Source organism: Agromyces sp. CCNWLW203, assembly GCF_036576125.1.
Lineage (GTDB): Bacteria > Actinomycetota > Actinomycetes > Actinomycetales > Microbacteriaceae > Agromyces.
The window spans coordinates 110,105-190,936 of sequence record NZ_JAZHYX010000009.1; the positions used below are offsets into that span (position 1 = coordinate 110,105).

Below are 80,832 nucleotides of genomic sequence, written 5' to 3' on the forward strand. Positions count from 1 at the left end.
GCAGCCGGCCGTGCTCATCCTCGACGAGGCGACGAGCTCGGTCGACACGCGCACCGAGCTGCTGCTGCAGCACGCCATGAACGCCCTGCGGAAAGACCGCACGAGCTTCGTGATCGCGCACCGGCTCTCGACGATCCGCGACGCCGACCTCATCCTCGTGATGGAGGACGGGCACATCGTGGAGCAGGGCACCCACTCCGAACTGCTCGCGGTCGGCGGCGCCTACACGCGACTGTACGAGGCGCAGTTCGCCGCACCGGTCGACGCAGCGGTGCTCGTCGACGACGCCGATGCCGGTGGCGCGGCCCCGACCACGGCCACTGGCGGCATGGAGACGGTGCCGGAGGGCGCCGCGAGCTGACCGGATGGGCCGAGCGCCCGAAACGACGAAGTCCGCCCTCCGATGCGCTCGGAGGGCGGACTTCTCGATTCGATGCGGCGTCGCCGCCGAGCTACGCGGCGGTGGGTGCCAGCGACCGCAGGAACTCGGGATCGCTCGCGAAGACGAGCGTGCCGACGATGACCACGACGATGAACGCCGCGACGCCCGCGACCAGCGGGATCCACCAGGCCAGGCGGCCGGCCCGCATGCGAGCCCGCGACCACAAGAGCGCCCCGATCCACAGCGCGAGCTGCAGGGCGATGCCGACGAAGACGAACGTGGGCACCGCGGGCCCGGGAACGAAGTCCGCCGGGGCGTCGATGCCGAGCATCGATGCCGACAGCTTCGCCGACTCGAGCGCGGTCGCCGGCAACTGGAAGATCGACAGGCTGTTGTAGAGCGCGCCGAACACGCCGAAGACGAGCAGCGTGATCGTCCACATGCGATCGATCGGGTGGGCGCTGGCATTGCCGTCAGCGCCGGATCGCGAGGCGGCCGCGGGTGCCGCGGGCGACATGGCTGCTGCTGCGGCGTTCTGCTCGGCGTTCGCGGCGGCGGTGCGCTCATCGACCGGCGGCGTCCACGTCCACCCCTCGGGGGCGTACTCGCCGTATTGCGGACGAGGCCGCTCATCGCGCGGCGCCGCCGCGGCGGGCGGGGTCGCCGCCGCACCGTGCGTCGTGCCGGCGCTACCCGACTCGTCGGGCGTTCGAGCGGCCTCGTGCTGCGACATCCGTGCCCTACGCGCTGATCGACTGCGCGGCGGAACCGAGCTGACGCGTCGACTCGCCGACGCGAACGGCCATGGCCGTCTCGGCGACCTTGCCCCAGGCGCGCGGGTCGTACTGCTTCTTGTTGCCGACGCTGCCGTCGACCTTCAGCACGCCGTCGTAGTTCTTCAGCATGTAGTCGGCGACGGCGCGCGTGTACGCGTACTGCGTGTCGGTGTCGATGTTCATCTTCACGACGCCGTTCGCGACGGCTTCGGCGATCTCGGCGTCGGTCGAGCCCGAGCCGCCGTGGAAGACGAGGTCGAGGGGCTTCGCGGACGTACCGTTCGCGCCCTTAATTCCATACCGTGCCGCAAGGCCGTCCTGGATCTCCTTCAGGAGGGACGGGCGCAGCTTCACGTTGCCGGGCGCGTAGACGCCGTGCACGTTGCCGAAGGTGAGGGCGGCCATGTAGCGGCCCTGCTCGCCGAGGCCGAGGGCCTCGACGGTCGCGATCGCGTCGTCGAGCGTCGTGTAGAGGGCGTCGTTCGAGCCCTCGTGCGCCACGCCGTCCTCCTCGCCGCCGACGACGCCGATCTCGACCTCGAGGATGGCGTTGATCGCCTTCATGCGGGGGAGGATCTCCTTCGCGATCTCGAGGTTCTCGTCGAGCGGCACGGCCGAGCCGTCCCACATGTGGGACTGGAAGATCGGGTTGCGACCGGCCTTGACCTCGGCCTCGGAGGCCTCGATGAGCGGGAACACGAAGTCGGCGAGAGCAGGCTTCGGGCAGTGGTCGGTGTGCAGCGCGACCGTGATCGGGTAGTTCTTGGCGACCTCGTGGGCGAAGCGCGCGAACGCGAGCGCACCGGTGGCGCGGGCCTTGACGGTATGGCCGGCGAAGTAGTCGGCGCCGCCGGTGGTGACCTGGATGATGCCGTCGGAGCCCGCCTCGGTCAGGCCCTGCAGCACCGCGTTGAGCGTCTGCGAGGAGGAGACGTTGAAAGCCGGGAACGCGAAGCCCTTGGCCTTCGCGGTGTCCAGCATCTCGGCGTACTGCTCGGGGGTGGCGATGGGCATGGTGCTCCTTCGAACGACAACGGGGTTGGGCTCGAGTCTACCGACTTGCCGAGGGGTGCTCAGGTGTCGGATGCCGCGCCGCCCGCGGCACGGCAGGATGGACGCGTGCCGACCGACCAGACCGACCAGACCGATCAGCTTCGCCTCGCCGAACTCGGGCTCGTCGACGGCTTCCGCCGTGCCACGGCCCTCGCCGCCCTCGCCGCATCGCCGCTCGTCGGCTCGGGCGACGGCCACGCGATCGACGCGCTCGCCGTGCAGGCGCTGCGGGCGGCGCTCGGCGATCTCGACGTCGACGGGGTCGTCGTCGTGGGCGAGGGGGAGAAGGACGAGGCGCCGATGCTCTTCGTCGGCGAGCGGTTCGGCCGCGGGAGCGGTGACGGCGGTGACGGCGGTGACGGCCGCGCGCCCGTCATCGACCTCGCCGTCGACCCCGTCGACGGCACCCGCCTCGCGGCGGCCGGTGCGCCCGGTGCGATGGCCGTGCTCGCCGTCGCGCCGCGAGGCGCACTTGCAGCCCTCGGTGCAGCCCACTATCTCGAGAAGCACGTCACGTGGATTCCGAATGCCCCGGCCGGCGCATCTGTCGGGGAACTCGTCGCCCGCATCGCCGCAGCACGGGGCGTGCCCGCTTCCGAAGTACGGGTCGCCGTGCAGGAGCGGCCGAGGAACGAGGGCTTCGCCGCCGAAGCCCGGGCCGCAGGGGCATCCGTCGAGCTCTTCGTGCACGGCGACGTGGAGCGGAGCCTCCGCGCGGCCGGCGGCGACGCGGGGCTCGACCTCGTCTCGGGCATCGGCGGCGCGCCTGAGGGCGTGCTGACCGCAGCGGCCGTGCGGGCGCTCGGCGGCTCGATGTGGGCGCGGCTCGCGCCGCAGTCGGCGGCCGAGCGTGAACGGGTGGCCGCCGACGGTCTCGACCTCGCTCGGGTGTGGACGCTCACCGGTCTCTGCGGAGCGCCGGCCTGGGTGTTCCTCAGCGCCGTGACCGAGTGTGCACCCGGCGGCGTGGTGTTGCCCGGCGTGCGGACCGTGCCCGGCGGTGCGCTCGTGAGCACCTGGCATGCGGGGCCGGGCATCGAGGCCGAGGCCGCCGAGATGCGACTGGGGTGAACCGAGCGCCGGCTTAAGAATGCACATTCTTTCATCGCCGTCGACCTGAATTCGGGCGAGATCGGCGGTCGTGCTGCATAGGCTGGATGCAAGTTCCATGGCCGCCCGACTGGCCGGCCGCCCAAGCGTCCGGGAGGACCCTCGATGGTGAGCACCGATACGGCAAGCCTGTTCTTGCACCCCGACCGAAACATCGCGATCGAACTCGTGCGTGCCACCGAGGCCGCGGCGATCCGTTCCTACCCGTGGATCGGCAAGGGCGACAAGCTCGGCGCCGACGGCGCTGCGGTCGACGCGATGCGCGCGTTCCTCGGCACGGTCGACTTCGAGGGCGTGGTCGTCATCGGCGAGGGCGAGAAGGACGCCGCACCCATGCTCTTCAACGGCGAGCGCGTCGGCACCGGTCGCGGCCCCGCGTGCGACATCGCGGTCGACCCGATCGACGGCACCTCGCTCACGGCCGCCGGTCGTCACAACGCCCTTTCGGTCATCGCCGTCTCCGATCGCGGCACGATGCTCGACGCCTCCTCGGTCTTCTACATGGACAAGATCGTCACGGATGCCTCGGGCATCGGGGTCGTCGACATCCGGAAGCCCATCGGCGAGAACCTGCGCGCGCTCGCCGCGGCGAAGGGCAAGGACATCAGCGAGCTGCGCGTCGCCGTGCTGAACCGCGAACGCCACGAGCAGCTCATCGCCGACATCCGCGAGGCGGGCGCCGGCACCCGCCTCATGAGCGACGGTGACGTCGCCGGCGGCATCAACGCGGCTCGCTACGAGTCGCGCATCGACATGTGCGTCGGCATCGGCGGCAGCCCCGAGGGCATCACGACCGCCTGTGCGATCAAGGCGCTCGGCGGGTTCATGCAGGGCGTGCTCGCGCCGAAGGACGACGCGGAGCGCGCTCGCGGCGAGGCCGCCGGCCTCGACTGCGACCGGGTCTACGAACTCGACGACCTCGTGCGCGGCGACAACACGTTCTTCGTCGCCACCGGCGTGACCGACGGCGAACTGCTCGACGGCGTGCGCCGCAAGGGCCCCGTCGTGCGCACCGAGTCGATCGTGCTGCGCGGCAAGTCGGGCACGATCCGTCGCATCGTGGCCGACCACCTCGTCGAGAAGTGGCTCGTCGGCGACGTGCTCTGATGCTCGAGCGCTGGTGCTCGCGCACGTGCTCGTGTCGGCGGCTGTTGCCATGATGGACGAGTGACTGCCGCCGCTCGACTTCCGCGCGCCCTCCGACCCTTCGGATCGCGCCAGTACCGGCTGCTGACAGCAGCACTCGCGGCGTCGCTCCTGAGCGCCGGCGCGTGGATCGTCTCGGCCGTCTGGCAGGTCGTCGAACTCGGCGGCACGCCCGTCGACCTCTCGTTCGTCGCCGTCGGCTCGAGCCTCGGCCTCGTGCTCGCGGTGCTCTTCGGGGGCGTCGCCGCCGACCGCATCCCGCAGCGGCGCATCCTCCTCACCGTCGAGGTCGTGCGGGGCGTCGCGTTCTCGGTCGCGGCCGTGCTCGCCGCCACCGGGCTGATCGAGGTGTGGCACCTGGCCGTGCTCTCGTTCGTGCTCGGCCTCGCCGACGGCTTCTTCTACCCGGCCTACTCGGCGTGGCTTCCCGCCATCCTGCCCGAGGGGCAACTGCTCGCCGCCAACGGCATCGAGGGGGTGCTGCGTCCCTCCGTGATGAACGCCGCCGGCCCTGCGGTCGCGAGCGCCCTCATCGCCGTGCAGGGGCCGTGGCTCGCCTTCGCCGTGATCGCGGGGCTGCAGGTCGTCGCGGCGGCGGTGCTGGGCGTGATGCGCACGACCCCCGTGCGCCGGGTGATCGACGGGCCGCCGGTGCATCCGGTTCGCCAGACCTTCGTCGACCTGCGCGACGGCTTCGCCTACCTGCTGCGCACGAAGTGGCTCCTCGCGACGCTGATCTTCTCGATCCTGCTCGTCTTCGTCATCATGGGCCCGATCGAGGTGCTGCTGCCCTTCGCCGTGAAAGACCAGACGGGCGGCGGCGCCGGTGCGTTCGCCCTCGCGCTCGCCGCGTTCGGCGTCGGCGGTGCCGTCGGATCACTCGCCGTCGCCTCCATGCGACTGCCACGGCGGTACCTGACGCTCATGATCCTGGCCTGGGGCTTCGGATGCCTCCCGCTCGCGATCATCGGGTTCACTTCGTGGCTCTGGGTGATGGTCGTCGCGCTGTTCATCTGCGGTCTGCTCTTCTCGGGGGCGAGCGTCGTGTGGGGCACGTTGCTGCAGCGGCGCGTGCCGCCGGCGATGCTCGGCCGGGTGTCGAGCCTCGACTTCTTCGTCTCGCTCGCCCTCATGCCGATCTCGATGGCCGTCGCCGGCCCGGTGGGGGAGTGGATCGGCATCGCGCCGGCCTTCCTCATCGCCGGGCTCGTGTCGCCGGTGCTCGCGATCGGCACGCTGGCCCTCGCCCGTCTCGGCAAAGACGAGCTGGCGCATCCGCTCGACGCGATGGTCGATGCCGAACCCGTGACCGGTGCCGGGGCAGCGGCCGGATTCGAATCACCGGTCGACGAGCCGCACGACCGCGGCGACTCGCCCGGCGAGACGGGCGCGCGGGTCTGACCCGTTGCAGCCGTGAGGCCGGCGCCCGCTGTCGCAGGGCCGGCCTCACGGTGGCGAGGTCAGCGGCCTGCGCGTCGCAGGCCGCCGACCTCGGTGTCACTGGCAGCTGGCGGCGTCGTAGGCGGCGCTCACCGCCGCGGTGACGGGTCCACCGTCCTTCGTGGCCTGCACGGCGAGCTCGACCGTGCCGGCGGGCACGGCGACCGTGCGCGTGGAGAACGCGTGCACGGCGTTCTTGCCCGGTGCGACCTCGGCGAACGACTTGCTGCCGTACGGCGACTCCATGTCGATCGACACCGGAACCTGCTCCCCGTTGGCGGCGCGCACCGTGACCACGACCTTGCCGGCGATGCAGCGCGTCGCCGCGACCGCCGTCACCTCGAGGCCGGTGGGCTCGGGGAGGTCGATGACCCAGCCCTGGTCGACCAGCCCGCCGAAGACATCGGTGACCGTGCGGTCGCCGAAAGTCGGGGCGACGTCGCCGCCCGTGAGCGAGACCGTGATCGGCGCCTCGGGGGTGCCGTAGCCCCAGAACGGCGTCGTCGAGTCGGCGCAGCTCGTGCCCGATGCCAGGTGCACGCTCGCGCCGGCGGCGAGCTCCGCGGTGCGGAACTGCTCGAGCGACGAGAACGGGCGCTCCGCGGTGCCGTCGCCCGCGGTCTCGGCCGAGCAGTCGAGATGCACCTCGTCGAGCTTGCCGGGGTCGCTGGCGAGCTGTTCGTAGAGCGCGAGCGTGGCGAGCGAGTACGGCGCACGCGCCTGGTCGATCGACACACGGAACTTCTGGGCCGTCACGGTGCTCGGCAGCGTCACGATGCGACTGACACCGATCGTGCCGGCCTTCGCCACCTCGACCCAGGCTCCGTCGACCTCGGCGTCGATCGAGAACGCCTCCACGACTTGGCCGTGTTCGAGCACTCCCTCGCCGAGTTGGATACGGCGCACGGCCTTCGGCGCGCCGAGATCGATCGTCACCTCGCCGGGCTCCGCCGTCGCACTCAGCCACGACGAGCGGGTGTCGCCGTCGGTGATCGCCGCAGAGGTCGCGTCGCCGACCGAGACCGGCAGACCCAGCGCGTGGTCGCGCGTGAACGCCTTGCGGCGTTCAGTTGCGAAGCCGTCGAGTGCAGTGACGGATGCCGGTGCGAAGGACCCGGTCGTCGTCGGCGGGGTGTTCAACAGCATCACCGAGTTGCGCCCGGTGGTGTTCAGGTAGTGGCCGAGCAGAGACGACGGTGACTTGGGCGTGTCGGTCGGGTGCGCGAACCAGCCCTGAGTCAGCTTCATGTCGGACTCGGTGGGCCACCAGTGCAGGGCGTTCGCCCCACTCGCGACGGCCGCCTCGAGGGCTGCCGCAGAACCGACCTGCTCGAACGACCCTCCATCGACGGCGCCGATCTTGCCACCGTCGCCGGCGTCGGTGATCGCGACGGGCGCCCACTCATCGAGCCGTGCGGTGCCGTGTTCGTTGCCGACCCAGCGAACATCGCGGCCGCCGACGGCGACGACCGCACTGGGCTGGAGGTTCGAGATCAGGTCGTAGAAGGCCGGATAGTCGTAGAACTCCTGCTTGCCGGTGTTGCCCGATGAGCCGTCGAACCAGACCTCGTCGACCTGGCCGTACTCGGTGAGCACCTCGTAGAGCGTGTTGAGGAAGTAGCTGCCGTAGTCGGTGGCCGAGTACTCGAACGTCGGCATCTCCGTGCCAGCGCGATCGTCGCCCTCGACGAGGGTCGGGATCGTGCGCGGGGTCTTCGCGCTGCCATTGCCGAACACGCCGAACTGCTCCTCGTGCGAGTCGGCCGGCGACATGTAGAGCCCCACCTTCATGCCGTACTTGCGCGCGGCATCCGTGAACTCGCGCACGATGTCTCCGTCGCCGTTCTTCCACGGCGTCGCGCCCACGTCGTAGTCGGTGTAGCGCGAGGGGTAGAGCAGGAAGCCGTCGTGGTGCTTGAGCGTCAGGATCGCCATGCGGTGGCCGCTGTCGCGCAGGGACTTCACCCAGGCGTCGACGTCGATCTCACCGGTGGGCTGGAACCGCGAGAGATCCTCCGTGCCGTGTCCCCACTCCTGGTTGTAGAAGGTGTTGATGCCGAAGTGGATGAAGGCCGTGAGCCCGAGCTCCTGCCACGCGAGCTGCTGCTCAGTGGGGCGCACGAGTGCCGCCTTCGCGAGCAGGTTCGCCGGGCAGTCGGCCGAGGTGACCTGGATGTAGTTGGCCGGCGACAGATCGCCGAGCGGCTCGCACGGCATCGGCTCGTCGAGCTCCTGGTAGTCGAATGCCGTGCCGTCGAAAGCGGCGTCGAGGAGCGCGAATCGGGCGCGATCGATGCTCCCCTTGAATCCGCGGTTGCCGATGGCGGGCACCTCGTTGCCGAGCGCGAGGGTCGACGTCGTCGCCTGATTGCGCGTGGCGGGCGCCGCGCCGACGACCTCAGGCAGTTCGCGGCCGTCGAGCCAGGCGATGACCCTCGTCTCGGATGCACCGGGCACGTAGGCGAGCGAGAGAATGTGCGGCTGGCCGCTCGCCGGAAGGGCGACCTTGCTGAGGTAGTCGTGCCAGGTGCCGTTGATCAGGGCACTGAACCCGTACTGGAGACCGTCGGAACGATAGCGAGCAGTGAGGTTGCCGCCGACGGCGGCCACCGTCGCGAGGTCCGCCTGTGCGCCCGAGGCGGTGAACTCCGTCTCCACCACGAAGGCGCGGTCGAGGGATGCCCCGGTGAACAGGTTCTCGGTCGACGTGAAGTCGGCGGCCTGATTGCCGCCGCCGACGTTCAGCAGGCCGCCGGCGATCGTCGCGGTGCTGCGAAGCGCGAGCGTGCCGTCGAGGTGCTCACCCGTCGCCGGCGTGTACGCCGAGGCCGCCGTCGTTCCGTCGAACCGCAGGTCGAGCAGGTTCGTCGTGATCGGCTCGGGCTGGTACTCGAAGAGCTCAGGGTCGTAGGCGGCGATGTCGCCGAGAACGCGCACCTTGGCGAGGTCGCCCTTCAGGCCGCGAGACGCGCCGGAGGCGTGAACTTCATGACCGAACCCGAACGCGTTCACCGCCGAGGCGCTGACGCCGACCGCAGCATCGGCCGTGACGGCCGCGAGCTCGTCGCCGTCGAGCCAGAGGTGCATCTGAGCACCCGAGTCGCCCTGCAGGTACTGGACCGACAACTGGTGGGCCACGCCGACCGCCGGGAGCGGCGCCTCGGTGCGGTGCGATGACCAGCTCGTTCCGTCGTACGACTCGAAGCCGTAGACCAGCTTGCCGCCCTGCACGCGGGCGAAGAGGTTGCCCGCCGCAGAGAAGATCGTCGCCATGTCGCTCTGCACGCCGGTCGGCGTGAACTCGACCTCGGCGAGGAACCCGGTCGTCGGCGTCGAGCCGCCGATCGCGAACTCGGATGCCTCGTAGCGGATGCCCTGGGTGCCGCCGGCGAGCCGCACGCCGCCGCCCGGCAGTTGCTCTTCGCCGCCCGCGGTGCGGCGCACCGTGCCGCGCATCGATTCGCCTTCGGTCGTCGTGTACGCCGTCGTGTCGACGAGCGAACCGCCGAAGCGGATGTCGAGGTCATCGCCCGGGGCCGCGGCGGCGATGCTCGCCGGTGCGAGCCCGGCGACGATCGTGCCGACGGCCGCGACGATCGCGAGGAATCGACGCGGCCGTTTCGCCGAGGTGCGGGGTCGTGGTGCCGGAAGGGTCGCTCGTCGCATGATCAACGTCACTCCATCGGTTCGTTGTGGCAGCGTGGCTGCGTTCATCCCGCAGAGTATTGGATATTCGATCTTCATACAACCACCTAAAGAAAGTGGAGGGTTGGGGCTGAGCTGCGGCTGCTGATCGCGAATGGTGCTCGTGTACGGGGGTCGACGCCGGCCCGTCGCCGTGCGAGTCTGGGCGGCGAGGTACGTACGCGCACGAGTGGCGCGTCCACCGGCGAGAGGGGAGAACGATGATCACAGTTCGAGATGCGTTCCCGGGATTCAGCGTCGACGACATCGAGGCGGCCCGCGAGTTCTACGGTACGAGGCTGGGGTTGCCGGTGGGCGATGAATCCGGTGCCGGGGCGCTGCGCGTCACGCTGCCCTCGGGACAGGGCGTCTTCATCTATCCGAAGCCGAACCACGAGCCGGCGAGTTTCACGATCTTGAACTTCGTCGTGGAGGACATCGACCGGGCCGTCGACGAGCTGAACGCGGCCGGTGTGGTGACGAAGATCTACACCGCGCCCGATGACTTCGGCACCGATGAGCGCGGCATCGCACGCGGCTCCGAGACCGGCGAGGGGCCCGACATCGCCTGGTTCACCGACCCTGCGGGCAACGTGCTGAGCGTGCTGACCGCCTGAACGGCTGCCCGTGGGTCGACGGGATCAGATGGAGCGGATCTCTGGGTCGATGTCGGCGACGAAGCTGAGGTCGTCGGCCTCGATCTCGAGTTCGGTGTCGCCGGCTGTCGCCTCGGTCGCTGGCGCGGCGTCGAGCGTCGTGAGTTCGGCCGTCTCGTTCGTGAGGGTCGAGGTGAACTCGTACGCGGTGAGTTCGCGAGGGCTCTCGTCGATGCCCTCGAGCTGCGCCAGCACCTTCGTCTCGTCGAGCGCCTTGAGCTTTCGGGCCGTGGGCATCACCCGGGTCTCGAGCGAGCCGACGAACGAGTTGTAGTCCTTTACGGTGCGTTCGATCGTGCGGCCGAGCTTCTCGATCTGGCCCGCGGTGACGGACAGCCGGGTGTACAGCTCACGGCTGAGGTCGAAGAGCGTCTTCGCCTCTTTGGTCAGCACGTCTTGCTGCCAGCTGAAGGCCACGGTCTTCAGCACCGACCAGAGCGTGACGGGCGAGGCGAGGGCGACGCGCTTCGAGAAGGCGTAGTCGAGCAGCGCAGGGTCGGTCTCGAGCGCGCTCGAGACGAGCGACTCGCTCGGGATGAACGCGATGACCATCTCGGGCGATGCGCCGAGGCCCGCCCAGTAGGTCTTGCCGCCGAGCGCCGTGATGTGGTCGCGAACCGCCTTGACGTGCTGCTTCATGAGCGTCTCGCGGCGCGCCGCCTCTGCGCCGGTCGCCGTGAGCGGGATCTGGCTGGCCTCGAGGTAGGCGTTGAACGGCACCTTGGCGTCGACGGCGATGTTCTTGCCGCCGGGCAGGTGGATGACCATGTCGGGGCGACCCGCGCCCGCGTCGGTCGTGATCGAGTGCTGCGTGTCGAAGTCGACGCGCTCGAGCAGGCCGGCCGCTTCGACGACGCTCTTCAGCTGCGTCTCGCCCCAGACCCCGCGCGTGCTGTTGGAGCGCAGCGCGGAGGCGAGCGTCTCGGCGGTCGAGCGCAGGCGCTCTTCGTTCTCGGCGGCGATCTTGAGCTGCTGGCTCAGCTCGCCGTGCTGCTGGTGCCGCTGCGCCTCGAGCTCGGTGACCTTCGCCTGCATCTCGGTGATGGTCTGCTTGACGGGCGCGAGCGCCGTCAGCACCTTACTGTCGGCGGCCTCGCGAGCCTCGCGCTGCTGCTGCTCGGAGCGCTGGCGCTCGACGATTTCGAGGTACTGCGCGCGTGCCGACTCGATCTGCTCGCGGAGGCCGACGGTCGTGGCCTGCGCAGCGGCGAGCTCAGCGCGGAGACGGGCCTGCACCTGTTGCTCCTCGGAGCGGATGCGTGCCTGCTCGGCGGAATTGCCCGCCTGCAGCGCGGCGATCGCGGCCTCATGCCGCGCTTCGACCAGCGCAGGGTCTTCGACGGGGTGCTCGCCCGACGAGGCCTCGGCCGCCCGCTTGGACGCGCGGAACCAGGTCGCGAGCGCACCCAGCGCGATGCCCACGACGAGGCCGATGATGAGCAGCAGGATCTCCATGTCCACAGTGTCGCAGGGGCCGCCGACATCGGGGGACACACGGGGCGGAGGGTCTCGATACGCCGCCTCCTCCGTCGGTCGCTGCTCGACCGGCGCGAAGCGGGCCGCTACTGCAGGGCCATCGGCCCGTGCGCCGCCCGGTCGTTGCGCGTGGCAACGGGCCCGATCGCGCCGACCTTGACCCGGGTGATGTGCGCGAGCCGGTCGAGGTCGTCGACCTCGTGCCGCGCCGCGGCGTGCACGATGATCGCCGCGCACGCCTCGGCGTCAGCGAGCGCGTCATGGTGCGAGAAGCCCTCGAAGCCCGCGGCCATCGCCGCGACCGGCAGTCGGTAGGAGTCGAGGTGGTACGTGCGGCGGGCGACCTGCAGGCTGCAGAGGTAGCGGAAGTCGGGCACCGCGAGCCCGAGCGCCGTCGAGGTCTTGGCGATGACGCCCATGTCGAAGCCTGCGTTGTGTGCGACGAGCATGTCGTCGCCGGCGAACTCGCGCAGCGCCGGCAGGTGAACCGACCAGTCGTCGGCGTTCGCCACCATCTCGGGGGTGATGCCGTGGATGCGCACGTTCCACTCCGAGAACTCGTTGTGCGGGAACGGCGGGCGGATGTATCGATGCTCGCGCTCGACGACACGGCCATCTCTCACCTTCACGAGCCCCACTGAGCAGGCGGAGGCGCCAGAGGAGTTGGCGGTTTCGAAGTCGATCGCGGTGAAGTCCACTGGCACACAGGCATCGTCGCATGCCGCGCCGACACCGCCCGCCGCCCGCGCCGCGAACCCCGAGGTTGACGGATGCCCCGGGCTGGGCGTGGAATGGCGGTGGCCGGTTGAGAAGAGGCAGCGATGAGCGAACGACCAGAGGCGGGCGATCCCCGCGAGCACGGACTCGTCGGCGACCCCGCCGACCCCGCGACGCAGCTCAGTGCGCGCTCGTTCGGCGCCGCGGCATCCGTCTACCATCACGCCCGGCCCGGCTACCCGATCGAGGCGATCGCCTGGCTGATCGGCGACGCGACGCGCGTGCTCGACCTCGGCGCGGGCACCGGCAAGCTCACCGAGGCGCTCGTCGCCCTCGACCGCGAGGTGATCGCGGTCGACCCCGTCGAGGAGATGCTCGAGGAGCTCGAGGTCGCAGTGCCGGGCGTGCCGCGTCTGCTCGGCACCGCCGAGGAGATCCCGATCGAGGAGGACGCGGTCGACGCCGTCGTGGCCGGGCAGGCGTGGCACTGGTTCCAGCCGGAGCGGGCGATTCCCGAGATCGCACGGGTGCTGAAGCCCGGCGGGGTGCTCGGACTCGTCTGGAACAGCCGCGACACCCGCGTCGACTGGCTCCGCGAGGCGGGCGAGATCATGCACGAACGACACGACGCGAGCGCGACGTTCGAGAGTTACGTGAACGTCGGGCCGCCGTTCGGCGAGATCGCGGAGCACACGGTCGAGTGGGGTGCGCGGATGTCGCGTGAGGCCTTCCTCGACCTCGTGCGCTCGCGCAGCTACTTCATCACGGCGTCGCCCGATGAGCAGCAGGCGACGATCGCCGCGCTCGAGACGCTGCTCGAGACCCATCCAGATCTCGCGGGAGCGGAGGAGCTCGTCGTGCCGTATGTGACGCGGTGCTTCCGCACGGTGCTCGCGGAATAGGCGGTGAGCGCGCGGCGGGACCCGCTGCGTCGAGCCCGTATCCTGATCTGATGCACCGCGGACGGGCGTACCTGGCACTCGCGCTCGCCAACCTCTTCTGGGCGGGCAACTACGTGTTCGGCGAGATGGTCACCGCCGAGATCACGCCGATCTCGCTCACGTTCTGGCGCTGGGTGTTCGCGGCGATCCCGCTGCTCGTGCTCGCCTGGGCGATCGAACGGCCCGACTGGCGTGCTGCGGTGCGAGAGTGGCCGCTGCACCTGCTGCAATCGGTGCTCGGCCTGACGGGTTACACGCTCTTCCTCTACAGCGCGCTCGGACTCACGGGCGCCGTGAACGCCTCCGTCATCTCGGCGATCAACCCGGCGACGATCGCGCTCGCCGCGGCGATCTTCCTGCACCAGCGGCTCCACGGCCTGCAGATCGTCGGTCTCGTCGTCGCGTTCGCGGGCGTCACACTCGTGCTCACGGGCGGCGATGTGGTGGCGGTGCTCGAGCAGGGGTTCCGCATCGGGGACCTGCTCGTCGTGGCATCCGTCATCGCCTGGACCGCCTATTCGATCGTCGCCCGGCGCCTGCGCACCCCGCCGATCACGGCCACCGCCGTGCAGGCCGTGTTCGCGGTCGTGACGATGCTTCCCCTCGTCGCCGTCGTCGGCGTGACCCTGCCCGCCACCGCGGGCAGCATCGCGGGCCTCGTCTACATCGTGGTCTTCCCGTCGATGCTCGGCTACGCCCTCTGGAACCTCGGCTCGGGCGCCGTGGGGCCGGCCCGTGCCGGCATCTTCCTGAACCTGCTGCCGGTCTTCACGGTGCTCATCGCCCTGGCGTTCGGGCAGTCGCTCGAGCCGATCGCGATGGTCGGAGGCGCACTCGTGCTGCTCGGCGTGTACCTCACGCTCAGAGTCGGGCGGGCGAAGCGAGCGGATGCCGCGACCGACCTGTCGGCGCCATAGACGCCTGCCGGTACGATAGACCCCCGCGGCTCTCACTTTCGGCGCTGTCTCTACCGACCTGCCGGTACGATAGACCCCCGTGGCTCTCACTATCGGCATCGTCGGCCTGCCCAACGTCGGCAAGTCCACCCTCTTCAACGCCCTCACCAAGAACCAGGTGCTCGCGGCGAACTACCCGTTCGCGACGATCGAGCCGAACGTCGGCGTGGTGAACCTGCCCGATCCGCGGCTCGAGACGCTCGCCGGCATCTTCGGCTCGGAGCGCATCCTGCCCGCCGCGGTGTCGTTCGTCGACATCGCCGGCATCGTGCGCGGGGCGTCGGAAGGTGAGGGACTCGGCAACAAGTTCCTCGCGAACATCCGCGAGGCCGACGCGATCGCGCAGGTCGTGCGCGGCTTCGAGGACTCCGACGTGGTGCACGTCGAAGGCGCCGTCGACCCCAAGGCCGACATGGAGACGATCAACACCGAGCTGATCCTCGCCGACCTCGAGACCCTCGAGCGCGCCATCCCGCGCTTCGAGAAGGAGATCAAGGGCAAGAAGCTCGACCCCTCGGTGCTCGAGGCCGCGAAGGCCGCGCTCGACGTGCTGCAACGGGGCACGCCGCTCTCCGCGGCATCCGTCGACCTCGCTCCCGTGAAGGAACTCGGCCTGCTGACCGCCAAGCCCTTCATCTACGTCTTCAACGTCGACGAGACCGTGCTGACCGACGACGCGAAGAAGGCCGAGCTCGCTGCGCTCGTCGCCCCCGCCGAGGCCGTGTTCCTCGACGCGAAGATCGAGTCCGAGCTCATCGACCTCGACCCCGCCGATGCCGCGGAGTTGCTGGCCTCGACCGGCCAGGAGGAGTCGGGCCTCGACCAGCTCGCCCGCATCGGCTTCGACACGCTCGGCCTGCAGACCTACCTCACGGCCGGCCCCAAGGAGTCGCGCGCGTGGACGATCCACAAGGGCGACAAGGCCCCGCAGGCGGCCGGCGTGATCCACACCGACTTCGAGCGCGGCTTCATCAAGGCCGAGGTCATCTCCTTCGCCGACCTCGTCGAGACCGGCTCGGTCGCCGAGGCACGCGCGAAGGGCAAGGCCCGCATGGAGGGCAAGGACTACGTCATGCAGGACGGCGACGTGGTGGAGTTCCGCTTCAACGTATGAGCGAGGCGCTTCCGATCTGTCCTGAATGCTCGAGCGAGCACACCTACGAGATGGGTGCCCTGCTCGTGTGCCCCATGTGCGCGCACGAATGGGCCGCCGATGAAGGTGCAGCGGATGTCGCGGAGTCCGGCGCTCGGGTCATCACCGATACCGTGGGCAACGTGCTCGCCGATGGCGACAACGTCACCGTGATCAAGGACCTGAAGGTCAAGGGTTCGTCGACCGTCATCAAGGTCGGCACGAAGGTGCGAGGCATCCGGCTCATTGACGGTGTCGGCGACCATGACATCGCCTGCAAGGTCGACGGCATCGGCCCGACGCAACTGAAGTCGAGCGTCGTCAAGAAGGCGTGACTTTCGTTCACGGCGTATCGGGGTTCCCTCAAACGCGGCGTGAGGTCGTCTACCTGAACGGTTCCCATGCCAACAGCCGGCACTGGAAGCACGTCATCACTGAGCTCGGGTAGGCAACGTGCTCGCTGATGGCGATACGGTCTCGATCGTCAAGAACCTCAAGGCGGCGGGGTCGGGTCGGCGCGACGGTGGGCGGTCAGCTCGTGAGGGCCAGCCCCGAGCGGTCTTCACGCCGCTCCGCCGCCTCCAGTGCCACGGTCGCCGCCCGACGTCCCTCCGCGATGAGCCGCGCCGCATCGGACATCATCCATTGCGCCATGCCCTCCATCTCGGGCTGGATGAGTACGACCGAAGGGTCGTTCGTGAGGTCGGCGGTGCGGTTGACGGTGCGCATCATGCGCACGTTCTCCCACTTCGCGTGCAGCCGAACGACAATCACGCGGGATGCGCCGAGCGTACGGGTGGCGTCGACCGGAACGTTGTCGACCATGCCGCCGTCAGCGAGCAGTGCGCCGTCGCGGCGCACGGGGGAGAGCAGCCCGGGCACGGCGATCGTCGACCTGAGCGCGACGCTCAACGGACCGCGGTCGATCGTCACGGCCTGACGTGTTCGGAGATCGGTGGCTACTGCGCCGAAACGACGCGGAAGAGCCTCGATGAGCGGATCCGTGCCGAACACCTGATGGACCGCGTCGTCCAACGCCCGCGCGTCGAGCAGGGCTAGCCGAGGGGTGAACGACCACTTGGCGATCGCACGCCAACGGAATGAGAGGGCGACCCGCTCGATCTCGGTCGGGTCGAATCCGGCCGCGTAGGCGGCGGCGATCATCGCGCCCGAACTGGTGCCGGCGGCGATGCCCGGGCGGATGCCGCGCTCGGCGAGCACCTGAAGGACACCCACGTGCGCGGCGCCGAACGCGGCGCCGCCGCTGAGTGTGAGACCCAGAGTCTGGTCGTCCGCCATGGCATGCCCTCCCGGTTGCCCTCCGCGAAAGCTACCGCGTCTGCCCGAGACGATTCTGGACACTCGCAGTGAGGATCCTGTATGCGGGCGACGCCGCGCCGCTCAGCCGAGCTTCTCGGCGAGACCGATGAGAATGCCCTCTGGCCCGCGTATGTAGCAGAGCCGGTATGCGTCTTCGTAGCGCACGACGTCGGTGCTGATGAGTTCTGCGCCGTGCTCGCGCAGGCGGGCGAGGGTCGCATCGAGATCGTCGACGGCGAACATCACGCGCAGGTAGCCCAAGGCGTTCACGGGCGCGTTCCGGTGGTCGGCGATGACGGATGGCTCGATGAAGCGTGAAAGTTCGATGCGACTGTGCCCGTCGGGCGTGCGCATCATCGCGATCTCGACCCGCTGGTTCCCGAGCCCGGTGACGCGTCCGGCCCACTCGCCCTCGACCAGGCCCTGCCCTTCGAGCTCGAGTCCGAGCTCACGGAAGAACTCGATCGCAGCGGCGAGATCTTCGACGACGATGCCGACGTTGTCCATCTTCACGGTCATGGCGCCACCCTACCGAGTCACCCGCTCGAGGCCGCCCTGCAATGATGAATTTCATGACCCTGCCGACCCCGACGCTGCACACCGAGCGCCTGCGGCTCCGTCCGTTCACGGACGCCGACGCCGACGCGCTCTTCGAGCTGCAGAGCGACGCCGAGGTGCTCCGCTACTGGGACTCGCCGCCCTGGGCCGACCGGTCGTCGGTCGAACGCTTCATGGACGGATGCCGACGGATGGAGGAGGAGGGCAGTGGTGCGCGCGTCGCGATCGAGCGCACCGCCGACCAGGTCTTCGTCGGTTGGTGCACCTTCAACAGCTGGAACCCCGGCTTTCGCAGCGCCTCCTTGGGATATTGCCTCAACCGGGCGGCGTGGGGCCACGGCTACGCGACGGAGGCAGCGCAGGCCGTGCTGGCGTGGGCCTTCGACACGATCGACGTGAACCGGGTCCAGTCCGAGACGGATACCCGCAACCTGGCGTCAGCTCGCGTGCTCGAAAAGCTCGGCTTCGTGCGCGAGGGGACCCTGCGCGAGGACTGCATCGTCAACGGCGACGTGTCGGACAGCTGGGTGTACGGCCTGCTACGGCGCGACTGGAGGGGCTGAGGGGCTCTTCAGCGACCCTGGCGCTTCTTGTAGGGCTTCGGTTTGCCCTTCACGATGGGGGCGCGGCCCTTGCCCTTCGAGGCCTTCGCCTTGCCGCCTGCCTTCACCGGGGGCTTCTCCGCGGGAGCGGGCGCCGCAGCGATCTCCGCCCTGGCCTCGTCGAGCAGGATGGCCCCGACCTTGGTGAGCTGGGTGTCGCCCTGCCGTGTGAAGAGCGGGTGGCCGACCTCTGCTTCGAGTTTCTCGATCGAGGTGTAGAGCGACGCGAGCGGAATACCGAGGGCATCTGCAGCACGCGGGAAGTGCAACTCCTCGGCGACTGCGACGAAGCGTCGAAGCAGGGTGATGTTCACGGGAGCCTCTCGTCGGCGCGCGCGAATCGCGGCCGCTCCTTCAGGGTACGTGAGTCGGCGCCCGCCGCGGTGCCGTCACGCAGCGCGACGCGGATTGGACTGGCCGCATCGGCACCGGGATACTCGTTGCGGGCTCTGCGCAGCGCAGGGGTCATTGCCGACAGAAACGAGTCGCCCCTGATGATCACCGTGCACCTGCGCTACGAGATCGACGCCGACAAGCTCGCGGAGTTCCGCGAGTACGGGGAACGCTGGATCCGCCTCGTCAACAGGCTCGGCGGCACGCATCACGGCTACTTCCTCCCGAGCGAGGGCGACAGCGACGAGGCGTTCGCGCTCTTCACCTTCCCGTCGCTCGCCGACTACGAGCAGTACCGGCTCACCGCCGCCACCGACCCCGAGTGCATCGAGGCGTACGAGTTTGCGGTCGAGACGAAGTGCATCAGGCGGTACGAGCGACGTTTCCTCTCGCCGGTCTTCGACTGAGACATCGATCCGCTCGGGCTGCTCAGGCTGGTCTGTGCGCTGCGGGCGCCACCGGCGCCACGATGTCAGAGCCGGATCAGGCGACGTGCTGCGCCCGGCCACCGCGCCCACGGGCCAGCACGCGACTCATCGCCTCGGGTGCGGCCGTGAAGCGCCCTGCTGCGCCGTCGTCGGCGAGGTAGTGCACGCGGATGCCGCGGCCCACGCGCACGAGCTTCGTGACCTCGTAACTGCTGCCGGAGACGCTCACGAGCGTGTCGCCCACGGCGAGGTGCCGGGTCTCTCGCAGTTCGATCGTCGTCATAGTGAGAGTGTCTCAGTACCCACCGACATCCGCTCGCGCGACCGTAGGGTGCACTCGGCCGCGTTGTCAACCCGTTGTCGCTCGCCTGGCGCCCTGCCTACCGTGGAGGAGCCGACGTACTGAACGGGTACGCCGGCCTGACCGATTCCCGAGGAGGAAGCCATGAACGCCAAGGACGATCTGGGCAACGCCGCCGAACGAATGACCGGCAAGGTCAAGGAGGGCGTCGGCAAGATGACGGACAACGAGCGGCTCGAGGCCGAGGGCAAGGCCGACCAGGTCAAGGCCGACGCCAAGAAGGCCGCCGACAAGGTCAAGGACGCCTTCGACGACGGCACGAAGTAGCACCGACGCGATCTGATCCCACGACTGAACCGGAGGGTACGAACATGAGCATCGGCCTCGGCATTCTGCTCGTGGCGATCGGCGCGGTCCTCACTTACGCGCTGAACGTCACCGTCGACTGGATCGACCTCGATCTCGTCGGCTACATCCTGATGATCGCGGGAGCGATCGTCATCATCTTGGGTCTCATCTTCATGATGCGACGTCGTCGGAGCATCTCCACGACGAGCTCGACCGCCGATCCGGCGGTGGGCCAGCGCGTCACACGGACCGAAGACCAGGCCGCACCTCCCGAGGTGTAGGCCTGCTGGGGAGCGGATGCCGCGCCGGGGGGCGCGGCATCCGCGTGCCGTCAGGTCGCAGGGGCCGCGGTCGGGGGTGCGAGGCAGGCGACGTGGTCGACCCAGCCGTACTCGTATTCGTCATTGCCGAACACGAGTTCGACCGGGACGCCCGCTTCGACGTTCGTGCGCTGCGTTGCGCGCGTCTCTCCATCGGTCGCGGTCGGGTCGTTGCTGAAGCGGTACCCGATGCTCAGCATGCCGCACGAGGTCTCCGGGATGAGTGCGGCCTCCCAACAGCCCCGCTCGAATTTCGCGGGGCAGCCTCCGAGCCGATCGTCGTGATACACCTCGAGCGCGGCCTCGAACCAGAACCCGGCCTCTTCGGACGTGTAGTACTCGACCGGCGGAAGATCGGTCGCTGCAGGCTCCTCGAGCGTGTCGTCCTCGACCGGCGGGGGGTCGCCTGCCGGAGCCGTCAGAGAGGAGGTCGACCCCGCCGCGACGAGACCGCGTGCGAGCGTCGCGGTGCCGAATGCTGCTCCGGCGATGACGAGGGCGACGAGCACGAGGATGCCCGTCACGATGCCGACGCCCGCCCACGGGCCCGTTCGGCGTCGGGGCGGTGTCGGGACGGGCAGGGCGGTGTTCGGATCCACAGCGCGATCGTAGGGGCTCGGGCCGCCAGGCGCGAGCGCGAACTTCGGCGACGCCGAAGGCTACCCTCGCTGCGGGCGGTGTGCGATGCTGGCGGCATGCCCGAGTCGCCCGAGGTGGAGGCGCTCGTCGAGGATCTGGGCACGCGCTTGGCGGGTCGCGAGATCACCGACGTCGACGTCGTGGAGTTCCGTGCGGCCAAGACGCGAAGCCGGCCGCCGTCGTCGCTGCGCGGCGAACGGGTGCGCGGTGCCGCCCGGCATGGCAAGCACGTCGACCTCCAGGTCGGCGACGCGCAGCATCTCGTGGTCTCGCTCGGCCGTCACGGCTGGGCCCGGTATGCGAGCGGCGAGGCGGACGCCTCCGTCGCCGACGCGTCGCCCACCCTCGCCGTGATCACCTTCGACGACGGCACCGTCGTCGAGTTGACGGATGCCGGTGACTGGGTGTCGCTCGGCTGCTGGGTGGTCGACGATCCCATCGAGGTGCCGGCCGTCGCCAAGCTCGGGCCCGACCCGGCCGACCCCGGGTTCACGCGGGCCGACTTCGACCGCGTCGTCACCGGGCGCCGCAAACAGGTGAAGGCCGTGCTGCAGGAGCAGGAGTCGCTCGCGGGCATCGGCAACGCCTACTCCGACGAGATCCTGCATCTCGCGAAGATCTCGCCCGTGACGCACGCCGCCGCGCTGTCCGAGGCCGAGCTCGACCGCCTCTTCGACGCCACGGTCGGCATCATCAGGGGCGCGATCGAGCAGCAGCGCGGAGTGCCGATCGACCAGCTCAAGGCCGCGAAGGTCGCCTCGATGCGCGTGCACGGCCGGGCCGGAGAGACGTGCCCGGTCTGCGGCGACACCGTGCTCGACTTCTCGTTCGCGAGCACGACGGCGCAGTACTGCCCGACCTGCCAGACCGGCGGGGAACGGCTGTCGCTGCGCGCCGCGGAGTAGTGCCACGGGCGCCGTGGAAGACTCGCGGCTGAGGCCGTGCAAGACTCGCGGCCGACGCGACATATACGTGGTGTGAGGATCGCCAGCACCGCAGCACGCGCCGATGCAGCCGAGGAGGTGGCGATGCCCGAGCCAGCAGACGCGTCGTCGACGACGAGCGCGGAGACGGCATGGTTCACCGACGTCGTCCGCGAGCATTCGACCGCCCTCGTTCGCTACTTCGCTCGTCGGGGCCCCCGGCAGGACGCCGAGGACCTCGCCGCGGAGGTCTTCGCGACCGCGTGGCGGCGCCGGGCCGACGTGCCGCGCGAGGCGGTGCTGCCCTGGCTGTACCGCACCGCCGGGTTCACGCTCGCGAACGGTCGCCGCAAGCACGTCGACCTCCCCGTCGACGAGGTGCCCGAGACCGGTTCGGTGCGCATCGAGCACGACCCCGAGCTCAGCGCACTCTTCGACGCCGAGCTGCGCGGTGCACTCGAGAGCGTCGGCGAACGCGACCGGCGCATCCTGCTGCTGCACGCGTGGGAGGGGCTCGACGGTCAGGAACTCGCGGAAGTGCTCGGCATCTCGCGGTCCGGGGCGGATGCCGCGCTCTCCCGCGCCCGGAAGCGCCTGCGTGAGGCCTGGGGCGAGCGGCTGTCGTTCTAGCCCGACAGCCGCCGCCGAACGGGCCGCGGTTGCAAGGTTCCGTCGCCTCGTGACATATCCCCAGTGAACCGCACGCACGAAGGGTGTTCGACATGAACGACGACAACGAGCTCGACCCGGTCGCACGACTGCGTGCCGCCGACCCCGCGGCAGGCGTCGAGCCCCGCCCCGGATTCACCGACGACGTCATCGCGCAGAGCACGTCCGCGCAGAGCACGGCCGAGATGACGGATGCCGCGGCCGAACGTTCTGCCGCTGCCGCCGTGACCGATCTCGGCGCCGAGCGCGCCCGCCGCCGCCCTCGCTGGCTCGCGATCGCAGCGGTCGCCGCCTCGGTCGCCGTCGTCGGCGGTGCCGGGTTCGGCATCGGTACGTTGACGGCCGGGTCGGCCGAGGTCGCCGCCCCTCCGATCTCGCTGCAGATGGGGGTCACGCAAGACGGTGCAGCGCAGGAATCCGCGGCATTCGACACCGCCGACCGCAAGATGGCGGGGGGCGGCGTCAGCGACATGATGATGCCCTACGGCTACGGTCGCAACGTGTTCAGCGCCTCCGGGCTCTCGGTCGAGGAGGGCACGGCGACCGCGTACGCGTACGACGCGCGAGCGGCGTCGAACACCGAGACCGTCGCCGCGCTCGCCGCATCACTCGGCGTGGAGGGCACCCCGGTGCTCGAGAACGGGAGCTGGACCGTCGGCCCGCAGGACGGCTCCGGGCCGTCGCTCTTCGTCGGGCTCGACGGCACGCTCGGCTTCTCCTATTCGAATCCGGGCGTCAACCCGTGGAACTGCGGTCCGGTGGCCATCGAACCCGCGACACCCGACGACGGGGCGATCCCCGAGATGCAGACGTGCGAGCCTCCGGTCGCCGACCTGCCGAGCGAGGGCGCCGCGATCGACGCGCTCCGATCGGTGATCACCGCGGCCGGACGGAATGCCGAGGCGTTCGAGTACACCTCCGAGACGTGGGAGGGTGCGGTGACGCGGATGGCGCAGGGCTGGCCGGTCGTCGACGGTCAGCGCATCGATCAGGCGTGGTCGGTCGAACTCTCGAAAGAGGGGATCGTCAGCGCCTCCGGCGCACTCGCCGATCTCGTGACGCTCGGCGACTACGACGTCGTGAGCGAGCAGGAGGGCTTCGAACGGCTCTCCGACCCGCGGTTCGGTGCGCAGATGACCGCCATGCCGCTCGCCGTGGCCGACTCGTCGACCGGCCTCATGACCGAGGAATGGACACCTCCGACGGAGCCACCGTCGACGCCCGCTGCGGGCAGCTCCGTCTCGTGGCCCGTCAACGACGTGCAGATCGTCGGCGCACGCCTCGGACTCTCGAGCCAGTGGCAGCCAGACGGCAGCGTGCTCGTGGTGCCGGCGTACGAGTTCACCGATGCCGACGGCGGCACGTGGTCGGTCATCGCGGTCGCCGACGTGCAACTCGACTTCGCGACCGAGTAGGCACGCGCTCGGGGGTGTTCGAGCGAGCGGATGCCGCTGCGTCGTTGTCTGCCGGAATGCGCCGAACGGGCGGGCACGACTGGTTCGTCGTGCCCGCCCGTCGGATGGTGTTGGGTGCCGCTTGTTCTCCGGGCTGCCTATTCGAAGAGGGAGAGGGTGAGGTTGGCGGTGTAGTCGCCGGCGGCGACGGTGGCGGGGGTGCGGAGGAAGAGGTTCGCGGTCGCGGTCCATTGTCCTTCGTCGATGATGGCGCCGGACTCCCAGGCGCTGGCGAGCAGTTCCTGGTCGACGAGGCCGACGTTGTTTCCGGGTACTTCCGGGTCGGTGGTCGGTTCGTCGATGACGGTGAGGACCTCGTCGCCTTCGGAGACCTGTCCGGACTCGCTGCCTTCGATGAGGGCGGGGCGCCAGCCCAGGTGTCCGGCGCTGATCGGGGCCTGTCCGTCGCTGCCGATGAAGTCGCTCGAGGTGCCGAGCACGTACCAGGCGGCTCCCTCGGGGATCGCGGCGGGGTCGCGGGTGTCGGTGACGGTGACGGTGGGCAGTGAGCCGGTGAACTGGCGCACGGTGTCGGTCGAGCCGTCCTCGGCGAGGTCGGCGGTGGTGCCGGCGACGGTCATGGCGAGGACGCCGGGCTGGTTGATCTCGGCGATCGCGACGTTCACGGCGACATCCTGTTCGCCGTAGCCTTCTTCGGCCATCGCGATGCCGGCGACGCCGACCAGCAGCACGCTGCCGACCGTGACCGCGGCGCAGCGTGCGACGATTCCTGACTTGCTCATCTCATTCTCTCCTTGCGGGTTCCCGGGCGTCGCTTCCGCCCGCGCTGAAGCGAGGCCGGCGTCGGTGCCGAGATGGGGATCAAGTGTGTCCCGTCACATTGCACGAAAGTGAAACCACTTGTCAATAGTTGATCGAAAGTAGTCGGTATCAATCAAGAAACGTCAGGGTTTTGACAACGGCCCCCGACGGAATCCGCCTGTTCCGGTATCGATGTCGATAGCCGGGTGCAGGATGGTCGTGTGCCGGAGCTTCCCGAAGTGCAGGCGCTCGCCGCATTCCTCGACGAGCGGGCGGCCGGACACGCCTTCGCATCGCTGCGGGTCGCGGCGATCTCGGCGCTCAAGACCTTCGACCCGCCCCTCTCGGCGCTTGAAGGGCAGCGCATCGAGCGGGCGAATCGTCACGGCAAGTTCGTCGACCTCGACACGGGCGATCTCCACCTCGTCTTCCATCTCGCGCGTGCCGGCTGGCTGCGCTGGTACGACGAGGTGCCGACGACACCGGTCAAGCCGGGCCGATCACCGCTCGCGCTGCGCGTGCGGCTCGACGACGGCTCGGGCTTCGACCTGACCGAGGCGGGCACGAAGAAGTCCCTCGCCGTCTACGTCGTTCGCGACCCCGCCGAGGTGCCCGGCATCGCGCGGCTCGGACCCGACCCGACGGCCCCCGACTTCTCGCTCGCCGACTTCGCCGCGGTGCTCGAGGGGCGACGCACGCAGATCAAGGGCGTGCTGCGCGACCAGTCGGTCTTCGCCGGCATCGGCAACGCCTACTCCGACGAGATCCTGCATGCCGCGAAGATGTCGCCCTATGCGCTCGCGGCGAAGCTCACCCCCGAGCAGGTCGACAAGCTCTACACGGCGATGCGCGACACCCTCGCCGAGGCGGTCGCCGTCGCATCCGGTCGCCCGCCCGCCGAGCTCAAAGACGCCAAGCGCCGTGGGATGCGCGTGCACGGACGCACCGGTCAGACCTGCGAGGTGTGCGGCGACACGATCCGTCAGGTCATCTTCGCCGACTCGACGTTCCAGTACTGCCCAGGGTGCCAGACCGGCGGCAAGCCGCTCGCCGACCGGGTGCTCTCCAGGCTCGTGAAGTGACCTTCGCCGAGCTGAACCGAGCCGCTCGCCTGCTATGCATGAGTCATGACCACGCCTGACGTGCACTGGCCGCGACGAGCCGGAACAATCACCCTGCGGCCGCCGACGAACGCCGATCTCGATCAGATCCTCCGGTGGCGCAACCGCCCGGAGGTCACTCGCTGGCTCCTGCGCACCGAGGTCGAGCCCGAGGCGTTCCGCAAGGTCTGGCTCGACGGCGCCGACGATCCGAACGACCACTCGGCGGTCGCCGTGATCGGCGATGAGGTGGTCGGCACCGGATCGCTCTGGATCACCGACGCCATGGGGCAGAGCCACGTCGATCCGGGCCCCTGGCGGCGCGCGGAAGCCGGGATCGGCTATGGGGTGGCGCCCGCTCATGCCGGCAGGGGATACGCCACCGAGATCGCCCGGGCGCTCCTCGACCTCGCCTTCGGCGAGCTCGGCGTGCACCGTGTCACGGCCGGATGCTTCGCCGACAACACGGCGTCGTGGCGCGTCATGGAGAAGCTCGGCATGCGGCGCGAGCAGCACGGCGTGCGCGACTCCTGGCATGCCGAGCTCGGGTGGATCGACGGGTACACCTATGCGATGCTCGCCGAGGAATGGCATGCAGCGCGGGCGCCGTGAAGTGCTGAACCCGCTGCTCCGCGCCGGTCGTCTGCGAGCAATCCTCGAAACGTTGCAGATTGAAACCAATTCCCCCCAGTATTGGGGCCATGACCCTCGCTGACGAGTTGCTGCGCGCCTACGACGACCAACTCCGCACCGACGCCGAGACTCCGAGTGCGATCCGGGTCGACCGACTCGGCCCCTTGCGCCTCGTGACCTTCGCCGGCGGCCGCGGATTCGTGACCTATCGCGACCTCGACGGCGCGACCGCGACCGAGATAGCCGGACTCGTCGTCGGTGCGCTCGCCCACTACACCGCCGATCCTGAGATCACGCGAGTCGAGTGGAAGACCCGTGGCCACGATGCCGCGCCCGGCCTGCACGGAACCCTTCTCGCCAACGGCTTCGAACCAGACGAAGTCGAATCGATCATGATCGGCCAAGCGCGTGCGCTCGTCGCGAACGTGCCGTTGCCCGAAGGAGTGACTGTGCGACGGGTGACGAAGGAATCCGACGTCCGTGCGATGTGCCGCATGCAGGGCGAAGTGTTCGGCGACGTGCTCTCCGATGAGACGGCCGATGCGGTGCTCGGCCGCCTCGCTCGGGCCGACGGCATGGAACTCTGGGTCGCCGAGGCCGACGGGGTCATCGTCAGCGCGGGGCGGCTCGAACCCGTGGCCGGCACCGAGTTCGCGGGCATCTGGGGCGGCGCCACACGCGAGGAGTGGCGCGGCCGCGGCATCTACCGGGCGCTGACCTCTGCACGCGCCGCGTCGGCGATCGCGATGGGCAAGCGGCTCATCAACTCCGACTCCACCGAGTTCTCGAGGCCGATCCTCGAGCGTTCCGGATTCATGAAGATCTCGACGACGACGCCCTATCGCTGGCGGCGCTGAACTCACAGCAGCTGCTGGCTAGGGTTGACCGGTGACTGCAACACTCGTGGCCCAGGGCCTCGCCGGTGGCTACGCCCATCGCACACTCTTCGACGGTCTCGACCTCACCGTCGCCCCGGGCGACGTCGTCGGCATCGTCGGCGTCAACGGCGCGGGCAAGTCGACGCTGCTCCGCATCCTGGCGGGGGAGCTCGAACCGCAGACCGGCACCGTGCACCTCTCACCGGCCGACGCGTTCGTCGGCTGGCTGCCGCAGGAGCACGAGCGGGTCGAGGGCGAGACCATCGCGGCGTACGTCGCCCGCCGCACCGGTGCGGCCGAGGCATCCGCTCGTCTCGATGCGGCCGCGCTGGCACTCGGGTCGACGGATGCCGCGGCGCCCGGCGCTCCCGACCCGGCCGACGAGTACTCCGTGGCCCTCGAGCGCTGGCTCGCCTCGGGCGCCGCCGACCTCGACGAGCGACTGCCGGCCGTGCTCGCCGACCTCGGACTCAGCCTCGGCGGTGGCGACGCCCACCTCTCCGCCGACTCCATGATGACGTCGCTCTCGGGCGGACAGGCCGCACGCGTCGGGCTCGCAGCGCTGCTCTGCTCACGCTTCGACCTCGTGCTGCTCGACGAGCCGACGAACGACCTCGACCTCGATGGGCTCGAGCGTCTCGAGGGCTTCGTCCGCGGCATCCGGGGCGGCGTGGTGCTCGTCAGTCACGACCGCGAATTCCTCGCCCGCTCGGTCACCCGGGTGCTCGAACTCGACCTCGCCCAGCACTCGAACCGCATCTACGGCGGCGGCTACGACGCGTACCTCGAGGAGCGGGCGACCGCCCGCCGCCAGCAGCGCGACGACTACGAGGAGTTCGCTGCCAAGAAGGCCGACCTCGTCTCCCGGGCGCGCACCCAGCGCGAGTGGTCGAGCCAGGGCGTGCGGAACGCGATGAAGAAGTCGCCCGACAACGACAAGATCCGGCGCAAGGCCGCGACCGAGTCGAGCGAGAAGCAGGCGCAGAAGGTGCGCCAGATGGAGAGCCGCATCGCGCGCCTCGACGAGGTCGAGGAGCCGCGCAAGGAGTGGCAGCTCGAGTTCACGATCGGGCAGGCGCCGCGGTCGAGCTCGGTCGTCTCGACGCTCAACGAGGCCGTCGTTCAGCAGGGCGACTTCACGCTCGGTCCGGTGTCGCTGCAGGTCGACGCGGGGGAGCGCATCGGCATCACGGGCCCGAACGGGGCCGGCAAGTCGACGCTGCTGTCGCTGCTGCTCGGCCGGCGTGCGGCGGATTCGGGCACCGCGAGCCTTGGGGCATCCGTCGCAATCGGGGAGATCGACCAGGCGCGCACTCAGCTCACCGGAGATGCGCCCCTCGCCGACGCGTTCGAGGCGCTGGTGCCCGAGTACTCGGCCGGCGAGGTGCGCACGCTGCTCGCGAAGTTCGGGCTGAAGGCCGATCACGTGCTGCGCCCGGTCGACGCGCTGTCGCCGGGTGAGCGCACCCGTGCCGGACTCGCCCTGCTGCAGGCGCGCGGCGTCAACGTGCTCGTGCTCGACGAGCCGACGAACCACCTCGACCTCGCTGCGATCGAGCAGCTCGAAGACGCGCTCGAGTCGTACGACGGCACGCTGCTGCTCGTCACCCACGACCGCCGCATGCTCGAGCACGTGCGCCTCGACCGCCGCTGGCACGTGGAAGCCGGCCGGGTCACCGACAGCTGAATGTCGGATGCCGCTGCGAGACTCGGCGACGATGATCGACGTGACACTGACCTTGCAGGCTGACCCGTCCCGGAACGCGCAGGCGCTCCAGACCGAGAGGCTGCTGCTGCGCCCGCTCTCCCTCGACGATGTCGATGCGTACTACGCCGTGTACGGCGATGCACGCACCTGGCAGCACCTGCCGGGCGGTCGGCACACGAACCGTGACGAGTCCGAGCGGGCGATCCGCTCCTCGATCGCCAGTCGACTCGAATACGGTTTCGCGCACTGCGCGGTGCTCCTCCAGGAGCCGCTCGGCGAGTTGCCGGCGGGCGCCTTCCTCGGCTCGGCCGGCGCCAAGATGCTCGACTTCGATGCCTGGAACCTCGGCTACCGCTTCGCGCCCGAAGCGTGGGGCCACGGATTCGCGACGGAGGCCGCGATCGTGGCGCTCGAGACGGCGCAGACGACCCGCCCGCGAACTCCGGTGACGGCCAGGGTGCTCGGCAACAATCCCGGCTCGATCCGCGTGCTCGAGCGCATCGGGCTCGAGCTGGCGTGGCGCGGCCGTTCCGCCCGCCTCGGCGGCACCGATGACGACCATCCGTCGACGCCCGGTGGCACGACGCACCTCGAGCGGGTGATCTACGCCGACCGTGCGCTCGACGACGAGACGCTCGACGCGGTCATCGCGCTCGGCTGATCGCGACGCAATTCGTGACGGAACCCGCGGGCTCCGGGAGTGTCAGGCCGACGGAGTCGTGCCGTGCCGGCCGTGTCCCGTGTCGGCGTCGGCATCGGCGTCGGCTGAGGTGGTGTCGACATCGGGATCCAGCCGGTCGGCCTTCCGCAGCCGGTCGTCGGCCTCCGAGTGCAGCCCCGCCGCGTCACTGTTCCGGTCCGCGCTCTCGCGGGCAAGGCGCTCCGAGTCGAGTCGAGCCTGCGCCGCTGCGGCCTCGGCCCGCTTGGCGTCGGCCGCTGCCGCCGCGGCATCCGCTTCACGCTGACGCGCGGCCGCGTCGGTCTCCGCCGCGCTCTGCCTGAGGTCGGCCGCGCGCCGCCGGTCGGCGGCGACTCGCGCCTCCCTGCGCTGCTTGCCCGTCGCCATCACGATGACGACGACGATGATCGCGATGACGACGACGATGCCGATGATGATCCAGACGATGGTGCTCGTGTCCACGGTGATCCGCCTCCTCGGGTCGGGTTGCCCCAGCCAACCGCGATGCGCCTCGGCCGGCAACGGCTTGCGGATGCCGGCGGAGTGCGGGATCATCCCGCCCGACACCCGTCGGCGCCGAGCACTCACGAGTACTCGCATGAGATCGTGGAGCATGGACCTCGGCGCCAAGTTCCTGACGACCCGGTGGATCGTTCGATCGCCCATCCCGATCTTCCGGGCGGGTTTCGGCTTCATCTTCGGCGGGCGGCTCCTGCTGCTCGAGCATCGTGGGCGCAAGAGCGGCGAGCCGAGATTCGTCGTCATCGAAGCCGTCGATCGCGAGGCGCCCGATCGGGTCGTCGTCGCGTCGGGATTCGGGCGCCACGCACAGTGGTACCGGAATCTCGCGGCCGAACCCCGCTGCGGGGTGAGCATCGGGTGGCGCCGGCGAGTGCCGGCTCGCGCCGAGTTCCTCGGCACCGACGAGAGCCACGAAGTGCTCGAGCGGTACGCCGAGCGCCGCCCGGCCGCATGGGCGATGCTGCAGCGCTCGATTCAGGACGCGACTGGCGAGGCCGATCCCGAGATCCCGATGGTCAGGCTGCACCTCCAGCGGTGACGGGGCCGATCGCCGCGCGGTCGGGTTGCAGGGATTCGGAAACGAGCAGCCCGTCGAGCAGTCCGTCGAGCAGCCCGGCGAGCACGGCGAGGCCGTCGGGCGAGAGCACCGACTCGAGGTGGCCCTGCACCGACGCCACGCGTGACCCGCGGAGTGCGTGCACCACTCCCGTCGCGGCATCCGCTGCCACCTCGAGGTCGAGGCGCGGGGTGGTCAAACCGGTCTCGGCCGTCGCCGCGAACGTGTTGTAGAAGCCGATCGACGCGGGTGCTCCGAAGAGGTCGACGTCGAGCTGCACACCCTGTCGGGGCGCGGGCAGCGGCGCGATCGGCAGCCCGGCGAGCGTCGCGAGCACCTGGTGGCTGAGGCACACGGCGAGCATCGGCGCGCCTGTCGCGAGTCGAGCGACCATGAGTTCGCGCAGGCGGGTCACGCGAGGGTCGACGCCGTTGCGCGGATCGCCCGGGCCGGGGCCGAAGACCACGAGGTCGTCGGATGCCGCAGGCTCGGCCTCGTTCCACGGCACGACCCGAGCCGCGACGCCGAGGTGGCGCAACTGGTGGGCGAGCATCGTCGTGAAGTCGTCACCCGCGTCGATGACGAGCGCGGTCGCCCCGCGCGAGGGGTGCTCGGCCTGCGGGGTGCTCCAGAACGGGGCGAGGTGGTCGTTGCGGGAATCGAGGAGCGTCGCGATGCGATCGTTCTCCCGGGCGGTGCCGGCGCTCGCGGTTGCGGATGTCGGCGTCGTCGTCGCATCCGTCGTTGCATTCGCCGTCGCGGCGGTCCCGGTCGCCGTGCGCGGAATCGCCCCCAGCGCGGTTAGCACGCCGGCGGCCTTCGCGTGAGTCTCCGCGACCTCGCCGTCGGGATCGGAGTGCCGCACGAGCGTCGCCCCCACCGGCACGCGTACTCCGCCGTCGCCGTCGACGTACGCCGTGCGGATGAGGATCGGCGCATCGAGGTCGTAGCCGGCGGCGGTCGGGGTGAACCGGGCGAGCACGCCCGCGTAGTAGCCGCGCGCCGTCGCCTCGTGACGCGCGATCACCGTGCAGGCGTTGCCCATCGGGGAGCCGGTCACGGTCGGCGCGAACATCGTGCGCCGGAGTACCTCGCGCGGGTCGAGGCCGCTGCGCCCCTCGAGCAGGTATTCGGTGTGCGTGAGCCGCGACATCCGCTTCAGGAACGGACCCCGGATGCGACCGCCGTCGGGGCACACCGCGCTCATCATCTTGAGCTCCTCGTCGACGACCATGACGAGCTCCTCGCGCTCCTTCACGTCGCCGAGGAACGCGACGAGCTCGTCGTCGGCCGGTGGCCCCGCGAGGTGGCGGAACGTGCCGCTGATGGGGTTCATCGACACGACGCCGTCGATCGACGACACATGTCGCTCGGGCGTCGCACCGACGGCCGAGAGACCTGGCGTGTGCACCGCGAACGTCCAGTAGGCGCCGGCCTCGTGCTCGAGCAGCGCGCGCATCCAGCCGAGCACCGCGTGGGCGGCGGATGCCTCGATGCGCCCCGTGAACTCGCGGCGGATCACGAAGTTCGCACCCTCGCCGCGACCGATCTCCTCGTCGATCACCCGGCGCACCCGCTCGGCGTACTCGGCATCGCTCACGTCGACGTCGAGGTCGTCGACGGCGATCGGATGCCGCGGCAGCAGCCCGATCGCCTCGTCGAGGCCGATCGTCTCCCGCTCCCGAACGACGAGGCAGCGCAGCGGCGCCCCATCGTCGTGCGCGACGAAGCCGCGCTCCCGCACTTGGCGGAACGGCACGAGCGCCAGCACCTCGGCGCCGTCGAGCGGGATATCGGCGAGGCGGTCGACATCGACGACGTCGCCGACGAGCACGTCGAGCGTCGGTTCGTGCTCCCGGCGCACGACGGCGAAGGGTGCGGGGTCGGTGGCGGCGAGCAGTGCAGCGAGCAGTCGCGTCATGGGTTTCTCCGGTCGGGCCCTCGGGCGCCGACCTCCGCAAACGCGAAAGCGACCGCCCTCGGGCGGTCGCAAGTACGTCGAAACGCGTGGCCGCCTAGGAGGCGGGCCACCAGTTCTGGTTCGACGAGGTCATGTCGAGGACTCTAGCATCGGCGCGTTGCAGACGCAGCGCCGTTACGCTTCGAGTGATGCCGACTGAGACCGAGATCGTGACCCGCCTGCGGGCTGCCGGATGCGTGTTTGCCGAAGACGAAGCGACCTTGCTGCTCGAGGCGGCCGAAGGCGGCGAACTCGAAGCGCTCATCGAACGGCGGGTCGCGGGCGAGCCCCTCGAACAGGTGCTCGGCTGGGCCGAGTTCGCGGGCCTGCGCATCCGCGTGCTGCCCGGTGTCTTCGTGCCGCGCCGCCGCACCGAGTTCCTCGCGGCCGAGGCTGCCGGCTTCGCGAGGCGCGCCGGCCGCGAGCATCCGCCTGTCGTCGTCGACCTCTGCTGCGGCGCCGGTGCCATCGGTGCGGCGATCGCGGATGCCGCTGGGCCGCTGCAGCTCGTCGCGGCCGACCTCGACCCCGTCGCCGTGCAGGCGGCGCGCTCGAATCTCGATCCGATCGGCGCTCTCGTGTTCGAGGGCGACCTCTACGACGCGCTGCCGGGCGAGCTCCGCGGCCGTGTCGACGTGCTCGCCGTCAACGCCCCCTATGTGCCGAGCGAGGCGATCGCCATGATGCCTCCCGAGGCGCGCGACCACGAGGCGCGCCTGGCACTCGACGGCGGGGGTGACGGGCTCGACGTGCATCGCCGGGTCGCGGCATCCGCTCACTCGTGGCTCGCCCCCGGGGGCGCACTGCTGATCGAGACGAGCGAGCGCCAGGCCGCCGTCGCCGTCGCCTTCTTCGAGGCCGGCGGGCTCGATGCCCGCATCCTGCACGACGACGAGGCCGAGGCGACCGTCGTCGTCGGGGTGCGCGGCCCGGATCGGGCGTAGGGCGAGCAGGCTGCAGCAGCTCACTCGCCCGCTCGCGCCGCGGCGAGGAGCTCCGAGACCTGGGCGTCGGTCGTCTGCGCGAAGTCGAGGTAGTGCGAGCCGACCGACATGAAGCCGGGCGGCACCGAGAGGCACACGATCTCGTTGACCGAGGGGTCCGCGGCGAGCGACCCGAGCGAGTCGGACGCGCCGACGGGGGTCGCGAGCACGACCCGCACGGCTCCGCGAGCCTTCGCGACGACCGCGGCGACGCGTGCCGTGGCGCCCGTCGCGACGCCGTCGTCGACGATCACCGCCGTGCGGCCCTCGAGGGACACCGGCGGCGCACCGCCGCGGAACCGCGCGACCCTCGCCTCGAGCTCGGCCCGCTCGGTGCGTTCGATGTCGCGCAGCTCACCGGGGGAGATGTACACCGAATCGATGATGTCGTCGTTCAGCACGCGGGCGCCCTGCTCGCCGATCGCACCCATCGCGACCTCGGGCTGTCCGGGCACGCCGAGCTTGCGCACGACGAGCACGTCGAGCGGGGCGCCGAGCGCCGTGGCGATCTGTGCCGCGACGGGCACGCCGCCGCGCGGGAGGCCGAGCACCACCGGGTCCCCGAGGTCGATCCCCTCGAGTGCCGCGGCGAGACGCCGACCGGCGTCGGCCCGATCCGTGAATCGCTCCATGTCATGCGCCCAACGAGCCGTTCAACGGCCCGTCGACCGTTCGGCTCCCTTCCATGCTCCCACTGCGAAGGCGCCGAGCCAAGGGGTCAGTCGGTGGAGTCGAACTGCAGGCGGCGGGCGAACTCGGGGGCCAGGAAGGGGGCGATTCCTCGGGAACCGCCGCACTCGCATGGGGCGCGGTGACGAGCAGGTCGGCACGGGCGACGGCCTCGTCTCGGCCCGTTTCTTCCTGGTCGGCGTAATGCGTTTGCCCTCCGAAGCGAACACGGTGCCGGCGGGAATCAGCAGCGGCGATGCGGCTTCCATGACTCCGACGAGAGCCCGACGGCAGGCGCCGAATTCGAGTGAAGTTCGCGTATGGGAGGTCGTCGCTTACACTGAACCAAATCCTTCCCCATCTGGGGAACCCGAACTGAGGATTCGACGAGGCCCCCACTCGTCGGCTTGGAGTGTCCGTGGGACGTCACAGTGAAGCGGCAACGGCGAAGCAGCCGGGCCGCAAACTCATCCTGTCCATCATCGGTGCGGTCGTCGTCGTCGGACTCGTGTCATCCGGTGTCTTCCTCTGGGTCGGCGGCTACCTGAACCCCCTCTTCGCGTCGGCCGACGCCGGCTGCGCGGAGACCGAGCAGCTCGCGATCGTCGCCGACACGTCGATCGCGCCCGCGCTGACCGAGATCGCCGCGAAGTTCGACGCGGATCCCGACCGCTGCGTGTCGACGGAGATCACCGCGCAGGACTCGGCCGACACCGCCGCCGTCGTCGCCTCCGGCGGCGAGGAGGCCGACGCCTGGATCCCCGAGTCGAGCGTGTGGCTCGACCGCATGAACGCGACGGCCTCGTCACTCGGCCAGTCGCCGCCCGAGATCGAAGTGCGCGAGTCCATCGCATCATCGCCGGTCGTCTTCGCCGGCGCCGCGACGAAGGCCACCGACCTCGCGGCCGAGCCCGTGAGCTGGTCGCGAGTGCTCGGCGGCACGCTGCCGACGATCCTGCCCGACCCCGAGGCATCCGCTGCGAGCCTCGCCGGGCTGCTCGCCCTGCGCGGCCACTCCTCGCCCGACGACCCGCGACAGTTCGCCGGCGCCATGATCGCGCTGAGCAAGTCCATCCCCGCCTCGACGGGCGCCGCCTTCGGCACCGTCAGTGCGGCCCAGGAGCCCGCCGTCGTCGTCACGAGCGAGGCGCAGGTCGCCGCCTACAACCTCGACGAACCCGCAGAAGCCCTCGTCGCCGCGTATCCCGTCGACGGCACCGTGTCGCTCGACTACCCGTTCGTGCGCATGTCGACGCCGGACGACGCCTCCGCCGATGCCGAGGCTGACGCCGCTTCTGAGGAGACGCCGATCGCGACGCGCGGCGAACTGCTCGATGCCTTCGAGGCCGCCATCCACAAGAGCACGAAGACGCTGGCGGCCGCGGGCTTCCGAGCGCCCGACGGCACGGGTGAGCTCGACATCGTCGGCCTCGGTGCAGAGGCCCCCTCGGCGACTGCGGCGCTCGACGGTGCGGCGCAGCTCGAGATCCTCCGCGCCTGGTCGGTGCTGACGCTGCGCTCGCGCATGCTCGCCGTGATCGACGTGTCGGGCTCGATGGAGGAGCCGGCCGAGAACGGCCTCCGCCGCATCGACATCTTCCAGCAGGCCGCCGTCGGCGCGATGCAGAAGTTCTCGGGCGAGGTCGAACTCGGCGTCTGGGTGTTCTCCACCGCCCGCAACGGCGACCTCGACTACGAAGACCTCTCGCCGATCGCACCCCTCGGCGATGCCGCGCACTCGCAGGAGATCGCCGGCATCATCCAGTCGCTGCCGGCAAGGCTCGGCGGCGCGACCGGGCTCTACGACACGACGCTCGCCGCGGTGCAACGGGTGCGCGAGACCTACGACCCCGAGAAGGTCAACTCGGTGCTGCTCTTCACCGACGGCAAGAACGAAGACGAGAACGGCATCGACCTCGAGACGCTGCTCGCCGAGCTCGCGAAGATCGACGACCCGACGAAGCCCGTGCCCGTCATCATGATCGGCTTCGGGCCCGACACCGACCTCGCCGCGATGCAGCGCATCGCGCAGGCGACGAAGGGTGCCGCGTACTCGGCCTCGAAGCCTGAAGACCTCGGCATCGTGTTGGTCGACGCGCTCTCGCAGCGAAGCTGCCGCCCGAACTGCGGCTGATCCTGTCAGGCTGATGGGCTGAGCGGCTGGCAGCGCGGCTACCACCTCGCACGGACGACGAAGGGGACCCGGCGCAAGCCGGGCCCCCTTCGTCGTCTGCGATCGCGACGCCGAAGCGTCAGTGCGCCATGGGCGCGCCCTCCATCATGTCGGCGGGCTTGCGCACGAAGAACGCGCCGACGATCGCGAGGAGCGACAGGATCGCGCCGACCATGAACGCCGAACGGATGCCCGAGGCGGCTGCCGCCTCGGCCGATGCGCCCGCCGTGGTCGCGGTCAGCGTCTGCGTGGCCATGATCGTCACGAAGAGCGCGGTTCCGGCCGCGCCGGCCACCTGCTGCACCGTGCCGACGATCGCCGATCCGTGCGAGTAGAACTTCGGCTCGACCGAGCCGAGCGCCGAGGTGAACAGCGGGGTGAACATGAACGCGAGACCCGCCGAGAGCACGACGTGGGCGAGGAGCAGCAGCCACGGCGAGGTCGTGTCGGTCACGAGGGTGAGCGACCACAGCACGCCGCTGACGACGATCGCGCCCGGCACGAGCAGCGGCGTCGGGCCGAGGCGGTCGAAGAGACGGCCGACGGTCGGACCGAGCAGACCCATCGTGAGGCCGCCTGGCAGCAGCAGCAGGCCGGTCATGATCGGCTCGAGGTGCAGCACGTTCTGCAGGTAGATCGGCAACAGGATGATGGTGCCGAACAGCGCCGCCATCATGATCGTCATGAGGCCGATCGAGATCGAGAAGTTGCCCGACCGGAAGGTGCGCAGGTCGAGCAGCGCCCGGTCGTGCCGCTGCAGCAGCAGTTGCCGCCAGATGAACGCCCCGATCGCGACGGCGCCGACCCCGAAGGCGATCCACATGGGTGCAGCGCCGAGGCTGCTGCCGCCGGTCTCACTGCCGATCTGGCTCAGCCCGTAGACGAGCCCGCCGAAGCCGAAGGCCGACAGCACCACCGAGAACATATCGATCGGGATCTTGCGGGGCTCGCTGACGTTCTCGACCCGGCGGATGCCGATGACGAGCATCGCGAGCGCGATGGGCAGCACGAGCCAGAACATGAACCGCCACGAGAGCGAGTTCAGGATGAGACCCGAGATGGTCGGGCCGATCGCGGGGGCCACCGACATCACGATCGCGACGCGGCCCATGAGTCGACCGCGGTCGCTCGGGGCGACGAGGGTCATGAGCGTCGTCATGAGCAGCGGCATCATGATCGCCGTGCCGCTGGCCTGCACGACCCGGCCGACGAGGAGGACCTCGAAGCCCGGGGCCATGGCGGCGATGAGCGTGCCGGTCGAGAAGAGGCTCATCGCGGCGATGAAGATCGGGCGGGTCGCGAAGCGCTGCAGCAGGTAGCCGGTGATCGGGATCACGACGGCCATCGTCAGCATGAACGCGGTGGTCAGCCATTGCGCCTCGGAGATGGAGATGCCGAGGTCGACGACGAGGTGCGGGATCGCCACGCCCATGATCGTCTCGTTGAGGATGACGACGAAGGAGGCGGCGAGGAGGAGCCAGATCACCCGATTGTTGCGGGCGCCGTGCAGCGCCTCGACATCGGAGTGCTCGTGCATGGTGGTGTCGCCGATGACGGCGACATCGGGGTCACGGAGTTCGGGAACGGCGCGTTCGGTCAAGGAATACAGGTCCAATCGATGACGGCGCAGAGCTGCGCCGGAGAATTGCGTCGAATACGTTGGTCAACCCGCGTCGGGTGACTCGCTATTCCCCGTTCGCGATATCGATCGGAACGCATGGAACCGAGCGCACCGGAAGTGCGTCGGTCAGCTGGGAAACTCGGTCGCGCGGGGCGGCTTACGGAGCCGGGGCCGGGCCGTCGGTGGGGGTCGGCCGGGGGAGCCAGCCCTCGAGGAGCTGCTCTTCGGGAGCGAGCTCGTTCTCGATGCGGCGCTCGTTCGCCTTGTCGGCTGCAGTTGATTCGCTCATGTCGCCACGATACCGCGCACCGCCGACACTGCACGAGTGACGGATGCCGCGGCATCCGCCAGCTCATCGGCCGTGGTCTCGGTGCCGAGGGTGAACCGCACGGCGGTCTGCGCCAGTTCGGCGGGAAGGCCGATGGCCGTGAGCACGTGCGACGGCTCGTCGCTGCCGGCTGCGCAGGCCGAGCCGCTCGAGCAGACGACCCCGTCGCGCTCGAGCTCGAGCAGCACGGCCTCGCCACTCGTGCCCGGGAAGACGAAGGAGACCGTGCCCGGCAGGCGGTGCTCGGGGTCGCCCGTCGGCTGCGCGCCGGGAACCGTCGCCGTGATCGTCGCCGTGAACGAGCCGCCGAGCGCGCCGACGCGCGCCGCGGCATCCGCTCGCTCGGCCTCGGCCAGTCGCAACGCGGTGGCGAAGGCGACCGCGCCCGCGACGTTCTCGGTGCCCGAGCGGCGGCCGCGCTCCTGCCCGCCGCCGTGCAGCACCGGCTCGAGCTGGAGCCGGCCGCGCACGACGAGGGCGCCCGTGCCCTTCGGTGCCCCGACCTTGTGGCCGGCGAGCGAGAGGGCGTCGACGCCGAGTGCGTCGAGCGAGAGCGGGAGCCAGCCGGCCGCCTGCACGGCGTCGGTGTGCATGAGCGCTCCGGCGGCATGCGCGACCGCGGCGAGCTCGGCGATCGGCTGCACCGTGCCGATCTCGTTGTTCGCCAGCTGCACCGACACGAGTGCGGTGTCGGGCCGGATGACGCGGGCGAGCGCCTCGGGCGTGACGCGACCGCCGCCGTCGACCGCGACCTCTGAGATCTCGAAGCCGTGCACTCGCGCCAGGTACGCCGCGGACTCCAATACCGCCTCGTGCTCGATCGGCGAGACCACGAGGTGACGGCCGCGCGGGTTCGCGAGGGCGAGGCCCTTCACCGCGAGGTTGTCGGCCTCGGTGCCCCCGCTCGTGAAGACGACGTCGCCCGGGCGGCATCCGATGACCGCGGCGACCGTCGCGCGCGCGGCGGCGAGTGCGCGGGACGCCTCCTCGCCGAGCCCGTGGTGACTCGACGGGTTGCCGAAGGAGCCCGAGAGGAATGGCCACATCGCCTCGAGCGCCTCCCGGCGCACGGGGGTCGTCGCCGCGTGGTCGAGGAAGATCACGTCGCCACCGTCACGTCGAGTCCGAGGTCGAGCGCGCGCACCGAGTGCGTGAGCGCCCCGACCGAGATGACGTCGACGCCCGTCGCCGCGATCTCGCGCACCGTCTCGAGCGAGACGCCGCCGGATGCCTCGACGATCGCCCGGCCCCCGATGAGTGCGACGCCGGCACGCAGGCCGTCGGGCGTGAAGTTGTCGAGCATGACGGTGTCGGCGCCGCCCGCGAGCACGGCCTCGACCTGGTCGAGGCGGTCGACCTCGACCTCGAGGTGGGCCGTGTGCGGCATCCGCTCGCGTGCCGCCCTGAGCGCGGTCGCGAGGTCGTGGCCGCCCGCCGTGAGCACGGCGAGGTGGTTGTCCTTCGCCATCACCGCGTCGGAGAGGGAACGGCGGTGATTGCGGCCGCCGCCGTCGCGCACCGCCTGACGCTCGAGGCTGCGGAGGCCCGGGGTGGTCTTCCGCGTATCGACGATACGCGCACGAGTTCCCGCTGTCTCGGCGACGTAGCGCGCCGTGAGCGTCGCGATGCCCGACATGCGTTGTACGAGATTCAGGCCGACGCGCTCGGCGCGGAGGATCCCGCGCGCCGGGCCGCTCACGCGGGCGAGTACCGCACCGGCCTCGAACGGCTCGCCGTCAGCTGCGAGCGGCTCGACGACGACGGCCGGGTCGACGAGTCGGAACGCCGCGGCGAACACCCCGATGCCGCTCAGCACCCCCGGCTCGCGTGCCTGGAGCACGGCCGTCGCGGTCGCGGCGATGGGGATCAGCACCTCGGAGGTCAGGTCGCCCCACGGGGCGTCCTCGTCGAGGGCGGCCCCCACGATGCGGTCGATCTCGCGTGCGTCGGTCATCAGGCGGCCTCTCGGTGGTGTGCGTCTCGGTGGGGTGCGTCGATGCAGCGCACGATGAGGGTGTCGGTCATCAGGCGGCCTCTCGGTCGAGTGCAGTGGGGAGCTGGGAGACCGCGATGCTCGGGTCGTCGGTGCGGAAGTGCGCGCCGCAACTCGTCTGTCGCGCCCGAGCGGCGGCGACGGTCAGGCGAGCGAGGTCGAGCAGGTTGCGATCCTCGGCGCTGCGGCGATCGTGCGGTTCGGGTGGGGTCCAGGCATCGAGTCGAGCGGATGCCGCGGCGAGCCCTTCCTCGTCGCGCTCGAGCCCGACGTGCCTCCACATCAGCTGCTGCAGCTCGCCGCGATCGACGGGTGTCGCGTGCACAACTCCGGACGCTTCGCCCGACATGCCGTGCGCGGACGCATCCCGCACGGCGCGCCGGCTCTCAGATCCGGAGTTGTGCGCAGCCGACGCCGTGATCGCCCGCACCGCGCGGTCGGCGAACACGGCCGCCTCGAGCAGCGAGTTCGACGCGAGCCGGTTCGCCCCGTGCACGCCCGTGCGGGCGACCTCGCCGACGGCGAAGAGACCCGGCAGACTCGCACGGCCGTCGAGATCCGTCGCGACGCCGCCCATGGCGTAGTGCGCGGCGGGGGTCACGGGGACCGGCTCGCGGGCCCAGTCGAACCCCGCCGCGCGCACGACGGCGTCGAGGCCGGGGAAGCGTCGGGCGAGCTCCGCCCCGCCGAGCGAGGTCGCGTCGAGCAGCACGGGTGCGCCGCCCTGCTCGAGCGATCGCCGCCAGACCCCGCGGGCCACGACGTCGCGAGGCGCGAGTTCGCCGCGGTGGTCGACATCGAGCATGAAGCGGCGTCCGCCCGCGTCGCGCAGCACAGCACCCTCGCCGCGCACGGCCTCGGAGATGAGGGGGGTGCCGGGTGCTGCGAGCGCGGTCGGATGGAACTGGGTGAACTCGAGGTCGGCGACCCGCGCCCCGGCCCGCCATGCGGCCGCCACGCCGTCGCCGGTCGCGACCGCCGGGTTGGTCGTATGCCTGAAGAGGCATCCGCTGCCGCCGGTGGCCAGCACGACCGCGTCGGCGCGGCGTTCGACGACGGCTCCGGATGCCGCGAGCACGAGCGCCCCGACCACTCGCCCGGCTTCGACGAGGAGGTCGACGAGCATCGCCTGCTCGTCGATCGCGACGGCCCGACGGCGCACCGTGGCGACGAGGGCGTGCTCGATCGCCGCGCCCGTGGCGTCGCCGCCGGCGTGCAGGATGCGTGCCCGCGAATGCGCGGCCTCGAGTCCGCGCTCGAGCCCCGACTCGCCGCGGTCGAAGGCGACGCCGAAGCGGATCAGGTCGCGCACCCGATCGGGGCCCTCGTCGACGAGCACGCGCACGGCCGCCGGATCGGCGAGTCCCGCGCCCGCCTCGATCGTGTCGGCGAAATGGCGCTCCGCGGAGTCGTCGGGGAAGAGCGCCGCGGCGATGCCGCCCTGCGCGTAGCGCGTGTTGCCCTCGGCGAGTTCGGCCTTCGTGACGAGCTCGACGCTGTGCCCGGCATCAGTGGCCTTCACGGCGGCCCAGAGGCCGGCGATGCCGCCGCCGATCACGAGCACGCGCGCCACGTCAGGCTCCTGCGACGGGCTGGGGTGCAGCCGGCGCTGCGACCGGCGGCTTGGCCGCGAGCATCCGCTCGAGGGCCACGCGTGCGGGCTCCGCGACCTCGCCGGCCACCGTGATGCGGTTGACGACGCGGCCCGCGACGAGCTCCTCGAGCACCCACGCGAGGTAGCCGGGGTGGATGCGGTACATCGTCGAGCACGGGCAGACCACGGGGTCGAGGCAGAAGATCGTGTGCTGCGGGTACTCCGCCGCGAGGCGCTGCACGAGGTTGATCTCGGTGCCGATCGCGAAGGTGGAGCCGGCCGGCGCCGCCTGGATCGCCTTCACGATGAAGTCGGTCGAGCCCGCGGCATCCGCTGCGTCGACGACGGGCATCGGGCACTCGGGGTGCACGATGACCTGCACGCCGGGGTGGTCGATGCGGGCCTGCGCGATCTGGTCGACCGTGAAGCGGCGGTGCACCGAGCAGAAGCCATGCCACAGGATGACCTTGGCTTCGCCCAGTTCATCGGCCGTGCTGCCGCCGAGCGCCTTGCGCGGGTTCCACATCGGCATCTGCGAGGCGGGCACGCCCATGGCCTTCGCGGTGTTTCGGCCGAGGTGCTGGTCGGGGAAAAAGAGCACCCGCTGCCCGCGCTCGAACGCCCACTCGAGCACCGTCTTCGCGTTCGAGGAGGTGCAGACGATGCCGCCGTGGCGCCCGACGAAGCCCTTGAGGGCCGCCGACGAGTTCATGTACGTCACCGGGATGACGGGCACGCGCCCCGAGGCATCCGTCGCCGTCAGGTCGCCGTAGACCTCTTCGAGCTGCTCCCAGCACTCCTCGACCGAGCTCTCGTCGGCCATGTCGGCCATCGAGCAGCCGGCCGCGAGGTTCGGCAGGATCACGGCCTGCTCTGGCGTGGAGAGCAGGTCGGCGGTCTCGGCCATGAAGTGCACGCCGCAGAAGACGATCGCCTCGGCGTCGGGCCGGGTGAGCGCGGCGTTCGCGAGCTGGAACGAGTCGCCCACGAAGTCGGCGTGCTCGATGACCTCGTCGCGCTGGTAGAAGTGGCCGAGCACCACGACGCGCTCGCCGAGGGTCGCCTTCGCGGCACGGATGCGCGCGTGCAGTTCGTCGGCTGCGGCCGTGCGGTACGACTCGGGCAGCGCGCCCTGCCGGGGCGAGCCCGTGGGGATGACGTCGCCCATCGACGAACCCGGTCCGTAGGCCACGGGGCCGGCGTCGAACTCCCACGGTCCCTTCGCGAGTTCGGGCGAGCACGCCTCGCCGGAGGCGGCGCCCGTCGTGATGAGCCGAATGGTGCGATCGACGGATGCCGCAGCGCGGGTGTCGTCGATCCGCGGGTCGTCGATGGAGATGGTCATGATGCGGGTCGCTCCCTCGTGAGTGATGCACTGGGCTCCGCCGTGAGGTCGGAGGTGTCGTAGCGGTAGAGCTTCGGGGGCCGGTGCCGGGCGCCGGCGAGCCGCTCGCCGGTCTCGATCAGGCGGCCGGACGCGAGCATCGCGCGCCGGAAGTTCGCCGGGTCGATCGGGCGTTGCAGCACCGCCTCGACGACCTCTCGGAGCTCGGCGAGCGTGAACGTCTCGCCGAGGAAGGCGTGGGCGATCTGGGCGTACTCGAGCTTCGTGCGCAGGCGCCAGAGTGCGTACTCGACGATGCGGTTGTGATCGAAGGCGAGACCGGGCAGCGTGTCGGCGGGCACCCAGCGCACGTTCGGACCGGCCGTCGTGCGGGCCGCCTCGTCACTCTGCACGAGGGCCCAGTAGACGACCGAGACGACGCGGGCGTCGGGGGAGCGGTCGACCTCGCCGAAGGTGTAGAGCTGCTCGAGGTACTTGGGAGCGAGGCCGGTCGTCAGGCGCAGGGTGCGTGCGGCTGCGGCCTCGAGTTCTTCGGCCGGGGGCAGCCAGCCGCCGGGCAGTGCCCAGAGGCCGCGCTGCGGCTCGCGGGTGCGGCGCACGAGCGGCGTCCAGAGGGCCGGGCGGCCCGTGTGGTCGGGGCGCAGCGCGAAGATCACCGTCGAGACGGCGAGACGCGTCACGGCGTCGCCCGGGGCTTCGGTCTGGTGCGGCATCCCTGCTCCCTCTTCTGGTCAGGATGACTCGAACTCGTGTCGACCACAGCTTACAGTCATGATGACCAGAACATGAACCGGGCCTCGGGTCAGGGCGCACGCTGAGGGTTCGCTTGCGGCGCCAGCGAGCTGCCCAATGGCCTACGCCGCATTCGGCCGTCGCCCCCCCAAGAAGACCGCCATCCCCAAGTCGAATGGGCAGCTCGACGCCCTTCGCGCACTCCATAGGCTGCGCGACTGCCCAGGAGATCAGCCTGCGCGCCAGCCTCGAGATTCGAGACGGGCGGCGATCCTGGTCGTCAGTGCGACCGGCGCGACATTTCCTCGCTCCGGCAGGTCGGCTGCAGTGACCCGCACGAAGGACCATCCGACATCCTGCAGCCGTTCGTATCGGCCGATGTCGGCTCGGAACTGGCGCGGATCGCGGTGATGATCGCCCTCGTACTCGATGCCGACCCGATATCGCGGGTACGCAAGATCGATCATCGGCTCCCAACCACCCAAGCGCGGGTCTCGCACGACATGGTTGATCTGCGGCTCGGGCAGCCCGGCCCGCACGATGACCAGACGCAGGCGCGTTTCCCGACGGGAGAGCGGGCCGTAGCGGATCAGCGGCAGCGCGATGCGCAGGAGCGCGACGCCGGAGCTGCCGCGATGCCGATCGACCGCCGACTCGAGATCGGCCACCCGCACCATGGGTGGGCGGCCGCCGACGGGATCTCGGCCGGTGACCATGAAGTCGCCGGCCGCCACGAGGTCGTCCACGCCGAGGCGGGTTCCGAGTTGGCACCACGTGGTCGCAGCATCCGTCATTCTCAGGGGACCTGCATCGAGCACGGTCGTGCGCGTCGCTTCGAGCACGTGACCGACGACACCGCGGACGCGAGGTCGCGGCCCGCCATCGAGCACCGAGACGTCGAGTCGTGAGTCGCGCTCGATGGCTGCCGGGAGCGGCACGCCGTTGAGCAGGGCGGCAGTGGCGTGGCTGAAGAACTGGCGCTCGGGCATGCGGGCGGCGTAGGCCAGAGCGAGATGCCGGATCGACCGGTCGGTGCCGACCACCATCCGGCTGCCGCGGAACGGCGTGGACAGGTCGCCGGCGGCGAGCCTGCCGCGGGTGAGCCCGAGGCGACGGGCGTCGTCGAGGCCGAACACACCGCCGTCGGCGAGTTCCGGCGGGAGTTGGGCTGGTCGACGCATGGTGCAAGCCTGCAGGCGGCGGGCCGTGCATGGTCGGATCCATCCACCGGCGCCGGAGCGGGGAAGTGCTGGTCAGACCAGCGCCGAATGAGTCGGCCTTGCGGTGCAGAACTGACCACCTGTTCGCACGCGCCGGCTCGAACGAACCCACGCGGCATTGGGCGGCCCCGCTGCTAGGATCGGACCACAACCTCATACCGGGCCATCGACGCGTCGCGGGAGAGCCGGTCAGCACCAACGAACAGCGCCTGGGCCGGCACCGAAGGAGCAAGCCTCCCCGCCAATCTCTCAGGTCACTACACCGCGATGACGAGGCCGCTCTGAAAAGTGGATTCCGCGACGGCTCGCGGCCTCCCGCCCACGGTGAAAGCGCACCCGCGTGAAACTCTCAGGCTCATGACAGAGGGGGAGTTCCCACACGGCACGCTTCAGCGACCGTGACAACGCCGGCGAACGCCGGCACGTCTGGAGAACTCTCGTGACCAACGAACCCGGTACCACCAGCCCCGAGTCGCCGAGCGCCGCGGCATCCGCCGACGTCGCCGAGCGCCGCAGCCCGCTCGATGCCGTGCACCGCGCCGCGGGAGCGAGCTTCACCGACTTCGCCGGCTGGCAGATGCCCGTGCGCTACTCGAGCGACCTCGCCGAGCACCACGCGGTGCGAAACTCGGCCGGGCTCTTCGACCTCTCGCACATGGGCGAGATCGTGCTGATCGGCCCGCAGTCCGCCGCCGCGCTCGACCACGCGCTCGCCGGAAAGCTCTCGGCGATCGAGATCGGGCAGGCCAAGTACTCGCTCCTGCTCGCCGACGACGGCGGCATCATCGACGACCTCGTCGTCTACCGCACGGGCGACGACCGCTACATGGTCGTCGCGAACGCCTCGAACGCGGCCGTCGTCGCCGACGAGCTGCGCACCCGCGCGGCGGGCTTCGACACGATCGTGCAGGACGAGAGCGACGACATCGCGCTCATCGCGCTGCAGGGCCCCGACGCGCGGGCGGTGCTGCTCGAGACGCCGGGCTTCGGCGTCGACGGGCCGGGCAACGACGAAGAGGACTTCGACGCGAAGCTCGAGGCCCTCAAGTACTACCGCGCCTTCCCGGCGACGTTCGAGGGTGAGCCCGTGCTCGTCGCGCGCACGGGCTACACGGGCGAAGACGGCTTCGAGCTCTACCTCGCGCCCGAACGCGCGACCCGACTGTGGGAGGCGCTCTCCGAGACCGGCGGCCCCCGGGTCACGCCGTGCGGTCTCGCGAGCCGCGACACGCTGCGCCTCGAAGCGGGCATGCCGCTCTACGGCCACGAGCTCTCCCGCGACATCCTGCCCGTGCAAGCGGGTCTCGGCCGCGTGGTCGCGCTCGCCAAGCCCGACGACTTCGTCGGTCGTACCGCCGTCGAGCAGGGCCCCGCAGCGGATGCCCCGGTGCTCGTCGGCCTCGCCGCCGAGGGGCGCCGTGCGGCTCGCGCCGACTACGAGGTCTTCGACGGCGCCGACGCCGATGCGACGCGTGTCGGCGTCATCACGAGCGGGGCGCTCTCGCCGACGCTCGGCCACCCGATCGCGATGGCCCTCGTGGCACCGGGCCTCGCCGAGCCCGGCCGCGAACTCTTCGTCGACGTGCGGGGCACGCGCATCGCGGCATCGGTCGTCCCCCTCCCCTTCTACAAGCGCACCGCCTGACCCGGCGCGCAGACCGGCTCGACCGGCGCCACGCACACCGCACCCACGTACGACTCACAAGGAGCACGCCATGACCGACCAGACCGCACTGCACTACACCGAAGAACACGAGTGGATCGCCCTCGACGGCGACGTCGCCACGATCGGCATCACCGACTACGCCGCCGAGAAGCTCGGCGATGTCGTCTTCGTCGAGCTGCCCGGGGCGGGCACGACCGTGACCGAGGGCACCGTCGTCGGCGAGATCGAGTCGACGAAGTCGGTCGGCGAGCTCTTCGCCCCCGTCAGCGGCGAGGTCGTGGAGGCGAACCAGGCCGTCGTCGACTCGCCCGAGCTCGTCAACAGCGACCCGTTCGGCGAGGGCTGGCTCATCAAGGTCAACGCCTCGAGCCTGCCGAAGTTCCTCACGCACGACGAGTACCGCGCACTGGTCGGAGAGTAAGCACCGAATGAGCACCCCCATCTCCTCCGCATTCGACCTCGACGCCTTCGGGCGCCGCCACATCGGCACCAGCCCGAGCGACCACGGGCTCATGCTCGCCGAACTCGGCTACGACTCCCTCGACGCCCTCATGGGTGCCGCGGTGCCCACGTCGATCCGCATGGGGGAGGTGCTGAACTCGGCGATCCCCGCCGCGGCCACCGAGCGCGAGGCGCTCGCCGAACTTGCGGCCCTCGCCGAGCAGAACACCGTTCGGACCTCGATGATCGGGCTCGGCTACTACGGCACCGTCACGCCCTCGGTCATCCAGCGCAACGTGCTCGAGAACCCGAGCTGGTACACGGCCTACACGCCCTACCAGCCCGAGATCTCGCAGGGCCGCCTCGAGGCGCTCATCAACTTCCAGACGATGGTCACCGACCTCACGGGCCTCGACACCGCGAACGCGTCGATGCTCGACGAGGGCACGGCGGTCGTCGAGGGCATGCTGCTCGCCCGCCGCGCCTCGAAGTCGACCTCGAACCGCTTCATCGTCGACGCCGACGCCCTGCCGCAGACCCTCGCGCTGCTCCAGTCGCGCTCCGAGGCGGTCGGCATCGAGCTGGTCGTCGTCCCTCTCGATGAGGGCACGGATGTCGCCGCCGCAGGCGACCACTTCGGCCTCTTCGTGCAGTACCCGGGCGCATCGGGCCGGGTGTGGAACCCGGCATCCGTCATCGCGGCCTCGAAGGCGCAGGGCGCCCTCGTCGTCGCCGCAGCAGACCTGCTCGCCCTCGCACTCATCACGAGCCCGGGCGAGCTCGGCGCCGACGTCGCCGTCGGCACCTCACAGCGCTTCGGCGTGCCCATGGGCTTCGGCGGACCGCACGCGGGCTACATGGCCGTGCGCAAGGGCCTCGAGCGGCAGCTGCCCGGGCGCCTCGTGGGCGTCTCGAAAGACGCGGTCGGCGCGCCCGCGTACCGTCTCACCCTGCAGGTGCGCGAGCAGCACATCCGCCGCGAGAAGGCGACGTCGAACATCTGCACCGCGCAGGTGCTGCTCGCCGTCATGGCGTCGATGTACGCGGTGTACCACGGGCCCCGGGGCATCCGTCACATCGCGGTCTCGACCGCCGCGAAGGCGACCGCGCTCGCCGAGGTGCTCACGGGCTACGGCCTGACTCTCGCGCACGACGACTACTTCGACACCATCCGGGTGCACGTGCCCGGTCTCGCCGGCAACATCGTCGAGCGCGCCCGCGCCCTCGGAGTCAACGTGTGGGAGGCCGATGAGGCCACCGTGCACGTCGCCGTCGACGAGACCACGACCGAGGCCGAGCTCTCGCTCGTCGCGCAGGCGTTCGGGCTGCCCGAGCGCACCGAGGTCGCGATCGACACCTCGAACCTGCCGGCCGTCGCGAGCGGCGAACTGCGTCGCACGAGCGGCTACCTCGAGCACCCCGTCTTCAACACGCACCACTCCGAGACGCAGATGATGCGGTACCTGAAGACCCTCGCCGACCGCGACTACGCGCTCGACCGCGGCATGATCCCGCTCGGCTCGTGCACGATGAAGCTCAACGCCGCCACCGAGATGCAGTCGGTCACGTGGCCCGAGTTCGCGAACCTGCACCCGTTCGCCCCCGAGGCCGACGTCGTCGGCACGCTCGGCCTCATCGAGCAGCTCGAGACCTGGCTCGCCGAGGTCACCGGGTACGACACGGTGTCCCTGCAGCCGAACGCGGGCAGCCAGGGCGAGCTCGCCGGACTCCTCGCGATCCGCGGCTACCACCACGCCAACGGCGAGGCGGAGCGCACCGTGTGCCTCATCCCGTCGAGCGCACACGGCACCAACGCGGCATCCGCCGTGCTCGCCGGAATGCGCGTCGTCGTCGTCGCCACCGACGAGCTCGGCAACGTCGACCTCGACGACCTGCGCGCGAAGATCGACGAGCACTCGGCGAACCTGGCCGCGCTCATGATTACCTACCCGTCGACGCACGGCGTCTACGAGCACGAGGTGAAGACGATCACGCAGGCCGTGCACGACGCCGGCGGACAGGTCTACGTCGACGGCGCGAACCTCAACGCCCTGCTCGGCTTCGCCCGCTTCGGCGACTTCGGCGGCGACGTCTCGCACCTGAACCTGCACAAGACGTTCTGCATCCCGCACGGCGGCGGTGGCCCCGGCGTCGGCCCGGTCGCGGCGAAGGCGCACCTCGCGCCCTACCTGCCCGGTCACCCGATGGCGCAGCGCGCCGACCACTCGGGCGGCGTCACGCACGACGGCGGGCCCGTGTCGGCCGCGCCGTACGGCAGCCCGTCGATCCTGCCGATCTCGTGGGCGTACGTGCGCATGATGGGCTCCGAGGGGCTCAAGCAGGCGACCGCGTCGGCGGTGCTCGCGGCGAACTTCGTGGCCTCGCGCCTGCGTGAGCACTACCCGGTGCTCTACACGGGCGACAACGGCCTCGTCGCGCACGAGTGCATCCTCGACCTGCGACCGCTCACGGCGGCCACGGGCGTGACCGTCGACGACGTGGCGAAGCGACTCGTCGACTACGGCTTCCACGCGCCGACGATGTCGTTCCCCGTCGCGGGCACGCTCATGATCGAGCCGACCGAGTCGGAAGACCTCGCCGAGCTCGAGCGATTCGTCGAGGCGATGGTCGCGATCAAGGCCGAGGCCGACGCCGTCGCGGCGGGCGAGTGGCCCGCCGACGACAACCCACTCGTGAACGCGCCGCACACCGCGGAGTCGGTCATCGCGGGGGAGTGGACCCACCCGTACACCCGCGAGCAGGCCGTGTACCCGGTGCACTCGCTCGTGCGCGGCAAGTACTGGGTGCCCGTGCGGCGCATCGACCAGGCATTCGGCGACCGCAACCTCGTGTGCGCCTGCCCGCCGGTCGAGGCGTTCGCCTGATCCTTCGTAGCAGCGGATGCCGCGGCTCGCGCTCAGGCGCGGACGGGTCGCGGCGCCGCGTGGCGACCGCGCTCGGTGTAGACGCGACGCGTCGGGGTCGGCGTCGGCGTCGGCGCGAGCGTCGGCGCGAGCAGGGGAGCGGCTGCCGTGCGCCGGGCGACGACGCGCTCGTGGGCCGCGGCGATCTCGACCTCGGTCGAGCGGAAGCGTCGTTCGGTGGCGCGGGCGGCGAGGTGACCGGCGGTGAAGGCTGCGGCGAGTGACATGATTCCGTCCCTGAGTTGGGGGATCCGGCGGTTCCCGGCCGGGGCCCTCCGATGAGGGCTGCTCCATCGTCGCGAAGGCCTCGCATCGAGGGATCAGGGCCACCCCGCCGAGCACCCCCGGGAGTACACTGAGGTTCTCTCGAGTATCCCGCGGGTGCTTCCGCAGGGCCGCGGGTTCTCTCGATGCGGAGGGGGCATCATGTCCGTCGATCTCATCACGCTGCTCACGACCGTCGGGTTCGTTGGGTTGCTCGTCGGCACCTCAGTGCTCTCGGGCCGCGGCCTCGGGCTCGAGAAGAGAGCTGGACTCCTCGAACGACGAGACCCGGCCACGGCAGAGGCCCTGCGCCGGGCGCAGTCGATCACCGACTTCGCGAGCGGCAGCGTCTTCGGCGACGAGGGCTTCTATTCGCCGGTCTGCACGCCGTCGCGGCGGAGCGGCCTCGACCTGGCGCGCGTGCGCGGCACCGACTCCGACCTGCGCGTGGAGGCCGCCGAGGAGGCGCTGCCGCCGATGCCCACGACGGTCGTGGCGCTCGGGCGCAGCGAGCACGTGCCGAGAACGGTGCGCACGCGGCATCCGATTCGCACCGGCGGGCCGGCGCGCACGGAGGAGCCCGCCCGAACCGCCCAGCCCGCCCGAACCGCTCAGCCGGCGGAGACGGCGAAGAACTCCGGCCACCAGCCGACCGCGAGCGGGTAGCCGACGAACGAGGCGATGTCGATGATCCAGTGCGCGATGACGAGCGGCATCGTGCGGCCCCAGCGCTGGTAGCACCAGCCGAAGACGATGCCCATCGCGACGTTGCCGATGAACGGCCCATAGCCCTGGTAGAGGTGGTACGTGCCGCGCAGCACGGCACTCGAGAGGATCGTCGCCCACGGGCCGACGCCGAGCTCCCTGAACCGTGTGAAGAGGTAGCCCACGACGATGACCTCTTCGGTCAGGGCGGCCTCGAGCGCCCGGAACACGAGCACCGGCACCGTCCACCACAGCCAGTCGGCCGGTGACGCCTCGACTGCGACCGTGATGCCCCCTGCGCGGCCGAGTGCGTAGAGCGCGAGCCCCGGCACGCCGATCACCAGTACCAGCAGCACACCGGATGCCGCGTCGCGCCCGGGTCTCGTCAGGTCGAGGCCGATGCGGCGGAACGGGTTCGTGCCGGGCGACCAGAGCAGGTAGAGCACGAGCGCGACGGCGAAGAGCCCGAAGAAGACGTCGAGGAATTGGTATGTGAAATCGAGCCATTCGCGGGGCGCGCGCGAGGGGTTCAGAGCGACCGACTGTTCGCCGAGCGGCGTCTCCGCAGTGGCCTTCGCGATGATCGAGACGATCGAGTAGACGGCGGATACCCCGAGTGAGAGCCCCAGCACGATGACGACCTCGAGCCGCAGCCGCCGTGCAGAAGACATGCGGCAATCATCGCATGAGCGCCTCAGACGCAACATTCGTGCGGATTCGCGACGGAATCCGCCGAGGTCCGTGTCGCTAGGTTGCGCGTCGGTAACGGTTTGCCCTTCTGGTTTGCTTACCGGGGGTCCGGTTCATAGTCTCGATCTACCAGCGCTCCAGTGCGGCCACGAGCCGTGCTGTCGTCGCACATCTCATCAGGAGGAACATTGAAGATCAAGAGAATCGGCGTTGCAGCCATTGCTCTTGCTGCCGCCGGCGCATTGACGCTGTCGGGCTGCACGAGCGGCGGCGCTGACCCGTCGGCCCCCGCTGGGGACTCCACCGCGGTCATCACCACCAACGGCTCCGAGCCGCAGAACCCGCTGATCCCGACCAACACCAACGAGGTCGGTGGCGGCAAGATCCTCGACGCGATGTTCGCGGGCCTCGTCTACTACGACGCCAAGGGCGCGGCGCACAACGATGTCGCCGAAGACATCTCGTCCGACGACGCGCAGAACTACACGATCAAGCTCAAGGCCGACCAGAAGTTCACCAACGGTGAGCCCGTCACGGCCGCTTCGTTCGTCGACGCGTGGAACTACGGCGCCGACACCGCCAACGAGCAGCTCTCGCAGTACTTCTTCGAGTCCATCAAGGGCTTCAGCTACGACGAGTCGGTTCCCGAGCTCCCGGGCCTCGTGGTCGTCGACGACACCACGTTCACCGTCGAGCTGAACCAGCCCGAGTCGGACTTCCCGCTGCGTCTCGGCTACTCGGCGTTCTACCCGCTGCCCGAGTCGGCATTCGAAGACCTCGAGGCCTTCGGTGAGAGCCCCGTCGGCAACGGCCCGTACATGCTCGACGGCGAAGACGCCTGGAAGCACAACGAGAAGATCGACCTCGTCGTGAACCCCGACTACGACGGCCCCCGCAAGGCGGTCAACGGTGGACTCGACATCATCTTCTACGCCTCGCAGGACGCCGCGTACGCCGACCTCCAGGGCGGCAACCTCGACGTGCTCGACGCGATCCCCGACTCGGCCCTCGCCACCTTCGAGGACGAGTTCGGCGACCGTGCGATCACGCAGGCCGCAGCGATCTTCCAGTCGTTCACGATCCCCGCGCGTCTGCCGCACTTCTCGGGCGAAGAGGGCAACCTCCGTCGCCAGGCGATCTCGCTCGCGATCAACCGCGAAGAGATCACCGACGTGATCTTCTCGGGTACCCGTACCCCGGCGCACGACTTCACGTCGCCCGTCATCGACGGCTACTCGGAGGACATCCCCGGCTCCGAGGTGCTCGAGTACAACCCCGAAGAGGCGAAGAAGCTGTGGGCCGAGGCCGACGCCATCGCTCCTTGGGACGGCACCTTCAAGATCGCCTACAACGCCGACGGAGGCCACCAGGCCTGGGTCGACGCTGTGGCGAACGGCCTGAAGAACGACCTGGGCATCGACGCCGCCGGCGACCCGTACCCGACGTTCGCTGAGGCGCGCACCAAGATCACCGACCGCACCATCCAGACGGCCTTCCGTTCGGGCTGGCAGGCGGACTACCCGGCGCTCTTCAACTTCCTCGGCCCGCTCTACGGAACCGGTGCCGGCTCGAACGATGGCGACTACTCGAACCCCGAGGTCGACACGCTCCTCAAGGAAGGCCTCGCCGAGACCGACATCGCTGCCGCGAACGAGAAGTTCCAGGCCGCGCAGGAGATCCTGTTCCAGGACCTTCCCGCCATTCCGCTGTGGTACTCCACGGTCAACGGCGCTTGGAGCGAGTCTGTCAACGACGTCGAGTTCGGCTGGAACTCGGTGCCGCTGTACAACCAGATCACCAAGAGCGAGTAATTCTCGATCAAGGACGGCTCGGGGTTAGACTCTGAGGCGCCCGTGGGGCGGCAGCCGAGCAGGCTGCCGCCCCACTCCCACGTATCCACGGTGTTCACCTGATCGGCGTAGCATCGTGGAGTCGAACTCGCACAACGGTGAGGTTTCTTTCAACATGTCCACATTCGCAGAACGCAGGGCCTGATCCATGGCCGGCTATATCCTGCGCCGACTGCTGCAGGCGATCCCTGTCCTGCTCGGCACCACGTTCCTGATCTACTTCATGGTCTTCGCCATGCCCGGCGACCCGATCGTCGCGCTGTTCGGCGACAAGACCCCGCCCCCGCAGGTCATCGAAGCCCTCCGCGAGCGGTATCACCTGGACCAGCCGTTCATCGTCCAGTACTTCATCTTCCTCGGCAACATCTTCAAGGGAGACCTCGGCGTCTCGTTCTCGGGCGAACCCGTCTCCGAGATCCTGATGCGGACCTTCCCGGTGACGCTTCGCCTCGCCGCGATGGCCGTCTTCTTCGAGATGGTCGCCGGTATCACGATCGGCCTCATCTCGGGCCTTCGCAAGGGCGGCATCTTCGACGCGAGCGCACTCGTCGTGAGCCTCATCCTCATCTCGCTGCCGATCTTCGTGCTGGCGTTCGTGATGCAGTGGTTCTTCGGCATCTACCTCGGGTGGTTCAGAACCACGGTGGGTCCAGGCGCTCCGACCGAAGACCTCATATTGCCGGCCATCGTGCTGGCCACCATCAGTTTCGCCCAGATCGTCCGACTGACACGGGCGTCGGTCATCGACACCGACGGGCAGGACTTCGTACGCACCGCCGCGAGCAAGGGCCTGTCACGTGGGCGAATCGTCCCCGTGCACATCCTGCGCAACTCGCTCATCCCCGTCGTCACCTACCTCGCCGTCGACTTCGGCACGCTGATGGTCGGCGCGACGGTGACCGAGGGCATCTTCAACGTGCCGGGTGTCGGCCGCACGCTCTACCAGGCGATCATCCGAGGTGAGGGACCGACCGTCGTCTCCTTCGTGACGATCATGGTGCTGATCTACCTCGTGGTGAACCTGCTGGTGGATCTCCTGTACGCCGTTCTCGACCCGAGGATCCGTTATGCCAAGTAGCAACACCAGACCAGACCAGCAGCACTACGTCGCTCCGCTCGAAGAGACGCCGCTCGTCGCCATCGACTCCGTCAAGGCCGAGGGCAAGCCCTCGAACCTGTGGACCGACGCATGGAACGACGTGCGCAAGCGCCCGATGTTCTGGATCTCCTCAGCGCTGATCCTCCTCGTCGTGGTCGTGGCCCTGTTCCCGGGCTTGTTCACGCAGACCCCGCCGAACAACGGCTGCCTCCTCGCGAACAGCAACGGCGGCCCGACCGACGGCCACCCGCTCGGCTTCACCAAGCAGGGCTGCGACATCTACTCGCGCATCATCCACGGCACGTCGACCTCGCTGGCCGTCGGTCTCATCGTCACGTCGCTCGTGGCGATCCTCGGCATCGTCTTCGGCGCGTTCGCGGGCTTCTACGGCGGATGGCTCGACTCGGTGCTCTCGCGCCTGGGCGACATCTTCTTCTCGATCCCCTACATCCTCGCCGCCGTCGTCATCATGTCGGTGCTCTCGGCCTACCGGAACGTGTGGGTGATCTCGCTCGCGATCGGATTGTTCGCGTGGCCCGCGACAGCGCGTGTGCTGCGAGCCGAGATCCTGCGGGTGAAGAACGCCGACTTCGTCATGGCCTCCACGGCACTCGGCGTCTCGCGCTTCCGCATCCTGCTGCGTCACGTGCTGCCGAACTCGATCGCACCGGTCATCGTCATCACGACCATCTCGCTCGCCTCGGCGATCGTCGCGGAGGCGACCCTGTCGTTCCTCGGCGTCGGCCTGCCGACCGACATCATGTCGTGGGGCAACGACATCAGCCAGGCCCAGACCTCGCTGCGCACCGCGCCCCAGACGCTGATCCTGCCCTCGATCGCACTGTCGGTCACCGTGCTGAGCTTCATCATGCTCGGCGAGGTCGTGCGCGACGCGCTCGACCCGAAGGCGAGGGCGCAGCGATGAGCCAGTCCTCGAACGCGACGAACCAGGCTTCGAACGGATCGAACGTGCAGACAGAACGCGCCGACGGCGCCGAGCGGCCGCTCCTCGAGATCAAGGATCTCCAGGTCGGCTTCAACACCCAGGACGGCCTGGTCAAGGCCGTCGACGGCGTCAACATCACCCTCTACCGCGGGCAGAGCCTCGCGATCGTGGGGGAGTCGGGCTCCGGCAAGTCGACGACCGCGCACGCGATCATCAACCTGCTCCCGGGCACCGGTCACATCTCGGGCGGTCAGATCCTGCTCGACGGCCAAGACCTCACCAAGGCCTCGGCCAAGGAGATGCAGACCGTCCGCGGCCGCAAGATCGGCTTCGTGCCCCAAGACCCGATGTCGAACCTCAACCCGGTGTGGTCGATCGGCTTCCAGGTCGAGGAGGCCATCAAGGCCAACGGCATCGCCACGGGCCGTAAAGAGGTCAAGAAGCGCGCCATCGAGGTGCTGAAGCAGGCGGGACTCGGCGATGCCGACCGTCGCATGCGTCAGTTCCCGCACCAGTTCTCGGGCGGCATGCGCCAGCGCGTGCTGATCGGCATGGGACTCGCGGCCAACCCGCAGCTGCTCATCGCCGACGAGCCGACCTCGGCGCTCGACGTCACGGTGCAGCGGGTCATCCTCGATCACCTCGAGTCGCTCACTCGCGAACTCGGCACGACCCTGCTGTTCATCACGCACGACCTCGGCCTCGCCGCCGAGCGTGCCGAGCAGCTCGTGGTCATGTACAAGGGCCGCGTCGTGGAGTCGGGCCCGTCGGTCGATATCCTGCAGAACCCGCAGCACCCGTACACGCAGCGGCTCGTCGCCGCGGCGCCGAGCCTCGCCTCGCGCCGCATCCAGGCGACGGGGTCGATCTCGGCAGCCGAGTCGTCGATGACCGAGGGCGCTGCGGCGGTCGCGGGCGACTCGATCGACCTGATCGCGACGGCAGAGGCGCGTGCCGAGGCACTCGCCGCCGCCCCCGAGGCCGCACCGGCGATCGTCGTCGAAGACCTCACCAAGGTCTTCAAGATCCGTGGCTCGGGCGACTTCACCGCGGTCGACAAGGTCTCGTTCCAGATCCCCAAGGGCACCACCATGGCGCTCGTGGGCGAGTCGGGCTCGGGCAAGTCGACCGTCGCGAAGATGCTGCTGAAGCTCGAAGACGCGACGAGCGGCAAGATCGTGGTCGGTGGCAAAGACCTCGCGAGCGTGACCGGCAAGGAGCTCTTCAACCTCCGCAGCCGCATGCAGCCGGTCTTCCAGGACCCGTACGGTTCGCTGAACCCGCTGCGCAACATCGGCAACACGATCGCGGAGCCGTTGTTCACGCACAAGGTCGGCACCAACGCGTCGCGCCGCGAGCGGGTCTACGAGCTGCTCGACCAGGTGTCGCTGCCGCGTACGCTCATCAGCCGCTACCCGAACGAGCTCTCCGGAGGCCAGCGCCAGCGCATCGCCATCGCGCGAGCGCTTGCGCTGAAGCCCGAGATCGTCGTGCTCGACGAGGCCGTGTCGGCGCTCGACGTGCTCGTGCAGGCCCAGATCCTGCGCCTGCTCGCCGACCTGCAAGCCGAGCTCGGGCTGACGTACCTCTTCATCACGCACGACCTCGCGGTCGTGCGCGTCATCGCCGACCACGTCTGCGTCATGCAGAAGGGGCGCATCGTCGAGGCGGCGACGACCGACGAGGTGTTCGACAACCCGCAGGAGCAGTACACGAAGGATCTCCTCGCGGCGATCCCGGGCGCGAACATCGAGCTCGGCGCCTAGGCACCGAGGGGCAGAAGCGCAACGCGAGCGCCCGGCATCCGATCACTCGGAGGCCGGGCGCTTTCGCGTTCTCAGCTTGCGGGGTTCGCGACAGGGTACGCTAGAGGGGCGCACGCCGTCATTGCGGCATCCTGCGCTCCCACAGACCTTCATCTCAGCGCTTCCACGCTGTCTCCGTGCGCTGATCTCTCGCTCGGGGGCGACGGGGGGCCGGCACCCTCGAGGACCAAACATGGCCAACGCCACCCGGAACGACCTGCGGAACGTCGCGATCGTCGCTCACGTCGACCACGGCAAGACCACGCTCGTCGACGCGATGCTCAACCAGACGCACTCCTTCGACGCGCACGCGCACGTCGAAGAGCGCGCCATGGACTCGAACGAGCTCGAGCGCGAGAAGGGCATCACGATCCTCGCCAAGAACACGGCGATCACGTACCAGGGCGCGCACGCCACCGAAGGACCGATCACGATCAACGTGATCGACACCCCCGGCCACGCCGACTTCGGCGGCGAGGTCGAGCGCGGTCTCTCGATGGTCGACGGCGTCGTGCTGCTCGTCGACTCGAGCGAGGGCCCGCTGCCGCAGACCCGCTTCGTGCTCCGCAAGGCGCTCGAGGCCCGCATGCCGGTGATCCTCCTCGTCAACAAGACCGACCGTCCCGACGCGCGCATCGACGAGGTCGTCGCCGAGAGCCAGGACCTTCTGCTCGGCCTCGCCTCCGACCTCGCCGACGACGTGCCCGACCTCGACCTCGACGCGATCCTCGACGTGCCGGTCGTCTACGCCTCGGGCCGCAACGGCGCCGCGAGCCACAACAAGCCCGGCAACGGCGAGCTGCCCGACAACGACGACCTCGAGCCGCTCTTCGAGGCGATCCTGCAGCACATCCCGGCGCCCGTCTACGACGACGAGCACCCCCTGCAGGCGCACGTCACGAACCTCGACGCCTCGCCGTTCCTCGGTCGTCTCGCCCTGCTCCGCGTCTTCCACGGCACGATCAAGAAGGGCCAGACGGTCGCCTGGGTCAAGCACGACGGCTCCGTGCAGAACGTGCGCGTGACCGAGCTCTTCCTCACGAAGGCGCTCGACCGCTACCCGGCCGAGAGCGCCGGCCCCGGCGACATCGCCGTGGTCGCAGGCTTCGAAGACATCATGATCGGCGACACGCTCGCCGACCCCGAAGACGTGCGTCCGCTCCCGATCATCGCGGTCGATGAGCCCGCGATCTCGATGACGATCGGCACGAACACCTCGCCGCTCGTCGGCAAGGTCAAGGGCCACAAGCTCACCGCCCGCATGGTGAAGGACCGCCTCGACCGCGAACTCGTCGGCAACGTGTCGCTGAAGGTCGTCGACATCGGCCGCCCCGACGCGTGGGAGGTGCAGGGCCGCGGCGAGCTCGCGCTCGCGATCCTCGTCGAGCAGATGCGCCGCGAAGGCTTCGAGCTCACCGTCGGCAAGCCGCAGGTGGTCACCAAGCAGGTCGACGGCAAGGTGCACGAGCCCTACGAGCACCTGACGATCGATGCCCCCGAGGAATACCTCGGTGCGATCACGCAGCTCCTCGCGTCGCGCAAGGGCCGCATGGACAACATGTCGAACCACGGCACGGGCTGGGTGCGCATGGAGTTCATCGTGCCGAGCCGCGGGCTCATCGGCTTCCGCACCGAGTTCATGACGACCACGCGCGGCACGGGCATCGCGAACGCGATTTCGCACGGCTACGACGCGTGGGCCGGCCAGATCGTGACCCGCAACAACGGGTCGATCGTCGCCGACCGCTCTGGCGTCGTGACGCCGTTCGCGATCATCGCCCTGCAGGAGCGCATGACGTTCTTCGTGAACCCGACCGAAGAGGTCTACGAGGGCATGGTCATCGGCGAGAACTCGCGCAACGACGACATGGACGTGAACATCACGAAGGAGAAGAAGCTGACCAACATGCGTCAGTCCACCTCCGACACGTTCGAGTCGATGACGCCCTCGCGCCAGCTCTCGCTCGAGGAGTGCCTCGAGTTCGCCCGCGAAGACGAGTGCGTCGAGGTCACGCCGGCCGCCGTGCGCATCCGCAAAGTCGAGCTCGACGCGACGGCTCGTGCTCGCACGACGTCGCGCCTGAAGAAGCAGAACTAGCAGCACCACCGCAGACGAGCGGATGCCGCGGGGTCGATCGACCCCGCGGCATCCGCTCGTTTTCTCGTTGTCGGCGTTCTCGCGCGTGATGACAGGGCGAGACCGCTCTCACGGTTCGGGGGGAACATGCATGCGCATCGGAGGTTCTTCCCAGAGTCGGTGCGTACCGTAGCTGAGGTTGTCTCGCACCTGACTCAGAAAATACGTAACGCACCCCCATATGACTCCCCCCAAGCATGGCCGCCGCGCGGCCGCATCCAGCCCTGCCCGCCCGACCCTTCGCACCCGCCTCACCACCGGAATACCGCGCCGCCCCGCCCGCCAGGGCACCGGCCGTTCCGGCGCCGCCCTGCTCCGGCCGGCCTTCTCCGTGATCGCGATGTCGTTCGCCGCGGCCATGATGGTCGCCACGAGCCTGCCGGCGCTGGCGATCACCGCGACCGACACGGTCGCCCATGCCTCGGTCTACGCCCCTCCTGCGGACGTGATCGACTACGTGCCGCAGACCATCGAGGTCGGCAGCGAGGGCGTCATGTCGCAGCTCGCCGCTGAGCAGTACGCCGTGGAGGCCGCGCCGCCGCCCATCACCTCGCAGGTGGCGAGCCTCGGCAGCGTGCAGCTCATCGACACCGACGCGATCGTCTGGCCGGTGCTCACGCCCGACAAGCGCAGCTCGGGCTTCGGGCCGCGCTCAGCACCCTGCGGAGGTTGTTCGACCAACCACGACGGCGTCGACTTCAACCCCGGCAACGGCACGCCCGTGATGTCGATCGCCGACGGCGTGGTCGTGCTCGCCACCGAGAACGGGGGCGGACTCGGCGTCAACGTCGAGGTGCAGCACAACATCGGCGGCGAGCTCATCACGAGCTCCTACGCGCACATGCAGTTCGGCTCGATCGCCGTCTCGGTCGGGCAGCAGGTCACCGCCGGCCAGCAGCTCGGTCTCGTCGGCACGACCGGGCAGTCGACCGGCCCGCACCTGCACCTCGAGATGTTCGGCGCCGACGGCGTCAGGTTCGACGGCTTCGCCTGGCTCGCGATGCGCATCGCCTGATCGGGTCTCGAGACGGCGCCGGCGCGCCTCCTCAACCCGCGTGGGTCGGACCCGCGCTCAGGCGCCCGTGAACTCGGGGTCGCGCTTGTCGATGAAGGCCGCGACGCCCTCGCGCATGTCGTGCGTGCGGAAGGCGTCGCCGAAGGCCGCGATCTCGAGATCGGTCGCCGACTCGGTGCGGCGGCCTGCGGCGTCGACGAGCACCCGCTTCGCGAGGCCGACCGCCGGCGCGGCGTTCGCCTCGACCTCGGCGAGCGTCGCCCGGGCGCCCGCGAAGAGCGCCTCCCGGTCGGGGAACGACCGCACGACGAGTCCGATCGCGACCGCCTCGGCCGCGTTGATGCGACGGCCCGTGTAGATGAGCTCCTTGGCCCGCGCGAGACCGATGGCACGGGGGAGGCGCACGGTGCCGCCGAAGCCCGGGATGAGACCCAGGTGAACCTCGGGCTGGCCGAAGCTCGAGGCATCCGTCGCGTAGATGAAGTCGCAGGCGAGCGCGAGCTCGAGGCCGCCGCCGAGCGCGAAGCCGTCGACGCACGCGATGACGGGGGCGGAAAGGCCCTCGATCGCCGCGGCCACGCGGTGTCCGAGGCGTGACGCCTCCTCGCCCTCTTCGGCGGTGAGCCGCGCCATCGAGCGGATGTCGGCGCCCGCCACGAAGGCGCGACCGCCGGCACCGGTGAGCAGCACGCCGCGAACGGCGCTGCCCTCGGCGGCGAGCGACTCGAACGCGGCGAGCAGCGCCGAGAGCACGTCGGGGGAGAGGGCGTTCAGCGCCTGCGGGCGATCGATCGTCACGATCGCGAGGCTGCCGTCACGCTCGACGCGAACGTCGGGCCCCGTCTCCTGGGTGCTGGGCTCGGCCATCATCGGTCCTCTCCGCACGGCCCGTTCCGTGTCCCGCTCCACGCTACGCCATCGCCGGCGAGGGCCTGGCGGTAGAATTCCGAGCGGGGCGATCGGATGCCGCGTGCACGCCGCGTGCGCAGGTCCGCCCCTCCCAGACGCAGCACACGAGGAGCCGGCCATGCGACAGTCCATCACCCGCCGCCGAGCGGGCACGGCCGCGGCGATCGCCGTGCTGACGGCGACGATGCTCTCGGGTTGCTTCCCGATTCCCGGCGACCTGGTCAACCGGGGTGTCGAAGACGCCATCGAAGACGCAACCGGCGGCGACGTCAGCCTCGGCGGTGAACTGCCCACCGACTTCCCCGAGTCCATCGAACTCATCGACGGCGAGATCACCTTCGCCGCCGGCGCGGGCGGCAGCGAGGGCTGGATCGTGATGGTCTCGTCGAGCGCGGCCGACCCGGTCGTCGACGCGGCCGCGAAGCTCGAGGCCGCGGGCTTCACCGAAGACACCACCCTGAGCGGTGACGCCGCGAGCGCCGTCGTGTACTCCAACGGCGAGTACATCGTGCTGCTCGCCGGCGACGGCGAGACGATCACCTACACCGTCACCCAGCAGCCCAAGTGATGAGCGGAAGCCGTCTCGGCACGATCCTCATCGCCTTCCTGGTCGGGCTCGTCTACGGCGCACTCGGCACGATCGGCCACCGCGCGGTACTGCGCATCGGCGACGTCGCGATCCCCTGGGGGCTCGCCGCAGCACTCATCGGCGTCGCCGCGCTCCTGCTCGGCATCCGCCTCGTCGCGGGCGGTCGCGGCGCCGCAGCGGCCGCCGGAGCCGGCATCATCGTCGCGGTCGCCGTGCTCACCCTCCCAGGGCCTGGCGGTTCGGTGCTCATCGTCGGCGACCTGACCGGCACCATCTGGTCGGTCGCTCCCGCCCTGATCGCGGTGCTCATCGTGGCGTGGCCGAAGCTGCCGTCACCGCGCCCGCGCGACGCCGAGCGTCAGCGCGATGCGGAGACCCTGGGCGACGCCGAGCGCCTGCGCGACGCCTAGACTGGAATTCCAGCCTTTCGAAGGGACAGCGAACACCGTGACCTATGTCATCGCCCTTCCATGCGTCGACGTCAAAGACCGCGCATGCATCGACGAATGCCCCGTCGACTGCATCTACGAGGGTGAACGCTCGCTCTACATCCACCCCGACGAGTGCGTCGACTGCGGTGCCTGCGAGCCGGTCTGCCCCGTCGAGGCCATCTACTACGAAGACGACCTGCCCGAGATGTGGGCCGACTACTACAAGGCGAACGTCGAGTTCTTCGACGACATCGGCTCGCCCGGCGGCGCGGCCAAGATCGGCGTCATCCCGAAGGACCACCCCGTGATCGCGGTGCTCCCTCCCCAGGCGCACTGAGCATGGCTCGCGGCGACCTGCCCGACTACCCGTGGGACCTCATGGCCCCGTTCCGCGAGCGCGCCGCCGCGCACCCCGACGGGGTCGTCGACCTGTCGATCGGCTCGCCGATCGATCCGACGCCGGCGCTCGTGCGCGAAGCGCTCGCGGGCGCGACCGATGCCCACGCCTACCCGCAGACGACCGGCACCGACGAACTGCGCGGCGCCATCGTCGACTGGTTCGCCCGTCGCCGCGGCGTCACGGGACTCACCGAGGCGAACGTGCTGCCGACGGTGGGCTCCAAGGAACTCGTCGCGCTGCTGCCGTTCCTCCTCGGTCTCGGCGAGGGCGATGTCGTCGTGCACCCTCGAGCGGCGTACCCGAGCTACGAGATGGGCGCCGTGCTCGTCGGCGCCACCTCGATGGCCTCCGATGACCCGGCCGAATGGCCCGCCGCGACGAAGCTCGTGTGGCTGAACAGCCCCGGCAACCCCGACGGGCGCGTGCTCACGATCGACGAACTGCGCGCCGCTCGCGAGCGGGCGCTCGAGCTCGACGCGATCATCGTCGGCGACGAGTGCTACGCCGAGCTCGGCTGGCAGGGCGAGTGGGCGGATGCCGCGACCCCGAGCCTGCTCGACCCGCGCGTCGTCGGCGACAGCCGTCGCAATACGCTCGTCGCCTACTCGCTGTCGAAGCAGTCGAACATGGCCGGCTACCGCACCGCCTTCATCGCGGGCTGCCGCACTGTCATCGGGCGCATCACGACCGTGCGCAAGCACGCGGGGCTCATGCTCCCGCAGCCGCTGCAGGCCGCCATGATCGCCGCGCTCCGCGACGACGAGCACGTCGCCGAGCAGAAGGCGCGCTATCGGGCACGCCGCGAGCAACTGCGACCGGCACTCGAGGCCGCCGGGTTCCGCATCGACCGCAGCGAGGCCGGGCTCTACCTCTGGGCGACCGAGGGGCGCGATGCGTGGGACTCGATCGGCCGGCTCGCCGACCTCGGCATCGTCGCCGGCCCCGGCCATTTCTACGGCGTGCACCACCCCGAACACGTGCGACTGTCGCTGACGGCGACCGACGAGCGCATCGCCGCCGCTGCCGGGCGCCTTCGGGCCGCCGCTGCGGCGTGACATCCGCTCGCCTTCGTCTGGGACGGTCTCGCCGACTGTGACTCTCGCCAACGGATAGGATGATCTGTTGGCGGGTGCGACAGTGTGTTCGGAGCCCGTCTAGGCTGTATTCGGTTCGAGTCGCAGAGCGGCCGAGACCGGAAGGCAGGTGACCGCGCAAGTGACGATCACAGGAGGCGCCGTGAGCGACGTCCGGAACAATGCGGCAGGGGAGACCCCCCAGACCGCGACCCTGAAGCTCGGCAGCACCACCGCCGAACTGCCCGTCCACCGTGCGGTGCAGGGCAACGGGAGCATCGACGTGTCGACGCTGACCCGGCAGACCGGGCTCACCGCACTCGACTACGGGTTCGTGAACACCGCATCGACGCGGTCGGCGATCACCTACATCGACGGCGAGCAGGGCATCCTCCGCTACCGCGGGTACCCGATCGAAGAGCTCGCGGCGAACTCGACGTACCTCGAGGTCGCGTGGCTGCTCATCTACGGCGAACTGCCGACGGCCGACCAGCTCGGCGAGTTCGACGAGAAGATCCGCCACCACACGCTGCTGCACGAAGATCTCAAGCGCTTCTTCTCGTCGCTGCCGCACACCGCGCACCCCATGTCGGTGCTCTCGAGCGCGGTCTCGGCCCTCTCGACCTACTACGAGGACTCGACGGACTCGAACGACCCCGAGCAGGTCGAACTCACGATGGTGCGCCTGCTCGCGAAGCTGCCGGTCATCGCGGCCTACGCGCACAAGAAGTCGATCGGCCAGGCGTTCCTGTACCCCGACAACTCGCTGTCGTTCGTCGACAACTTCCTGAAGCTGAACTTCGGCAACATGGCCGAGCCGTTCCAGGTCGACCCGGTGCTCTCCACCGCGCTCGACCGGCTCCTCATCCTTCACGAAGATCACGAGCAGAACGCCTCCACCTCGACCGTGCGTCTCGTCGGCTCGACCGGTGCGAACCTCTACGCCTCGATCTCCGCGGGCATCCAGGCGCTCTCGGGCCCGCTGCACGGCGGCGCCAACGAGGCCGTGCTGCAGATGCTCGCCCGCATCCGCGACTCCGGCGAAGGCGTCGAGAAGTTCGTCGAGCGCGTGAAGAACAAGGAAGACGGCGTGAAGCTCATGGGCTTCGGGCACCGGGTCTACAAGAACTACGACCCGCGTGCGACGATCGTCAAGCAGTCGGCCGACGAGGTGCTCGCCGGTCTCGGCGTCGCCGACCCGCTGCTCGACATCGCGAAGGAGCTCGAGCAGTTCGCTCTGCAAGACGACTACTTCAAGGAGCGTCGCCTCTACCCGAACGTCGACTTCTACACGGGCGTCATCTACAAGGCGATGGGCTTCCCGACGCGCATGTTCACGGTGCTCTTCGCGATCGGCCGCCTGCCCGGCTGGATGGCGCACTGGCGCGAGATGAACGTCGACCCGCAGACGAAGATCGGCCGCCCGCAGCAGCTCTACATCGGCGAGCCCGAGCGGCACTACCCCTCGGCCTGAGCTGCAACAGACCACGCGAACGCCGGTCGCACCTTCGGGTGCGGCCGGCGTTTCGTCGTCGGCGGTGGCCGCGGGCCCTCAGCCGGCGGGCGTCAGCCGCAGAGTGTCTCGCGCGGCGGCCTCGACGGCATCGCGCGTGAACGCCCAGTCGCGGAGCTCCCCGTGCTGCCAGAGCGGCGCCTGGTCGGCGTAGTTCGCGTGGAAGGCGTGGCCCGAGGCGCCGGTCAGGTTGATCCACCGGGAGGCGTCGCGGTCGGCCAGGTCGACGACCATGCGCATCGACGGCACCCAGTCGACGCCGTAGCCGACGGTCGCGTCCCAGCCGATCGCGTTGACGATCGACGAGCCGCCGCCGAGCTCGTACGGGCCCCGGTTGAAGAGCCATTCGATCGGCGCGATGCCGGACTCGCCGAAGCTCTGGTTCGTGAGCGTCAGCGTGTGCAGCCGGCCCCAGCGCCAGGAGTCGGGGTTGCCGCCCATGAGGTCGGCCGACTCGGCCCAGGCGGAAGCGAGCGCGTTCGCGATCATCGCATCCCGGCCGGCGACGCCGAGCTCGTCGTTCGTCCACCAGGCGGACTCGGGTTCGGCGAGCAGCGTGCCGACGACGTTGAACCAGCGATCGCCGCCCTGCGGCTGGGTCGACTCGGGCAGACCGCCGAACATGTCGCCGAGCAGGGTGCGCCAGAACACGGCGAAGTATGCGGCCTGGGCGCTCTCGACGTCGGCGGCGCCGTTCCAGTCGGCGAGCAGCTCGGCGCCGCGAGCGGCGTCGCCGTCGAGGTCGAGCTCCGCGATCACCGGCAGGAACGCATCGGCGTTGGAGTCGCCCGTGTCGAGCTGGATCTCGGCGAGCGAGTCGACCGTGAACTTCTCGCCCGCGTCGATGCGCTCGCGGATGAGTGCGTCGATGCCGGCGGCACGGTAGCCGTAGTCCCAGTCCTTCGTCAGCATCGGGCCGTCGGGCCCCGCGGCCGCGTTGTTGGCCGTGACGATGTAGCCGGCCGGCGGGTTCAGCACCGAGGGCAGCTGGTCGAAGGGGATCGTGCCCGACCAGCCGTTCTCGCTCGTCCACCCCGGCAGGGGCAGGGTGCCGTCGCCGGTCTTGCGCACGGGGATGCGGCCCGGCGCCTGGTAGCCGATGCTGCCCGAGGCATCCGCGTAGATGAGGTTCTGCGCCGGTACGTCGAAGAGCGCGGCGGCGGCGCGGAAGCCGTCCCAATCCTGCGCCCGGTCGAGGGCGAAGATCGCGCCCGCCGTGGTGCCCGGCGACAGTGCGGTCCACTGCAGCGACACGGCGTACTCGCCCTCGGGCTGACCCGAGGCGGCGGGGTACTGTGCGGCGACGCCGCCGAAGTCGTCGCCGATGTCGGTCACGATCGGGCCGCGCGCCGTCGAACGCACCGTGACCGTGACGGGATCGCCGCCCGCGACCTCGATGACCTCGTCGCGGATCGTGAGCGGCACCTGGACGCCGTCGAGCTCGTAGGTGTCGCCGCTCACGCGTTCGAGGTAGAGGTCGGCGACATCGGGACCGAGGTTCGTGAAGCCCCAGGCGATGGCGGGGTTCTGCCCGATGACGATGCCGGGCAGGCCCGAGAACGAGTAGCCGGCGACGTCGAAGCTGCAGGTCTCGGTGATCTCGACGCAGTGCAGCCCCATCTGGGTCCAGATGGACGGCATCGCGGGACCGAGGTGCGGGTCGTTCGCGAGCAGGGGCAGGCCCGACTCGGTCAGCGCTCCGCCGACCACCCACGAGTTCGAGCCGAGGTCGCCGCCCTCGGGCCCGAGCAGCTCTGGCACGCCGTCGATCGCCGCGCGCAGCGTCGCGAGGGCGGCGACGTAGTCGGAGACGGGCTCGGATGCTGCTGCGGCATCCGTCTCGATCGTGTCGGTCTGGTCGGTCTCGCCTGGGATCGGCGTCACCGACTGCGCCGCGGTGGCGGCGACCGGCGGCCCGGCGACGATGGTGGGCATGGTGTCCCACGAGAAGTCGGGGTGAAGGCGTGCGACCTCTTCGGGCGGCAGCGCGGTCGAGAGCATCGCGCGGTCGATCTCGTCGCCGAGGTTCGAGCGCAGGTCCCAGGCCATCGCCTTCAGCCACGCGATCGAGTCGACCCCCGACCACGGCTCGGGGGAGTAACCGGAGTTCTGCAGCCCGAGCACCGCGTACTCGAGCGAGAGGTCGGGGCCGCTGCGCTCGTCGAGGTAGGCGTTGACACCCTCGGCGTACGCGTCGTAGTAGCTGCGCGGCACCTCGCTGAGCGCGTCGTACTCCTGCTGGGCGATGCCCCGCCAGTCGAGCGTGCGGATGAACGTGTCGGTGCCGATCTGCGACTCGCCGAACATCTCGGCGAGTCGGCCGGCGGTGACGTGGCGGCGGAAGTCCATCTCCCAGAAGCGATCCTGCGCGTGCACGTAGCCCTGTGCGAAGAACAGGTCGTGGTCGCTCTCGGCGTAGAGCTGCGGAATACCGGCGTCGTCACGGACGACGGTCACCTCGGCGCCGAGCCCCGCAACGCCGAGCGCGCCGTTCGTGGTCGGGAACGAGCGCTGCACCGTCCACCAGCCGAGCCCGGCGGCCACGACCGCGAGCACGAGCACGGTGATGAGCAGGCCGATGAAGAATCTCATCACTCGATGCCGACTGGTTCGCGGTGCGTCGGTACCCACGCCACTCCTTCGTGTTGCGCAAGAGGGGCCGCCCCATGGCGGCCCGAGTCACCAACTGTAGTCGAGCGAGCGGCAGTTGCGACCGGTCGTTGCAGGGCTGTGATCTGGGCTGAACTGCGGGTTGGGGAGGCCGCCCGCGGCCGTCTCGAAACCCAGTGAGCGAGCAACCCGGTTTCGACAGGCTCAACCCGCAAAGAGCACGACCCGGAAGCCGGGCCCTACGCGTGCAGTGCGGCGTTCAGCTGCACGCCCTCGCCGGTGCGGGAGAGCGCCTCGACCTGGCCGTTCAGCGAGTTGCGTCGGAAGAGCAGGTTCGGCACACCCGAGAGCACGACGGCCTTGACGGTGTTCGGCCGTTCGCCGGGCCCGCCCTGCAGCACGATCTTCGTGCCCGCCGTGACGTAGAGGCCCGCCTCGACGACGCTGTCGTCGCCGATCGAGATGCCGATACCCGAGTTGGCGCCGAGGAGCGCGCGCTCGCCGATGACGACGCGCTGCGTGCCGCCGCCCGAGAGAGTGCCCATGATGGAGGCCCCGCCGCCGATGTCGGAGCCATCGCCGACGACGACGCCCTGCGAGATGCGGCCCTCGACCATCGAGGCGCCGAGCGTGCCGGCGTTGAAGTTCACGAAGCCCTCGTGCATGACTGTCGTGCCCGGTGCGAGGTGCGCTCCGAGGCGCACCCGAGCGGCGTCGGCGATGCGCACCCGATCGGGCGTGACGTAGTCGAGCAGGCGCGGGAACTTGTCGACGCTGACGGCGTGGATCCCGGCGCGCTGCAGTGCGGGGCGGAGCCGGTCGAAGTCGGTCGGATGCACCGGACCCGCGTTGGTCCAGACGACGGCGGGCAGGTGTGCGAAGACACCGTCGAGGTTCACCGTGTTGGGTGCCGCGAGCAGGTGGGAGAGCACGTGCAGGCGCAGGTACGCGTCGCTCGTGCCCGTCGGGGCGGCATCGAGGTCGATCGTGACGGTGACGGCCTCCACCGTGACACCGCGGCGCTCGTCGGCGCCGGCGAGGGCGAGGTGCTCGGCCGCGAGCGGCGCCGCGGAGTCTGCGTCGCCGAGCACGGGCGAGGGGAACCACGTGTCGAGCACCGTGCCGTCTGCGGCGACGGTCGCGAGTCCGGATGCGGAGGCGAGGCGGGCGGAGCTGGGCGCGACGTCGTTCGTGGGCATGCTCCAAGGGTAGCGAGCGGAGCCGGGGCTGTGACGTTCCGGGGCATTCGTAGACTGGGTGGCATGCCTCCCGCCGCATCACCCCTCACGCTCGACCTGACCGCCGATTCCGTCGCCATCACGCAGGCGATCTGCGATGTGCCGAGCGTCTCGGGCGACGAGTCGCTGCTCGCCGACCTCGTCGAGCAGGCGCTCGCCGGGGCGTCCCACCTCGAGGTGATCCGCGACGGCGACACGATCGTCGCGCGCACGAACCTCGGCCGCGAGCGACGGGTCGTGATCGCCGGCCACATCGACACCGTCCCGATCAACGAGAACCTGCCGACCCGCTTCGAGACCGAAGACGGCGTCGAGTACCTGTGGGGCCGTGGCACGGTCGACATGAAGGCGGGCGTCGCGGTGCAGCTGAAGCTCGCGCTCGAGCTCACCGATCCCATCGTCGACCTCACCTGGATGTGGTACGACAACGAAGAGGTCGCAGCCTCGTTGAACGGACTCGGCCGACTCTCCCGCACCCGCCCCGACCTGTTCGCCGGCGACTTCGCCATCCTCGGCGAACCGTCGAACGGGCAGGTCGAGGGCGGCTGCAACGGCACCCTCCGCGCCGAGGTGTGGACCACCGGGCTTCGAGCGCACTCGGCGCGCAGCTGGGTCGGCGACAATGCCATCCACAAGCTCGCCCCGGCGCTCGCCAAGCTCGCCGAGTACCAGGCCGAGACCGTGGAGGTCGACGGCCTCGACTACCGCGAGGGCCTGAACGCCGTGCTCGTCTCGGGCGGCATCGCGGGCAACGTCATTCCCGACGAGGCCGTGCTCACCGTCAACTACCGCTTCGCGCCGAGCCGCAGCGTCGCCGAGGCATCCGCGTTCGTCACTGAGTTCTTCGATGGCTTCGAGGTCGCGATCGTCGACAGTGCCGAGGGCGCCCGGCCCGGGCTCGACGACCCGCTCGCGCAGCAGTTCGTGCGCGCGGTCGGCGCGGAGGCGCGCCCCAAGTACGGGTGGACGGATGTCGCGCGCTTCAGTGCCCTCGGCATCCCGGCGGTGAACTTCGGCCCCGGCGACCCGCTCAAGGCGCACGCCGACGACGAGCGGGTCGACGTCGCGCAGATCGTGCACACCGAGGCCGCGCTGCGCGCCTGGCTGACCGGCGCCACCGCCTGATCGGCCCCGGCCCCGAAGAGGACTCGATGACCACATCGCCGGCCGCCCTCCGCGAACCCGACCCGTTCCGCGCGACGCGCTGGTCGCCGCGGGTGCGCTGGCGGGCGGCTCCGTGGTGGGCGAAGGTCGCGCTGATCTACCTCGGCGCCCGAGCGATCACCACGGCGATCGTGCTCGTGATGGCGAGCCTCCAGGGCTCGAATCCGTGGACCCAGGCGCGCCCCGGCTACTTCGAGTACGCGAACCTCTGGGACGCCAGGTGGTACCAGATCATCTGGCTGGGCGGGTATCCGGCCGACCTCCCGCTGACCGAGGCCGGGCAGGTCGCCGAGAACGCGTGGGCGTTCCTGCCCGTCTACCCGATGTTCGTCGGCCTCGTGACCGCGTTCGGGGTGCCGTGGAACGCGGCATCCGTCATCGTGTCGCTCGCCGCCGGTCTCGGGGCCGCCCTCGTGACGTACCGGCTCATGTCGAGGTTCCTCGAACCCGACCGCGCCCTCTTCGCCGTCGTGCTCTTCTGCGTCGCGCCGGTCTCGCCGATCATGCAGTTCGGCTACGCCGAATCGCTCGGCCTGCTGTGGCTCTCGCTCGCCCTGCTGCTGCTCGTCGATCGACGATACGGCTGGCTCGTGCCCGTGCTCGCCGTCTGGGCGTTCACACGGCCCGGGGCGCTCGCCTTCGCCCTCACGCTCGGCCTGCACTGGCTGTGGCGCTGGTACACGCGCCGGAGCGACCCGTTCCCCATGCGGGAACGGGTGCTCGCGGCATCCGTCGCCGTGTTCGCGGGGCTCGTCGGCCTCGCCTGGCCCGGCGTCGTCTGGTTGGCGACCGGGGAACTGCACGGCTACACGGCGACGGAACTCGCCTGGCGTTCGGCCTACATCGGCTATCACGAACTCGTGCCGTTCACGGCGTGGTTCCAGTCGGCCGACTGGTGGCTCGGCCAGCCGATCGGCCCGATCGTGGTGGTCGCACTCATCGCCGGGTTCGCGGTCACGCTGTTCCTGCCCGCGGTGCGCCGCCTCGGCGTCGACCTGCGGTTGTGGCTCGCGAGCTACGCGCTGTACCTGCTCGCGGTGTTCTTCCCGCAGTCGAGCACGTTCCGGCTGCTCGCGCCGATGTTCCCGCTCGTGGGGGCGATGGCGGTGCCACAGTCGCGCTGGTACCGATGGGGGATGGTCGCGCTCTCTCTCGTGCTGCAACTCGGATGGCTGCTGATCGCATGGGGGATCGACGGCCGGGACTGGACGCCTCCCTGATGGGAGCATGAATCCGGGCTATCGGAGGATGCCCTCCGCCTGTGGGAAGTCGTCAATCGGGTTGTCCACAGGCGTGCGGCGATTTCTCAGCACCGCCTGTGTTAGCAGATAATGGAATCTCAGCCACGAAAGGGGAGCTCAATGGCGGCCATGAAGCCACGCACCGGAGACGGGCCGATGGAGGCTGTGAAGGAAGGTCGACTCATCATCGTTCGAGTTCCACTCGAGGGTGGCGGGCGCCTCGTCGTCTCGGTGAACGATGCTGAGGCCAAGGAGCTGTACGACGTCCTCGGCGGCGTCGTGAATCCCGCCTGAGTCACACGTCACTCGAATCGAGCCCCGAGATCTCTCGGGGCTCGAGTCGTTTGTGCCGGCCGTCTTGTGCCGGCTCAGACGCCGAGCTTGACGACCTGCAGCAGGCCGTCGCCCGCGGGCGAGATCGCCGTCGCGACCGCGGTCGAGGTCGAGAGCTCCGAGATGAGGGTGCGGTAGGCGCTGGCCGACTCGTCACGTCGTGCGGGGTCTGCGACGCGGCCCTTCCAGAGGGCGCGCGCGACGAGCACGATGCCGCCGGGCTTGGCGAGCCGCAGCCCGTGCTCGGCGTATTCGATGACCGACGGTGCGTCGGCGTCGATGAAGACGATGTCGTACGAGCTCTCGTTCATGCGCGGCAGCACCTCGCTTGCACGCCCCGCGATGAGTCGCACGCGGGCTGCGGCGATGCCGGCGTCGGCGAAGTGCTGGCGGGCGTGCTGCTGGTACTCGTTCTCGGTGTCGATCGAGGTGAGCAGCGCGCGGCGGGCCGCCTGGAGCATCCAGAGGCCCGAGACGCCGACCCCGGTGCCGACCTCGATGATCGACTGGGCGCGGGATGCGGCGGCGAGCACGGCGAGTTGCGCGCCCACGGCAGGCGAGACCGGCTCGACGCCGAGCTCGAGCGATTGCTGGCGGGCCTTGGCGATCGACTCGGTCACGGCGACCGAGTCGTCGACGTACTTCCAGTTCAGGTCGTGATCGGACACGTGGCGGCTCCCGGGTGGATCTCTCGACCTTCAGCCTACGGTGAACGCGCCGTGGCGTTTGCACGCCTCGCCGCCCACTATCCTGTAGGGGTGTTCGGTCTGACGTTCGAGAAGCTCCTCATCATCGGGGTGATCGCCGTCTTCCTGCTTGGGCCCGAGCGGCTGCCGCATTACGCCGCACAGCTCGGCCGCCTCGTGCGGTCATTGCGCGACATGGCCACCGGTGCGAAAGACCGCATGCGCGACGAGATGGGCCCCGACTTCGACGACGTCGACTGGAAGAAGCTCGACCCGCGCCAGTACGACCCGCGCCGCATCATCCGCGAGGCCCTGACCGATGTCGACCCGTTCGCCGACGACGCGCCGGCACCCGTGGTCGCCCGTGCGTCGGTCAACGAGAACTCGGCCTACCTGCAGCGCAAGCGCCAGCGCGACGCACTCGGCGCCGACGAGCCGGCCCCGTTCGACTCCGAAGCGACCTGAGTCGCCTGAGTCGGCAGGTCGCGTTCGTGTCGTAAGACGACAGCGAGCATTGAGCGCATGCCTCCTGCCCGCGCAGGCTCAGCGCAGGCGCAGCGCCTTCAACGCCTGAGCGAGCAGCACCAGGAGCGGTGCCTGCTGCTCGTACTCCTTCGCGGTGCGCGGCAGCTGCAGCAGCCCGGTCACCGACGAGATGGTCACGGGCTCGACGAAGCGCAGCAGCCCCGCCTCGCCGTTGCGACGGCCGAGCCCCGACTGCTTGACGCCGCCCATCGGCGCCGCCACCGAGGCGAACGAGCCGCGGTACCCCTCGTTGACATTGACGCTGCCGGCCTCGAGGGCATCGGCCACGCGACGTGCGCGGCTCGCGGAGGCGGTGAACACGGCGGCGTTCAGGCCGTACTCGCTCGCGTTTGCCGCGAGCACCGCCTCGTCGTCGCCGTCGACGAGGTACAGCGAGGCGATCGCGCCGAACGTCTCCTCGGCGTACACGAGCATGTCGGGGGTGACGCCGGTCAGGATGGTCGGCTCGAAGAACCACGGCCCGATCTCTGGCCGGTGCTTGCCGCCGACGAGCACGACGGCGCCCTTGGCGACGGCGTCGTCGAGGTGCGCCTGCACGCGCTCGAGCTGCGCGGCGCTCGCGAGGGATCCGAAGTCGGCGCTGTAGTCGAGGCCCGAACCGAGTTTCGCGCTCCGCAGCCGCTCGACGAGGGCGCGCTGGAAGGGGCCGGCTACCTTCCGGTGCACGTAGACGCGCTCGACCGAGACGCAGAGCTGGCCCATCGCCGAGAACGCGGCGTGTGCGGCGTTCGCCGCGGCCGTCGCGGGGTCGACGTCGTCGAGGACGAGCAGGGCGTTCTTGCCGCCGAGCTCGAGCGATGCGCCGACGAGCCGCCGGCCCGCCTTCTCGCCGATCTTCCGGCCGGTCGCGGTCGAGCCGGTGAAGCAGATGTAGTCGGCGACATCCGTCAGCGCCTCGCCGACCTCTGCTGCCGGGCCGGCGACGACGGCCCAGAGCGCTGCGGGCACGCCGGCATCGATGAAGGCGCGACGAAGGGCGAGGATCGACAGGGCGCCCTGGTCGTCGGCCTTCTGCACGACGCCGCAGCCGGCGGCGAGGGCGGGCACGACGTCCATCGCGGCGAGGCTGAGCGCGAAGTTCCACGGCGTGATGACGCCGGCGACGCCCTTCGGCCGGAACCGAACGCGACTCGTGGCCACGGTCGGCAGCCCGGAGCGCACCGGTCGGCCGTGCAGCACCTTGCGTGCGGCGAGCGCGTTGTAGCGCGTGACGGAGGCGGCCTCGAAGATCTCCTCGAAGGCCTGCCCGCGCGTCTTGCCGCTCTCGAGCTGGATGAGGTCGAGCAGGAGCTCGCGTCGTTCGAGGATGAGATCGTGCGCGCGCAGCAGCACCCGTCGGCGCTCGGCGAAGCCCGCGCGGGCCCAGGCGAGCTGGGCGAGCCGGGCTCGGGCGAAGGCGTCGAGCACATCGTCGGCGCTCGAACGCGGCAGCTCGTGCAGCGTCTCGCCCGTCGAGGGGGTCTGGACTGGGATGGTCTCGGAACCCGAGGCGACGACGTCGTCGGTCAGGCTCGCGTACAAGTCGGGGGAGGCCGTGGGGGCGCGCATGCGCACAGTCTAGGACAGCAAGCCCGGTTCTAGGTCAGTTGACCCAGTTCGCTGCCCGGGCGCGAGCCGGCGGTGAGTACCTCGCTCTGACGGGTGAGTACACTGCCTCCATGACCGCATCGGAGCGAACCCTCACCCGCGGTGTCGTGACCCGCTATGCGATCGGATCCCTCGGCACGGGCGGCTTCGCCACGCTGCCCGGCCTCGTGCTCGTCTACTACCTGACCGACACCCTCGGGGTGACGGCGCTCGTCGCGGGCCTCGTCGTCACCGCCGCCAAGGTGTGGGACGTCGTGATCGACCCGTGGATCGGCGAACGCAGCGACCGCGCCCTGGCCCGAACCGGCACGCGCCGCACGTGGATGATCGTGGGGGCCGTCGCGCTGCCCGTCGGGTTCATCCTCACCTTCGCCGTGCCGGCGGGCCTCGACCCCGGGGCATCCGGAATCTGGGTGTTCCTGGCGTTCCTCGCCACGGCCACGGCGTTCAGCCTGTTCCAGGTGCCGTACATCGCACTGCCCGCCGAGCTCACGTCCGACTACGACGCACGCACCCGACTCCTCACCTGGCGCGTCGTGGTGCTCACGATCGCAATCCTGCTCTTCGGTGCGGGCGGCCCCGAGGTGCGCGCCGCATTCGCCGACGAGCACGTCGGCTACCTCGTCATGGCGATCGTCGCCGGCGTCGTGATCGGTGCGGGCATGCTCGTCGCCACCACGACGGCCGCGCGGGCCGGTGGGCCTGTTCCAGGTGCGTCGACGGATGCTGCGCCGCGCCGCGACATCCGTGCCGGCTACGCCGAGGGCTTCGCCGCGTTGAAGCGGAGCGCGGCGTTCCGCGCACTGCTCGCGTCCTTCGTGCTGCAGGGTCTCGCGACCGGGCTCATGCTCGCCGGTGCGCAGTTCGTCGCGACCTGGGTGCTGCGCGACGAGCGCGCGGTGACCTTCCTCTTCGTCGCGCTCATCGGCCCGGCCGTGCTCTTCGCGCCGGTCTGGCAGGCCGTCGCCCGCCGCGTCGGCAAGGAGCGCGGGTTCGCGCTCGCGAGCACCCTCTTCGGCATCGCCGCGCTCAGCCTCGTCGGCATGATCTGGGCGCCGGGCCCCTGGGTGTACGTGCCCGTCGCGCTCGCCGGCGCCGGCTACGCGGGCATGCAGTCGCTGCCGATGGCGATGCTGCCCGACGTCATCTCGCACGACGCCCGCACGCACGGCATCGGCCGGGCCGGCAGCTTCGGCGGAGTCTGGACCGCGGGGGAGACCGCGGGCATGGCGCTCGGCGCCACGGTGCTCACGATCGTGCTCGCCGTCACGGGCTACGTCGAATCGATCGGCTCCGAGACGGTGACCCAATCGCCGGCCGCGGTCGCCGGCATCACGATCAGCTTCAGCGTCATCCCGGCGCTGCTCGTCGCGGCGAGCCTCGTGGCGCTGCGCCGGTACCCCCTCCGTCGCGGCGACATCGATGCCGATGCCGATGCGACCACTGCAGAGACGATGGCATGATGAACGACTTCCGCCGCGAGGCATCCGAGATCCTCGCCGAACTCGAGGCGATGCGCGCCCTCGACGCCCCGACGCACGGCGGCCGGGTGCTCTCGTACGTCTACGACTCCGGGCTCGCCGAGCTCGACGAACTCGCCGCCGGGGCCGCCCGGCTCGTGCAGCCGGTCAACGGACTCGACCCGACGACGTTCACCTCGGTCGCCGCGATGGAGGCCGGCGTCGTCGGCTTCGCGCGTCGCGTGCTCGGCGGCGCGGGCGATGACGCCATCGTCGGTTCGGTGACCTCGGGCGGCACCGAGAGCTGCCTGCTCGCGGTGAAGTCCGCGCGCGACCTGTGGCGGTCGGTGCGAGCGGGCAGCCCCCGGGTGCCGCGCATCGTCGCCCCGGTCACCGTGCACGCCGCGTTCCACAAGGCGGCCGAGTACTTCGGGCTCGAGCTCGATCTCGTGCCGGTCGATCCGGTCACGGGCGTGGTCGCCGCCGCTGCGATCGAGGAGCGGCTCGGCGACGACGTCGCCCTCGTCGTCGTGAGCGCACCGTCGTACCCGTTCGCCTCGCTCGACCCGGTCGCCGATGTCGCGGCGATCACCGGGCCGCGCGGCATCGCGCTGCACGTCGACGCCTGCATCGGCGGTTTCGCGTTGGCCTTCTGGCCCGATGAGCTGCCTGCCTGGGACCTCTCGGTCCCCGGCGTCACGAGCCTCTCGGCCGACCTGCACAAGTACGGCTACGCGCCGAAGGGCGTCTCGGTGCTGCTCACACGCGGTCGCGACCGCCAGCGGTTCCAGTACTTCGCGACGACCGCCTGGCCGGGCTACCCCGTCGTGAACCCCACGCTCACCGGTTCGAAGCCCGCCGGCCCCCTGGCCGCGGCGTGGGCGATCATCGAAGCGCTCGGCGAAGCGGGGTTCACCCGGCTCACTGCACAGGCGACGCGCGCGACCGAAGCGCTGCGCGAGGTCGTCGACGGCATCGAGGGGCTGCGCATCGTCGGCTCGCCGACCGGCCCGCTCTTCGCGGTCGCCACCGACGAGTCGGTCGCGGTCGATCGGCGGGTCGACCCCCACCACTGGGCGGATGCCGCGCGCGCGTCGGGCTGGCACCTGCAGCTGCAGCCCGCGCTCACCCAGGCCGACGGCACGCGACTGCCGCATACCACTCACCTCACGGTGACGCCGGTGACGGAGGCCGTGGTCGGTGAGCTCTCGTCGGCTCTTGTCGCCGCGGCCGATGCCGTGCGCGGCGTGCCGCCCGTCGACGGGCAGGCGCTCGTCGCCGGGCTCGCCGAGACGTTGCCCGGTGGCCTCGACGCGCTCGCCGGGGCATCCGCTGGTCTCGACTCGGACAGTGCTGCTGGGCTGCTGCGCGCGTTCGGGCTGCTCGGCGGGGGCTCTGCTGCCGCTGGTGCCTCCTTCACCGACGGCGCCGGTGCTTCGGGCGGGGACGGTGCGCTGCCCGACCGGCTCGCCCCGGTGCTCGCGCTCGTCGGTGCGCTGCCGCCGCGACTCACCGAGCGCCTGCTCGTCGAACTGCTCGCGCGGGTCGTGGAGCCGGCTGCCGGCTCCTGAGGCTTCGTACGCCGATCAGGCGTCGAGGATGAACGCGCGATCGCCGGTCAGCGGCCGGAGCCGGTCGGTGATCGGGAACGGCACCACGTGTTCGACCGCGGGCGCGTCGATGGCGCCGAAGTCGTCCTTCTTCACTCGCACCGCGGTCGCCGAAACCTCGGTGATCCGCACGCGGAGCCAGCGGCCGTCATCGAGGCGCAGTTCGTAGAGGTCGGCGAGGTAGCCGATGCCCGTCGACTCGAGCAACTCCTCGGCGCTCAGCCAGTCGAGCGCTTCGGTCAGCGGGCGCCCGAGCAGGTCGATGACCACGAAACCCTCGCCGTCCGGGCGCATCCACCCGAGCAACTCGCCATCTCCGCGTCGATGCGCGATCCAGTCAGCAGGTACTGCCACGATCTTCCCTTCGTCATGTGCCGACACCATCCTCCCAAGTCCGCGGCCCTATGCGGCGGAAGGGACGGCGGAGGCGAGCAGAGCGAGTTTGTCGGCGTTGATCGATCCGGCCTCGGGGTGGTACACGACGAGCATCAGGCCCTCTGCGCCGCTGATGGCCAGCCGCTCGCGGTTGAGGGTCAGTTCGCCGACCAGCGGGTGATCGAGCCGAATCTGCGCGCCGCGCTGTGCACCGACCTCATGACGCCTCCATAGCTCGCGGAATCGCGGGCTCGCCGAGGACAGCTCGCCCGCGAGCTCGATGAAGCGAGGGTCCTCGAGGTCGCTTCCCACGGCATGCCGCAGGCTCGCGACGAGGCACGCCGTCGCTCCCTCCCAGTCGGGGTGCAGCGCTTGCACCCCCGGGTCGAGGAACAGGTCGCGCAGCTGATTCCCACCTTCCACGAGTCGCGGATCGAGCGCTCGGGCCGGGGCGTTGGAGGCCAGGATGTCGAAATAGCGCCCTTCGATGAAGGCCGGCTGCACGAGGGCCTCCACGAGCCCGAGCGCGCCGGCCGGCAAGGACTCCTCGTGCGGGCGCCGCCGGCGCAGGCGGTGCTGCCCGGGCTCGTCAGCGACGAGCGAGAGCAGGTGCGTCACGTGGTCGTCGTCGAGCTGGAGCACGCGGGCGATCGAATCGAGCACCTGCACCGAGGGGTGGCGGTCACGGCCCCGCTCCAGCCGCAGGTAGTAGTCGGCGCTGATGCCGGCCAGCATGGCGACCTCTTCGCGCCGAAGCCCGGGAACTCGTCGGACTCCCGTCGAGGGAATGCCGGCCTGCCTCGGCGTCACCAGCTCCCGCCGGGCCCGCAGATACGCCCCGAGGGCGTTCTTCGTCTCGCTCAGCACAGCTGCGTACGGCTCCGGGCGCGTCTGAGCGAGAGGGGGTGCTGTCGGACCCGTGGCTCGAGAGGGCTCTGGCAGCCCTGTTTCAGCGCGCATAGCGTTCTCAACAGCCCGACTGGGCCGACTATTTCGAGAGGACGCGAATGACCATCGCACTGATCACCGGGGCCAACAAGGGCATCGGCTTCGAGACCGCCAAGCAGCTCGTCGAACTCGGTCATGTCGTCTACCTCGGTGCACGCGACCCCGAGCGGGGCACGCAGGCCGCGTCCGCGATCGGCGCGAGATTCGTGCAACTCGACGTGACCGACGACGCCTCGGCGCACCGCGCGCTGACCTCTGTCGATGCGGCAGAGGGCCGGCTGGACGTGCTCGTGCACAATGCCGGCATCCAGGAGTTCGCGGAGGTGGACGGACCACGAGCGCTCCGAGCGTTCGACACGAACGCCGTCGGCGTCGTGCGTGTCACCGAAGCGGCCCTTCCGCTGTTGCGCAGGTCCCCGAACGCGAACGTCGTCACGGTCACCAGCAGCGCCGGCTCCTTCTGGGCGGTCACGAATCCCGAGCGGCCCGAGTTCCACCTGACGAACGCCCTCTATGCCGCGTCGAAGGCTGCCGCGACCATGCTGACGCTCCAGTACGCCAAGGCGAACCCGGCAATCGCATTCAACGCGCTCGAGCCCGGTTACACCGCGACCGACATGACCGCCGCGTTCGAGGGCGGGAGGTCGGCGGAGGAGAGCGCCCGGGTGGTCGTGCGCTTGGCGACGCTCGGCGCGAACGCCCCGACGGGCACGCTGCAGGACGAGACCGGCGCGCTGGACTGGTGATGTCCGGGCATGTGCAGGCAGCACCCATTCGAACCCGATCAGGAGCATCGGTCGCGACCCTCGGCATTCTCGGTGCCGGCCAGGCGGGAGCAACGCTCGCCCGTGCGGCGATCACGGCGGGCTACGACATCGTGATCGCGAACTCGCGGCGGCCCGAGACCCTGCACGACCTCGTCCGCGAGCTGGGTCCGCGGGCGCGCGCAGCGTGGGCTGCGGATGCCGCGGCGGCGGCCGACTTCGCGTTCGTGGCGTACCCGTACGCGCCCGACGACCGGCTGCCGGTCGAGGAGCTCGCCGGCAAGGTCGTGCTCGACAACAACAACTACATGGCCTGGCGCGACGGCCACTTCGCGGCGGTCGACTCCGGGGAGAAGACCGTGCACGAGCTGCGCCAGGAGCAATTGCCCGACTCGAAACTCGCGAAGGCGTTCAGCCACGTCCAGTTCCACGCGCGGTCCCCGATCCGCGCTCCGAGCGACGCACTTCCGGGACTCGTACGGCTCGCCCGGCCGTCTGGAGCACCGGACCGGAAGGCACTCGTCGTCTCGAGCAACGCTCGGGAAGCGGTCGAGCTGGTGACCCGCTTCGCCGATGACCTCGGGTTCGACACGGTCGACAACAGCCCCCTGAGCGAATCCTGGCGCAGCGCCGCCGGCACCCCGATGTGGCGCGCCTCCGTCGACGGGCAGACGCGAGAGGAGCTCATCCGCAATCTGGGGCGCGCAGAACGGTCTTCCGGTCTCCCGGTCTCCTGAGGCTGCTCAGTGCGAGCGGATTCGGCTGAGCCCGGCCTCACGGCCGGCGGGTGCTCTCGGCGCCGCCGGTTCAGGCGCCGCCATCGGGTTCTCGCGCAGCCGTCGGGTTCAGGCGGCGGTGTCGGGTCTTCGTTCGAGTCGGTTGGCGAGTCTGGTGGGTGATTTGGTCGCGGGTCGCCAGGTGCCGCCGGGGTCG

General features: G+C 70.2%; 78 protein-coding genes and 1 riboswitch (1 of these 79 running past the window's edge). Of the genes, 47 read left to right on the forward strand and 31 right to left on the reverse strand.

Annotation, left to right across the window (positions count from 1 at the left end; genetic code table 11):
• Positions 1-361: the final stretch of an ABC transporter ATP-binding protein gene (locus tag VPH61_RS18295; RefSeq protein WP_442879129.1), read on the forward strand. Its footprint begins 1,778 nt before the window's first position; 361 of the gene's 2,139 nt are visible here — the last part of the coding sequence; the start codon falls outside the window, past its left edge; its stop codon occupies positions 359-361.
• 91 nt (positions 362-452) lie between these two features.
• On the opposite strand, the gene VPH61_RS18300 is transcribed toward VPH61_RS18295, so the two are convergent.
• Together VPH61_RS18300 and fbaA are read right to left on the reverse strand one after the other, a co-directional pair.
• The gene (locus VPH61_RS18300; protein ID WP_332064948.1) at positions 453-1,115 is read right to left on the reverse strand and encodes a DUF6264 family protein; all 663 of its coding nucleotides are present in this window, start codon (positions 1,113-1,115) and stop codon (positions 453-455) included.
• Between the two features lie 7 nt (positions 1,116-1,122).
• Positions 1,123-2,172, reverse strand: a complete 1,050-nt coding sequence (gene fbaA / locus VPH61_RS18305) for a class II fructose-bisphosphate aldolase (protein ID WP_332064949.1) — start codon at positions 2,170-2,172, stop codon at positions 1,123-1,125.
• 105 nt (positions 2,173-2,277) lie between these two features.
• Here fbaA and VPH61_RS18310 point away from each other — a divergent pair, with 105 nt between their 5' ends.
• The 3 genes from VPH61_RS18310 to VPH61_RS18320 all read left to right on the forward strand — a co-directional run bounded on the left by VPH61_RS18310 (position 2,278) and on the right by VPH61_RS18320 (position 5,868).
• On the forward strand, positions 2,278-3,282 hold the full coding sequence (locus tag VPH61_RS18310) for a fructose-bisphosphatase class II (protein WP_332064950.1): 1,005 nt from the start codon (positions 2,278-2,280) through the stop codon (positions 3,280-3,282).
• A gap of 144 nt (positions 3,283-3,426) precedes the next feature.
• Complete coding sequence (gene glpX, locus VPH61_RS18315) at positions 3,427-4,428, forward strand: class II fructose-bisphosphatase (protein ID WP_332064951.1); 1,002 nt, start codon at positions 3,427-3,429, stop codon at positions 4,426-4,428.
• A 60-nt stretch (positions 4,429-4,488) separates the two neighbouring features.
• Positions 4,489-5,868, forward strand: coding sequence for an MFS transporter (locus VPH61_RS18320; protein ID WP_332064952.1), 1,380 nt, complete (start codon positions 4,489-4,491; stop codon positions 5,866-5,868).
• 96 nt (positions 5,869-5,964) lie between these two features.
• On the opposite strand, the gene VPH61_RS18325 is transcribed toward VPH61_RS18320, so the two are convergent.
• Complete coding sequence (locus tag VPH61_RS18325) at positions 5,965-9,573, reverse strand: alpha-L-fucosidase (RefSeq protein ID WP_332064953.1); 3,609 nt, start codon at positions 9,571-9,573, stop codon at positions 5,965-5,967.
• A gap of 239 nt (positions 9,574-9,812) precedes the next feature.
• Here VPH61_RS18325 and VPH61_RS18330 point away from each other — a divergent pair, with 239 nt between their 5' ends.
• Positions 9,813-10,208 carry a VOC family protein gene (locus VPH61_RS18330; RefSeq protein WP_332064954.1) on the forward strand — a complete coding sequence of 132 codons (396 nt, stop codon included), beginning with the start codon at positions 9,813-9,815 and terminating at the stop codon, positions 10,206-10,208.
• Between the two features lie 24 nt (positions 10,209-10,232).
• Here the strand turns inward: VPH61_RS18330 and VPH61_RS18335 are convergent, their stop codons facing one another.
• Together VPH61_RS18335 and VPH61_RS18340 are read right to left on the reverse strand one after the other, a co-directional pair.
• Positions 10,233-11,702, reverse strand: a complete 1,470-nt coding sequence (locus VPH61_RS18335) for a DNA recombination protein RmuC (protein WP_332064955.1) — start codon at positions 11,700-11,702, stop codon at positions 10,233-10,235.
• Positions 11,703-11,809: 107 nt separating this feature from the next.
• Positions 11,810-12,427, reverse strand: a complete 618-nt coding sequence (locus VPH61_RS18340; protein WP_332064956.1) for an exonuclease domain-containing protein — start codon at positions 12,425-12,427, stop codon at positions 11,810-11,812.
• 117 nt (positions 12,428-12,544) lie between these two features.
• Here VPH61_RS18340 and VPH61_RS18345 point away from each other — a divergent pair, with 117 nt between their 5' ends.
• From VPH61_RS18345 to VPH61_RS18360, 4 genes are all read left to right on the forward strand, one after another.
• Positions 12,545-13,342 (forward strand): class I SAM-dependent methyltransferase, encoded by a 798-nt coding sequence (locus tag VPH61_RS18345; RefSeq protein ID WP_332064957.1) that lies wholly within the window; start codon positions 12,545-12,547, stop codon positions 13,340-13,342.
• Positions 13,343-13,392: 50 nt separating this feature from the next.
• Positions 13,393-14,298 (forward strand): DMT family transporter, encoded by a 906-nt coding sequence (locus VPH61_RS18350; RefSeq protein ID WP_332064958.1) that lies wholly within the window; start codon positions 13,393-13,395, stop codon positions 14,296-14,298.
• Positions 14,299-14,377: 79 nt separating this feature from the next.
• Entirely contained in the window at positions 14,378-15,451 is a 1,074-nt protein-coding gene (gene ychF / locus VPH61_RS18355; protein ID WP_332064959.1) for a redox-regulated ATPase YchF, read from the forward strand.
• On the forward strand, positions 15,448-15,804 hold the full coding sequence (locus VPH61_RS18360; protein WP_332064960.1) for a zinc ribbon domain-containing protein YjdM: 357 nt from the start codon (positions 15,448-15,450) through the stop codon (positions 15,802-15,804). Before ychF ends, VPH61_RS18360 begins: the two co-directional genes overlap by 4 nt.
• Positions 15,805-16,000: 196 nt before the next feature.
• On the opposite strand, the gene VPH61_RS18365 is transcribed toward VPH61_RS18360, so the two are convergent.
• Together VPH61_RS18365 and VPH61_RS18370 are read right to left on the reverse strand one after the other, a co-directional pair.
• Positions 16,001-16,768, reverse strand: coding sequence for a patatin-like phospholipase family protein (locus tag VPH61_RS18365; protein ID WP_332064961.1), 768 nt, complete (start codon positions 16,766-16,768; stop codon positions 16,001-16,003).
• Positions 16,769-16,870: 102 nt separating this feature from the next.
• Complete coding sequence (locus tag VPH61_RS18370) at positions 16,871-17,308, reverse strand: VOC family protein (protein WP_332064962.1); 438 nt, start codon at positions 17,306-17,308, stop codon at positions 16,871-16,873.
• Between the two features lie 53 nt (positions 17,309-17,361).
• Between VPH61_RS18370 and VPH61_RS18375 the strand changes: the two genes are divergently transcribed.
• Entirely contained in the window at positions 17,362-17,910 is a 549-nt protein-coding gene (locus VPH61_RS18375) for a GNAT family N-acetyltransferase (protein ID WP_332064963.1), read from the forward strand.
• Positions 17,911-17,918: 8 nt separating this feature from the next.
• Here VPH61_RS18375 and VPH61_RS18380 read toward each other — a convergent pair whose 3' ends face one another.
• On the reverse strand, positions 17,919-18,263 hold the full coding sequence (locus tag VPH61_RS18380; RefSeq protein WP_332064964.1) for a LysR family transcriptional regulator: 345 nt from the start codon (positions 18,261-18,263) through the stop codon (positions 17,919-17,921).
• Positions 18,264-18,443: 180 nt separating this feature from the next.
• On the opposite strand from VPH61_RS18380, the gene VPH61_RS18385 reads away from it, so the two are divergent.
• Positions 18,444-18,749 carry an NIPSNAP family protein gene (locus VPH61_RS18385; protein WP_332064965.1) on the forward strand — a complete coding sequence of 102 codons (306 nt, stop codon included), beginning with the start codon at positions 18,444-18,446 and terminating at the stop codon, positions 18,747-18,749.
• 76 nt (positions 18,750-18,825) lie between these two features.
• Here the strand turns inward: VPH61_RS18385 and VPH61_RS18390 are convergent, their stop codons facing one another.
• On the reverse strand, positions 18,826-19,053 hold the full coding sequence (locus tag VPH61_RS18390; RefSeq protein WP_332064966.1) for a hypothetical protein: 228 nt from the start codon (positions 19,051-19,053) through the stop codon (positions 18,826-18,828).
• A gap of 162 nt (positions 19,054-19,215) precedes the next feature.
• Here VPH61_RS18390 and VPH61_RS18395 point away from each other — a divergent pair, with 162 nt between their 5' ends.
• Positions 19,216-19,398 carry a CsbD family protein gene (locus tag VPH61_RS18395; protein WP_332064967.1) on the forward strand — a complete coding sequence of 61 codons (183 nt, stop codon included), beginning with the start codon at positions 19,216-19,218 and terminating at the stop codon, positions 19,396-19,398.
• Positions 19,399-19,442: 44 nt separating this feature from the next.
• Complete coding sequence (locus tag VPH61_RS18400) at positions 19,443-19,700, forward strand: DUF6458 family protein (RefSeq protein WP_332064968.1); 258 nt, start codon at positions 19,443-19,445, stop codon at positions 19,698-19,700.
• Positions 19,701-19,750: 50 nt separating this feature from the next.
• Here the strand turns inward: VPH61_RS18400 and VPH61_RS18405 are convergent, their stop codons facing one another.
• Complete coding sequence (locus VPH61_RS18405; protein WP_332064969.1) at positions 19,751-20,338, reverse strand: hypothetical protein; 588 nt, start codon at positions 20,336-20,338, stop codon at positions 19,751-19,753.
• Between the two features lie 96 nt (positions 20,339-20,434).
• On the opposite strand from VPH61_RS18405, the gene VPH61_RS18410 reads away from it, so the two are divergent.
• From VPH61_RS18410 to VPH61_RS18420, 3 genes are all read left to right on the forward strand, one after another.
• Positions 20,435-21,283 carry a DNA-formamidopyrimidine glycosylase family protein gene (locus tag VPH61_RS18410; RefSeq protein ID WP_332064970.1) on the forward strand — a complete coding sequence of 283 codons (849 nt, stop codon included), beginning with the start codon at positions 20,435-20,437 and terminating at the stop codon, positions 21,281-21,283.
• Positions 21,284-21,406: 123 nt separating this feature from the next.
• Positions 21,407-21,931, forward strand: coding sequence for an RNA polymerase sigma factor (locus tag VPH61_RS18415; protein WP_332064971.1), 525 nt, complete (start codon positions 21,407-21,409; stop codon positions 21,929-21,931).
• A 92-nt stretch (positions 21,932-22,023) separates the two neighbouring features.
• Positions 22,024-23,385: a hypothetical protein gene (locus VPH61_RS18420; protein ID WP_332064972.1), complete on the forward strand. Its 1,362-nt coding sequence runs from the start codon at positions 22,024-22,026 to the stop codon at positions 23,383-23,385.
• A gap of 137 nt (positions 23,386-23,522) precedes the next feature.
• Here the strand turns inward: VPH61_RS18420 and VPH61_RS18425 are convergent, their stop codons facing one another.
• Positions 23,523-24,167: a hypothetical protein gene (locus tag VPH61_RS18425; protein WP_332064973.1), complete on the reverse strand. Its 645-nt coding sequence runs from the start codon at positions 24,165-24,167 to the stop codon at positions 23,523-23,525.
• A gap of 240 nt (positions 24,168-24,407) precedes the next feature.
• On the opposite strand from VPH61_RS18425, the gene VPH61_RS18430 reads away from it, so the two are divergent.
• From VPH61_RS18430 to VPH61_RS18450, 5 genes are all read left to right on the forward strand, one after another.
• On the forward strand, positions 24,408-25,268 hold the full coding sequence (locus VPH61_RS18430) for an Fpg/Nei family DNA glycosylase (RefSeq protein WP_332064974.1): 861 nt from the start codon (positions 24,408-24,410) through the stop codon (positions 25,266-25,268).
• A gap of 45 nt (positions 25,269-25,313) precedes the next feature.
• Positions 25,314-25,898 carry a GNAT family N-acetyltransferase gene (locus tag VPH61_RS18435; protein WP_332064975.1) on the forward strand — a complete coding sequence of 195 codons (585 nt, stop codon included), beginning with the start codon at positions 25,314-25,316 and terminating at the stop codon, positions 25,896-25,898.
• 89 nt (positions 25,899-25,987) lie between these two features.
• Positions 25,988-26,776 (forward strand): GNAT family N-acetyltransferase, encoded by a 789-nt coding sequence (locus VPH61_RS18440; protein ID WP_332064976.1) that lies wholly within the window; start codon positions 25,988-25,990, stop codon positions 26,774-26,776.
• Between the two features lie 31 nt (positions 26,777-26,807).
• A complete protein-coding gene (locus VPH61_RS18445; protein WP_332064977.1) occupies positions 26,808-28,484 on the forward strand; it encodes an ABC-F family ATP-binding cassette domain-containing protein in 1,677 nt (558 codons plus the stop codon).
• Positions 28,485-28,515: 31 nt separating this feature from the next.
• Entirely contained in the window at positions 28,516-29,166 is a 651-nt protein-coding gene (locus VPH61_RS18450; protein ID WP_332064978.1) for a GNAT family N-acetyltransferase, read from the forward strand.
• Positions 29,167-29,208: 42 nt separating this feature from the next.
• Here VPH61_RS18450 and VPH61_RS18455 read toward each other — a convergent pair whose 3' ends face one another.
• Positions 29,209-29,646 (reverse strand): hypothetical protein, encoded by a 438-nt coding sequence (locus tag VPH61_RS18455; protein WP_332064979.1) that lies wholly within the window; start codon positions 29,644-29,646, stop codon positions 29,209-29,211.
• A gap of 136 nt (positions 29,647-29,782) precedes the next feature.
• Here VPH61_RS18455 and VPH61_RS18460 point away from each other — a divergent pair, with 136 nt between their 5' ends.
• Positions 29,783-30,244, forward strand: a complete 462-nt coding sequence (locus VPH61_RS18460) for a nitroreductase family deazaflavin-dependent oxidoreductase (RefSeq protein WP_332064980.1) — start codon at positions 29,783-29,785, stop codon at positions 30,242-30,244.
• On the opposite strand, the gene VPH61_RS18465 is transcribed toward VPH61_RS18460, so the two are convergent.
• A complete protein-coding gene (locus VPH61_RS18465; RefSeq protein WP_332064981.1) occupies positions 30,222-32,183 on the reverse strand; it encodes an anthranilate synthase family protein in 1,962 nt (653 codons plus the stop codon). The two genes, VPH61_RS18460 and VPH61_RS18465, sit on opposite strands and share 23 nt — an antisense overlap.
• A gap of 188 nt (positions 32,184-32,371) precedes the next feature.
• Here VPH61_RS18465 and VPH61_RS18470 point away from each other — a divergent pair, with 188 nt between their 5' ends.
• Positions 32,372-33,166, forward strand: a complete 795-nt coding sequence (locus tag VPH61_RS18470; RefSeq protein ID WP_332064982.1) for a putative protein N(5)-glutamine methyltransferase — start codon at positions 32,372-32,374, stop codon at positions 33,164-33,166.
• Between the two features lie 20 nt (positions 33,167-33,186).
• Here the strand turns inward: VPH61_RS18470 and VPH61_RS18475 are convergent, their stop codons facing one another.
• Positions 33,187-33,837 (reverse strand): phosphoribosyltransferase, encoded by a 651-nt coding sequence (locus VPH61_RS18475; RefSeq protein ID WP_332064983.1) that lies wholly within the window; start codon positions 33,835-33,837, stop codon positions 33,187-33,189.
• 455 nt (positions 33,838-34,292) lie between these two features.
• On the opposite strand from VPH61_RS18475, the gene VPH61_RS18480 reads away from it, so the two are divergent.
• Complete coding sequence (locus VPH61_RS18480) at positions 34,293-36,008, forward strand: substrate-binding domain-containing protein (protein WP_332064984.1); 1,716 nt, start codon at positions 34,293-34,295, stop codon at positions 36,006-36,008.
• A 118-nt stretch (positions 36,009-36,126) separates the two neighbouring features.
• Here VPH61_RS18480 and VPH61_RS18485 read toward each other — a convergent pair whose 3' ends face one another.
• From VPH61_RS18485 to VPH61_RS18520, 8 genes are all read right to left on the reverse strand, one after another.
• Positions 36,127-37,584, reverse strand: a complete 1,458-nt coding sequence (locus VPH61_RS18485) for a DHA2 family efflux MFS transporter permease subunit (RefSeq protein WP_332065026.1) — start codon at positions 37,582-37,584, stop codon at positions 36,127-36,129.
• A 241-nt stretch (positions 37,585-37,825) separates the two neighbouring features.
• Positions 37,826-37,957 carry a hypothetical protein gene (locus VPH61_RS18490; protein WP_332064985.1) on the reverse strand — a complete coding sequence of 44 codons (132 nt, stop codon included), beginning with the start codon at positions 37,955-37,957 and terminating at the stop codon, positions 37,826-37,828.
• A complete protein-coding gene (locus VPH61_RS18495; RefSeq protein WP_332064986.1) occupies positions 37,954-39,099 on the reverse strand; it encodes a cysteine desulfurase family protein in 1,146 nt (381 codons plus the stop codon). Before VPH61_RS18495 ends, VPH61_RS18490 begins: the two co-directional genes overlap by 4 nt.
• Entirely contained in the window at positions 39,096-39,950 is an 855-nt protein-coding gene (nadC, locus tag VPH61_RS18500) for a carboxylating nicotinate-nucleotide diphosphorylase (protein WP_332064987.1), read from the reverse strand. The genes VPH61_RS18495 and nadC overlap by 4 nt, the downstream gene beginning before the upstream one ends.
• Before the next feature lie 70 nt (positions 39,951-40,020).
• Positions 40,021-41,562: an L-aspartate oxidase gene (gene nadB / locus VPH61_RS18505; protein WP_332064988.1), complete on the reverse strand. Its 1,542-nt coding sequence runs from the start codon at positions 41,560-41,562 to the stop codon at positions 40,021-40,023.
• A 1-nt stretch (position 41,563) separates the two neighbouring features.
• Positions 41,564-42,928 carry a quinolinate synthase NadA gene (nadA, locus tag VPH61_RS18510; protein ID WP_332064989.1) on the reverse strand — a complete coding sequence of 455 codons (1,365 nt, stop codon included), beginning with the start codon at positions 42,926-42,928 and terminating at the stop codon, positions 41,564-41,566.
• Positions 42,925-43,641 (reverse strand): NUDIX hydrolase, encoded by a 717-nt coding sequence (locus VPH61_RS18515; RefSeq protein WP_332064990.1) that lies wholly within the window; start codon positions 43,639-43,641, stop codon positions 42,925-42,927. The genes nadA and VPH61_RS18515 overlap by 4 nt, the downstream gene beginning before the upstream one ends.
• 249 nt (positions 43,642-43,890) lie before the next feature.
• Entirely contained in the window at positions 43,891-44,841 is a 951-nt protein-coding gene (locus VPH61_RS18520) for a hypothetical protein (RefSeq protein WP_332064991.1), read from the reverse strand.
• Between the two features lie 206 nt (positions 44,842-45,047).
• Positions 45,048-45,155, forward strand: a riboswitch (glycine riboswitch).
• A gap of 164 nt (positions 45,156-45,319) precedes the next feature.
• Here VPH61_RS18520 and gcvT point away from each other — a divergent pair.
• The 3 genes from gcvT to gcvP all read left to right on the forward strand — a co-directional run bounded on the left by gcvT (position 45,320) and on the right by gcvP (position 49,872).
• Positions 45,320-46,525 (forward strand): glycine cleavage system aminomethyltransferase GcvT, encoded by a 1,206-nt coding sequence (gcvT, locus tag VPH61_RS18525; protein ID WP_332064992.1) that lies wholly within the window; start codon positions 45,320-45,322, stop codon positions 46,523-46,525.
• Between the two features lie 70 nt (positions 46,526-46,595).
• Positions 46,596-46,967 carry a glycine cleavage system protein GcvH gene (gene gcvH, locus VPH61_RS18530; protein WP_332064993.1) on the forward strand — a complete coding sequence of 124 codons (372 nt, stop codon included), beginning with the start codon at positions 46,596-46,598 and terminating at the stop codon, positions 46,965-46,967.
• Positions 46,968-46,974: 7 nt separating this feature from the next.
• Entirely contained in the window at positions 46,975-49,872 is a 2,898-nt protein-coding gene (gcvP, locus tag VPH61_RS18535; RefSeq protein WP_332064994.1) for an aminomethyl-transferring glycine dehydrogenase, read from the forward strand.
• A 32-nt stretch (positions 49,873-49,904) separates the two neighbouring features.
• On the opposite strand, the gene VPH61_RS18540 is transcribed toward gcvP, so the two are convergent.
• A complete protein-coding gene (locus VPH61_RS18540; RefSeq protein WP_332064995.1) occupies positions 49,905-50,138 on the reverse strand; it encodes a hypothetical protein in 234 nt (77 codons plus the stop codon).
• Between the two features lie 199 nt (positions 50,139-50,337).
• Here VPH61_RS18540 and VPH61_RS18545 point away from each other — a divergent pair, with 199 nt between their 5' ends.
• On the forward strand, positions 50,338-50,841 hold the full coding sequence (locus VPH61_RS18545; protein WP_332064996.1) for a hypothetical protein: 504 nt from the start codon (positions 50,338-50,340) through the stop codon (positions 50,839-50,841).
• Here VPH61_RS18545 and VPH61_RS18550 read toward each other — a convergent pair.
• Positions 50,787-51,551: a CPBP family intramembrane glutamic endopeptidase gene (locus VPH61_RS18550; protein ID WP_332064997.1), complete on the reverse strand. Its 765-nt coding sequence runs from the start codon at positions 51,549-51,551 to the stop codon at positions 50,787-50,789. The two genes, VPH61_RS18545 and VPH61_RS18550, sit on opposite strands and share 55 nt — an antisense overlap.
• A 207-nt stretch (positions 51,552-51,758) precedes the next feature.
• On the opposite strand from VPH61_RS18550, the gene VPH61_RS18555 reads away from it, so the two are divergent.
• From VPH61_RS18555 to VPH61_RS18580, 6 genes are all read left to right on the forward strand, one after another.
• On the forward strand, positions 51,759-53,381 hold the full coding sequence (locus VPH61_RS18555) for a peptide ABC transporter substrate-binding protein (RefSeq protein ID WP_332064998.1): 1,623 nt from the start codon (positions 51,759-51,761) through the stop codon (positions 53,379-53,381).
• 187 nt (positions 53,382-53,568) lie between these two features.
• On the forward strand, positions 53,569-54,498 hold the full coding sequence (locus tag VPH61_RS18560; protein WP_332064999.1) for an ABC transporter permease: 930 nt from the start codon (positions 53,569-53,571) through the stop codon (positions 54,496-54,498).
• Positions 54,488-55,444, forward strand: coding sequence for an ABC transporter permease (locus tag VPH61_RS18565; RefSeq protein ID WP_332065000.1), 957 nt, complete (start codon positions 54,488-54,490; stop codon positions 55,442-55,444). Before VPH61_RS18560 ends, VPH61_RS18565 begins: the two co-directional genes overlap by 11 nt.
• The gene (locus VPH61_RS18570) at positions 55,441-57,231 is read left to right on the forward strand and encodes an ABC transporter ATP-binding protein (RefSeq protein WP_332065001.1); all 1,791 of its coding nucleotides are present in this window, start codon (positions 55,441-55,443) and stop codon (positions 57,229-57,231) included. The genes VPH61_RS18565 and VPH61_RS18570 overlap by 4 nt, the downstream gene beginning before the upstream one ends.
• A 232-nt stretch (positions 57,232-57,463) precedes the next feature.
• Positions 57,464-59,368: a translational GTPase TypA gene (typA, locus tag VPH61_RS18575; protein ID WP_332065002.1), complete on the forward strand. Its 1,905-nt coding sequence runs from the start codon at positions 57,464-57,466 to the stop codon at positions 59,366-59,368.
• Between the two features lie 220 nt (positions 59,369-59,588).
• On the forward strand, positions 59,589-60,422 hold the full coding sequence (locus tag VPH61_RS18580) for a M23 family metallopeptidase (protein ID WP_332065003.1): 834 nt from the start codon (positions 59,589-59,591) through the stop codon (positions 60,420-60,422).
• A 57-nt stretch (positions 60,423-60,479) separates the two neighbouring features.
• Here VPH61_RS18580 and VPH61_RS18585 read toward each other — a convergent pair whose 3' ends face one another.
• Positions 60,480-61,289 (reverse strand): enoyl-CoA hydratase/isomerase family protein, encoded by an 810-nt coding sequence (locus VPH61_RS18585; protein ID WP_332065004.1) that lies wholly within the window; start codon positions 61,287-61,289, stop codon positions 60,480-60,482.
• 160 nt (positions 61,290-61,449) lie between these two features.
• On the opposite strand from VPH61_RS18585, the gene VPH61_RS18590 reads away from it, so the two are divergent.
• From VPH61_RS18590 to VPH61_RS18610, 5 genes are all read left to right on the forward strand, one after another.
• Positions 61,450-61,899: a hypothetical protein gene (locus VPH61_RS18590; RefSeq protein WP_332065005.1), complete on the forward strand. Its 450-nt coding sequence runs from the start codon at positions 61,450-61,452 to the stop codon at positions 61,897-61,899.
• On the forward strand, positions 61,899-62,330 hold the full coding sequence (locus tag VPH61_RS18595) for a DUF6113 family protein (protein ID WP_332065006.1): 432 nt from the start codon (positions 61,899-61,901) through the stop codon (positions 62,328-62,330). The genes VPH61_RS18590 and VPH61_RS18595 overlap by 1 nt, the downstream gene beginning before the upstream one ends.
• Positions 62,331-62,367: 37 nt before the next feature.
• Positions 62,368-62,688, forward strand: coding sequence for a ferredoxin (fdxA, locus tag VPH61_RS18600; RefSeq protein ID WP_056658762.1), 321 nt, complete (start codon positions 62,368-62,370; stop codon positions 62,686-62,688).
• A gap of 2 nt (positions 62,689-62,690) precedes the next feature.
• The gene (dapC, locus tag VPH61_RS18605) at positions 62,691-63,806 is read left to right on the forward strand and encodes a succinyldiaminopimelate transaminase (RefSeq protein WP_332065007.1); all 1,116 of its coding nucleotides are present in this window, start codon (positions 62,691-62,693) and stop codon (positions 63,804-63,806) included.
• A 232-nt stretch (positions 63,807-64,038) separates the two neighbouring features.
• A complete protein-coding gene (locus tag VPH61_RS18610) occupies positions 64,039-65,298 on the forward strand; it encodes a citrate synthase (RefSeq protein ID WP_332065027.1) in 1,260 nt (419 codons plus the stop codon).
• 78 nt (positions 65,299-65,376) lie between these two features.
• On the opposite strand, the gene VPH61_RS18615 is transcribed toward VPH61_RS18610, so the two are convergent.
• Positions 65,377-67,929 carry a penicillin acylase family protein gene (locus VPH61_RS18615; protein WP_332065008.1) on the reverse strand — a complete coding sequence of 851 codons (2,553 nt, stop codon included), beginning with the start codon at positions 67,927-67,929 and terminating at the stop codon, positions 65,377-65,379.
• A gap of 257 nt (positions 67,930-68,186) precedes the next feature.
• Positions 68,187-69,146, reverse strand: coding sequence for a 2,3,4,5-tetrahydropyridine-2,6-dicarboxylate N-succinyltransferase (gene dapD / locus VPH61_RS18620; protein ID WP_332065009.1), 960 nt, complete (start codon positions 69,144-69,146; stop codon positions 68,187-68,189).
• A 63-nt stretch (positions 69,147-69,209) separates the two neighbouring features.
• Here dapD and dapE point away from each other — a divergent pair, with 63 nt between their 5' ends.
• From dapE to VPH61_RS18635, 3 genes are all read left to right on the forward strand, one after another.
• Positions 69,210-70,310, forward strand: a complete 1,101-nt coding sequence (dapE, locus tag VPH61_RS18625) for a succinyl-diaminopimelate desuccinylase (RefSeq protein ID WP_332065010.1) — start codon at positions 69,210-69,212, stop codon at positions 70,308-70,310.
• Between the two features lie 26 nt (positions 70,311-70,336).
• Positions 70,337-71,569, forward strand: coding sequence for a hypothetical protein (locus VPH61_RS18630; protein WP_332065011.1), 1,233 nt, complete (start codon positions 70,337-70,339; stop codon positions 71,567-71,569).
• A 141-nt stretch (positions 71,570-71,710) separates the two neighbouring features.
• Positions 71,711-71,884, forward strand: a complete 174-nt coding sequence (locus tag VPH61_RS18635; protein WP_067875042.1) for a DUF3117 domain-containing protein — start codon at positions 71,711-71,713, stop codon at positions 71,882-71,884.
• A 74-nt stretch (positions 71,885-71,958) separates the two neighbouring features.
• Here VPH61_RS18635 and VPH61_RS18640 read toward each other — a convergent pair whose 3' ends face one another.
• A complete protein-coding gene (locus tag VPH61_RS18640) occupies positions 71,959-72,591 on the reverse strand; it encodes an O-methyltransferase (protein WP_332065012.1) in 633 nt (210 codons plus the stop codon).
• A gap of 90 nt (positions 72,592-72,681) precedes the next feature.
• On the opposite strand from VPH61_RS18640, the gene VPH61_RS18645 reads away from it, so the two are divergent.
• Positions 72,682-73,074 (forward strand): sec-independent translocase, encoded by a 393-nt coding sequence (locus VPH61_RS18645; protein WP_332065013.1) that lies wholly within the window; start codon positions 72,682-72,684, stop codon positions 73,072-73,074.
• 78 nt (positions 73,075-73,152) lie between these two features.
• Here the strand turns inward: VPH61_RS18645 and VPH61_RS18650 are convergent, their stop codons facing one another.
• Entirely contained in the window at positions 73,153-74,703 is a 1,551-nt protein-coding gene (locus VPH61_RS18650; RefSeq protein WP_332065014.1) for a succinic semialdehyde dehydrogenase, read from the reverse strand.
• A 110-nt stretch (positions 74,704-74,813) separates the two neighbouring features.
• On the opposite strand from VPH61_RS18650, the gene VPH61_RS18655 reads away from it, so the two are divergent.
• Both VPH61_RS18655 and VPH61_RS18660 read left to right on the forward strand, forming a co-directional pair.
• On the forward strand, positions 74,814-76,205 hold the full coding sequence (locus VPH61_RS18655) for an MFS transporter (protein ID WP_332065015.1): 1,392 nt from the start codon (positions 74,814-74,816) through the stop codon (positions 76,203-76,205).
• Positions 76,205-77,773, forward strand: a complete 1,569-nt coding sequence (locus tag VPH61_RS18660) for a pyridoxal phosphate-dependent decarboxylase family protein (RefSeq protein ID WP_332065016.1) — start codon at positions 76,205-76,207, stop codon at positions 77,771-77,773. Before VPH61_RS18655 ends, VPH61_RS18660 begins: the two co-directional genes overlap by 1 nt.
• A 15-nt stretch (positions 77,774-77,788) precedes the next feature.
• Here the strand turns inward: VPH61_RS18660 and VPH61_RS18665 are convergent, their stop codons facing one another.
• Positions 77,789-78,166, reverse strand: coding sequence for a hypothetical protein (locus tag VPH61_RS18665; RefSeq protein ID WP_442879130.1), 378 nt, complete (start codon positions 78,164-78,166; stop codon positions 77,789-77,791).
• Between the two features lie 48 nt (positions 78,167-78,214).
• On the reverse strand, positions 78,215-79,054 hold the full coding sequence (locus tag VPH61_RS18670) for a helix-turn-helix domain-containing protein (protein WP_332065018.1): 840 nt from the start codon (positions 79,052-79,054) through the stop codon (positions 78,215-78,217).
• Between the two features lie 140 nt (positions 79,055-79,194).
• On the opposite strand from VPH61_RS18670, the gene VPH61_RS18675 reads away from it, so the two are divergent.
• Both VPH61_RS18675 and VPH61_RS18680 read left to right on the forward strand, forming a co-directional pair.
• A complete protein-coding gene (locus VPH61_RS18675) occupies positions 79,195-79,881 on the forward strand; it encodes an SDR family NAD(P)-dependent oxidoreductase (protein ID WP_332065019.1) in 687 nt (228 codons plus the stop codon).
• On the forward strand, positions 79,881-80,636 hold the full coding sequence (locus VPH61_RS18680; RefSeq protein WP_332065020.1) for an NADPH-dependent F420 reductase: 756 nt from the start codon (positions 79,881-79,883) through the stop codon (positions 80,634-80,636). Before VPH61_RS18675 ends, VPH61_RS18680 begins: the two co-directional genes overlap by 1 nt.
• Positions 80,637-80,832: the final 196 nt, after the last annotated feature.

Bases quoted from the DNA above. Each gene is read 5' to 3' on its own strand.
- VPH61_RS18300 (WP_332064948.1), bottom strand. From the start codon at position 1,115: ATGTCGCAGCACGAGGCCGCTCGAACGCCCGACGAGTCGGGTAGCGCC.
- fbaA (WP_332064949.1), bottom strand. From the start codon at position 2,172: ATGCCCATCGCCACCCCCGAGCAGTACGCCGAGATGCTGGACACCGCG.
- glpX (WP_332064951.1), top strand. From the start codon at position 3,427: ATGGTGAGCACCGATACGGCAAGCCTGTTCTTGCACCCCGACCGAAAC.
- VPH61_RS18325 (WP_332064953.1), bottom strand. From the start codon at position 9,573: ATGCGACGAGCGACCCTTCCGGCACCACGACCCCGCACCTCGGCGAAA.
- VPH61_RS18330 (WP_332064954.1), top strand. From the start codon at position 9,813: ATGATCACAGTTCGAGATGCGTTCCCGGGATTCAGCGTCGACGACATC.
- VPH61_RS18335 (WP_332064955.1), bottom strand. From the start codon at position 11,702: ATGGAGATCCTGCTGCTCATCATCGGCCTCGTCGTGGGCATCGCGCTG.
- VPH61_RS18345 (WP_332064957.1), top strand. From the start codon at position 12,545: ATGAGCGAACGACCAGAGGCGGGCGATCCCCGCGAGCACGGACTCGTC.
- VPH61_RS18350 (WP_332064958.1), top strand. From the start codon at position 13,393: ATGCACCGCGGACGGGCGTACCTGGCACTCGCGCTCGCCAACCTCTTC.
- VPH61_RS18360 (WP_332064960.1), top strand. From the start codon at position 15,448: ATGAGCGAGGCGCTTCCGATCTGTCCTGAATGCTCGAGCGAGCACACC.
- VPH61_RS18365 (WP_332064961.1), bottom strand. From the start codon at position 16,768: ATGGCGGACGACCAGACTCTGGGTCTCACACTCAGCGGCGGCGCCGCG.
- VPH61_RS18370 (WP_332064962.1), bottom strand. From the start codon at position 17,308: ATGACCGTGAAGATGGACAACGTCGGCATCGTCGTCGAAGATCTCGCC.
- VPH61_RS18375 (WP_332064963.1), top strand. From the start codon at position 17,362: ATGACCCTGCCGACCCCGACGCTGCACACCGAGCGCCTGCGGCTCCGT.
- VPH61_RS18385 (WP_332064965.1), top strand. From the start codon at position 18,444: ATGATCACCGTGCACCTGCGCTACGAGATCGACGCCGACAAGCTCGCG.
- VPH61_RS18390 (WP_332064966.1), bottom strand. From the start codon at position 19,053: ATGACGACGATCGAACTGCGAGAGACCCGGCACCTCGCCGTGGGCGAC.
- VPH61_RS18395 (WP_332064967.1), top strand. From the start codon at position 19,216: ATGAACGCCAAGGACGATCTGGGCAACGCCGCCGAACGAATGACCGGC.
- VPH61_RS18400 (WP_332064968.1), top strand. From the start codon at position 19,443: ATGAGCATCGGCCTCGGCATTCTGCTCGTGGCGATCGGCGCGGTCCTC.
- VPH61_RS18410 (WP_332064970.1), top strand. From the start codon at position 20,435: ATGCCCGAGTCGCCCGAGGTGGAGGCGCTCGTCGAGGATCTGGGCACG.
- VPH61_RS18415 (WP_332064971.1), top strand. From the start codon at position 21,407: ATGCCCGAGCCAGCAGACGCGTCGTCGACGACGAGCGCGGAGACGGCA.
- VPH61_RS18420 (WP_332064972.1), top strand. From the start codon at position 22,024: ATGAACGACGACAACGAGCTCGACCCGGTCGCACGACTGCGTGCCGCC.
- VPH61_RS18425 (WP_332064973.1), bottom strand. From the start codon at position 24,167: ATGAGCAAGTCAGGAATCGTCGCACGCTGCGCCGCGGTCACGGTCGGC.
- VPH61_RS18435 (WP_332064975.1), top strand. From the start codon at position 25,314: ATGACCACGCCTGACGTGCACTGGCCGCGACGAGCCGGAACAATCACC.
- VPH61_RS18440 (WP_332064976.1), top strand. From the start codon at position 25,988: ATGACCCTCGCTGACGAGTTGCTGCGCGCCTACGACGACCAACTCCGC.
- VPH61_RS18450 (WP_332064978.1), top strand. From the start codon at position 28,516: ATGATCGACGTGACACTGACCTTGCAGGCTGACCCGTCCCGGAACGCG.
- VPH61_RS18460 (WP_332064980.1), top strand. From the start codon at position 29,783: ATGAGATCGTGGAGCATGGACCTCGGCGCCAAGTTCCTGACGACCCGG.
- VPH61_RS18465 (WP_332064981.1), bottom strand. From the start codon at position 32,183: ATGACGCGACTGCTCGCTGCACTGCTCGCCGCCACCGACCCCGCACCC.
- VPH61_RS18470 (WP_332064982.1), top strand. From the start codon at position 32,372: ATGCCGACTGAGACCGAGATCGTGACCCGCCTGCGGGCTGCCGGATGC.
- VPH61_RS18475 (WP_332064983.1), bottom strand. From the start codon at position 33,837: ATGGAGCGATTCACGGATCGGGCCGACGCCGGTCGGCGTCTCGCCGCG.
- VPH61_RS18485 (WP_332065026.1), bottom strand. From the start codon at position 37,584: ATGCACGAGCACTCCGATGTCGAGGCGCTGCACGGCGCCCGCAACAAT.
- VPH61_RS18490 (WP_332064985.1), bottom strand. From the start codon at position 37,957: ATGAGCGAATCAACTGCAGCCGACAAGGCGAACGAGCGCCGCATCGAG.
- nadC (WP_332064987.1), bottom strand. From the start codon at position 39,950: ATGACCGACGCACGCGAGATCGACCGCATCGTGGGGGCCGCCCTCGAC.
- nadA (WP_332064989.1), bottom strand. From the start codon at position 42,928: ATGACCATCTCCATCGACGACCCGCGGATCGACGACACCCGCGCTGCG.
- VPH61_RS18515 (WP_332064990.1), bottom strand. From the start codon at position 43,641: ATGCCGCACCAGACCGAAGCCCCGGGCGACGCCGTGACGCGTCTCGCC.
- VPH61_RS18520 (WP_332064991.1), bottom strand. From the start codon at position 44,841: ATGCGTCGACCAGCCCAACTCCCGCCGGAACTCGCCGACGGCGGTGTG.
- gcvH (WP_332064993.1), top strand. From the start codon at position 46,596: ATGACCGACCAGACCGCACTGCACTACACCGAAGAACACGAGTGGATC.
- gcvP (WP_332064994.1), top strand. From the start codon at position 46,975: ATGAGCACCCCCATCTCCTCCGCATTCGACCTCGACGCCTTCGGGCGC.
- VPH61_RS18540 (WP_332064995.1), bottom strand. From the start codon at position 50,138: ATGTCACTCGCCGCAGCCTTCACCGCCGGTCACCTCGCCGCCCGCGCC.
- VPH61_RS18545 (WP_332064996.1), top strand. From the start codon at position 50,338: ATGTCCGTCGATCTCATCACGCTGCTCACGACCGTCGGGTTCGTTGGG.
- VPH61_RS18550 (WP_332064997.1), bottom strand. From the start codon at position 51,551: ATGTCTTCTGCACGGCGGCTGCGGCTCGAGGTCGTCATCGTGCTGGGG.
- VPH61_RS18560 (WP_332064999.1), top strand. From the start codon at position 53,569: ATGGCCGGCTATATCCTGCGCCGACTGCTGCAGGCGATCCCTGTCCTG.
- VPH61_RS18565 (WP_332065000.1), top strand. From the start codon at position 54,488: ATGCCAAGTAGCAACACCAGACCAGACCAGCAGCACTACGTCGCTCCG.
- VPH61_RS18570 (WP_332065001.1), top strand. From the start codon at position 55,441: ATGAGCCAGTCCTCGAACGCGACGAACCAGGCTTCGAACGGATCGAAC.
- typA (WP_332065002.1), top strand. From the start codon at position 57,464: ATGGCCAACGCCACCCGGAACGACCTGCGGAACGTCGCGATCGTCGCT.
- VPH61_RS18580 (WP_332065003.1), top strand. From the start codon at position 59,589: ATGACTCCCCCCAAGCATGGCCGCCGCGCGGCCGCATCCAGCCCTGCC.
- VPH61_RS18585 (WP_332065004.1), bottom strand. From the start codon at position 61,289: ATGGCCGAGCCCAGCACCCAGGAGACGGGGCCCGACGTTCGCGTCGAG.
- VPH61_RS18590 (WP_332065005.1), top strand. From the start codon at position 61,450: ATGCGACAGTCCATCACCCGCCGCCGAGCGGGCACGGCCGCGGCGATC.
- VPH61_RS18595 (WP_332065006.1), top strand. From the start codon at position 61,899: ATGAGCGGAAGCCGTCTCGGCACGATCCTCATCGCCTTCCTGGTCGGG.
- dapC (WP_332065007.1), top strand. From the start codon at position 62,691: ATGGCTCGCGGCGACCTGCCCGACTACCCGTGGGACCTCATGGCCCCG.
- VPH61_RS18615 (WP_332065008.1), bottom strand. From the start codon at position 67,929: ATGAGATTCTTCATCGGCCTGCTCATCACCGTGCTCGTGCTCGCGGTC.
- dapD (WP_332065009.1), bottom strand. From the start codon at position 69,146: ATGCCCACGAACGACGTCGCGCCCAGCTCCGCCCGCCTCGCCTCCGCA.
- dapE (WP_332065010.1), top strand. From the start codon at position 69,210: ATGCCTCCCGCCGCATCACCCCTCACGCTCGACCTGACCGCCGATTCC.
- VPH61_RS18630 (WP_332065011.1), top strand. From the start codon at position 70,337: ATGACCACATCGCCGGCCGCCCTCCGCGAACCCGACCCGTTCCGCGCG.
- VPH61_RS18635 (WP_067875042.1), top strand. From the start codon at position 71,711: ATGGCGGCCATGAAGCCACGCACCGGAGACGGGCCGATGGAGGCTGTG.
- VPH61_RS18650 (WP_332065014.1), bottom strand. From the start codon at position 74,703: ATGCGCGCCCCCACGGCCTCCCCCGACTTGTACGCGAGCCTGACCGAC.
- VPH61_RS18655 (WP_332065015.1), top strand. From the start codon at position 74,814: ATGACCGCATCGGAGCGAACCCTCACCCGCGGTGTCGTGACCCGCTAT.
- VPH61_RS18660 (WP_332065016.1), top strand. From the start codon at position 76,205: ATGAACGACTTCCGCCGCGAGGCATCCGAGATCCTCGCCGAACTCGAG.
- VPH61_RS18675 (WP_332065019.1), top strand. From the start codon at position 79,195: ATGACCATCGCACTGATCACCGGGGCCAACAAGGGCATCGGCTTCGAG.
- VPH61_RS18680 (WP_332065020.1), top strand. From the start codon at position 79,881: ATGTCCGGGCATGTGCAGGCAGCACCCATTCGAACCCGATCAGGAGCA.